At 41.2% G+C, this 115343-nt stretch carries 82 protein-coding genes, 9 tRNA genes and 2 pseudogenes (2 of these 93 running past the window's edge); 60 read left to right on the top strand and 33 right to left on the bottom strand.

Annotated features, from left to right (window positions below; genetic code table 11):
* Both BCU57_RS04245 and BCU57_RS04250 read right to left on the bottom strand, forming a co-directional pair.
* On the bottom strand, positions 1-1414 hold the 5' portion of the coding sequence (locus BCU57_RS04245) for a DUF3413 domain-containing protein (protein WP_102439762.1). The gene continues 377 nt to the left of window position 1, outside the view; only the first 1414 of its 1791 coding nucleotides appear in the window; it begins with the start codon at positions 1412-1414; the stop codon falls past the left edge of the window.
* Positions 1415-1490: 76 nt separating this feature from the next.
* Positions 1491-1709 carry a YejL family protein gene (locus BCU57_RS04250; protein WP_076536859.1) on the bottom strand — a complete coding sequence of 73 codons (219 nt, stop codon included), beginning with the start codon at positions 1707-1709 and terminating at the stop codon, positions 1491-1493.
* Positions 1710-1974: 265 nt separating this feature from the next.
* On the opposite strand from BCU57_RS04250, the gene yejK reads away from it, so the two are divergent.
* Entirely contained in the window at positions 1975-3003 is a 1029-nt protein-coding gene (gene yejK, locus BCU57_RS04255) for a nucleoid-associated protein YejK (protein WP_102439763.1), read from the top strand.
* A gap of 200 nt (positions 3004-3203) precedes the next feature.
* On the top strand, positions 3204-4151 hold the full coding sequence (gene corA, locus BCU57_RS04260) for a magnesium/cobalt transporter CorA (RefSeq protein WP_102439764.1): 948 nt from the start codon (positions 3204-3206) through the stop codon (positions 4149-4151).
* A gap of 101 nt (positions 4152-4252) precedes the next feature.
* On the opposite strand, the gene BCU57_RS04265 is transcribed toward corA, so the two are convergent.
* On the bottom strand, positions 4253-5515 hold the full coding sequence (locus tag BCU57_RS04265; protein WP_102439765.1) for an HD-GYP domain-containing protein: 1263 nt from the start codon (positions 5513-5515) through the stop codon (positions 4253-4255).
* 123 nt (positions 5516-5638) lie between these two features.
* Between BCU57_RS04265 and BCU57_RS04270 the strand changes: the two genes are divergently transcribed.
* Positions 5639-6337: a 2OG-Fe(II) oxygenase gene (locus BCU57_RS04270; protein ID WP_102439766.1), complete on the top strand. Its 699-nt coding sequence runs from the start codon at positions 5639-5641 to the stop codon at positions 6335-6337.
* A gap of 3 nt (positions 6338-6340) precedes the next feature.
* Here the strand turns inward: BCU57_RS04270 and BCU57_RS04275 are convergent, their stop codons facing one another.
* The 4 genes from BCU57_RS04275 to BCU57_RS04290 all read right to left on the bottom strand — a co-directional run bounded on the left by BCU57_RS04275 (position 6341) and on the right by BCU57_RS04290 (position 10534).
* Positions 6341-7693 carry an ATP-binding protein gene (locus BCU57_RS04275; RefSeq protein WP_102439767.1) on the bottom strand — a complete coding sequence of 451 codons (1353 nt, stop codon included), beginning with the start codon at positions 7691-7693 and terminating at the stop codon, positions 6341-6343.
* A complete protein-coding gene (locus tag BCU57_RS04280; RefSeq protein WP_102439768.1) occupies positions 7684-8358 on the bottom strand; it encodes a response regulator in 675 nt (224 codons plus the stop codon). The genes BCU57_RS04275 and BCU57_RS04280 overlap by 10 nt, the downstream gene beginning before the upstream one ends.
* A gap of 94 nt (positions 8359-8452) precedes the next feature.
* A complete protein-coding gene (locus BCU57_RS04285; protein WP_102439769.1) occupies positions 8453-9127 on the bottom strand; it encodes a LysE family transporter in 675 nt (224 codons plus the stop codon).
* 96 nt (positions 9128-9223) lie between these two features.
* On the bottom strand, positions 9224-10534 hold the full coding sequence (locus BCU57_RS04290) for a dicarboxylate/amino acid:cation symporter (RefSeq protein ID WP_102439770.1): 1311 nt from the start codon (positions 10532-10534) through the stop codon (positions 9224-9226).
* A gap of 624 nt (positions 10535-11158) precedes the next feature.
* On the opposite strand from BCU57_RS04290, the gene BCU57_RS04295 reads away from it, so the two are divergent.
* Positions 11159-13654: a hypothetical protein gene (locus tag BCU57_RS04295; protein ID WP_413211447.1), complete on the top strand. Its 2496-nt coding sequence runs from the start codon at positions 11159-11161 to the stop codon at positions 13652-13654.
* A gap of 66 nt (positions 13655-13720) precedes the next feature.
* Here the strand turns inward: BCU57_RS04295 and astB are convergent, their stop codons facing one another.
* Positions 13721-15055 carry an N-succinylarginine dihydrolase gene (gene astB, locus BCU57_RS04300; RefSeq protein ID WP_102440493.1) on the bottom strand — a complete coding sequence of 445 codons (1335 nt, stop codon included), beginning with the start codon at positions 15053-15055 and terminating at the stop codon, positions 13721-13723.
* Between the two features lie 346 nt (positions 15056-15401).
* On the opposite strand from astB, the gene topA reads away from it, so the two are divergent.
* Complete coding sequence (gene topA, locus BCU57_RS04305; RefSeq protein ID WP_102440494.1) at positions 15402-18095, top strand: type I DNA topoisomerase; 2694 nt, start codon at positions 15402-15404, stop codon at positions 18093-18095.
* A gap of 208 nt (positions 18096-18303) precedes the next feature.
* On the opposite strand, the gene BCU57_RS04310 is transcribed toward topA, so the two are convergent.
* Entirely contained in the window at positions 18304-19089 is a 786-nt protein-coding gene (locus BCU57_RS04310) for a hypothetical protein (protein WP_102440495.1), read from the bottom strand.
* Between the two features lie 286 nt (positions 19090-19375).
* On the opposite strand from BCU57_RS04310, the gene cysB reads away from it, so the two are divergent.
* On the top strand, positions 19376-20350 hold the full coding sequence (gene cysB, locus BCU57_RS04315; protein WP_102440502.1) for an HTH-type transcriptional regulator CysB: 975 nt from the start codon (positions 19376-19378) through the stop codon (positions 20348-20350).
* Positions 20351-20443: 93 nt separating this feature from the next.
* Here cysB and purN read toward each other — a convergent pair whose 3' ends face one another.
* Both purN and purM read right to left on the bottom strand, forming a co-directional pair.
* Positions 20444-21088, bottom strand: a complete 645-nt coding sequence (gene purN / locus BCU57_RS04320; RefSeq protein WP_102440496.1) for a phosphoribosylglycinamide formyltransferase — start codon at positions 21086-21088, stop codon at positions 20444-20446.
* Complete coding sequence (gene purM / locus BCU57_RS04325) at positions 21089-22126, bottom strand: phosphoribosylformylglycinamidine cyclo-ligase (protein ID WP_102440497.1); 1038 nt, start codon at positions 22124-22126, stop codon at positions 21089-21091.
* A gap of 241 nt (positions 22127-22367) precedes the next feature.
* Here purM and upp point away from each other — a divergent pair, with 241 nt between their 5' ends.
* Positions 22368-22994 carry a uracil phosphoribosyltransferase gene (upp, locus tag BCU57_RS04330; RefSeq protein ID WP_076536836.1) on the top strand — a complete coding sequence of 209 codons (627 nt, stop codon included), beginning with the start codon at positions 22368-22370 and terminating at the stop codon, positions 22992-22994.
* Between the two features lie 76 nt (positions 22995-23070).
* Here upp and BCU57_RS04335 read toward each other — a convergent pair whose 3' ends face one another.
* Positions 23071-24390: a Na+/H+ antiporter family protein gene (locus tag BCU57_RS04335; RefSeq protein WP_102440498.1), complete on the bottom strand. Its 1320-nt coding sequence runs from the start codon at positions 24388-24390 to the stop codon at positions 23071-23073.
* A gap of 410 nt (positions 24391-24800) precedes the next feature.
* Between BCU57_RS04335 and BCU57_RS04340 the strand changes: the two genes are divergently transcribed.
* Positions 24801-25406 (top strand): peroxiredoxin, encoded by a 606-nt coding sequence (locus BCU57_RS04340; RefSeq protein ID WP_102440499.1) that lies wholly within the window; start codon positions 24801-24803, stop codon positions 25404-25406.
* 123 nt (positions 25407-25529) lie between these two features.
* Here the strand turns inward: BCU57_RS04340 and rnt are convergent, their stop codons facing one another.
* Positions 25530-26237, bottom strand: coding sequence for a ribonuclease T (gene rnt, locus BCU57_RS04345; protein WP_102440500.1), 708 nt, complete (start codon positions 26235-26237; stop codon positions 25530-25532).
* Between the two features lie 139 nt (positions 26238-26376).
* Between rnt and BCU57_RS04350 the strand changes: the two genes are divergently transcribed.
* The 18 genes and pseudogenes from BCU57_RS04350 (at position 26377) to BCU57_RS04435 (ending at position 38537) form a co-directional block, all read left to right on the top strand.
* Positions 26377-27246 carry a flagellar protein MotY gene (locus BCU57_RS04350; protein WP_102440501.1) on the top strand — a complete coding sequence of 290 codons (870 nt, stop codon included), beginning with the start codon at positions 26377-26379 and terminating at the stop codon, positions 27244-27246.
* Positions 27247-27883: 637 nt separating this feature from the next.
* Positions 27884-30058: pseudogene (locus BCU57_RS04355) on the top strand (prolyl oligopeptidase family serine peptidase).
* 279 nt (positions 30059-30337) lie between these two features.
* Positions 30338-30739, top strand: a complete 402-nt coding sequence (ybgC, locus tag BCU57_RS04360) for a tol-pal system-associated acyl-CoA thioesterase (protein ID WP_102440503.1) — start codon at positions 30338-30340, stop codon at positions 30737-30739.
* The gene (gene tolQ, locus BCU57_RS04365) at positions 30729-31418 is read left to right on the top strand and encodes a protein TolQ (protein ID WP_413211398.1); all 690 of its coding nucleotides are present in this window, start codon (positions 30729-30731) and stop codon (positions 31416-31418) included. Before ybgC ends, tolQ begins: the two co-directional genes overlap by 11 nt.
* Complete coding sequence (tolR, locus tag BCU57_RS04370) at positions 31418-31843, top strand: protein TolR (protein WP_076536821.1); 426 nt, start codon at positions 31418-31420, stop codon at positions 31841-31843. The genes tolQ and tolR overlap by 1 nt, the downstream gene beginning before the upstream one ends.
* A gap of 4 nt (positions 31844-31847) precedes the next feature.
* Complete coding sequence (gene tolA / locus BCU57_RS04375; RefSeq protein WP_102436501.1) at positions 31848-32780, top strand: cell envelope integrity protein TolA; 933 nt, start codon at positions 31848-31850, stop codon at positions 32778-32780.
* 9 nt (positions 32781-32789) lie between these two features.
* Positions 32790-34118, top strand: coding sequence for a Tol-Pal system beta propeller repeat protein TolB (gene tolB, locus BCU57_RS04380; protein WP_102436495.1), 1329 nt, complete (start codon positions 32790-32792; stop codon positions 34116-34118).
* 18 nt (positions 34119-34136) lie between these two features.
* Entirely contained in the window at positions 34137-34685 is a 549-nt protein-coding gene (gene pal / locus BCU57_RS04385; RefSeq protein WP_102436493.1) for a peptidoglycan-associated lipoprotein Pal, read from the top strand.
* A gap of 64 nt (positions 34686-34749) precedes the next feature.
* Complete coding sequence (gene ybgF / locus BCU57_RS04390) at positions 34750-35475, top strand: tol-pal system protein YbgF (RefSeq protein ID WP_102436491.1); 726 nt, start codon at positions 34750-34752, stop codon at positions 35473-35475.
* A gap of 301 nt (positions 35476-35776) precedes the next feature.
* A tRNA-Lys gene (locus BCU57_RS04395) sits at positions 35777-35852 on the top strand.
* A 70-nt stretch (positions 35853-35922) separates the two neighbouring features.
* Positions 35923-35998 (top strand) — tRNA-Lys (locus tag BCU57_RS04400).
* 70 nt (positions 35999-36068) lie between these two features.
* A tRNA-Lys gene (locus tag BCU57_RS04405) sits at positions 36069-36144 on the top strand.
* Positions 36145-36214: 70 nt separating this feature from the next.
* Positions 36215-36290 (top strand) — tRNA-Lys (locus tag BCU57_RS04410).
* A gap of 152 nt (positions 36291-36442) precedes the next feature.
* Positions 36443-36518 (top strand) — tRNA-Lys (locus BCU57_RS04415).
* 70 nt (positions 36519-36588) lie between these two features.
* Positions 36589-36664: transfer RNA gene (locus BCU57_RS04420), tRNA-Lys, on the top strand.
* 70 nt (positions 36665-36734) lie between these two features.
* A tRNA-Lys gene (locus tag BCU57_RS04425) sits at positions 36735-36810 on the top strand.
* A gap of 152 nt (positions 36811-36962) precedes the next feature.
* Positions 36963-37038: transfer RNA gene (locus BCU57_RS04430), tRNA-Lys, on the top strand.
* 347 nt (positions 37039-37385) lie between these two features.
* Positions 37386-38537, top strand: coding sequence for a DcaP family trimeric outer membrane transporter (locus tag BCU57_RS04435; protein WP_102436557.1), 1152 nt, complete (start codon positions 37386-37388; stop codon positions 38535-38537).
* Positions 38538-38638: 101 nt separating this feature from the next.
* Here the strand turns inward: BCU57_RS04435 and BCU57_RS04440 are convergent, their stop codons facing one another.
* The 3 genes from BCU57_RS04440 to acs form a co-directional block, all read right to left on the bottom strand.
* On the bottom strand, positions 38639-38899 hold the full coding sequence (locus tag BCU57_RS04440; RefSeq protein WP_076536809.1) for a GrxA family glutaredoxin: 261 nt from the start codon (positions 38897-38899) through the stop codon (positions 38639-38641).
* Positions 38900-38971: 72 nt separating this feature from the next.
* On the bottom strand, positions 38972-40726 hold the full coding sequence (locus BCU57_RS04445; protein WP_102436555.1) for a DEAD/DEAH box helicase: 1755 nt from the start codon (positions 40724-40726) through the stop codon (positions 38972-38974).
* Positions 40727-40980: 254 nt separating this feature from the next.
* Positions 40981-42933, bottom strand: coding sequence for an acetate--CoA ligase (gene acs, locus BCU57_RS04450; RefSeq protein WP_102436553.1), 1953 nt, complete (start codon positions 42931-42933; stop codon positions 40981-40983).
* 186 nt (positions 42934-43119) lie between these two features.
* On the opposite strand from acs, the gene BCU57_RS04455 reads away from it, so the two are divergent.
* The gene (locus BCU57_RS04455) at positions 43120-46530 is read left to right on the top strand and encodes a PAS domain-containing hybrid sensor histidine kinase/response regulator (RefSeq protein ID WP_102436551.1); all 3411 of its coding nucleotides are present in this window, start codon (positions 43120-43122) and stop codon (positions 46528-46530) included.
* Positions 46531-46585: 55 nt separating this feature from the next.
* Positions 46586-47188 carry a glutathione S-transferase family protein gene (locus tag BCU57_RS04460; protein ID WP_102436549.1) on the top strand — a complete coding sequence of 201 codons (603 nt, stop codon included), beginning with the start codon at positions 46586-46588 and terminating at the stop codon, positions 47186-47188.
* A gap of 71 nt (positions 47189-47259) precedes the next feature.
* On the opposite strand, the gene BCU57_RS04465 is transcribed toward BCU57_RS04460, so the two are convergent.
* From BCU57_RS04465 to slyA, 3 genes are read right to left on the bottom strand one after another with little or no spacing between them, the layout of a single operon-like run.
* A complete protein-coding gene (locus BCU57_RS04465; protein ID WP_102436547.1) occupies positions 47260-48291 on the bottom strand; it encodes a DUF2955 domain-containing protein in 1032 nt (343 codons plus the stop codon).
* Between the two features lie 60 nt (positions 48292-48351).
* The gene (locus BCU57_RS04470) at positions 48352-49413 is read right to left on the bottom strand and encodes an HlyD family secretion protein (protein ID WP_102436545.1); all 1062 of its coding nucleotides are present in this window, start codon (positions 49411-49413) and stop codon (positions 48352-48354) included.
* Between the two features lie 12 nt (positions 49414-49425).
* Complete coding sequence (gene slyA, locus BCU57_RS04475) at positions 49426-49893, bottom strand: transcriptional regulator SlyA (RefSeq protein WP_017059069.1); 468 nt, start codon at positions 49891-49893, stop codon at positions 49426-49428.
* A gap of 371 nt (positions 49894-50264) precedes the next feature.
* Between slyA and BCU57_RS04480 the strand changes: the two genes are divergently transcribed.
* The 5 genes and pseudogenes from BCU57_RS04480 (at position 50265) to BCU57_RS04500 (ending at position 53386) form a co-directional block, all read left to right on the top strand.
* Positions 50265-51476, top strand: coding sequence for an IS256 family transposase (locus BCU57_RS04480; protein ID WP_102440683.1), 1212 nt, complete (start codon positions 50265-50267; stop codon positions 51474-51476).
* A 32-nt stretch (positions 51477-51508) separates the two neighbouring features.
* A pseudogene (locus BCU57_RS04485) lies at positions 51509-51604 on the top strand (2OG-Fe(II) oxygenase); the annotation flags it as partial.
* 108 nt (positions 51605-51712) lie between these two features.
* On the top strand, positions 51713-51994 hold the full coding sequence (locus tag BCU57_RS04490) for a hypothetical protein (protein WP_102437062.1): 282 nt from the start codon (positions 51713-51715) through the stop codon (positions 51992-51994).
* A 327-nt stretch (positions 51995-52321) separates the two neighbouring features.
* A tRNA-Ser gene (locus tag BCU57_RS04495) sits at positions 52322-52412 on the top strand.
* Between the two features lie 362 nt (positions 52413-52774).
* The gene (locus BCU57_RS04500; protein ID WP_102437112.1) at positions 52775-53386 is read left to right on the top strand and encodes a pseudouridine synthase; all 612 of its coding nucleotides are present in this window, start codon (positions 52775-52777) and stop codon (positions 53384-53386) included.
* Between the two features lie 243 nt (positions 53387-53629).
* On the opposite strand, the gene BCU57_RS04505 is transcribed toward BCU57_RS04500, so the two are convergent.
* Entirely contained in the window at positions 53630-54121 is a 492-nt protein-coding gene (locus tag BCU57_RS04505; protein ID WP_102437064.1) for a MarR family winged helix-turn-helix transcriptional regulator, read from the bottom strand.
* A 463-nt stretch (positions 54122-54584) separates the two neighbouring features.
* Between BCU57_RS04505 and putP the strand changes: the two genes are divergently transcribed.
* The 5 genes from putP (at position 54585) to BCU57_RS04530 (ending at position 62957) form a co-directional block, all read left to right on the top strand.
* On the top strand, positions 54585-56081 hold the full coding sequence (putP, locus tag BCU57_RS04510) for a sodium/proline symporter PutP (RefSeq protein WP_102437065.1): 1497 nt from the start codon (positions 54585-54587) through the stop codon (positions 56079-56081).
* 9 nt (positions 56082-56090) lie between these two features.
* Positions 56091-57191 carry a glutamate 5-kinase gene (proB, locus tag BCU57_RS04515; RefSeq protein ID WP_102437067.1) on the top strand — a complete coding sequence of 367 codons (1101 nt, stop codon included), beginning with the start codon at positions 56091-56093 and terminating at the stop codon, positions 57189-57191.
* Between the two features lie 339 nt (positions 57192-57530).
* A complete protein-coding gene (locus BCU57_RS04520; RefSeq protein WP_102437069.1) occupies positions 57531-58967 on the top strand; it encodes an MBL fold metallo-hydrolase RNA specificity domain-containing protein in 1437 nt (478 codons plus the stop codon).
* A gap of 210 nt (positions 58968-59177) precedes the next feature.
* The gene (locus BCU57_RS04525) at positions 59178-61733 is read left to right on the top strand and encodes an MMPL family transporter (RefSeq protein ID WP_133149359.1); all 2556 of its coding nucleotides are present in this window, start codon (positions 59178-59180) and stop codon (positions 61731-61733) included.
* A gap of 552 nt (positions 61734-62285) precedes the next feature.
* On the top strand, positions 62286-62957 hold the full coding sequence (locus BCU57_RS04530) for an oligogalacturonate-specific porin KdgM family protein (protein ID WP_102437072.1): 672 nt from the start codon (positions 62286-62288) through the stop codon (positions 62955-62957).
* Between the two features lie 182 nt (positions 62958-63139).
* Here BCU57_RS04530 and BCU57_RS04535 read toward each other — a convergent pair whose 3' ends face one another.
* From BCU57_RS04535 to BCU57_RS04555, 5 genes are all read right to left on the bottom strand, one after another.
* Entirely contained in the window at positions 63140-65554 is a 2415-nt protein-coding gene (locus BCU57_RS04535; protein ID WP_241903477.1) for a putative bifunctional diguanylate cyclase/phosphodiesterase, read from the bottom strand.
* Positions 65555-65785: 231 nt separating this feature from the next.
* Positions 65786-66733 carry a diguanylate cyclase gene (locus BCU57_RS04540; RefSeq protein ID WP_102437076.1) on the bottom strand — a complete coding sequence of 316 codons (948 nt, stop codon included), beginning with the start codon at positions 66731-66733 and terminating at the stop codon, positions 65786-65788.
* A gap of 678 nt (positions 66734-67411) precedes the next feature.
* Positions 67412-68551 carry a DUF917 domain-containing protein gene (locus BCU57_RS04545; protein ID WP_102437078.1) on the bottom strand — a complete coding sequence of 380 codons (1140 nt, stop codon included), beginning with the start codon at positions 68549-68551 and terminating at the stop codon, positions 67412-67414.
* Between the two features lie 112 nt (positions 68552-68663).
* Positions 68664-70052 carry a cytosine permease gene (locus BCU57_RS04550; RefSeq protein ID WP_102437080.1) on the bottom strand — a complete coding sequence of 463 codons (1389 nt, stop codon included), beginning with the start codon at positions 70050-70052 and terminating at the stop codon, positions 68664-68666.
* Between the two features lie 64 nt (positions 70053-70116).
* The gene (locus BCU57_RS04555) at positions 70117-72270 is read right to left on the bottom strand and encodes a TonB-dependent receptor (RefSeq protein WP_102437082.1); all 2154 of its coding nucleotides are present in this window, start codon (positions 72268-72270) and stop codon (positions 70117-70119) included.
* A gap of 229 nt (positions 72271-72499) precedes the next feature.
* On the opposite strand from BCU57_RS04555, the gene BCU57_RS04560 reads away from it, so the two are divergent.
* The gene (locus tag BCU57_RS04560; protein ID WP_102437084.1) at positions 72500-73027 is read left to right on the top strand and encodes an Lrp/AsnC family transcriptional regulator; all 528 of its coding nucleotides are present in this window, start codon (positions 72500-72502) and stop codon (positions 73025-73027) included.
* Between the two features lie 121 nt (positions 73028-73148).
* Here BCU57_RS04560 and BCU57_RS04565 read toward each other — a convergent pair whose 3' ends face one another.
* Both BCU57_RS04565 and BCU57_RS04570 read right to left on the bottom strand, forming a co-directional pair.
* Positions 73149-74510, bottom strand: a complete 1362-nt coding sequence (locus BCU57_RS04565) for a leucyl aminopeptidase family protein (RefSeq protein ID WP_102437085.1) — start codon at positions 74508-74510, stop codon at positions 73149-73151.
* Between the two features lie 272 nt (positions 74511-74782).
* Positions 74783-75178 carry a hypothetical protein gene (locus BCU57_RS04570; protein ID WP_102437087.1) on the bottom strand — a complete coding sequence of 132 codons (396 nt, stop codon included), beginning with the start codon at positions 75176-75178 and terminating at the stop codon, positions 74783-74785.
* Positions 75179-75848: 670 nt separating this feature from the next.
* Here BCU57_RS04570 and BCU57_RS04575 point away from each other — a divergent pair.
* From BCU57_RS04575 to BCU57_RS04590, 4 genes are all read left to right on the top strand, one after another.
* A complete protein-coding gene (locus BCU57_RS04575; RefSeq protein ID WP_102437089.1) occupies positions 75849-77015 on the top strand; it encodes a N(5)-(carboxyethyl)ornithine synthase in 1167 nt (388 codons plus the stop codon).
* A gap of 248 nt (positions 77016-77263) precedes the next feature.
* On the top strand, positions 77264-79447 hold the full coding sequence (locus tag BCU57_RS04580) for an OsmC domain/YcaO domain-containing protein (RefSeq protein ID WP_102437091.1): 2184 nt from the start codon (positions 77264-77266) through the stop codon (positions 79445-79447).
* 185 nt (positions 79448-79632) lie between these two features.
* Positions 79633-79779: a hypothetical protein gene (locus tag BCU57_RS04585; RefSeq protein ID WP_157936429.1), complete on the top strand. Its 147-nt coding sequence runs from the start codon at positions 79633-79635 to the stop codon at positions 79777-79779.
* A 188-nt stretch (positions 79780-79967) separates the two neighbouring features.
* The gene (locus tag BCU57_RS04590; RefSeq protein ID WP_102437093.1) at positions 79968-81908 is read left to right on the top strand and encodes a S9 family peptidase; all 1941 of its coding nucleotides are present in this window, start codon (positions 79968-79970) and stop codon (positions 81906-81908) included.
* A gap of 100 nt (positions 81909-82008) precedes the next feature.
* Here the strand turns inward: BCU57_RS04590 and BCU57_RS04595 are convergent, their stop codons facing one another.
* From BCU57_RS04595 to BCU57_RS04610, 4 genes are all read right to left on the bottom strand, one after another.
* The gene (locus BCU57_RS04595) at positions 82009-83619 is read right to left on the bottom strand and encodes an ABC-F family ATPase (RefSeq protein WP_102437095.1); all 1611 of its coding nucleotides are present in this window, start codon (positions 83617-83619) and stop codon (positions 82009-82011) included.
* Between the two features lie 255 nt (positions 83620-83874).
* A complete protein-coding gene (mepA, locus tag BCU57_RS04600) occupies positions 83875-84738 on the bottom strand; it encodes a penicillin-insensitive murein endopeptidase (RefSeq protein ID WP_102437097.1) in 864 nt (287 codons plus the stop codon).
* Positions 84739-85017: 279 nt separating this feature from the next.
* A complete protein-coding gene (locus BCU57_RS04605) occupies positions 85018-86172 on the bottom strand; it encodes an alpha-hydroxy acid oxidase (protein ID WP_102437099.1) in 1155 nt (384 codons plus the stop codon).
* Positions 86173-86182: 10 nt separating this feature from the next.
* Positions 86183-87115 carry a 2-hydroxyacid dehydrogenase gene (locus BCU57_RS04610; protein ID WP_102437101.1) on the bottom strand — a complete coding sequence of 311 codons (933 nt, stop codon included), beginning with the start codon at positions 87113-87115 and terminating at the stop codon, positions 86183-86185.
* Between the two features lie 391 nt (positions 87116-87506).
* On the opposite strand from BCU57_RS04610, the gene BCU57_RS04615 reads away from it, so the two are divergent.
* The 6 genes from BCU57_RS04615 (at position 87507) to BCU57_RS04640 (ending at position 96371) form a co-directional block, all read left to right on the top strand.
* Positions 87507-88235, top strand: a complete 729-nt coding sequence (locus tag BCU57_RS04615) for a Crp/Fnr family transcriptional regulator (protein ID WP_102437103.1) — start codon at positions 87507-87509, stop codon at positions 88233-88235.
* Positions 88236-88442: 207 nt separating this feature from the next.
* Positions 88443-90287 carry a dihydroxy-acid dehydratase gene (gene ilvD, locus BCU57_RS04620; RefSeq protein WP_102437105.1) on the top strand — a complete coding sequence of 615 codons (1845 nt, stop codon included), beginning with the start codon at positions 88443-88445 and terminating at the stop codon, positions 90285-90287.
* 14 nt (positions 90288-90301) lie between these two features.
* Positions 90302-91660, top strand: a complete 1359-nt coding sequence (locus BCU57_RS04625; protein WP_241903478.1) for a GntP family permease — start codon at positions 90302-90304, stop codon at positions 91658-91660.
* A 318-nt stretch (positions 91661-91978) separates the two neighbouring features.
* Complete coding sequence (locus tag BCU57_RS04630; RefSeq protein ID WP_102437109.1) at positions 91979-94570, top strand: TonB-dependent receptor; 2592 nt, start codon at positions 91979-91981, stop codon at positions 94568-94570.
* Positions 94571-95358: 788 nt separating this feature from the next.
* On the top strand, positions 95359-95772 hold the full coding sequence (locus tag BCU57_RS04635; protein ID WP_102437110.1) for a GNAT family N-acetyltransferase: 414 nt from the start codon (positions 95359-95361) through the stop codon (positions 95770-95772).
* Positions 95772-96371 carry an HD domain-containing protein gene (locus BCU57_RS04640; RefSeq protein WP_241903479.1) on the top strand — a complete coding sequence of 200 codons (600 nt, stop codon included), beginning with the start codon at positions 95772-95774 and terminating at the stop codon, positions 96369-96371. Before BCU57_RS04635 ends, BCU57_RS04640 begins: the two co-directional genes overlap by 1 nt.
* 21 nt (positions 96372-96392) lie before the next feature.
* Here BCU57_RS04640 and BCU57_RS04645 read toward each other — a convergent pair whose 3' ends face one another.
* Positions 96393-97604, bottom strand: a complete 1212-nt coding sequence (locus tag BCU57_RS04645; protein WP_102440683.1) for an IS256 family transposase — start codon at positions 97602-97604, stop codon at positions 96393-96395.
* Positions 97605-97958: 354 nt separating this feature from the next.
* Between BCU57_RS04645 and BCU57_RS04650 the strand changes: the two genes are divergently transcribed.
* The 3 genes from BCU57_RS04650 (at position 97959) to BCU57_RS04660 (ending at position 101993) form a co-directional block, all read left to right on the top strand.
* A complete protein-coding gene (locus tag BCU57_RS04650; protein WP_413211399.1) occupies positions 97959-99122 on the top strand; it encodes a porin in 1164 nt (387 codons plus the stop codon).
* A 448-nt stretch (positions 99123-99570) separates the two neighbouring features.
* Positions 99571-101196 (top strand): hypothetical protein, encoded by a 1626-nt coding sequence (locus BCU57_RS04655; RefSeq protein ID WP_198589924.1) that lies wholly within the window; start codon positions 99571-99573, stop codon positions 101194-101196.
* A 203-nt stretch (positions 101197-101399) separates the two neighbouring features.
* On the top strand, positions 101400-101993 hold the full coding sequence (locus BCU57_RS04660) for a pentapeptide repeat-containing protein (RefSeq protein WP_102438020.1): 594 nt from the start codon (positions 101400-101402) through the stop codon (positions 101991-101993).
* A gap of 99 nt (positions 101994-102092) precedes the next feature.
* Here the strand turns inward: BCU57_RS04660 and bioA are convergent, their stop codons facing one another.
* A complete protein-coding gene (gene bioA, locus BCU57_RS04665) occupies positions 102093-103466 on the bottom strand; it encodes an adenosylmethionine--8-amino-7-oxononanoate transaminase (RefSeq protein ID WP_102438019.1) in 1374 nt (457 codons plus the stop codon).
* A gap of 111 nt (positions 103467-103577) precedes the next feature.
* Between bioA and bioB the strand changes: the two genes are divergently transcribed.
* The 8 genes from bioB to BCU57_RS04705 all read left to right on the top strand — a co-directional run.
* Complete coding sequence (gene bioB / locus BCU57_RS04670) at positions 103578-104630, top strand: biotin synthase BioB (protein ID WP_102438017.1); 1053 nt, start codon at positions 103578-103580, stop codon at positions 104628-104630.
* Positions 104631-104664: 34 nt separating this feature from the next.
* The gene (locus BCU57_RS04675) at positions 104665-105849 is read left to right on the top strand and encodes an aminotransferase class I/II-fold pyridoxal phosphate-dependent enzyme (protein ID WP_102438015.1); all 1185 of its coding nucleotides are present in this window, start codon (positions 104665-104667) and stop codon (positions 105847-105849) included.
* Positions 105849-106640, top strand: coding sequence for a methyltransferase domain-containing protein (locus BCU57_RS04680; protein WP_102438013.1), 792 nt, complete (start codon positions 105849-105851; stop codon positions 106638-106640). Before BCU57_RS04675 ends, BCU57_RS04680 begins: the two co-directional genes overlap by 1 nt.
* A gap of 45 nt (positions 106641-106685) precedes the next feature.
* The gene (gene bioD / locus BCU57_RS04685; RefSeq protein ID WP_198589925.1) at positions 106686-107417 is read left to right on the top strand and encodes a dethiobiotin synthase; all 732 of its coding nucleotides are present in this window, start codon (positions 106686-106688) and stop codon (positions 107415-107417) included.
* Between the two features lie 699 nt (positions 107418-108116).
* Positions 108117-110375, top strand: a complete 2259-nt coding sequence (locus BCU57_RS04690) for a TonB-dependent hemoglobin/transferrin/lactoferrin family receptor (RefSeq protein WP_102438009.1) — start codon at positions 108117-108119, stop codon at positions 110373-110375.
* A gap of 656 nt (positions 110376-111031) precedes the next feature.
* Positions 111032-111895, top strand: a complete 864-nt coding sequence (gene htpX, locus BCU57_RS04695; protein WP_102438007.1) for a protease HtpX — start codon at positions 111032-111034, stop codon at positions 111893-111895.
* 286 nt (positions 111896-112181) lie between these two features.
* Positions 112182-112517, top strand: a complete 336-nt coding sequence (gene cctA / locus BCU57_RS04700; RefSeq protein ID WP_102438005.1) for a tetraheme c-type cytochrome CctA — start codon at positions 112182-112184, stop codon at positions 112515-112517.
* A gap of 377 nt (positions 112518-112894) precedes the next feature.
* Positions 112895-115343, top strand: the 5' portion of a protein-coding gene (locus BCU57_RS04705) for a nitrate reductase (RefSeq protein WP_102438003.1). Its footprint extends 356 nt past the window's final position; the window shows 2449 of its 2805 coding nt (coding positions 1-2449); it begins with the start codon at positions 112895-112897; its stop codon lies off the right edge, out of view.

Here is a 115343-nt window from a genome sequence, read left to right on the forward strand (position 1 = left end):
TAACTTCACGAGGATTACTACTGAAAATTTGCCCATGGGTACCGGTGACAATGACTAAGGTTTGATCATCAAGGTTAGTAAGCAATTGTTGTATTTGCTGATCGATAAAGAATAGCGACTGCCTGTATTGGTTATATAGCACTTTTTCAGCAGGTTTTAAGCTTAGATGGGGCTTAACAGTTTCAATGCCTAAAAAGCCAATTGGGGTGTCATAGTGCTTAGTGGCAGATAAGTTTACCAATGAAAACCACGGTGAGGCTTGCTGAGCTTGCCATTGAATAAATAGCTCAGTATTTTTGATGTCGGTTTGCGCGCTGCCAATATCGCTATGGCTTAGGTGCATATCCATACCGTCAAAAATGGCATGGTTGGCTAATTCGTCGGCATTGTCTTGGGGCATAAATACCGCTTGATGATAGCCTTGTTCTGACAATACTTGGGTTAATACTGGCGCAGTATGCTCGAACGCTTTTTTATCACTATAGCTCCCTTGTAAGCCATAAAGTAAGGCAAACATACCGGTATTAAATTGGTTGCCACCACTAAAGTGTTCAGTGAATTGTTTATTCTGTTGCTGGTACTGGCTGAAAAACGGCATAGTTGCCGGGTTCACCATGTCAGCTCTTAAACCATCAACTGAGACGATAAGGATATTTTGTTGTTTTTGCGCTTTGCATTGCAGCGCAGCTATTGGGTAGTTCAGTTGTTTTGATTTTGTTTGATAGGTCTTATCTGGCGCAGTCGTGCCATCAATACCATGACTTTCCATAAATGATCGTGCCGTTGCTGGGTAAGACAATGGCATGGTGTCATCAAAACGGGTAATTTGGGTGACATCGTTTGCATCGGCCCAAATATGGATGACATGACTGGTGATGAAACAAATGCCGATAAAGGCAATGACTTTATTACCTAGCTGCTTTTTCTCTATTTTTTCAATTCGTTTCCACAGAAAATTCGCGGCTGTGAGCTCAATTAAAATAATGCCGATAGGAGTAGCAATATAAGAGGTGTTACCTAATAGGGCATTGAGATCTGACCAGGCTAAGTCAAAAGCGAATGGACTTAAGTGAATACCATAATCATCAAATATTACGGTGTCATAAAGTAAAATACATAAGCCGAGGGTTGCGATTAAGGCAGCATAACCCCGTAGGATTTTTGAATAAGGTAGTAATAATGTGGCAGGAAAAAGAAAAACGACGTAAACAATAAAAGCCAAAAAGCTAAAATGACCAATACTGCTAATGGCTAAGTAACCCCAACCTATGAGGGTTTCAGGGTAACCCACACTACTGAGGTATCGCGTTCCCACAATAATGGCTAACAAGCCATTAAAGAAGGCAAACCAGTGGCCCCAGTTAACAAGACGCGACACTTTGTCACGGGTCATTTGTTTTTTGCGCTCAACCATGCGGTATCGTTTTCCTAATTCGTATTAATCAAAAATAACAGGATAATTGATTAATTTAAATGCCTTTTAATGATACTTAACTGGTTTTTACAGATTGAGCCAAGGCTTTAGCGAATTGCTCTGCTACTGCTTGACGAGATTCACTGGGTACCTTGTTTTCCAATAAGTGAGAAACGCAGTTACCTAGCACCATCAAGCTTAAATCTGTAGGCGCTTGATGCTTATTCAGCACTGCTAATAGCTCAGAAATTAATGCTTCAACTTGGGTGTTGGTGTATTTAGATTGGATAGCCATATTCGAAATCGTTCAAAAAGTAATGAATTAGCACGTGATTATATCGGATTTTAAGCTGATACGCTGCAAGTTTCTGTTGCTGGGTGTTAGTGATTATGGGGTTTATAGCTGGTGTTTTCTAAAGCGGACAGAACATCAGTTTAACCCTTGGATCTCAGGAGATGCATTTGACGTAATTTGACGGTTTTATTTTTAGATTTTTGAACACGGTCTGTTATGATATCTACCGCTATTTCGCTTCCATCACAAAGATCAGTTAGGGCTTATGAGCATTAATATCGAACAAGCAATTATCCATGAAATTTCTCAAGATAGTCAGGGGCAACTAAGTTGTCGTTTAAGACCTCAGCCACTATTAAATAGCAGCGCCGTAGAAGCGATGTTAGAAGAATTACACCAAACCTATACCGGTAAAGCGGGTAAAGGTTTTGGCTTTTTTGGAACCCACGGCGAAGATGGCGAAGCAAACCCCGCTTTTTCTGATGCATTAAGTGAATACCGCAGTGGTGAATTAGGCTTTGTTGAGTTTAGCAGTGCTGCCAGTAAGCTTTTACAAGAAGAACTCGCTAAATATGATTTTAGCCAAGGCGGTTTTTTATTAATGTCTTGCTATACCAACATGACTAGCGATTATTTGTTTGTCGCCTTGCTTAATGCCAAGCCTTCAATGACGGTACTTGATGATATGGAGTTGTCGCAAAATAATCATCTTGATTTAACTAATGTCCAACTTGCCGCCAGAATTGATTTAACCGAATGGCAAGCAGACAAAGCTTCACGTAAATATATTTCATTTGTCAGAGGCCGCGCGGGCCGAAAAGTGGCAGACTTCTTCCTTGATTTTATGGGCTGTGTTGAAGGGGTAAATACGAAAGCGCAAAATAAAACCCTTATGCATGCAGTTGAAGATTTCGTAGCTAGCAGCGAATTAACCAAAGATGAACGTCAACAGTGCCGCGACAAGGTATTCGAGTATTGTTCAGAAAGAGCTGATGAAGGCGCTGATATTGAAGTCAAAGATTTAGCGGATGAACTTGCCGACTCTGGTATGGATTCGTTTTATGACTTTGCCTGCGGTGGATCTTATGAACTTGATGAAGAGTTTCCAGCAGATAAGGCCAGTTTACGTACCTTGAAGAAGTTTTCAGGTACCGGTGGCGGGGTAACATTAAGTTTTGATGGCGGCCATTTAGGTGAGCGAGTTATCTATGATCCTATTTCGGACACGATTTTGATTAAAGGCGTGCCTGCAAATTTAAAAGATCAATTAGACCGTCGCCTAAAAGGTGAATAAAGCAACGATTTACAATTAAAGTGTCCAAATGGGCACTTTTTTTTGCACTTAATTTAAAGATTTAACGATTTCAGCACATTATTTAGGGGATTTGGCTATTTTTACATTTTTATCATGGCAATGTGTGTTCTTTTTAGTACACTAGCCAGCAAACTTAACCTATTGTCAGTGGACGAGAAATCGACCACATTGGGGGATACATGATTACTGCCTATGTTTATGAAAATCGCAAGTTAACTGTTCACGAATTAAATGTTCGAGACAGTATTCCCGATCGAACATTGTGGTTAGATATGTTTAAACCCAATGATGATGAAAGGGAATGGCTAAGTCGGTTTTCGGTAGAAGAAGTACCCGAAGAAGAAGACATCAATGAGATTGAAGCATCAGCTCGTTTTTTCCAAAGTAAAGATGGCTTACACATCAATTCATTATTCCCCCAACGTGTAGGATCAGACGTTAGAGGCATTAACGTTTCTTTCAATTTACGTAAGGATTTTTTGCTGACGATACGTGAAGAGGATATCGGTTTAATTCGCTTGCTGCGTAACTACTTACGCTTAGGTCGCTTAGATGTCAGCTCTCCTCAGGGGTTAATGCTGGAACTTTTCACCCTTAAAGTCGATTACCTGTCTGATTTAATTGAAGATGTATATTCAGTGCTTGAAAGTGTCGGCGAGCAAGTGTTCGAAGACCAAGAATTAGATGATGTGTTTAAACTCATTACCTTACAAGAAGATTCAAATGGTAAAATTCGCTTAAGTTTGCTCGATACTCAGCGGTCTTTACGTTATATCCAACGTTATTATCGCGAACATTTATCTGAAGAAAATATTAAAGATTTGCGTGAAATGCTATCTGATATTGAGTCATTGATGCCCCACAGCCAATTTATTTTTGATAAGTTAAACTTTTTGCTGGATGCGGCGATGGGCTTTAGTGGTATACAACAGACTAAAATTATTAAGATATTTTCGGTTGCAGCAGTAGTGTTTTTACCGCCAACGGTTATTGCCAGTAGTTATGGAATGAACTTTACCAATATGCCTGAACTAGATTGGCGTTTTGGTTATCCCATGGCCATAGGAATGATGCTCGCGAGCGCCGCAGGTACGTATTTCTTCTTTAAACGTAAAGGCTGGCTATAGCGCTTTTATAAAGCTGATGACTTTAAAGCCATTAACGCAACCGTTAATGGCTTTTTTTGTTGGGTCGATGCTGATGTTAAAACGCAAACTTAGCTATTCGATTATGCATTGCCAATGGCATAACTTATGTTTTCTCTTGGGCTTAGGTACTTGAAGATTTTTTCGGGTAATGCAGAAGCTGGCAAACAGCGCACAATGCTGATGTCTTCTTTTTCTAAATCAATAATTGGTGCTTGCTCTTTTGGTACGATAGGGTCGTAGAGCATAATTTGCGGAAATAATATCTTGTTTAAATTTACTGACATTACCATGCCAAATTGACCACTTGAAAGCTCGATGAGGCTGCCCGGTGGATAAACACCGATAGTTTTGATGAGCTTACCAACGTACTCAGGGTTAAGTTTACTTTTATAATTTTTGTAAAGTAGCCCCAAAGAAGCATAAGGGGTTTTAGGTTTTGATAACTTAGTACCGTTACACAAGTTATCGTACTCATTAATAACACTTATTAGTTGCGAGTATTTGTCTAACTGATCGCCTTTTAGGCCTTTGGGGTAGCCAGAGCCGTCAAGGTACTCATGATGATTAGTAATCATGGGTTTAGCCTGCTCAGGAAAGCTGTCAGCTAATTTTAAAAAGTTGAGGCTCATCAAAGAATGCTGTTTTAATAAGTTCTTTTCCGGCGTCGTTAGCGGCAATTGTTTGCTCAAAATATTACTGGGGATTTTTAGTTTCCCCAGATCATGAAATAACGCACCAAGGCCTATAAGTTCAATTTCATCACGAGGCCAGTTTAAGTTTTTAGCCAGCATCATACACATTGTCGACACATTGAGTGAATGATGGAAAATGACATCATTGGGCTTTGCATCAGTCATTAAATGCAGCACCAAATCATCAGAACTCAATAGCATATTGGTCATGTCTGTGATCATTTCTTTTGCATCACTGACCGAATTTAAAGGGCGACTGCCAAGCTTTGATACGCTTGAGCGCATCATGGCGATAGAACGCTCAAATTGCTGTTCGGTTTTTTTCAAATTGCGGCGTAACTTTTTTTGGGCATCGATTTGAATCTGTTTGTAAGATTCCATTTTAGCTTTAATCTGTTTTAGCTCCTCAGGATCAACCACTGTACTAGCGTTTTTATTCGCTGAGGGTTTTAAGTCAATTAACCCTAAATCACTGCGCTCGGCGTCATAATAAATATCGTTAATATTGAGGCTTTTAAGTAATTCAATTTGTGACTGGGATTTTAGTTTGAAATTACTAAATAAAAATGGGTGATCTTTCCATGAAATAGGTAGTCGAATGAAATGACCTACCTGAAGCTGATTAATTGAAATTTTTATGTTTTTGTTCATAGATTAAAAGAGTATCACCTGATTTATTGTTTTATTTATAGCGGTTATGTGGATGCACTTTGCAGTGCAAAACATTCCGTGGCAGCATAATATCATTACAATATTAAAAAGTGCCTATAGATTATGGATTTTATTGACGTTATACCCAATGCTATTAGTGATGATTTGTGCGACAGGTTACGAAATGCTTTTGATAATCACTCTGGAGTGACTGAAGGAAAGACAGGACAGGGTGTCGATAGGAATAAAAAACGCAGTTTAGATTTAACCTTAGACTTGCACAATAACTTAACCCAGCTTAAAAATGAGTTATTACAGTTAACATTAACCCATGCGGCAAACTATTTCAGCCAGTACCCTATGGCACTCATGGGTGCGGTATCTGTCACCATCGCCAATGATAAAGGTGAAGCTGTTACGCTAAATCCTGATAACTTTTCTGACCTAGGGGCGAATAAAGCCAAAGCGATAACGCAATATTTATACCGCAGTGGTACGGTTAATGTGCAAAAATATCAGCAAAGTTTAGGTGGTTACCCTCATTGGCATTCAGAACACTTTCCGCAGTCTGGTTCCCATGAAGCCTTGCATAGGGTATTACTTTATATGTATTACCTTAATGATGTTGAGCAAGGCGGTGAAACTGAGTTTTATTATCAAAATAAAGCCATTAAGCCTACAAAAGGTACTATGGTGATTGCCCCCGCAGGCTTTACCCACACCCATAGGGGCAATATCCCTATCAGTGATGATAAATATATTGCCACCTCATGGATAATGTTCAATCGCGCTGAGCAACTTTATACCGCGCAAGCGAAGTGATGCTCATTGATTGGGGATCTTAATAGTGAATTTTGCCCCTTGTAACTGACTTTCTGTAATTGATAAGGTGCCGTGATAACTGCTGACAATTTCATGACACACAGCAAGTCCAATGCCTTGACCGGGGGATTGGGTGTCAGCGCGCACACCACGCTGAATGATGCGCGTTTTGAGTGCATCTTCAACGCCAGGGCCATCATCTTCTACGATTAACACAGTGCTGCCATCGTCATCAATAAAGGCTGTAACCTTGACCTGACTGATACACAATCTAAAGGCATTTTCCATTAAATTACCGCACAGTTCCATCAAATCACCTTTATTGACTGGAAAGCTAATATCAGAATTAATATCACTACTAAACTGCACTGACTTTTCATGATAAATCTTGAATAACATTTGTGATAACTGCTCAACCATGGGTAACACGGGCGTTTGCTCCTGTATTAGTCCTTGTCGGCCCACTAAGGCTCTTTTGAGTTGATATTTTACGAGTTGATCCATTTGTCCTACTTGCTGCATGATTTTTTCGCTCGCATCAGCCTTACTTAACTGCTGGTCGTCAGTAATGGCGTGAACCGCAGCTAAGCGGGTTTTTAGACTGTGGGCTAAATCATTCATGGCATTTTGATAGCGAGTTTGCTGTTCGCTAGATTGGACTAATAATTGATTTAACGCTTGAGTAACGCCTTTTAATTCTTGTGGGTAATCACTTGATAGTGTTTGTTTTTTTCCCTTAGTGATTGCTTGTAGTTCTTGTTTAAGGGTTATCATTGGGTGCATGCCCCAATAGGCTGCACTGATCAGTAGTATGAAGGCTAAACCTAGTACAACGGCCAGTCGCAGATAAGTTAACCGTTTAAAGCGTTTGAAGTCTCTTTCAACGGTTTTTGCATCTTTGAGCACTATCATGTTGTATTGCTGTTGATTCAATTCAACCGGTAATTGATAGGCAAAATAAGACTTATTATTTGCCGTGGTCAGATAATAGGGCGGGGATGTATCGGCAATGGTTTTAAATCGGCTACAAATGTCATTGATGCCGTTTTCTTTTGCCAGTGTAGAGGTCCAAATTTGGCGATAATTATCCCCACAACTGGCCATAATATAGCGTTTCTGCCTATTATTTTCTTGTAGCCAATTGTTATTTTTCGGAATTAAGTCGTGCTCTCTTAATTCGGCTGCAATTTGAGGCATTTCAGCGATTAGTTGCGAAGTTTCGACATTGTAGCTATTTTGGGCGTGTAAAATGGTCAATGACCAAGCTAGGCCAAAACCAACAAGTGCAATAATCGCTAAGGATGTGATTAACATCCTCGTGAGCAGACGCTTTTTGGGTTTAAATCTTAGCTGCATGGTAAGTTAAATTTATATCCTTGACCGCGTATTGTTGCGATGGGGTTTTCAATAGCGCCTTTAGTCAATTTTTTTCTGATACGGCTTACCATTACCTCGATAGTATTAGGGTCACCTTCTTTATCACCATAAATCACATCAAGTAAGCGTTGCTTGGCAACGACTTCATGGCAATGACGCATTAAATATTCCAAAATTAAATATTCAAAGGCGGTGACTTCCATTGGCTCATCATTTAATGAGACTTGTTTAGCGGCTAAATCAAGCTGCAGAGCACCTGAGCTGATGGTCGATTTAACAAAGCCTGCACTACGGCGCACAAGAGCGTCGAGGCGAGCGACTAACTCTTCTTTTTGAAATGGTTTTACCAGGTAGTCATCTGCACCGGCATTAAGGCCTTCTACTTTATCTTGCCAGTTAACTCTCGCGGTTAAGATGAGAATAGGAGCTTTGACGCCTGCATTTCGAATTTCAGAAATCAATGTCATGCCATCTTTATCGGGCAGGCCAAGATCAACGATGGCAATATCAATAGGGTAGTTAGTTGCTTGATAAAAGCCTTCTTTAGCCGTCAAAGCCACTTGGACTTGATTGCCTAATTCAGATAACTGCACATTTAGATGGTGCGATAAAATCGGATCGTCTTCGATTACCAAAATTCTCATAGGAAATACTCTTACATTGTTAATCGTTAGATATTATCAGCCTAATACTTAACTGTAGCTGACACAGAGGCATTTTATTTTGAATTGTTAACCTCTAGTTCAACAGGTGCGTGGATATTAATGACATTGCAATGGTAATAGCGACGCCAAGGAAAATAATACCGGTAATGATATTAATTATATTATTGCCTTTAGCCATTTTGTGTTGAATGTTGGGGTTGGTTAATATGATGGCGAGAAAGCAAAACCAAATGATAGATAAGCCAAATAATAAGCTAGCTGACGCAAATTTCGTTTCTATAGTGACCTGTGGTGTCACCAGTACGGTAAAAATGGTGATAAAGAATATTAACGCTTTAGGGTTAAGCAAATTAGTATAAAGGCCAATTTGAAAGCCTTTTAAAGCAGACATAGTGCCTTGGTGAGGGAGACGGCCATTGATTTCAGTTTCATCAGATGATGCTTGAGTTTGTGTATATGCCCGATATGAGGCCGCTAAAGCGCCATAACCCATCCATGCCAAGTAACTCACCCCAATAATTTGCACCACTATGTAAGCCATTGCAGATTGCTGGATCATGATGCTTATCCCTAAAAGTGATAGCAAACTGTGCACCAATATCGCGGCACTTATTCCTACCGCGCACATGATTGCAGTGCTGCGAGTTTGTTGTGTGGCTGTTTTTACAATAATAGCGAAATCAGGCCCTGGGCTAATTAATGCTAAAGAGTGAATAACGGCAAGGGTTGAAAGCAGGGTAAAATCCATTTTAATCTCATGAGTTAAGCATCTGATTAGTTAGGTTATAACACAAATAAAAAAGGCGCCATAATATGGCGCCTAAATATTTAATGCTAATGTATTTTACGCTTTGACGTTTTTAACTTGATCTTCAAAGCTCGCACTTACTTTACCCGCTTGTGAATCATTGAATACAGCTTCATTGAACTCACCTTCAGATTTGGCAATGACGATAGTTGCGACTGAGTCACCCGTTACGTTAACCGCGGTACGGATCATATCAAGTAGACGATCAACACCGATAATCAATGCAATACCTTCTACAGGAAGGCCGACTTGGTTGAGCACCATGGCGAGCATGATTAAGCCAACGCCAGGAACGCCAGCAGTACCAATGGATGCCAATGTCGCAGTAACAACCACTGTTACATAATCCATTAGGCTCAGTTCAATACCAAATACTTGGGCAATAAATACCGTTGCCACACCTTGCATAATAGCGGTGCCATCCATATTGATGGTAGCGCCTAGGGGTAAGGTGAATGAAGCGACTTTATTATCAGCACCTAAACGGTGTTCACACGTCTCGATGGTAACAGGTAAGGTTGCATTTGAACTTGCAGTACTGAAAGCAAATAATTGCACATCACGGATTTTACGTAAGAACATTAATGGGCTTAAACCTGAGAATGCCTTGAGTAACGTAGGGTAAACAACCAGTGCTTGCAGAAGTAATACAAAAATTACTAAGAAGAAGTATTGAACTACGCTACCGAATGTTTCTAAACCTAGGGTTAAGCTTAGTTTTGCCATCAGCGCAAATACACCATAAGGCGCAAGTTGCATGATTAAAGTAACCACGCGCATGATGACTTCATTTAAATCATTAAATAATGCCGATACACGTGCGCCGCGCTCGCCAATGTGTGAAATTGCAAAACCAAAGATGACTGCAAAAATAATGATTTGCAGCATGTTGCCTTGGCTCATGGCTTCAATTGGGTTTGTTGGTACGATATTAATCACGACTTCAGCAAGGCTAGGGGCATCTTTAGCGCTGAACTCCATCGCAGAGGTTGCCAGTGATGCGTTACCAGGGTGAACGAGAATGGCCATTGAAATTGCGACCGTTAAAGCAATCGCGGTGGTGAACATGTAAAACGCAATGGTTTTACCACCAAGTCGGCCTAATTTGGACGGGTCACTCAATGAACAGGTACCACAAACCAGTGATACGAACACTAGCGGAACCACTAACATTTTTAAACTTGAAATGAAGATGGTTCCAACAACGTGCAAGATACCTTCAGTAATATAATCTTTTACGAATAAACTATCGGGGAACACATTTCTTAGAATTAATCCAAGAATAATACCCGCTGCCATACCTATTAGTATTTTGCTTGTTAAACCAAGCTTACTTTTATTAATCAAAACTACATCCTTCCCATCATTTTTATAAGTATATTTTTTACATTTTTAAGCCTATCAGGAAACGAAATCTTATGAAACGGGGTAAAAGTTAAAGTTTTTGAGGATAAATGTGGAAAAAAACAGTAGAGTAAAGAGAAAGTTGCAATATTTTTGTTTGATATCGCTTACTAAGTAACTATTATAATTCATAAGTACGAGTTTAATGTAACAGGGAGACTGACAATGAGGTCAGCACAAAGACTATTTTTAGCGCTTTTAAGTTCAATATTTCTATTTGCTTGTAGTGGTGGTGGAAGCATTTCCGATGATGGTAATGGAGGGACGGATCCTGATCCTGTCACAATAGATGTCGGATTAACTATTTCCACACAAGATGTAGATGCAACTGCCGGTGCTGAATTAACAGCAACTGTGATTAACTCGTCCACTGGTGCCGTTTCAGGTACTTTGGTTACTTTTGCATTAAATAATGCCGAGCTTGGAACTTTCAATAACGAAACTGCTACAGCAGTGACTAATTCTGAAGGTGTGGCAACAATCACGCTTTTCTCTGCTGATATTGCCGGTTCTGGAACTGTGACAGCATCTATTGATAGTGGTGAAAGTGATTCTGTTGCTTTTACTATGGTCGGTGATGGCAACGGCGGCGGCGGAGTTGATATTACCACTGTAGAGTTAGCTTTATCGAACCAAGTTATATCGGCAATTGATGGCTCAACTCTTACAGCGTTAGTTTCAAATTCCATTGATGGTGTACTTGCTGGTGAATTGGTTACTTTTGCACTAAATGATTCAAATCTAGGTACGTTTGATAACGCGACTGCATCAGCAGTGACAGATTCTGATGGTATCGCAACCATAACACTTTATTCAGCTGAGATAGCAGGCTCTGGTTCAGTATCTGCATCAATAGAGTCAGGTGAAACAGACAGTAAAGCTTTTACAATGCTTGGTGATGGTGGCGAAGCAGGTGGTGGTGCTCAGGTAACCTTACAATTATTTGATTCTGCCGGTGAAGCTGTTGATACTATAAGTACTTTATCTCCAGGCGTCTTAGTTGCAACAATTACTGGCATTAATAAACCTACTATCGTTTCTTTTTCATCTGAAATTGGTGATTTACCGATTACTTCGGCTGTTACTAATGATGAAGGGAAAGCATCAGTAGATATTTATGCAGGAAGCTCTCTGGGTGCAGGATTGGTGACGGCTTCATTATCAAGTGGTGAAAAAGGTGAAACCATCGTTGTGGTTGGTGCAACCAATGTTGAAATGGGTAGCGGTACACCTTTTGAAAAAGGTGTGGCACAAGTCAGTACTGCAGAATTAACTGCAGGTGGCACGGCAACAGTAACTGTTCTTATTCAAGATGAAGATGGTAATCCATTTACCCAACCTATTGATGTTAACTTCTCTTCAACCTGTGCGACAAAATCTCCAGCTCAAGCCGAACTTAGCTCACCAGTGTCCTCGTCAAATGGGGTTGCTACATCAACCTATCTTGCTCAAGGTTGTGTGGGTGAAGATCAAATTAATGTCACTGCAAACGCGGGTGGCATTAGCTTATCTGCGGTGGCAACTTTAAACATTTTACAAGCAGATATCGGTAGTATTGTATTTGTTGAAGCACAGCCTGAAAATATAGGTATATTGGGTACTGGTGGAATCGAATCATCAGTAGTTAAATTCCGCGTGTTAGATAAAAACAGTAATGTTGTTGCTAACCAAGCAGTAGATTTTTCATTGAATACCATAGCGGGTGGTATTTCAATCGACCCGATTACTGCAACGACTAACAATGAAGGTATTGTGCAAACTGTTGTTACTACAGGTACAGTAGCGACATCTGTGCGTGTGACCGGAACTGTGCAAGGCTCTAGCCCTGTCATTTCAAGTCAATCAAGTCAGCTTATCGTATCTACGGGTATTCCAGATCAAGATAGTTTCTCGCTTTCTGCTGAATTATATAATGCAGAAGGTTGGGATCAAGAAGGAACCGAAGTTGTTGTTACTGCACGCATGGCAGATGCATTTAATAACCCAGTTCCTGATGGGACGACAGTATCTTTTACCACTGAAGGCGGTGCGATTGAAGATGCATGTCAAACATTGAATGGCGTATGTTCAGTCATATGGACGTCGCAACTTCCTCGACCAGAAGGTAATACATTTACCGATGCTTTAGGGAATCAAACTATCAGTCCTCAAGCATCACTTAAATGTTATAAATTAGCTGATAAAACAGAAGATCCTACTTGTGCAGAAGCAAACATCGTTTATGGTAATTATTATGGTCAGCCATATGGTGGACGTGCAACGATTACAGCAACGGCAATTGGTGAAGAGTCTTTCCCAGACTTAAATGGTAATGGCCGTTTTGATGCAGATGAATACAATGAGTTTTTAAATGGTAAAGATGTTACAGGTCAAAAGTTTGATTTAGACGATGCCTTTAATGACTACAATGAGGATACTGTTTTTAACCCTCAAGCAGAGGATGCTTTAAAAGGACTTGATGGTGGCTCTCTTGAAGAGTTAATCGACTTCAATGTTAATACTGTTTTTGACAAAGCTGATGGCTTATACAATGGCGTACTTTGTTCTGAACCGGCTCATGATGGTTGTGCTGACGGTATCAATGAAGAAAAATCATTATTTGTTCGCCGCAGTATTGTAATGGTGATGTCGGGTAGCACTGCAGTGGCAACACTACCGACTGAGATTGTTGTTGAGGATGAAGTGATTGGTGTTGATGATGCGGGTGATCCTGCAGTATTAGGCAGAAGACACTTTGCTGCTTATTATGATTTAACTGGGGATTTAGTTAGTTTCCCAATTCAAATTATTGGCAAAGGCTCTGCAGCAGTCTATTTCACACTTTCTGATTTACATAATCAGCAGTTACCCGCTGGTAGTATTGTGACATTTGCGGCATCTGCAGGTTCAGTAACTAGTACCTCTCAATATATTTGGCCAAGTTCTAATCATAATGGTGGCCGTTCATTTGCAGTGTTATTGAAAGGTGAAGATGAGCCGAATAATGGAGTGTTCTCTGTTAAAGTAGAAACTCCAGGTGGAACAGTTACAGAAGTTATTACTATCCCAATTAGTATTCTATAAATAAATAGAGTTAATAATTGAAAAAGGGCGCTCAGGCGCCCTTTTGTTTTTAATATTATTTCAAAGCTACTTCTGAAATTGATAAACACTGCCAAGCTTTAATATCTGAGTTAACTCATCCAATGCAGTGCGCGATTCTATAATTAACTGCGGATCGGCTAAATCAGCCACAACTAAGCTGTCACGGTAATGCTTGTCTACCCATAGATTTAAGCGGCTAAATAAAGCGTCATTCATCAAGGTGTTTTGATTGACTGCGGAGATTTCTAATTCACTCATGGCAACACGTAAACGCAAACAAGCAGGGCCGCCGCCATTTTGCATACTTTGTTTTACATCAAAATATTTAACGTGTTTTATCGGCGTTCCTAAAGTCACAAGCTCATTTAAATAAGCATGGACTGCCGGGTTTTCTTGGCAATTTGTTGGGGCGATTATCGCCATTTCACCGTTTGGCAAGGTGATAATTTGCGTGTTAAACAAATAGCTTTTAACGGCGTCATTGATGGACACTTGCGAGGTGGCAACTTTGATAAAGTGCACTTCTGTATTCATCTTATGGCGAATTTCTTCGAATTTTGCATCAGTATTTAAAAATGCTTGTTCATGATAGAACAACACATTTTGGTTACCGACAGAAATAACATCATTATGGAAAACCCCCTGGTCAATCACATCAGGGTTTTGCTGTATGAAAACGCAGCTTTCGTCATCGATTTGATGTAACCGCGCTACCGCTTGCGATGCCTCTAATGTTTGCCTTGCTGGATATTTAGTCGGTTTAACTGCATTTGGGTTAGTCGCTTCTTGACCGTAGACAAATAACTCAACCCCAGCATGACCATAATCACCACACAAACGGGTGTGATTAGCTGCGCCTTCATCGCCAAAGCTTGCATGTTCTGGTAAATGTTGATGATGTTTAAAAAAACGTTCGTCTTTAAATGTGGCCTTTAAAATATTCGCCGTAGTTATCGGTTCTATACTACGGTGTAACTTATCTACCAAATTTGCTGGCGTAAAATGAACCTTGCCATCTCGACTGTCAGCACTGGGTGACACAGTTGCAGCATTAGCGGTCCACATAGATGAAGCACTACAGCAGGCATTGAGTAATGCAGGAGCTTGCTTGGCGGCTTGTGTTAACACTTCAGCGTCAGAGCCAGCAAAACCCATACGGCGTAGCGAATAAAGGTCTGGACGCTCTTGAGGGGCTAATACACCTTGAATCATGCCAAGATCTGCGAGTGACTTTGCTTTTTGAAGCCCTTGCTTAGCGGCAGCCTTAGGGTTTGATGCTTGGGCCGCGTTACTGTATGAAGCAACGTTACCAAAAGATAGCCCTGCATAGTTGTGCGTTGGCCCGACTAGACCATCGAAGTTCGCTTCAAAGTGCTTCATTTATTTTCCTTAATAGTCATTCTTATTGTTATTTAAATAGGTTTTTTACGATTTAATTTTGTGAAATTACCGTCAGTATACTGATGATATAAGGGTTAACAAGCGGTGACTCGGGTCGCAAATATTGAAAAAGTGACTAAACATGCACAAGTTTTACTTGCTAGACCCTAAATAATGAAATATTACTTTTTATTAACGCAATATTATTTTTTCTCCTTTTTTATAATTGATTAAAAAATGGCTCGCTGGACACATATTAGAGGTATTTACTTGAAACATTCGTCTCAACACTCTATATATGGAACCAATTTATATCTGTTAGAGACTTTTTGGCGCAAATTAAACTATGGGTAAATCACTAGTTATTGTCGAATCGCCGGCCAAAGCCAAGACTATTAATAAGTACCTTGGTAAAGAATTCATCGTTAAATCGAGTGTAGGTCACATCCGTGATTTGCCTACATCATCATCGCCAGACAGCACGGTAGCGACTAAAACGCCGGCTGAAGTTAGAAAAATGGCGCCTGAAGAAAAAGCTAAATACAAACTCGCGCGGGATAAACGTGCTTTAGTTGCCCGTATGGGGATTAACCCAGAAAAAGGCTGGGCGGCTAAGTATCAAATCCTACCAGGTAAAGAAAAAGTCGTTAAAGAGCTGCAAGCATTAGCTGAAACTGCTGACCACATCTATCTCGCAACCGATTTGGATAGAGAGGGTGAGGCAATTGCATGGCATTTGCAGGAAATTATTGGTGGTGACGAATCTCGTTATCAGCGCGTTGTGTTCAACGAAATTACCAAAACAGCCATTCAAGATGCATTTAGCAAACCATCTGTACTTGATACCAACATGGTTAACGCACAACAAGCGCGTCGCTTTTTAGACCGAGTTGTGGGTTTCATGGTGTCGCCATTACTTTGGAAAAAAGTAGCTCGCGGTTTATCTGCAGGCCGTGTTCAATCGGTAGCCGTTAGACTGGTAGTTGAGCGTGAAGGTGAGATTAAGGCATTTGTCCCTGAAGAATTTTGGGATGTGCATGCTGATTTAGCAACTTCGCAAGCTCAAAAGCTAAAAATGCAAGTGGCAAAATATCAGTCGGCGGCCTTTAGTCCAATTAATGAAGCTCAAGCTCAAGTAGCGTTAGATGCGTTAAAAGATTCAAAGTTTGTGGTTACCGGTCGTGATGATAAAGCGACATCAAGTAAACCATCAGCGCCTTATATCACCTCAACATTACAACAAGCAGCGAGTACTCGTCTTGGTTTTGGTGTTAAAAAGACCATGATGATGGCGCAGCGTCTTTATGAAGCAGGGCATATTACCTATATGCGTACCGACTCGACTAATTTAAGTCAAGAAGCGGTAGATGGTGTACGGGAAATGATCGCTTCTGAGTACGGCAACGACTATTTACCAGAAAGCCCAATTCGATATGGTAGTAAAGAGGGCGCTCAAGAGGCGCATGAGGCTATCAGACCGTCTAACGTTAAAATCCTATCAGCTACAATGACTGATATGGAAAGAGACGCTCAGCGCCTTTATGAGCTTATTTGGCGCCAATTCGTTGCATGTCAAATGAATCCAGCTAAATATGATGCGACTCGTTTGACTGTGACTGCAGGTGATTACGAACTTAAAGCCAGTGGTCGTACACTGCGCTTTGACGGTTGGACTAAAGTGCAACCGCCAATGGGTAAGAAGAACGAAGAAGACAAGACTTTGCCAGTGGTTAATAAAGGCGATGTGTTAGATCTAAATGAATTGTTACCTAAACAACATTTTACTAAGCCGCCTGCACGTTTTAGTGAAGCGTCATTAGTTAAAGAGCTTGAAAAGCGCGGTATCGGTCGTCCATCAACCTATGCAACGATTATTTCAACTATTCAAGACCGCGGTTATGTAAAAGTAGAAAACCGTCGATTCTTCGCTGAAAAGATGGGTGAAATTGTTAGTGACCGTTTAGTTGAAAGCTTCAGTGACATTATGAACTTTGACTTTACAGCTAGCATGGAGCAAACCCTTGATGATGTCGCTCAAGGTAAACTTGAGTGGAAAAAAGTCCTTGATGGTTTCTATGGCGATTTAACTAAGCAACTTAAACATGCAGAGTTAGATCCGGAAGAAGGCGGCATGCGTCTTAATGAGATGGTGCTGGCTGAAGACATTAAGTGTCCAACCTGTGGTCGCCCAATGGGTATTCGTACCGGCACCACCGGTGTGTTCTTAGGCTGTTCTGGTTATGCTTTACCGCCAAAAGAGCGCTGTAAAACCACCATGAACTTAACACCAGGTGAAGAAGCTGTCAGCGACAATGAAGATGCTGAAACTGATGCACTGCGTGCTAAACATCGTTGTGGTAAATGTGGCACCGCAATGGACAGTTATCTCATCGATGAAGAACGTAAATTACATGTTTGTGGTAATAACCCAACCTGTGAAGGTTACGAAATCGAAGCTGGTCAATTTAAGATTAAAGGTTATGAAGGACCAATCATTGAATGCGATAAGTGCGGCAATGATATGGAACTTAAAAATGGCCGCTTTGGTAAATACTTTGGTTGTACCAACACCGAATGTAAAAATACCCGCAAGTTACTAAAAAGCGGCGAAGCGGCGCCACCTAAAGAAGATCCTATCTTCTTACCTGATTTGAAATGTACTAAGTCTGATGCACATTTTGTATTGCGTGACGGCGCGGCAGGTATTTTCCTTGCAGCAAGTACGTTCCCTAAATCTCGTGAAACACGAGCGCCTTTGGTTGAAGAACTGGTTCATTATCGTGAGCAACTTTGGCCAAAATATCAGTACCTTGCCGATGCGCCAGTTACCGATGATGATGGTAATAAAGCCGCAGTTAAATTTAGTCGTAAAACCAAAGAGCAATATGTTGCTACTGAAGTTGACGGAAAAGCCACTGGTTGGTCATCAAAATTCATTGGTGGCAAATGGGTGAGCGAATCAACTAAGAAAAAGCCAGCTAAGAAAGCGGCGGCCAAAAAGCCAGCAGCGAAAAAAACAGTAAAGAAAAAGGAAGATTAATCTTCTTTCTCTAACAAATTAGCGATTGAAAAAAATGGGACCATAGGGTCCCATTTTTATTGCTCAATTTTCATGTTTTTAATCATCTAAATAAACAGCTATAGGATAATTAGCATTGCTGTTTTGATTATTAGGGGGCGATTATATTTCACTCAATAAAAAACCTCCGAAGAGGCTTTAAAATCTGTAAATTAAATAAGTTAACCCGTTACCACTTCTTTTTAGGTTGAAACAACATATCAATATCATCACCTTCATTTTTATTCGGTTTTACTGCATCTGGGATCACTTGTTTTTGCTGTGAGTTAATCTCACTGAGTAACTCCTTTGCTTCGTCAACTTTGCGGGAAATAAATGGGTCATCCGGGGTTTTCGCTTTAATCGCTTGCAGTGTGGCTAGCGCCTTCGACACCATTTGCTTAGAAGAGCCAAATTGTTTTAGCGAATTAGACGCTCTTGCTCTTGAAAGCATGGATTCAACATTGATGCGTAACTGGTAACTGTCGATACGACTTTCTGCTTCAGCAAACACCTGCGGCTCTATTTTACCTTTATTATTTTCTGCCCGAACAATGGCTTTTATTTTTTTAAGCATTTGTACTAATTCTAGAATTTGCTTGTCATTGTCAGGTAAACGAAAGTTTTCTATGGCTAAGGCTTGCATTGCATTGTTATTTAAATTGGTTATTTGCGCTTGAATATCAATTTGTCTGCGTTGGTAATCCGCCTGCTGAGGCTGATTTACTAAATAGGACACCGACACCTGTAGGGCTTCATTGATGCGTTTATATAACACCAAAATAATACTGCTAGGAAAAGAAGCTAAGCCGGTGCTGGAAAGTACTGACTCAGTTTCATCTATGATGGCTCGCTGACGTTTTAATTCCATTCGGCGTTCGGCTTCAGCACGCTCTTTTTGTTGTTGTATCAGACTGATACCAATGATGAGGAGAAAAAGTGCACCTATAAGGATCAGTACCAAAGTAAAGGTCATGTGGTTTCCATTCAATAATAAAATTGGACAGTGGCTTAACTGCCACTTTTATAAATATCTAAGCTGGTATTCTAGCTTATGAAAAAGTGTGTGTCGTAAAAAAGTCTTACATTGTGACGAAAAATTGTGGAAATAGTGACACAGTGGTCAAGATTAGCATTACAGAGCAATAACATGCAAAACTCTCAATGTTGTTATTACTGTTTGCATTAATATTTTAGATGTTCTATAACATTTAGCTATAAGGTTAAAATAATATGTGATTGGCAAGGGTGAAGGTCGTAACATGAAATTACAGCAACTAAGATATATTGCCGAAGTGGTAAAACATAATTTAAATGTCTCGGCTACCGCTGAAGACCTTTATACTTCTCAGCCGGGGATCAGCAAACAAGTACGGATGCTAGAAGATGAGTTAGGGATCCAAATCTTTGGTCGCAGTGGTAAACATCTTACACATGTGACCCCAGCAGGCCAAATGGTCATTGATATTTCTAATGACATTTTGGGTAAAGTTGAAAGCATTAAAAAAGTATCAGAAGAATATACCCAGCCTAACCAAGGCGAGCTGAATATCGCAACAACAGATACTCAGGCCCGTTACGCTTTACCGCAAGTGATTAAGCCTTTTATTAAGCGCTATCCGAAAGTTAACTTACATATGCACCAAGGTACGCCATCGCAAATTAGTGAACAAGCTGCTCGCGGTGATGCCGATTTTGCCATTGCAACTGAAGCTATGCATCTGTATTCAGACTTAATTATGTTGCCTTGTTACCATTGGAACCGTTCTGTGGTGGTGACCAAAGATCATCCGTTGGCCAATCGTAAAACATTAACCATTGAAGATTTAGCTGAATTTCCGTTAGTGACTTATGTGTTTGGCTTTGATAAAGCCTCAGAAATAGAAAAATCATTTAATAAAGCCGAACTTGAGCCCAGAGTGGTATTTAGTGCCACGAGCGCTGACGTGCTAAAAACCTATGTCAGATTAGGCCTAGGTGTGGGTGTTATTGCTTCTATGGCCATTGACCCAATTATTGATAAAGACTTGGTTGCCATTGACGCAAGTCATTTATTTGCCCACAGCACCACTAAAATAGGCTTTAGACGTGGCAGCTTTTTAAGAAGTTACATGTATGACTTTATGTATAACTTCGCCCCGCATCTCACCCGTGATGTGGTAGAAAAAGCGGTTGCGTTACGTGATCAGCAATTGATTGATGAAATGTTTGCAGGCATGACGTTACCTGTTCGCTAGTTTGAACTTGAAGGGGGCATAAGCTGTGTTCAAACAAAAAAATCTCGCGAATGCGAGATTTTTTATTTGAAGCTGATAGCAAGTTAACGTGATTTAGTCTGGTGCGTAACCATGCACGCCAATCGCTTTATCATCTAAATAGGCGATGTTATCCACCATTTTTAAACGCTGTAAGCTGAACCACTTAACGACCAGTGGGTAAATAGCATGCTCTTGTTCATGTACACGTGCTGCAAGCGTATCAACATCATCTTCTTCATAAACCGGTACTTTAGCCTGCAAAATCACAGGCCCAGCGTCAAGCTGCGGAATAACAAAGTGCACACTGGCGCCATGTTCAGCATCTTTGGCATCTATGGCTCTTTGATGGGTATTTAATCCAGTGTATTTAGGCAATAAAGAAGGATGGATGTTGATCATCTTTCCCAGATATTGGCTAACAAATTCATCAGATAAAATCCGCATAAAGCCAGCAAGTACAATTAAGTCAGGTTGATATTTCTCGATGGCTTGCTTCAGGCGTTGATCATATTGGACTCGAGTTTCATCTTTGCGTGCAATAACGCAGCTAGTATCAATTTCACTCTGATGCGCACGGATTAATCCATAGGCATCAGGCTTGTTACTAATTACGCCGACTACCTCAGCACTGACATTGTCATCGCAACCATCAATAATGGCTTGTAAATTACTACCATTACCAGAGATGAGTACTAGAACACGACAGCAATCAGTCATCTAGTTAATCTCCACTTGCTCTTCGTCACCTTGGCGAGTAGCAATTTCACCGATTAACCAAGCGTTTTCACCTTCAGCTTGTAGCAAGGTTAATGCGGCATCAACTTGCTCTGCTGGTAAGGCGATTATCATGCCTACACCGCAGTTAAAGGTGCGGTACATTTCAAATTGTTCAATGTTGCCGTTTTCCATTAACCAATCGAAAACCACAGGCCACTGCCAAGAATCACCTTTGACAACGGCTTTGCAATCGTTTGGCAGTACACGAGGAATATTTTCCCAGAAGCCACCGCCAGTGATATGAGCCATGGCATGCACTTCTGTTTGTTCAAGCAGCTTTAAAAGCGGCTTAACATAAATTCTTGTTGGTTCTAACAGATGATCGATTAGCGGCTTACCGGCTAAATCTTGCTTAGGATCCGCTTTGCTTACTTCAAGTACTTTACGAATTAAAGAATAACCATTTGAATGAGGACCAGTAGAACCTAGTGCAATTAACGCATCGCCAGATTTTACTTTAGTACCATCGATAAGGTTTTCTTTTTCAGCAACACCTACACAAAAGCCTGCTAAGTCGTAATCTTCACCTTCGTACATGCCTGGCATCTCAGCGGTTTCGCCGCCAATTAAGGCACAACCAGACTGAAAACAGCCTTCTGCAATGCCATTAACAACTGAAGTTGCTGTTTCGACATCAAGCTTGCCTGTTGCGTAGTAATCAAGGAAGAATAAAGGCTCTGCACCAGATACGATTAGGTCATTAACACACATAGCAACTAAATCAACACCGACAGTGTCATGCTTTTTGTAATCAATGGCTAAACGCAGTTTTGTACCAACACCGTCAGTACCAGAAACTAATACAGGGTGTTTATATTTAGTTGGTAGCTCGCATAGCGCGCCAAAACCACCTAAATTGCCCATAACTTCAGGACGATGAGTGCGTTTTACTGCAGTTTTAATGTTATCTACTAATGCATTACCAGCATCGATATCAACGCCAGCGTCTTTGTAACTAAGTGGTGTAGGAGTAGTCACGGAGGATCCTCTAGGGTACATCGTTTTATGGGATTTTATGCGGCGATATTCTAACAGCTTGTGATCGTCGTCGAAAGCCATCATTTGGATTTATGCGCCCATGAAAACAGTTTTCTGTAATAGTTTTATTGTTTTAGCGTGAGATTGTTTGCAAATATGAAACTTTATGTTTTCTAATGAGGATAAATAAACTAAGATTTGAAGAATTTGCGAAAAATATCTCATCAATAGGAGTGCAAAAATGAAAGTCGTTGAAGTTAAACACCCGCTAATCCGCCATAAAGTGGGTTTAATGCGTGAAGCTGATATTAGTACTAAAAGATTTCGTGAGCTTGCTACTGAAGTCGGTAGTTTATTAACTTATGAAGCCACTTCTGATTTTGAAACTGAAAAAGTAACCATCCCTGGCTGGAACGGCCCTGTTGAAATTGAGCAAATAAAAGGTAAAAAGGTGACAGTGGTACCTATTCTGCGTGCTGGTCTTGGCATGATGGATGGTGTCTTAGAGCATATGCCTAGCGCTAAAATTTCAGTTGTGGGTATTTACCGTGATGAAGAAACACTCGAGCCAGTGCCATATTTTGACAAGTTAGTCAGTAATGTTGATGAGCGTGTTGCCATTGTGGTTGATCCAATGCTTGCTACTGGTGGCTCAATGATTGCGACTATAGATTTACTAAAAAGCCGTGGCTGTGTGTCTATTAAAGCATTAGTGCTTGTGGCGGCCCCTGAAGGTATTAAAGCACTAGAAGCTGCCCATCCTGATATTGAATTATACACTGCCGCTATTGATGACTGCCTAAATGAGCAAGGTTATATTTTACCTGGTTTAGGTGATGCTGGTGATAAGATATTTGGTACTAAGTAACTAACCTCTGTTACTAACATTGTTAAGCAATAAAAAGGGAGCCAATTGGCTCCCTTTTTATTGCTTATTTTATTAACTACAAAACCATCGCAGCAATCCAACCAAATGCGATTAACGGAATGTTGTAATGAATAAAGGTTGGGATAACACTGTCACGAATATGATCGTGCTGGCCATCAGCATTCAAGCCTGCTGTTGGGCCTAAGGTTGAGTCCGATGCAGGAGAGCCCGCATCACCTAATGCAGCGGCTGTGCCCACCAAGGCGATTGTAGCCGCCACTGAAAAGCCAAATGTCATTGCTAATGGAACATAAATCGTAGCAATAATTGGGATGGTAGAGAAAGAAGAGCCAATCCCCATGGTAATTAATAAGCCGACAACAAGCATCAATAGTGCGGCAAGCGCTTTATTATCGCCAATGATGTCGCCTAATGAAGTCACTAGGGTGCTGACTTCACCTGTTGATTTTACCACAGCAGCAAAACCTGCAGCTGCAATCATGATGAAGCCGATATTGGCCATCATTAGCACGCCTTGGTTAAACATATCTTGCCTCACATCCGCTTTGATAATGCCTGAGAAGCGGAAAATGAGAAAGCCCGTCAAGGCGCCAAAAATCATTGAATCAGTTTGTAGCTGCACCACTAAGGTTGCAAAAATGGCGAATAAAGAAATCACGATAGTTTTCTTGTTGATACTCACTATTTTTTCTGTGGACTCGACATCTTTAATTTCATACTGGCGTGGTTTACGGTAAGTGATAAATACCGCTATTAATAAGCCAGTGATCATTCCAAGAGCGGGTAGCATCATTGCCATTGGAATTTGCTCTTTAACAGCGCCAAGGCCGTTATTGTTTAAATTAGCTAACAAGATGTCATTTAAGAAAATACCACCAAAACCAATGGGTAAAATCATGTAGGTGGTAACTAAGCCAAAAGTGATGATACAAGCCACTAAGCGGCGATCAATGTTGAGCTTACTTAATACATGTAATAGTGGCGGAATTAAAATGGGAATAAAGGCGATATGAATAGGCAAAATATTTTGCGAGCTAATGGCCATGATTAATATTGACGCTAAGATCAACCAACGAACCACTAAGGTATTGGTGCTGTTTGGTTCTTTTCCCACTTTTTTAATGATGTTGTGGGAAATGAGCGTGGTTAAACCTGAGTGTGATAGCGCAGCAGCAAAGGCACCTAAAAGTGCATAACTTAACGCAATTTGTGCTCCGCCACCGAGACCATTATTAAAAGCGGTGATGGTTTGATGTATATCTAATCCACCAAATAGGCCAGCCGCGAGGGCACTAATGGTGAGCGCGATGACAACATTCACACGCATAAGACTTAATGCGAGCATTAAGGTGACAGCAATTACGACGGCATTCATATTAATTAATTCTTATTGAGTTGTGTTTTAGATAATTATTCTGAGCTTATTCTTATCTGTATAGGTATACATGTCCAGTTTATCTCTAACGAGTTTAAATGTTTTGCCTGCTTGTGATTGGGGTTTATGATTCTTGTAACAAGGCTTGTGAGGATGTTATTTTTATTCTTCATGTCACAGAATCTTTTTAATATGGAGCATTTATCAGCAGCTGAAATACTTTTCAGCATAAAGGGCTTATCTCTTTTATCAATAACGGGTAAGGTATAGCTCAAATATGAGAACAATATATCTATTTAGGTATGCATTAATGCGAGCTATCTCGCATATTGCTGCAGTTCGGGTATAATGCCATCCAGATTAACAGGCATTGTTTTAAATTTTTTTCAATCCATAGATGGAGATATAAAATGAGCGTATTAGTAGGCCGTCCGGCCCCAGATTTTACTGCCGCTGCGGTTCTTGGTACTGGTGAAATCGTTGATAGCTTCAACCTAGCGACTGCTATTAAAGGTAAGCAAGCTGTTGTTTTCTTTTACCCACTTGATTTCACTTTCGTGTGTCCTTCTGAGTTGATCGCATTTGATCACCGTATTGAAGAATTCACTAAACGCGGTGTTGAAGTTATTGGTGTTTCAATTGACTCTCAGTTCTCACACAACGCTTGGAGAAATACTTCAGTAGATAAAGGCGGTATTGGTGAAGTTAACTACACGTTAGTTGCTGACGTTAAGCATGAAATCTGTAAAGCTTACGATGTTGAGCATCCAGAAGCTGGTGTTGCTTTCCGTGCGTCTTTCTTAATCGACAAAGAAGGTCAAGTCCGCCATCAAGTTGTTAACGATCTGCCACTAGGTCGTAACGTTGATGAAATGCTACGTATGATCGATGCATTACAATTCCACGAAGAGCACGGTGAAGTTTGTCCTGCTGGTTGGGAAAAAGGCGACAAGGGTATGACTGCAACCACTGAAGGTGTTGCTTCTTACTTAAAAGATAATTCTGACCAGCTTTAAGTTATTAGCTAGTTAGATCTAAAAAAGCTGCCAATGGCAGCTTTTTTGTTATTGGGACTTAATTAGTCCACAGTTTCTCTTTTTTAAAGCTGTTATATTTTTGCAAACAGCTAACATGCATGACTACTGAGCTGTAGGTGTTATCGCAGTCACAGCACTGGTATCAAGCTCTGCAGAAGAATCTTCAGTGTCTTCTGCAACTGGCATAGGCCAGCCACCTAACGCTTTCCATCGATTGACGATATAGCAAAAAAGTTCAGCAGTACGTTCAGTATCATATAAGGCGGAATGCGCTTCTTTATTATCAAAATCAATGCCGGCCATTTTACAGGCTTTGGCTAATACCGTATGACCAATAGCAAGACCTGCAAGAGTTGCGGTGTCAAAGGTCGCAAAAGGGTGGAATGGCGACCGTTTTAAATCATTTCGCTCAATGGCTTTATTTACAAAGCCAATATCAAATGCTGCATTATGGGCAACGATAATACAGCGATGACAGTCAGCAGCTTTTTGCGCTTTTTTAACCATCTTGAATATTTCTAGAAATGCTTGTTTTTCGTCAATAGCACCACGTAATGGATTGGTTGGATCAATCCCATTAAATGCTAAGGCTTCTGGTTCAAGATTGGCACCTTCAAAAGGCTCGATATGAAAGTGAATGGTTTTATCCAATTCGATTACGCCATCATCATTCATTTTAAGGGTGGTGACAGCTATTTCTAGCAACGCATCAGTTGCAGCATTAAATCCCGCAGTCTCGACATCGATAACTACAGGGAAGTAACCTCTAAAGCGGTGTTTGAATTTGTTTGCGTCGCAGATATCGCTCATTAAAAACCTCATTCTTCATTCTGGCGGCTATTATGCTAAAACTGCGCCTCGGTGTCATGTTTGATCGGCGAATAATTCTGCTAAAGGAAAATTAAATACTGCCGATAAAAAATATGTGATCAGCAATCGGGATGTTTTTATGTGGCGTAAATTACTTTTAGTAAGCAGTTTTTGTTTTGTATCTTCAGCACAAGCTGATTTACAACAATATGTTGCGTCTCTTGATGACTCTATGTGGCGCCTAAGCGAAAATAGCCCGATAGAGTGTCGGCTTGAACATGACATCCCTGCATACGGCAAAGCTATTTTCACTAGTCGTGCTGGTAAAGACTTAAATTTGAACTTTAGTCTTGATATGTGGAATAAACCCGATCAAATCACCGAGGCGCAACTGATAAGTAAAGCGCCCCAATGGCGCCCAGGCGTTAATGCAAAAGAGATCACCACCTTAACTTACCATAAGCAGTTTAACGGTGAAGTGCCACGTAAAGCAGCTTGGTCGATGCTGACTGAATTAAGTAAAGGCATGCAGCCGACTTTTTATTATGCTGATTGGTATAACCGCACTGATAAAGTCGCGGTAGGGTTATCAGCAGCTAATTTTGGTGGTGAATATCGTCAATTCCGTTCTTGTTTGGCTACGCTATTACCTTATAGTTTTGACGATATCGCATTTACTGTACTTAACTATGAAGCAGGCGGCACCGCATTAACCCGTTTCTCTAAGCTTCAATTAAACCGAGTGCAGGAATACTTATCTTATGACTCTGATGTTGAGCTAGTGTTTGTTGACGCTTATACCGATAGTTATGGTGGGCGTTCGGTTAACCAAAGGGTATCGGATAGACGGGCCGATTCTGTGGCTGATTTATTAGTTGCCAGTGGCATTGAGCAAAGCAGAATCCATAAAACCGGTCACGGTGAAAGACGCCATGTTGCATCGAATCAACTCTCTGAAGAAAGAGATCGTAACCGTCGAGTAGTGATTAAAATTTCTAAAACGATTTAACCTACAGATGATAAATTTTCTAATTGGCTTAGTCGGGTGATTAGGCCTTTTTTGTCTCTACTATTTCTGTATTATTCTCGAAAAATAGGCAAAAAAATACCCGCTTAAAGTAAGCGGGCAAACAATTTGTATTCACAAATTCAAGGAAGGAAGTCAAGCATAAGAACCAGGGATAAGTTGAGGTATTGGGATACATCAACTAGAAGTTCTTGGTTTTCTATAACTCAGTAAGCTATGTCAACTTAATAAGCTATGTCCTGAAAACAAGGCGTATATTAGAGACTTTGCTCTAAGCTGACAAACTAGAAAAATTTCGACTTCGCATTAAAAAAACTAATGTGACTTTAGGTTGAGCTTTAGCGTTTAAGCACCCATTTATGAAGTAATAGCGCTATAAGTAAATGAATAATCATCTGGCGTGCATATTTAGTCGAAAGTGTGCGGTATTGGATGATAATCAATTGTTAAGTTATTCAATTAAAGTACCTGGCTAATTATTTTTATTCGAAATTATCTTGTGATAAGCCTATGAAATAGTCTTGTAATCCCTAAATAAATACAGATTTTCGCAATAATTATATTTTGAGGTATATTACTTTCAGGCATGAAGCCACAATGCAAAAGAAGGTTGCTTAAAATGATAATAAAAATGCCCTTATTACAGGGTTCACTACTCTCCATTGTCCTTGGAACTGCACTTACTGCTTGTCAACACGCACCAGACTCTACGGTAGAACAAGTCACAAGTACCACTAAATATTCTTATCCAAATACAGTCGAACAAGATTTGGTTGAAACACTACACGGTGTGAGTGTTGCCGATCCTTTCAGACATTTAGAGCAAAATACACCAGAAACTGAACAGTGGGTTAAACAACAACAAGATTTTGGTAGCCAGTATTTAAATAACATTAACAACAAGCAAGCTGTGGTTGATCGCATTACAGCATTATGGAATTTTGAGAAAGTGTCAGCGCCATTTGAAAATGGCTCAAATACTTTTTTCTATCAAAATGACGGGTTGCAGTCACAGTCTGTGTTGTATGTAACTGATAAAGCTGGCAATACCAAAGAATTACTTAACCCCAATACACTTTCTGAAAACGGTACCGTTGCGCTATCTGGTGTTTCGGTCAGTAATGACGGTAAAACACTGGCCTACGGCGTTTCAAAATCTGGATCTGACTGGCAGCAGTGGCAGTTCATTGATATTGCCTCAGGCGCAGCGCTGGCCGATAAACTGCAGTGGATTAAGTTTTCAACCGCCACGTGGGACGCCAATAACCAAGGTGTTTATTATTCTCGCTATGATGCACCAGCCGGTGGCGATGCACTTGCTGATGTCAATTTTAATCAAAAAGTGTATTACCACAAAATTGGTACCCAGCAAGCTGAAGATATACTTATTTATGAGCGCCCACAAAACAAAGATTGGGGCTTTGGGGCTGAAATAACCGAAAAGGGCGACTACTTATTAATAACTGTCTCTCAAGGCACTGATAGCCGCAATCGGTTCTTCTATAAGTCACTGCAATCTGCTGATGCTGAAGTGGTTGAGTTAATCACCGATTTAGAAGCTCAATATGTTTTCCTTGGTAATGATGAAGAGCATTTCTATTTTAAGACAGATTTAGATGCGCCAAATGGAAAAGTTATTGAGATAAATATTAATCGTCCAGAAAAAGCCCATTGGCAAACCATTATCCCTGAGTCTAGCGATCCCATTAACGATATTGCGATTGTCCATGATCATTTTGTAGTGAGTTACCTACATGATGTATTAGGTAAAGTATCGATATACGGTTTAAATGGCACCAAAAGGCAAGATGTTGCGCTTCCAGGTAAAGGCCGTGTTTTAGGACCATACGGAAAACGCAGTAAAGATTATTTCTATTTTGCCTTCAATAGCTATGTGCAACCGCAAACGATTTATAAATTTGATTTTAGAAGCGGTGAAACCAGTTTATATAATCAGCCTAAAGTTTCGTTTAATCCCGATGACTACGTTTCTGAGCAAGTGTTTTATACCAGTAAAGATGGCACCCGTATTCCAATGATGGTGTCTTATAAAAAAGGGGTAACCCTTAATGGCAACAACCCAACACTGCTCTATGCCTATGGTGGCTTTTCGATTTCGATGACACCACGTTTTAGCCCTGCAAATATTGCTTGGCTCGATATGGGCGGAATATATGCCGTTCCCAATATCCGCGGCGGGGCAGAATATGGCGAAAGTTGGCATCAAGCAGGCATGTTCGATAAAAAGCAGAATGTGTTTGATGACTATTATGCTGCTGCGGAATACCTGATTGATAATGGTTACACCAACAAATCAAAGTTAGGCGCTTATGGTCGCAGTAATGGTGGTTTATTGATGGGCGCGGTATTAACACAGCGACCTGATTTATTTGCCGCAGTACTGCCAGCGGTCGGTGTGCTAGATATGCTACGGTTTCAGAAGTTCACCATAGGTTAGGCCTGGGTCAGTGAATATGGCAGCGCGGATGTGGCTGAGCAATTCCCTGCATTATTAGCTTACTCTCCGTATCATAATGTCAAACCTGGGAATTATCCTGCCACTATGGTGATGACAGCAGATCATGATGACCGCGTTGTGCCACTGCATAGCTTTAAATTTGCAGCTATGATGCAAAAACATCAACAAGCAAACAAGCCGGTGATTATGCGTATTGAGTCCAATGCTGGTCATGGCTCTGGTAAACCTACTGCCATGAAAATTGATGAAGCTGCAGATATATACAGTTTCTTGTGGCACAGTTTTGGTTTAGCCATTCCCGCTAAAATTCATTAGTGATAATTTATGTTGAGATTACTATCTTGAAAGGCCTAGATTTACAGCCTATTCGTGATGTTAATCTCAATTTTTATGTTACCTAAATGTAACTGCAAAAGGCGCTAACATTAAACTTTATTCATTTGCCGCTAATATCTCTGCAAAAGCCATATTTTAATGCCAAATTAAGTCTTAAACCCTAAAATAATCCCCGTTTTGCTAGGTCGCTTTGTTCACAAGCGTGGTGGTACTCGGTATAGTAAGCCATCTTTTATTACGCAAAATTCACAATCGCTAATTATGTTTACATGGCCTATTTCTATTTATTATGAAGACACCGATGCTGGTGGTGTTGTTTATCATTCGAATTATTTAAACTTTTTCGAACGTGCTCGCACAGAGTGGTTAAAAGCTATGGGAATAAAGCAAACTGAATTGTTAGCTAATGACATTGCTTTTGTGGTGAAACATGCTGAGCTAGACTTTAAAGTTGCAGCAAGATTCGAGCAGAACTTAATTGTTGAATCTGAGCTGACAGAATTAAAAAAAGCTTCGCTGATATTTAAACAGCGATTGCTAGATGATAATGGTGTTAGCTATTGTGAAGCCACTATTGTTGTCGCTTGTATTGCTTTATCTCGAATGAGACCTAGGGCTATTCCATCCAATATTGTGCAGGAGTTTAATCGTGCAAGCTGAAATTTCTTTTATCGGTCTTTTTTTAGAGGCAAGTCTTCTCGTTAAGTTAGTGATGCTAACCTTATTATGTTTATCTATTGTCTCGTGGGCGGTAATCATTCAGCGCCGTAAATTGCTCAATTCAGCCCGCGCTAAATCAATAAAATTTGAAGATACTTTTTGGTCTGGTGTGGATTTGAATAAACTTTACAAAGAGTTGTCAATTCGTGGTGAATCATTGACAGGCCTTGAAGCATTATTTGTCGCAGGCTTTAAAGAGTACTCTCGCTTGAGTTCAGCAAACAGTAAGTCTCCTGAAGCTGTTATGGACGGCACATCAAGGGCTATGCGAGTCAGTTTATCCCGTGAAGTTGAAAAGCTTGATACTCATTTACCTTTATTAGCCACAATCGGTTCAACCAGCCCTTATATCGGCCTGTTCGGTACAGTATGGGGCATTATGAATTCATTTATTGCATTGGGCACAGTAGAAAATGCCACTTTAACTATGGTAGCGCCGGGTATTGCTGAAGCTTTGATCGCGACAGCTATGGGGTTATTTGCTGCTATTCCAGCTGTTATTGCCTATAACCGTTTCTCGACACAAGTAGAAAAACTTGAAATGGCCCACGTTAACTTTATGGAAGAATTTTCTAACATATTACAACGCCAAGCCTACAGCGAGAAGGAATCGGTGTAATGTATCAACGCAAGCGCCGCCGTCCAGTTGCCGAAATTAATGTTGTACCCTATATCGACGTAATGTTGGTGCTGCTTATTATTTTTATGGTGACAGCGCCAATTGTTTCACAAGGCGTAAAGGTGGAACTACCTCAAGGTAAAGCTGAACCATTATCGGCAGAAAGCAAACCGCCTATCGTTGCCTCAATTGATGAGTTTGGTGAATACTTTCTGAATGTGGGCAGCGGATCAAATAACGATCCACTCTCATTGGATGAAATTTCAGTGCAAGTGGGTGCAATGATCCAGCTTGAGCCAGAAAGACCTGTAGTTGTAAAAGCCGATCGTCGCATAGCATATGAAAACGTGATTCAACTCATGGTCAGCTTACAAGGTGCGGGTGTGCCTGCGGTGGGCTTAATGACTGATTCGCCTGAGGAGTAGTTTGGTGGCTGTTAAATCTGAATTAACTTTACCCGTTGTTATTTCTGCCGGCATTCATATTGGGGTAATCGTGGTGCTTGCTTTAGGCATTAGTTTTGAAGATAAACCTAAACATTTACCACAAACTCAATCTGAACCCATCGTTCAGGCCGTTGTGGTTGATCAGCAGCGTATTAATGACCATGCTGAAAAACTTAAACAACAACGAAGCGATGCCGAGCGAAAAGAAAAACAACGTCAAGCTGAAATCGATAGGCAAGCGCGCAAAGCTAGAGAAGAAGTGCGAAAAGAACAAGAACGTATTAAGCAGCTTGAAATTCAACGTAAGCAAAAAGAGCAAGAAACCATAAAAGCCAATAATGCCGCTAAGGCTGCGCAGCAAAAAGAAGCTGCAGAAAAAGCCAAAGCAGAAAAGGCCGCTGAACTTCGTAAACAGCAAGAAGCGCAGCGTATAGCTGCAGAGAAAAAAGCTGAAGAAAAGCGCCAGCGTGAAGAAGCTGCAGCTGCTAAAAAGCGTGAAGAAGACAGAAAACGTAAAGAAGAAGCTGAACGTAAACGTAAAGCCGAAGAGGCTGAGCGTGCTCGCCAGGAAAAAGAAATGGCAGATGCAATGGCTGCTGAGCAAGTTGCCTTATCTGCAACCCGTAATAAACAGGTTGTATCTGAGGTAAACAAGTATACCGCGATGATTAAATCAACTATCCAACGTAATTTGGTTGTTGATGAGTCAATGCGTGGTAAAAGTTGCCGCGTGTTAATTCGATTAGCGCCAGATGGCTTTGTTACCGCGAGTCAAACATTAAGTGGCGATCAAGTTGTTTGTCGTGCAGCGAAAGCTGCGATAAATAAAGCAGGGCGGTTACCGGTTTCTTCTGAAGCTGATGTGTATAACAAAATGAAAGAAATTAATTTAACCGTATCACCGGAATTTAATTAAAGGGGTCACATGAAGATTTTGGCAAAATGGTTAACACTATTTGTAGTTCTTGTAAGTAGCAGTGCGAATGCCGCATTAGATATCGTTATTACTGAAGGTGTTGATGCTGCAAGACCTATCGCGGTTATGCCGTTTTTATGGCAAGGTACAGGGCCAGCACCTGAGCGTATCAGTGATGTGGTGACCAGTGACTTAGCTCGCAGTGGCACATTTAGTCCGCTTGATGCGCGCAGTTTACCGCAAGCAAATATCAGCACTGTGAAAGAATTTACCTCTCAAGTGTGGAATTCAACGGCATCTGAAGCGTTATTAGTGGGCTCAATTAAGCCTTATGGCAATAATCAATATTTGGTGAGTTTTGATCTGATTGATTTAGTCAAAGCCCAGCTACAAACTGATAAAGGCCCAATGAAAAACAGTGAACTACTGCTTGAGAGCCGTGAAACTGTTATCAGTGAAGCACAGTTTAGACAATATGGTCACCGCATTAGTGACATTGTTTATGAAAAACTAACCGGTATTCGTGGGGCGTTTTTAAGTCGAGTCGCTTATGTTGTCGTTAAACAAGGTGAAAAATCTCCTTACCATTTGATGATTGCCGACTATGATGGTTATAACGAGCAAATGTTACTTCGCTCGCCAGAGCCGTTAATGTCACCAAGTTGGTCACCAGATGGCAGACGTTTAGCTTATGTGAGCTTTGAAAACCGTAAAGCGGAAATCTTTGTGCAAGATATTTATACCCAAGAGCGTACTAAAGTCAGTTCTCATCAGGGTATTAATGGCGCACCGAGTTTCTCACCAGATGGTAAAAAGCTTGCTGTGACACTATCTAAGGATGGTCAGCCTGAAATTTACGTAATCGATATTGCCAGTAAAGCGATAAAGCGCATTACTAATCATTATGCTATCGATACTGAAGCATCGTGGATGCCAGATGGAGAATCACTTATTTTTACCTCTGAGCGCGGCGGAAAACCGCAAATTTACCAAGTGAAACTCAGCACAGGCAAAATTTCACGTATGACCTTTGAAGGCGAGTGGAACTTAGGTGGCACGATCACTCCAGATGGTCGCAGTATGATTTTTGTAAACCGTACTAACGGAAAATACAATATTGCACGAATGGACTTGCAAACCCGTTTTATGCAAGTGCTGACATCAACGACCCTTGACGAGTCGCCAAGTATTGCACCAAATGGCACCATGGTTATTTATGGTACTACACACCAAGGCAAGCAAGTGCTCGCTGCGGTGTCTATGGATGGACGATTTAAAGCAAGATTACCCGCAGGTCAAGGTGAAGTTAAATCACCAGCCTGGTCACCATTTTTATAATATTAATAAGGATTTCCAATGAATCTGAATAAGTTGTTTAAAGCTATGTTAGTTGTTGTACCTGTTATGGCATTAGGTGCATGTAGCACAACTTCAGAATCTGAAACCGATGCAAGTGGTTCTACAAGTGGCTCAACCACAACTACTGGCGGTGAATACGGTTCTGGTGGTGTTGAAACAGGAGGCGTTGCACCAATCTTAACGCCTGAAGAGCAACAACGCGTAGAGCAAGAAGAATTACGCGCTCAAAATATCATTTATTTTGATTTTGACCGCAGTGAAGTACAAAGCGAAAACGCTGCCATTATTCAAGCTCATGGCAATTACTTAGTTGAGCATCCAAATGTTCGTGTATTAATTGAAGGTCATGCTGATGAGCGTGGTACACCTGAATACAATATTGCTTTAGGTGAAAGACGCGCTAAAGCTATTGCGAAATACCTTCAAAGTATGGGTGTACAACCAAGTCAAATGAGTGTTGTTAGTTATGGTGAAGAAAAGCCATTAGATTTCTCTCGAAGCGAGAGTGGTTTTGCTAAAAACCGTCGTGGTGTTTTAGTTTACTAATCATCGCGGTTGAACTTTCGTAATAGGAAGGCCAGCACTTGTTGGCCAGTTTAGGAGTTTATTGATGAAACATGCTGTTTTATTTGCTGCAATGTTTTTTGCTGCTGGTGCCACTGCTGCGCCAGCGCCGGTGCAAGATCTTGCTGGTGGTTCAAATGACGATCGTATATCTCGTCTCGAGCGTATCATTAAAGCAAAACAACAAACGGAATTTGAAGCGCAGCAGCGTTTAGATACTTTGCAACGTGAAGTGTTAGATTTGCGAGGCATTACTGAGCAGCAAGACTATCAAATTAGTCAAATGTTACAGCGTCAACGTCAGTTGTATGAAGAAATTGCTAATTTATCAGCTAGTGCCGCGGCGACTACGGTTACCGTTGCTGAAAATAATGCCGCTTCAGCAGGCCCATCTAGCTTAGGTGAAACTGCAAGTTACGAGCAAGCGGTGAATTTAGTGCTTAAAGAGCGTAAGTACGATGAGGCTATTCCTGCTTTTAGTGATTTTATTAAGCAATACCCTGATTCCACTTATGCAGCAAATGCAAATTATTGGTTAGGGCAACTGTTGTTTAATAAAGGTACCTTTACTGAAGCGAAGCAAGCTTTTGATGCAGTGGTCACTAAATATCCTAATTCTAATAAGCGTGGTGATAGTTTAGTTAAGTTAGGCATGATTGCTGAAAAAGAAGGTGATAAAGCTACCGCAACTGCTTTTTACAATCGAGTGCTTAAAGAATACACAAATAGTGCATCGGCACGTTTAGCACAGCAACAATTGTCTGCGTTGTAACCCTAATTTAACCTAAAAACAGCCTCTTAGTTTGTTTTTAGTGCAAACGGCAAAAAAACGCTAAATTGCGCTTGCATGAGCAAATGAAAAAGGTATTATAGGCGCCCTCAGAACGGAGCGACGTTCTGGGGTCATTTGAATGAGTTAGATTAACTTATTTTGATGGCAGATTGATTGAATACTATTTATAGGCTTCAATTATTCTGAAAGCTTTAAGATGGGGCGTTAGCTCAGTTGCTTGTTCAAAACAGACAGTTGGCTTTTGTTCCAATCAAGACTTTAGTGTTGATAAAACCAAGATGGGTCGTTAGCTCAGTTGGTAGAGCAGTTGGCTTTTAACCAATTGGTCGAAGGTTCGAATCCTTCACGACCCACCACTTCTCTGAAAGTGAGATTGCCTGTTAGGCTTTAATTCAGACGTAACCCATCGTTACGTAAAACCCAGATGGGCCGTTAGCTCAGTTGGTAGAGCAGTTGGCTTTTAACCAATTGGTCGAAGGTTCGAATCCTTCACGGCCCACCACTTTTCTGAAAGTGAGATTGCCTGTTAGGCTTTAATTCAGACGTAATGCCTCGTTACGTAAAACCCAGATGGGCCGTTAGCTCAGTTGGTAGAGCAGTTGGCTTTTAACCAATTGGTCGAAGGTTCGAATCCTTCACGGCCCACCACTTTTCTGAAAGTGAGATTGCCTGTTAGGCTTTAATTCAGACGTAATGCATCGTTACGTAAAACCCAGATGGGCCGTTAGCTCAGTTGGTAGAGCAGTTGGCTTTTAACCAATTGGTCGAAGGTTCGAATCCTTCACGGCCCACCACTTTTCTGAAAGTGAGATTGCCTGTTAGGCTTTAATTCAGACGTAACCTATCGTTACGTAAAACCCAGATGGGCCGTTAGCTCAGTTGCTTGTTCACACAGACAGTTGGCTTTTGTTCCAGTTAGTACAATTAGTATTAATAAAACCAAGATGGGCCGTTAGCTCAGTTGGTAGAGCAGTTGGCTTTTAACCAATTGGTCGAAGGTTCGAATCCTTCACGGCCCACCACTTTTCTGAAAGTGAGATTGCCTGTTAGGCTTTAATTCAGACGTAATGCCTCGTTACGTAAAACCCAGATGGGCCGTTAGCTCAGTTGGTAGAGCAGTTGGCTTTTAACCAATTGGTCGAAGGTTCGAATCCTTCACGGCCCACCACTTTTCTGAAAGTGAGATTGCCTGTTAGGCTTTAATTCAGACGTAACCCATCGTTACGTAAAACCCAGATGGGCCGTTAGCTCAGTTGGTAGAGCAGTTGGCTTTTAACCAATTGGTCGAAGGTTCGAATCCTTCACGGCCCACCACTTTTCTGAAAGTGAGATTGCCTGTTAGGCTTTAATTCAGACGTAATGCCTCGTTACGTAAAATTAGATTGGTCGTTAGCTCAGTTGCTTGTTCACACAGACAGTTGGCTTTTGTTCCAAGTTAGTACAATAAGTATTAATAAAACCAAGATGGGCCGTTAGCTCAGTTGGTAGAGCAGTTGGCTTTTAACCAATTGGTCGAAGGTTCGAATCCTTCACGGCCCACCACTTTTTTGAAAGTGAGATTGCCTGTTAGGCTTTAATTCAGAATATCCCCTTAGCTACTCCTCTGTTATTATTCGTTATAATTACTATCTCAATTACTATCTAAATTACTATCTCAATTACTATCTCAATTACTATCTTAATAACTTTGATATTTTGCCTTAATATTCCCTTAGTTCTAATTCAGACTTAAACGCTACATTCCCTTTGTTCATATTTGGCTGCTTATCATTCTTTAGTCTTAACTTTTGTTGCTACCTGCCTACTTTTGTCTAATAGACCTATTGCTAATGTTGCTTGCTTGTTAAGTGGGTCATATTGCTATGGATGATAAGAATAGGGAGAGAATGATGAAACAAACACAAATTAGTTTAGCTATAGGTTGTTCATTACTGTTATTGAGTAGTACTAGCTACGCAGATACAGAAATGGAGTTTGGTGGCTATGTCAAAGCTGATGTGATGTTCAGCAGTTATAGCAATGGGGCACCTGACTCAGGAAACTTATCTCGTCAATTTTATGTACCAGGTACCATTTATGGTGAAGCTGGTAATGGTAAGGAAGTCGTCGACTTTCAAGCCCGCGAAACGCGTTTTAATTTTAAAACTGTATCAGATTTCGATGGCCATAAATTATCAGGTTTTATCGAACTTGATTTTATGACTCATACTGATGGTAATGAGCGAGTATCAAACAGTTATTCCCCGCGTATTCGACAAGCCTTTGTCAGTTATGACAATTGGACTGTTGGTCAAACATGGACTACCTTCCAAAATCCAGGTGCATTACCTGAAAATTTAGACTTTGTGGGCGCAGCTGATGGTACGCCGTTTGTGCGTCAAGCGATGATCCGCTACACCAATGGCGGCTTTCAAATTGCGGTAGAAAACCCAGAAACAACCGTAAACCAATATGGTACAGCGTCAAGAGTGACCAGTGGTAGCGGTATGGTTCCTGATGTCGTTGCTCGTTATAACTTTAAGTCTGAAGGTGGTTCAGCAATTTCACTTGCTGCAATGGTTCGACAGTTAAATGTAGAGCAAAATGTGGGTACTGAAGCTATTGACTCCACTGAAGTCGGCTACGGCGCAAGTATTGCTGGTGTTATCCCTGTAGGTAACGATGACTTCAAGTTTTCTGTCACTTATGGTGAAGGCCTAGGTCGTTATATGGCGCTTAACTATGCCAATGCTGGTAACTTAGATGCATCAGGTGATATCCAAACTATTAGCTCTTATGGTGGCTTTGCTGCTTACCGTCATTGGTGGAATGATAAATGGCGTAGTAGTTTAACCTTTGCTGCACTAGAAATTGATAACGATACTTCATTATCAAGTGATGGTGTCAATGCGAGTTCATACTCTGGTTATATCAACTTACTCTACTCACCAACAAAACCGTTAACGTTTGGTGTTGAGTATATGTATGCTATGAACGAAAAAGAAAGTGGTGTAGATGGCGATTTAAGCCGAGTGTTATTCTCTGCTAAATACGTTCTATAAAAATATTTTTCTTAAATACAAAAAAGGGTTAATTCAATGAATTAACCCTTTTCATTGTCTGCGAAATGCGCTCAACGCAGCTTAGTTGTAATCATTGGTGATTAAGCAACTAATTTATTGTCGCGAACGTATTTATCATATTCTGTGTAACCGCCAACATGAACTTCATCAACGAAGATTTGCGGTACTGTTTCAACTGGCTTACCAACAGTTTTTTCTAAGTCTGCTTTAGAAATGCCTTCAGCGTGAATATCGACATATTTGAATTTAAAATCGTCACGTTGCGCGGTTAATTTTTCTGATAATTCAACAGCACGAACACAATATGGGCAGCCTGGACGGCCAAAAATAACAACAAACATAGTGACTCCTTTTTTTGATTTGACGATTTATACCATAAGTTTTATCGAATTGATATTGTATAAGCCCAGCGACTAAAAACTACTATCCGTGATCGTTTTATAACGGCCTTTATAGTCAAAAAACTTTTCGACTAAATCCCATTTATGTTTCTGTTTTTTCAAAAGTAATAAGTCCGGCTTTTTAAAGTGCTCACTATGGGCGATTAAATCGGCGGGCTTTTTATATTGTGGGTGCTTCATGCCGGGAGTTCGACAATGAGGAGAGATAAATATAGCAAACAAAGCGCGGCGTTGCGCTGGTGTGTCCATATTAAAGTATTCTTTAAAGTCATTCGATTCAATATCAAAGTATTGCACCACAAGCTTGCCATTTTCTTCGATAAGCTGCATCTCTTGGCATTTAAACAAATGATGATGTTGAGACGACAATACCTGCTTTAAACGCTTGTCAGGATCAATGAGGGTAGATTGACAGATATGACAAATGCGCGCCGCGATATCATTTTCAGCGCCACAATCAGGGCAAGCTTTAGAACGAAATCTAAAGTCACACTGTTGAATGTTTGATGACGAGTCCTCTATTAGCCCCTGACAGCGTCTACCAAAGTGTTCAACAATATCACCGTCATTATCCACCAAGCCCCAAAAAGTATTGGCAAATTGGCATACAGGGCAATGCACTTGCACTGGCACAGATTTACTATTGGGTTTTACTTGACCCACTTCAGGAAAATATAAGTCATAACCGTTAGCGGCATAATCAATGACTAAGCAATCTTGTTTATCAGGCGCTAAGCGTAAACCTCGGCCAATCATTTGTTGAAATAAGCTTACTGATGCTGTGGGCCTTAAAATAACAATTAAATCGACATGAGGGGCGTCAAAGCCGGTGGTTAATACAGCAACATTGACGATGAATTTAATTTTCTGTTGTTTGAACTGACTAATAATTTCGTCGCGTTCTGCATGTGGTGTATCTGCTGTAATGAGTGCAGCATCGTCATTTAATAATTTAAGTACTTCTTTTGCATGACGAACTGTCGCCGCAAAAATTAATACGCCTTTACGAGAGTCTGCTAATTGTTGTACTTGTTTTATGATGGCAGTGGTTGCGCGGCCTTGATGGTTGAGTAAATCATCAACTTCCTTTTGCGGAAATTCACCTGTATTACTTGGCTCTAACTGACTAAAGTCATATTGGGCACTTAGTCCATCAAATATTTTGGGTGCGGTTAAGTAGCCTTTTTTTATGAGCGGCCGCATAGGTAATTCAAAAATGCACTTTTCAAATACTGGCTTGTCAGCATTGCCTATTTTTCCATGGTAATGATGTCGATATATCCAACCTAAACCCAATCGATAGGGCGTGGCAGTTAGCCCTAACAGTTTTATTTGTGGATTAATCTTTTTGAGGTGAGTTAATAACTGTTGGTATTGGCTATCTTTATCATTACTGACTCGGTGACATTCATCAATTATTACCAATGAGAATGATTGGCAGAATTGCTCGGGCTTTCGCGCTGCTGATTGCACACTGGCGACCACGGTTTTACCATGGGCTTTTTTTTGCTTTAAACCCGCAGAATAAATATTGGCATCTTCAGTGAGTAAACCCACTTTTTCTGCATTTTGTGCCACGAGTTCTTTCACATGGGTCAAAACTAAAACGTTACCACGGGCAATTCGAGCTAGTTCGGCTATCACAATACTTTTGCCTGCTCCTGTAGGAAGTATCAGCACAGCAGAGTCATTAGATTGCTTAAAATGGGTTATAGCAGCGTTAACAGAGTCTTGTTGGTAATCGCGAAGTGAAATGGTTGCAGACATAAGTGAGTATGAAATGGCTTATTATTTAATATTGATCATGCAGGGTACTGTAGCATGAATACAAGCTAGCGCGGCGCAGTCTATTCAATAAAAGTCGCTGAATACATATCGTTTCAGCATGAGTTGATAGAGTTTTAAGCCAGAATAAATATAAAAAAGCCCCCTCAGTGAGAGGGCAACGAGAATCTGGTTAGGAGTTCTCAGGTTGGTAAGAGGGTGGGGAGTACTTAATAACCTCTTATTTTAAGCTACTGTTATTGAGTTTTGTTTAAACGAGACTCTATCAAGGTATCAATCACCGCTGGATCTGCAAGGGTAGAAGAATCGCCTAAGTTGGTTACTTCATTTGCGGCAATTTTACGTAAGAAGCGGCGCATGATTTTACCTGAACGTGTTTTAGGTAAACCGCCAGCCCATTGAATTAAATCTGGGGTGGCTAGTGCGCCAATCTCTTTACGCACCCATTGACGTAGCCCTTGACGTAACTCTTCAGTTTCTTCAACGCCGTTAATTAAGGTTACATAGGCATAAATGCCTTGGCCTTTAATATCATGGGGGTAACCTACAACTGCGGCTTCAGCGACAAGATCGTGTGATACAAGCGCGCTTTCAACTTCAGCAGTACCGAGGCGGTGGCCCGATACGTTAATTACGTCATCAACACGGCCAGTGATCCAGTAATAACCATCCTCATCACGACGAGCGCCGTCACCAGTAAAGTACATACCTCTAAAGGTTTTAAAGTAAGTGAGAGCAAAACGATCATGGTCGCCAAATACGGTGCGCATTTGTCCCGGCCAAGAGTCGAGAATAACAAGGTTGCCGTCTACAGCGCCTTCAAGAATATTACCCATGTTATCAACTAATGCCGGCTGAACCCCAAAAAATGGACGCGTAGCAGAGCCCGGTTTTGCATCTGTGGCGCCAGGTAATGGGCTAATCAAAATACCACCGGTTTCAGTCTGCCACCATGTATCCACAATTGGGCAGGATTCATGGCCAATCACTTCATGGTACCAGCGCCAAGCTTCAGGGTTAATGGGTTCACCCACCGAGCCCATTACCCGTAATGAGCTACCATCAAAACCATCAAACTGTTCTTTACCTTCTGCCATTAAAGCGCGAATTAACGTTGGTGCAGTATATAAAATATTAACTTTATGACGGTCGACCATTTCACCAAGACGAGCTGGATTTGGAGAGTTTGGTACTCCCTCATGAATAAGGATAGTTGCGCCATTGGCTAATGGACCATATACCATGTAGGAGTGACCGGTGATCCAACCCACATCAGCAGTACACCAATATACTTCACCTTCTTTGTAATCAAAAACATACTCGTGAGTCATTGAGGCGTAAACCATATAACCACCAGTGGTATGCAACACACCTTTTGGGTTACCGGTTGAGCCTGAAGTGTATAAAAGAAATAGCGGGTCTTCAGCGCCCATTTCTTCAGCTTGGCAATGCTCTGATGCCGTTGCAACGACATCGCTCCACCATATATCTCGGCCTTCAACCCAGTCGATATCACCACCAGTTCGATTAAGTACAATGACTTTTTCGACACAATCTACATCTGGGTTATTAAGCGCTTCATCAATGCTACGTTTAAGCGGAATTTTACGGCCACCACGCACGCCTTCATCAGCGGTGATCAAGACTTTTGATTTGCCATCAATTACGCGTGATGCAATTGAATCAGGTGAGAAACCGCCAAATACCACCGAATGGATCGCGCCAATGCGGGCACAAGCAAGCATAGCAACGGCCGCTTCAGGCACCATAGGCATATAAATTGTGACTACATCACCTTTACAAACCCCCTGGCTACGTAGGGCATTGGCAAATTTACACACATCAGTATGCAGTTCACGATAAGTGATTTTACGCTGTTCATTGGCATCGTCACCTTCCCAGATGATCGCTACGCGGTCGCCATTATCTTCTAAATGGCGATCTAAACAGTTTGAAGATGCGTTCAATGTGCCATCATAAAACCACTCAATAGACAGGTTATGATCATCAAAAGAGGTTTGTTTAATTTTGGTATAAGGCTTGATCCAATCGATGCGCTTACCGTGTTCTCTCCAAAAACCTTCAGGATTAACCACAGATTCTTGGTACATTTTTTTATACTTATCATTATCGACCAGTGCATTTTTAGCGAAATCGGCTGGTACTTTGTAGAGAGACTGCGAGCTCATATGGCTTCCCTTTGTCAAAATTTGCGTTATGAAAGTATCCTCTGCATGATGATGTTAACTCCATTAGACCTTGGTCTAGTTTTAAAATATCCTTAATATTTAGCTTGTTGCGCGTGTTAACATCTCATGCAAATAACGCAAAATTATTGCATAATTAATAAGCGAATATAATAAAAAGAGAAAGCTATGAATTTAACCTTAGTCGTTGCTGTGATTGCAATTTGCTATGTGTCATTACTGTTTATACTGGCCTGGGGCGCTGAACGTTGGTTTAGTAAAATCACTAATAAAGTTCAAGTATGGATATACGGCTTAAGTCTAGCTGTTTACTGTTCTTCATGGAGCTTCCTTGGCACAGTAGGTCAATCAGCGAACGATTTATGGTCTTTCTTGCCGATTTATCTTGGCCCAATCTTAATTTTTACCCTGGGTTTTGGGGTATTACGCAAAATGGTTTTAGTCTCTAAAGCGCAAAATATAACCTCGGTAGCCGATTTTATTGCCGCGCGCTATGGAAAATCCCAAGCCCTTGCTGCCATAGTGACCCTAATAGCACTATGCGGCATCATGCCCTATATTGCGCTGCAACTTAAAGCCATGGTATTTAGCCTTAATTTATTTCAACCTGATAATTTACCTTTAAATGGCGTCAGTATCCCTTTGGTGATTACTTTCATTTTGGCTATATTTGCGATTTTATTTGGCACTCGTAAATTGGATGCCACCGAACATAATCCTGGGATGATGGTAGCGATCGCTTTTGAGTCACTGATTAAATTAGTCGCCTTTTTGATTGTCGGTGTGGTGATTACTTATGGTTTTTTTGATGGTTTTGATGATATCTGGCAACAAGCGAAAGACAAAGAACTCATCAACCATGGCACTTTAAATATCGCTTCAATTTTACCGGAAATGCTGGTGGGGATTGCCGCCTTTATGTGTATGCCAAGGCAATTTCATGTGATGGTAGTTGAGTGTGCAGAAGAAGGGGTGTTAAAAAAAGCCCGCTGGATCTTTCCCTTGTATTTGGCCATGTTTGGCTTATTTGTGGCGCCATTAGCCCTTGCTGGTAAATTATTACTTGGTGATACCGTGGCGGCAGACACTTATGTGATTAACCTGCCTTTAGCATTAGATCAGCCTGTTCTCGCCGTTATTGCCTTATTAGGCACGCTTTCAGCAGCGACGGGTATGGTGATTGTTGCTGTTGTGACCATTAGTGTCATGATCAGTAACGAATGGTTAGTTCCAGTTATGCTACGTACTGGTAAAATCACTGGCACTAATTTCAATCAATTTGCGCGTTTTTTATTAAATGCGCGCCGTTTAGCCATCATCATTATTTTGGCCTTGGGTTATTTTAGTTACTTAATATTTGGTAGTAATGAATCGTTATCTCACCTTGGGCAGCTATCATTCGGTGCTTTTGCGCAGCTAGCACCCGCACTCATAGGTGGCTTGTATTGGAAGTATGGTAACCGTGCTGGGGTGTTTTTAGGTTTAGCAGTAGGCTTTTCATTGTGGTGTTATATTTTATTTGAGCGCAGCGTAGGCTTAGTGGGCGATACTGGGATCTTAGCGTCTATTAGCCCGGAAGTGGATGACACTTTAGTGGCGCTATTAGCCAATATTGCCTTTTATATTTTAGGCTCGTTGTGGTTTCGAGCTGGGGTAGCTGAGCGCATTCAAGCCAGCCATTTTATTAATCCAGGCATTATTAAAAAGGACAGTAACCGAAAACATGGGGCGATATCTCAACAAGATTTATTAATTCTTGCCAGTCGTTTTGTTAGTCCAACCCGCGCTTATGAAAGCTTTAGTCAATACTCGCCAGCTGCGGTAAGAAGTGATTCTTGGCATAAAGTGGCTGATGAAGCGTTAATCTCACACACAGAGCATATGCTTGCAGGTGTGCTAGGAGCATCGAGCGCCTCACTGGTGATGGACTCGGTGTTACAAGGTCGCGATTTAGCCCTTGATGAAGTCTTTAGTTTAGTGGATGAAGCGTCAACCAAGGTGATGTTAAGCCAAGACATGTTACGCGGCGCCATTGAACATGCTTATGAAGGCATGAGTGTGGTGGACAAAGATTTAAACTTGGTCGCATGGAATTATAAATATGCCGAGCTATATGATTATCCTGACGGTTTTTTAAAGCAAGGCATGCCAATTAGTGAAGTGGTACGTTTTAACGCTGCCAGAGGCTATTGTGGAGAGGGTGAAATTGATGCTCAAGTAGAAATGCGAGTGCAGCATATGCGCGCGGGCACAGAGCATACCTCAGAGCGACAACGCCGAGACGGTAAAGTGATAAAAATTCAAGGTAATCCAATGCCAGATGGCGGCTTTGTGATGACCTTTACCGATATCACCCAATACCGTGAGCAAGAGAAAGCCTTACTAGAAGCCAATGAAACCCTTGAAAGTCGAGTAAAAGAACGTACCTATGAACTGGCAATGCTTAACAGCGAACTACTAGAAGCAAAAGCCCAAGAAGAAATGGCTAATGCGTCAAAAAGTCGTTTTCTTGCGGCCGTTGGGCATGATCTTATGCAGCCGCTTAATGCTGCAAGATTGTTTACTGCTTCACTAGCGCAATACCCGAATCTTGATTTAGAAGGGCAAACCACTTTATCCCATATCAACAACTCCTTGCGAACAGCGGGGGAGTTATTAACTGATTTATTGGATATATCAAAGCTTGATTCAGGCATGGTGGAGGTTAACCGCCGAGATTTTGCTATTGCTGACTTACTCACAGGTCTTGCTGTTGAGTTTGAGGCTATGTCAAAAGACACTCAAATTCGCTTCAATATGATCCCCTGTAATGCCACTGTCAACTCAGACTTATCCTTACTGAGGCGTATATTACAAAACTTTTTAACCAATGCTTACCGCTATGCTAGAGGCGGTAAAGTGCTGTTGGGTTGTCGCCGCCGAGGAAAGTATCTCGAAATTCAGGTGTTAGATACAGGTTGTGGCATTGATGAGCATGAAACAGAAGAGATATTTAAAGAGTTTAAACGCTTAAATCATCCCAGTAGCCAAAATGTCAGCGGCTTAGGCTTAGGGCTCGCTATTGCTGATCGAATAAGCAAGGTGTTAGATCATCAAATTCAGGTTTCATCAAAACTTGGTCAAGGTTCAGTGTTCTCAATTATCGTGCCTTTAGGCGAAACCATCAGTGAAAAATCGGCTAAACCAGTGCCAAGCTTAACTCAGCCATTAGCTGGGGTAAAAGTGCTTTGTATTGATAATGAAGAGGCGATATTGGCAGGGCTTGAAAGCTTATTAACTCGCTGGAAGTGCGAGGTGATTTGTGCAACCGATTTAGCTGATGCTCGTATTAAACTTGGCCTTAAAGGGGTTGCTCCTGATATCGTTTTAGCTGATTACCATTTAGATAACAATCAAAATGGCGTCGATGCTATGGATGGTATTCGTTCGCGCTACGGTGAACATTTACCCGGGATCTTGATAACGGCTAATACGAATAAGGATTTGGTTGAGGATGTACAAAAGCGTGGTTATCACTATATGGCTAAAATGATTAAACCAGCGGCATTACGGGCGTTAATATCAAGTTTAGTGAAGTAGGCCAATGAAGGGTTAATAAACGAAATCAAGCGCGTTAACGGCAAAAGGAAGAGCAATGATAACTGTCTATGGCGATGAAAAATCAGGTAACTGTTACAAAATAAAGCTCACTTTGGCGCTACTTAAAATTGATTATCAATGGTTTGACATAGATATCATGGCCGGTGGCACCCAAACCAAGGCTTTTTTAGCTAAAAACCCAAACGGTAAGTTACCGGTTATTGAGCTAGATGATGGTCGAGTGTTAGCCGAGTCTAATGCCATCATTGGTTATTTGGCTGCTGGGTCGGCGTTAATTCCTGGCGATGAATTTAATAAAGCCTTAATGTATCAATGGCTGTTCTTTGAGCAATACAGCCACGAACCTTGTATTGCTGTAGCAAGGTTTATTAAGCTTTACCAAGGTATGCCACTAGAGCGACAAGCTGAGTTTGAACGTCTGCAAATTCAGGGGGATAAGGTGTTAAAGTTACTTGATAACCAGTTAGTTGGGCAGGCATTTATGATCGGCGAACAGTTTAGCCTTGCTGATATTGCGCTTTATGCATACACCCATGTAGCCCATGAAGGTGGCTTTGATTTATCGCTTTATCCCAATATTCAACAATGGTTAGCTAATATTGAGTCACAAGCGGGTTTTGTTTCCATGCTCGATTAATCAATCGCGATCTTATATCTGACCAGCTAAATCATTGTCAACATTACCCATTACCCATTACCCATTACCCATTACCCATCACTTAAGCGCGTTGCAGCAAATCGGTTAAGTAAAGTGTGCATGATGTAACACAGTAATAAAGTCGCTACTATGGCAACCAAAATACTGCTAATACGGTAAAGTGCGCTATATATCAGATCGCTCCCTGGGCTTAGGTATTGGCCAAATAAAATACCCAGCGTGGTCATCGCTCCAAAACCAACGCCTGCGCCGACTTTTTCTTTAACATGAACTTGGCTAAATAGCATTAATCCGAACCATAAAACCGGCACTACTAAGATAAGCAGCCCCGACCAATCATAGAGAAACAACTGGGCTAACACACCGAATGTCACTCCAAGAAAGGTACCTATCGCACGTTTAAGGGCATAATTTAATACCCCAGTAAAATGCATCGGATAAAGTAATAAAATTGTGGCAGCTTGCGCCGACATAGAGTCTTGCAGATTAAATATCTGGAACACGATAAAAGATGCTGTGGCGATAGTTGCCCCCAGTAATACTTCATGTCGCATTCGATTTACTGATTTTGCTGGTGGTTTTTGCAATTTTCTGGGTTCAACATCAGGGATTAACGAGACCATGATATAGGCGATAATGATTGCTAGTATTGTGGCGCCGAGATTAGCGCCGATGAGACCGTTTAGATCAGTATCAGGGTAACTGGCAAAATTAAGCATGATGCTCAGATTAAGTAAACTATTGGCACCATAAAGAAAAAAACTACCGCGGGTCATGGCGGTAAAAAAGCCAACAAACACCCCAAAAATAATCAGGGTCATTAAGACTGGGTGGCCACCAAATAAACCACCGATAACGCCTACCACTAATCCAGCTGTGACAGAAGACGCCAACACCTGCCGCGCGACATGGGCGGTGAACACAGGTGCTAGACCTAGCAATACCATAGGGGTAACAGTATAAAACACCCCGTTACTAAAGCCGAACAGTTTACACAAAGTAAAGCCAATCGTGCCAGCAGTGGCAATACGTAGACATTGACGTAAATCATTGGCTGTCATGGGATTAAATCTTAGTAACATGATTGTTGCCTTTTGTCGCTGTAATATATTTAAAATAGCGCATCTATCAAATGTATGATGTTAATAGATATAGTGCAGCATACTGATGGCTTTAATCTGCCCATGAGCTAATAAGTTCAGCAAACTATTTTCTGGCATTATCTGCACCGTCGCCCGTGCCCCCGTTGGCAATGTTCTCATGACTTCGTCATTATCTAATTGTAAATGCAATCTCATTCTTTGGGCGTCACGGACCCAGCGATCTGATTGTTGCGGAGTCGCTAAACTGCCATTGGCATCGAACTGTCCGGCGCTAACCCCAGCATCAATACTGCTGACGTGGGCGCGATATAAACGGCCTGGTTCACCGTCAAACGCAACAAGGGCTTTAGATGAAATTGAGACATCTCGTAATGCCTTTTCTCTAAAATCAGCAATAATATCCACATCATCAGAAACAAGAGCCAGTAGTGGCTGGCCAATGGCCGCAAAGCCGCCGACCATGATTTGCAAGTTAGTAACTGTGCCGTCTTGATCCGCATGAACTTGGGTATAAGACAGGTTTAATTTGGCTTGGGTTAAGCGATTTTCGGCCTGACGTACTTTTAAGTTATTGTTACCGTAAACACCGCGGCTCACTTCTAATTGCTTTAAACGGGCTTGGGTTGCCAGCAAATTTGCTTCAGCCGCAGCGGCATCGCTGTCAGCTTGATCGCGTTGCTGTTGGGATACGCCATTAGTTTTGTACAGTGCATCAAGACGCTTTGCTTCGCTGCGCTTTTGTTGTGATGTGGTTTGGCTGGCATTGACATCAGCTTGCGCCGCTAACAAAGAGGCATCTAGCTCAGCGTTATCTTGCTGGACTTGCTCTAAAGCCAACTGCGCTTCATCTACCGCTAACTTATACGGTCTAGGATCTACTTCAAACAGTAATTCACCCTTGCTAACAACTTGGTTATTAGTGACAGCAATAGTTTTAATGCGGCCATTAACTTGTGGGGTAACCTTAGTCACAACCCGAGTTGCCATAGCCTGCGGCGTTAATGGCATAGCGGCATCAGCAAACATAAAGTAACCAAATACTAGCATAAAGCCTGCTAAGGCAATTTTTGTTAGCCGCGAAAATTGTTGATCTGGTGTCATATTTGTATTCACTTACTTGTCTGTCATTTTAGCTAATTTGGTTAACGCATTATTACCAATCAGATTAATTACTCTTTCAAACTCAGTAAGTTCTTCAGCATTTATGCCTAAGAGCAATTGGCTACGGATATTGATAATTGTTACTTCGACTTTCGTTATTAAATCTAGTCCAGCAGGAGTCAAATTGACAAGTCTGGCGCGTTTATCATGGGGGCAACAGTGGCGTTCAATGAGCCCTTGCTGTTCTAATTGGGCTAAGGTGCGCATTAAAGAGGCCAGTTCAATTTCTAAGGCATTGGCTAATACTTTTTGACTGAGGTTGTCGCCTAATCGCCACAGTTTCCATAAGGCTGTCCAGCGTGGGTAAGTTAACTCTAAAGGGGCAAGTTCAATGTCAACAGCGGTGCGCCATAAGCGATGCAGACGCCCCAATTGTTCTGCCAGTGATAGCTCTTTCATATGGTCGAATTCTTTTTGCATCATGGTTCCCATTTACTTAGCGTGCTAACTATTATACTTGGTTAGCACGCTAAGTAAATTGATTTTTTATCGCAGTGATATCCCTAGTGTTATATATAACGCTAAGGCAATGATAGAAAAGAGAATAAATTTCAAACAAATAGATGTATCATTTTATGTTAATACTTAAGTCGTAATAGTCAGCAACAAGAATGGATAATTCAATAGGTAAAAGTTGAAATCTAAACACCAATGAAAAAGAATTAAAAGTATTTAGCAAGGATATCCAAGACTAGGTTTATACTGAATTAACTGACTAGAGACTGTAACTAATTTTGTGTAACTGCTTATCAACACGTACTCTATAGAGAGTCAAGGATAGGCAGATACTCATGAACAAAAAAGATATTGAAGCTTTTGCTAAAGAAGCTGCTAAAAGCATTAAAACACCAGAAGACTTAAACCAATTCAGTCAGATGCTCAAAAAGATAACGGTCGAAGCCGCTCTTAATGCCGAAATGGATGACCACCTGGGCTATGAGAAACACCATAAATCGACTTCTGCTAATAGCCGTAACGGTAAAACCAGCAAGCGCATTCAAACTGAAGATGGTCAATTTGAGCTTGATACGCCGCGAGACCGTGAAGGCAGTTTCGAACCTCAGTTAGTTAAAAAACACCAGTCCAGATTTACCTCTATGGACGATAAAATATTGTGGCTCTACGCTCAAGGCATGAGTACTCGTGATATCGTTCAAGCCTTTGATGAATGGTACGGCGCAGAGATATCACCCACGTTAGTTTCTCGCGTTACCAACGCCGTTCTAGAGCAAGTTATTGAATGGCAAAGTCGACCTTTAGATGCCATTTACCCAATCGTTTACCTTGATTGTATCGTCGTAAAAATCCGTCAGGATAAGCGCGTTATTAACAAATCTATTTTCTTAGCGTTAGGCATTAACCTTGAAGGTCACAAAGAGCTAATGGGGCTTTGGATAGCTGAAAATGAAGGGGCTAAATTTTGGTTAGGTGTCCTCACTGAACTACAGCAACGAGGCGTTGAGGATATTCTCATCGCTTGTGTTGATGGCTTAAAAGGCTTCCCTGATGCTATCAATACCGTTTATCCAGATACTCATGTACAGCTCTGTATCGTACATATGGTCAGAAATTCATTAAAGTACGTATCGTGGAAAGACTACAAGGCAGTCACTGCGGACCTTAAAAGCATCTACCAATCAACAACGGAGGAGGAAGCTTTACTTGAATTAGACCGTTTCAGCGATACCTGGGATGAGCAATACCCCCAAATCAGCAAGTCATGGCATAATCATTGGCACAACTTAAATACGTTTTTCAATTATCCTCAGGATATTCGTAAGGCCATTTACACAACCAATGCTATAGAGTCGTTAAATAGCGTGATTAGACGAGCGTTGAAAAAACGTAAGGTATTTCCTAATGATGACTCGGCCAAGAAAATGATTTACCTTGCGATAAAAGAAGCCAGTAAAAAATGGACCATGCCCATCCGAAACTGGCGTACTGCGATGAGCCGATTTATTATTGAGTTCGAAGACAGAATTGTGAAGCATATTAACTAAATTGCAGTTACACAGAATCTGTTACACCCTCCCATGAAGTATTGGCAGCCAAGCGGGATCGATATTCTATCGCTGGTTGGTTTAGGGTTAATACTTCTATCGCTGCTAAAGTCGATCCGCCGAGGTAAGTTATCCGTCTAGATGCGCTTAACCAACAGCTGGGCGATAAGCTGTTTATTTTACTAGCTCTGATAATGAAGCATCATTTTTTATTGAATTTTGACAGGAGAGAGCCGTTGAAATTAGCAGCTGCAATAAAACATTTTTGGTCCTTTGGTATTATCAGCGGACTAATAGTCTCGGTATTGGTAACACTCTTTATTGTCATATGGGAATGGCTCGAAAATCCTGGCGGCATATTTCACGGCGCTGAAGGTACAAATTGGCAATTTGTTTATGACACTGGCATCAGTTGGTTTATGCCTACTTTTATCTATGTCGCTATCATTGCCGCAGTGAGCCACCTCATATATTCAGCGATAAAATGGCTCAGTGATTCAGCTGATAACTCAAAATGAGAGTATTTAATGGGTAAGAGAATAGAATCAGTAACGTAGGTTTTGTGTAGCCAAAGTGATAGCCGCTATGATCTTACTAGCTGACAACAATATAAATGGGCTTTTTATTAAGTGTATCTGCAACAAAAAACTGCCTCAGCAACTAAAGTTTAATGGGTTAAGGTAATGACTTGCATAAGTGTACTTTCATGTCGTGTTAGTGACGTTGATTTATTGCTCAAACAATTTAATTAATGAACACTTTGGTTTTTTTATCAACACTTAAACATTTTTATGTCATTTAGGGATTTACAGCGACCGCAGCTTGTCATATTATTCGCGGCGTTCGGAGAGATGGCAGAGTGGTCGAATGCACCGGTCTTGAAAACCGGCATGGGTTTGTAGCCCATCTAGGGTTCAAATCCCTATCTCTCCGCCATATTCAAGACGAAAGGCTCATCAGGAATGATGAGCCTTTTTTCGTTTAAATCACTAAAAATATTGAAGATTAATACTATTAATTCAAAATTGCTTTATTGCCTAGTATTTAAATTGCCTGTTTTATAGTCACTTATTTGCCTTGAGAAGATTGACTCAGTCAATGTCACTGCTTTTCATATGAGCAAGCCCCCAGTAATGTTTGCTCAATATGTTTATCCTCGTTTCTTCTAGCATTTTATGCGCTGATAAGAATATTTACTTTTAATTATGTGTATTGGGGGCGTTTTAGATTATGTGCATCATGCTAAGACTCACCGTATAATGCCAACCTATACAGTTTTTACGATTAAAAGCCATTTTATGCCAACTACTAACCAAACGGGTTTGCTAGCGCCTGCTGATAAGAGCGAAATTCATCAGCATTTTAAAATATTTAAACCGTATGGTTTTTTAAGCCAGTTTGTACCTGAAACCCGTAAGAAGAAACATCTACTGGGTGAGCTATTTAATTTCCCCGATAAAACCATGGCTATTGGTCGGTTAGATCATGACTCAGAAGGACTGTTATTACTCACCACTGATGGCATGATGAGTCATAAGATCAGAAGTAAAGGTATAGAGAAAGAATACTATGTACAGCTGGATGGTGATATTACTCCTGAGGCGATGTCATTACTGCAAAATGGGGTTGAAATTGGCATTAATGGTAGTAAATATTTAACCTTGCCTTGTAAGGCGTTCAAATTAGATGAAGAACCTTCGCTTCCCTCTCGGGGTCGTAAAATTCGCGACCCAAGACATGGGCCAACAAGTTGGGTTTCTATTACGCTTTGTGAAGGTAAGAATCGTCAGATCAGAAAAATGACCGCTGCTGTCGGCTTTGCCACATTAAGGTTGGTAAGAGTGAGAATTGGCGATATTCATATTGATAATATGGCTGCTGGTGATGTTGTTAGGCTAACTCATTTATAATGCCGTACTTAATTGCTACCACTTTGTCAGTAACCTAGCCGATATTCTTACTGTCCGATCAATTGACCTCGCATAATAATCCTTAAGCAAGAGTTCAACCTATTACGAAGGGGTGTAGCGGAAAGGCTAAAGCTGTTAATGATTAAAGAGTCACAGCTTAAATAACTTGATAGAGGGATATTATAAGTTCCATTTTACCCCTCTACTTTATCAATTGGCTATATTCTTAAACCATTGTGATGGTTATTCTGCAGGTAATTCAGTGCTTTTATAAATGGGATCGACCTCAAGTACTGGCGCTGCATCGAGTTCGTTGGCATCCATCATAGAGCCAATACGTTGCATTGATGATAAAAGCTGAGACTGTTCCCATTCTTCTAATGCGCAGAAATTTTGAATAAAATGCTCCTGCAATGGCTTTGGCGCTTCAAGTAAACAAGCCTTGCCCTCATTAGATAAATATAAACTAACCCGTCTTTTATCTTGCTCACTTCGGACTCTTTGAATTAAATTTCTGCTTTCTAAGCGGTCTAAAATGTTAGTCACAGTTGCAGCGCTCAAGTTGATATTTTTAGCCACTTGACTCGCTGTAACACCATTAATACCGGCGATTTCTTGCATGATCATTAATTGAGGCCCGGTTATACCAGACTTTTTATTCAACTGTTTTGAGTGCAAATCAATTGCTCGAATCACTTTACGTATCGATATTAATAGTTCTTCGTATTTTTCCATTGCTTCTTCTAGTTATTAGCCATGAGTGTAGGATAACACTAACCTTATTTTTTATCAGTCCATATTGTCTATTAGCAATAAGTCTTAGCTGCTTTCGAGTCGAATACTAACCATTTTCGCTTTTAAACAATAACCACTTTTCAAAAATGGGATTAACTCAAATGATTTATTTTCATGTCGTAAGAATTAGCGGTCATTAAGCTACTGTAAAATATCAGCTTGGAATTTGCTCGGTTGATCTTAGTGTAATAAGTCTATAACATAATAGTTAGAGTACTAATTATTAGAGGTAGAATTAAATGCAAGGCGAAACCAGTTCATGTGACAGTCCCAGTTATCTGCAACAATTAACAACACGTTCATTTGAAATAGCGAAACATACAGTGGGATTAATATGTTTATGGTTAATTCTTAGTACTTATATTTTTTATCCGCTAACTAAAATAAATAAGGCTGGTAAATAATGGAATATACCTATATTTCATTAGGGGTTTATTTTGTACTCATGTTAGCTATCGGTATCTACGCCGCAAAAACATCCACAGCTAATCTTTCTGAATATATGCTTGGCGGCCGCCAAGTTAGCCCTCAAGTGACCGCATTATCTGCTGGTGCATCTGATATGAGTGGTTGGATGCTAATGGGATTACCCGGTGCCATTTTTGTTTCAGGGTTTGATACTATTTGGGTTGCACTAGGCTTAGTGATTGGCGCATGGGCTAACTATAAACTTGTGGCGCCTAAGCTGCGTTTGTACACCGAAAAAACCAATGACTCGTTAACCTTGCCAGATTTTTTTGGTAAACGATTTGATAAAGAAAATGGCATAATCCGTCTTATTTCTGCAGTTGTGATCATTATCTTTTTTACCTTATACACTTCAGCAGGTCTTGTTGGCGGTGGTAAGTTATTTGAAACCGCGTTTGCAATGAACTATCAAACTGGCGTTGTTATTACCATGCTAGTGGTGGTGGCTTATACCTTGATGGGCGGCTTTTTAGCCGTAAGCATGACAGACTTTGTCCAAGGTGTGATTATGTTTATTGCCCTTATTTTAGTGCCTGTTGTGGCGTTCACGCATTTTGATAGTCCATCAAGTATGATGAATTATTCACTTGAGATGATTCCTTCTTTTAGTGAAAGCTTATCTGGTTTAACTCTGGTATCGCTGCTATCTAGCTTGGCATGGGGACTGGGCTATTTTGGTCAACCGCATATTATTGTTCGATTTATGGCGATAGACTCTGCTAAAAATATCAAAACAGCTCGCCGGATTGGTATGAGCTGGATGACAGTGACCATTATTGGCGCTTTAGCGACGGGTTTAACGGGGGTGGCTTATACGCGTAAATTTGAAGTCACGCTTGCCGATCCTGAAACTATCTTTATTTTCTTTTCTGAAGTGTTATTTCACCCTTTAATTGGCGGTTTTTTATTAGCGGCAATTCTAGCGGCGGTAATGAGTACCATTTCTTCACAATTGCTAGTGTCTTCAAGTTCACTGACAGAAGATATCTATCGTGCTTACAGCAAAAAAGCAGTATCTGATAAAACAGCGGTGAATATTGGCCGACTTTGCGTATTTGGTGTAGCTGTTGTGGCATCTTTTATCGCAATGAACCCATCGAGTAGTATTTTATCTATTGTCAGTAATGCTTGGGCAGGCTTTGGCGCGGCATTTGGTCCGCTGATTTTATTTAGTTTGTTATGGCAAAAGGTGACTTATGAAGGGGCCTTAGCCGGCATAATTACTGGTACTGTGACGGTATTATTTTGGATTTTTGCACCTGTATTAGCTAATGGTGAAACCTTAAGCAGTTTAGTGTATGAAATGCTGCCGGGCTTTTTCATCAGTGCAGTATCGATTTGGTTAGTGAGTTTAATAACCAAAGCGCCATCTGCTGAGATCCAAAAAACATTTAAAGATGTTAATCATCAATTAATTCAACAATTATCATAAGGTCTACTCATGTCTATTAAATCCAATCAACGATTGGTGATAAAGGTGGGTAGTGCGTTAATTGCCCCTGAAAACAACGGTTGTAGTTCGCATCACCTGCTGAGTATTGCGCAATTTATACTTCGTTGTCGTAAGCAGGGAAAGCAAGTTATTTTGGTTTCTTCGGGTTCAGTTGCTGCTGGTCGTCAATGGATTGATATTAAATCACCGTCAATTGCCCTAAAAAAGGCCATGGCAGCAGCCGGACAAACCAATATGATGGCAGTTTGGGATAAGTTATTTGACTTTCCCACTGCGCAAATTCTTCTGACCCATGCTGATTTATGTAATAAAGAACGCTATGCCAGTATTAAAGAAACCATAGAATCCTTATTGGAGCATGGGGTATTACCTATCGTAAATGAAAACGATACGGTGACCTCTGAAGAGTTAAAAGTTGGCGATAACGATAATCTCGCCGCTATGGTTGCGGCATCAACAGGGGCAGATGGCTTAATCCTTTGTACTGACGTTGATGGATTGTTTGATAAAAACCCCCAGCAACATGCTGATGCTAAATTGATTAAAACCATTGATGTTATTGACGAGTCTATTTATCAAATGGCAGGCGGTGCAACCAGCTCAATGGGCACTGGCGGCATGCAAACCAAAATAGAGGCGGCTGAAAAAGCTGTGGCTCATGGCATTGATACTTATGTAGTTAATGGCTTTAATCATCAAACTTTTAGCGCCTTGCTGCAAGATGAAAACCCAGGCTCGCATTTTGTGTCTTGTAAAACCCCGATGTCACCAGAGCAGCATTGGATGACTCATACTGTCCGCGAGCGAGGTGAGGTGGTGATTGAAGATCAACATGCAGCGATTAGTCAGCATGATGATGTGATCACCAGTGCTAGTATTCTTTCGGTAAAAGGCGAGTTTGCAGTGGGTGATACTATTTTAATCCGCACTGATGATGGCTCACAAGTGGCAAAGGCCACATCTAATTACAGCAGTTGTTTGCTTAACTATCTCACTCAACAAGCTAACACGAGTGAAAATGTAGCTAGCCAACCACAAAACAACTCAATCATTTCACCGATAAATCTCGCCGTTTTGCAGAGAACATGAGTTTAATCTTAATATTATCAGCCAATGTATATCACGCCGCTAGGGCACTATTGTAATTGATGCAGTTAATGCAACTAAGTAACTGACTTAAATTACAAAAATAGCCTTTCTCGTTTGATTGTTGTAATAGATCCTATCGGGTTAAAGGGCTATTAATCACTTACTTTAAGTGGGTTGTTGCCTGTGTGTTTTTAACTTATTGACTCTTTCTCCATACTCACTTTCTTAGCACTTCTCTATCTGTTAATTATATGCACTTACCAATGGCTTATTCGCATCTAATTTATTGTCATAGTCTATGATTAAGGAACGACTCAAGGGAAAACCGAGGAGGTTACCATGGAAATGACACTGCGTTTTTTAGGGGCAACTCAAGAGGTAACAGGTTCCTGTCATTTATTAACTATCGACGGTAAACAAGTGTTGTTAGATTGCGGTTTAATTCAAGGTGGTAGAGCCGTTGAACTTCGGAATCATGAGCCGTTTGCTTTTCAGGTAAGCACTATCGATGCGGTGGTCTTAAGTCATGCCCATATTGATCATTCCGGCCGTTTGCCTTTATTAGCAAAGTTAGGTTTTGATGGCCCTATTTATACCAATAAAGCCACTGCTGAACTGTGCACTGTAATGCTAAAAGATGCCGCCATGCTGCAGCAGCGCGATAATGAACGGCTGAATAAGAAGCGTAAGAAACAACAGCTCGAACCAATCTCCGCTTTATTTGATCAACAAGATGTTGATAAGGCGATATCGCAGTTCGTGCCGCTCGATTACCAAGTCGAAAACCCAATCGTGCCCCATGTTAGTGTAAGACTGTTTGATGCTGGGCATATTTTAGGCTCGGCTATTGTTTCGTTACAACTAGGTGAGGGCAGTCAGCAGAAAGCCATAGTCTTTAGTGGTGATCTTGGCCGTGCAGGCATGCCGATTCTACGAGACCCTACCTTAATTGATAATGCTGATTTAGTCTTAATGGAAAGTACTTATGGTAACCGTTTACACCGTAGTTGGGATGAAACCATTGCTGAGTTAAAACAAATTTTTGCCAAAGCGATAACCGAAAGTCGCGGCAATATATTGCTACCAGCATTTTCGGTGGGGCGAGCACAAGAATTGCTGTATTTATTTCATTTGTATGCCAAAGAGTGGGATTTGTCTCGTTGGAAAATTTGCTTAGATAGCCCGATGGCTATTGAGGCGACCCGAGTGTATATCAATAATTACCCGCTAATGGATGAAGACTTTAAACGCTTTACCCGCATGCATCCAGGTGAACATCCACTGTTATCTAATGTTGAGTTTACCCAAAGCACCGATGAGTCGATGTTATTAAACGAGGTTCATCAGGGGCTGATTATCATTGCTGGTAGTGGAATGTGTAACGGCGGGCGAATTCGTTGTCATTTCGAACATAATTTATGGCGCCCAGAATGTGATGTCATTATCTGTGGTTATCAAGCAGAAGGCACGCCGGGCAGAGCGCTGGTAGATGGTCAGCCTGAACTGACAATTCGCGGAAAATCGGTAAAAGTTGCTGCTAAGTTGCATACCATAGGCGGCTTGTCTGCCCATGCCGATCAAGCTGAATTACTGCGCTGGTATCGTCATTTTAATCATCAACCACCATTGATATTAGTCCACGGTGAAACCACGGCGCAGCAAGGGTTAGTGGATGCAATACAGCAAGATAAATCATCTGCCCCCCAAGCGCTTGCGATAGCAGCCCATGGCGATAAACTGGATTTAAATGGCCTACCACAACTGGTTTGGTGTTGAATGGCGTTATCCAGCGGTGCTGTAATTGAGCAATGCTGTCATTGAGCAATAGTGTTTTGTGCTGACGTTGACTGCGAATGCACATTAATACATATGTTCATTACAGCCTTTCCCAATGACAAATTATCATTGTTGTTGCTTATGTCATTGCCACATGGGTGATTATCAAGACTATAATGTCGCTATCCACTTTATCTGCGAAGCTCACTTGTGAAACATTGGTTTTTTTCAAAACAAACATTGCCGTTTATATTGTCATTGCTCTTTATTGGGCTAATGACCACCATTGCTATTATCTACAGTAAAAATAATTTCGTGGTTGACTCCAACCTAGATCGTCTCGTTCAACAAAATGCCCCATGGAAGGACAACTTAACTAAGACGGTAAATGAATTTGGCGACTCTGAAAATGGTCTGGTCATTGTGGTTTCTGGTGACAATCATCAGCAAGTACAAACTATGACTGAAGCGCTACAAGCAGACTTTTCTGCACAGCCCTTATTTAACGACGTATTTGCGCCAGCAACCTTGCCATGGCTTAAGCAGCAAGCCTTGTGGTTATTACCCGAGCAAGACTTTATTGATTTTAATGCCAATGTTGCCAGCATAATGCCAAAACTTCAGGCGGTCATGTCAGTTGAAGCTAATGGCACTACTGGGCAAAATGATGCTGGGATACAATTATTAGCACAATTAAATCATGCTATTGAAACTGATGACATTAAAGCCGCGAAGCTGTTAATTAACGTATTAAACCAACTGGCGGCAAAGCAGGGCAGTGTTGACTGGTTTGAGGTATTGATGCCACCAAGTCGTGGTACTATTTATCAAATTATCACCTTAAATGCACAGCCTCAAAACGATCAAAAACAGCCGAATAAATATATCATCGAAACCGCACAAAATATTATCCATCAATACAGTGATAATGACGCAGTGCAAATTCGCATTACTGGTCAGACGGCGTTGGACTATGATGAAATCAGTGACGCCAATAATAGCGTAACCTTAGCGGGGACCATGTCGCTGATAGGCTTGATTGTAGTATTGGGATTTGGTATTCGCTCTTTGCGCATAATCGTTGCCAGCTATGTGGCCGTGATTATTGGGTTGGTGTGGACGCTCGCACTTGGATTATTTTTGGTTGGTTCATACAACACCATTTCCATTGTATTTTTGGTGATGTTTATTGGTTTAGGTGTCGATTTTGCGATTCATTTTTGTCTGCGATTACGAGAAGAGCAAGCACTACAGCCTACCAATTATGCCAGCTTGATTGCGGCAATTCGTGGCACTTTTACGCCACTTAGTTTGTGCGCATTAACCTCTGCCATAGGGTTTCTTGGCTTTTATCCTACAGCTTATACCGGGCTTGCTGAATTAGGGGTTATTTCAGCGGCGGGGATGGCAATGGGGTTGCTGGCAACCTTTATCGTTATTCCGACTTTTTTCTTTATTTGTGGCTATCCTCGAGCGCATGGTTTTAAGGCTAACATAGCGACTGAAGAGGGTGATACTCAGTTCCAATATGCCAGCGACGATGATTTCTGGTTGCCTAAACATCACAAAATGGTAGTTTTTTTGGCCGTGATAGCCTTAGCTATTTCTGGCTATGGTGCCAGTAAAATGGAATTTGATTTCTCGACTTTGGTATTAAAATCGGTGAAGTCTGAATCGGTTAGAACCCTTGAAGAAATTCAACAACAAGGCTTAACCTCAAGCTATCAAATGATGATGCTAGCGACATCACGACAACAAGCGGCCAAGTGGCAATCACAATTGTCTGGTTTAGCTGAAGTGAGCAATGTGATTTCAATTAATTCTTTTTTAGCTACAGATAGAGCGCCAAAACAGGCGGCATTACAGCAAACATTATCAGCCGCGAATGCGCCGATAGCTTCATTAGATAGCCTTGCAAGCTTGCAGCAAAACTTGGCTGATGCTGGTTTTGTTCAAGACTTGATTGAGCCGCGCACCTTAACTTGGCTAAATAACAATGATGAATTCACCCTTGTGAGTCAAATTAATCAACATGCATTGGCGCCATTACAAGTTATGCAGCAAAGTTTAACTCAGTTATTGCAAGCCCCAATTCCAAGCTATGATGATATTCCTACGGTGTTAGCTCAGCGATATAAAAACGAGCAATATTTATTAGTGGTGGCTTACCCTGCTGGCGATATGCGTGATGTGAAACAGCTGGATAGATTTATTAAGCTTGTACAAGACGTAGCGCCCAATGCAACCGGAAGACCTGTAGCCGAGCAGCAAGTGGGTAATATTATTATTAACGCATTTTTGCAGGCAATCACTTATTCACTATTACTGATAGCCGTCATTTTGTTGCTAGCGCTAAAACATAAGCGCGATGTTATTTTGACTTTTATACCGCTGTTATTAACCACCTTATCAACTATGGCTGTTGCCCATTGGAGTGGACAGGCGCTAAATATGGCCAACATCATTGTCATTCCATTGATATTTGGCTTGGGGGTCGATAATGGTATTCACATCGTTGAGCGCTTTCGGGCGGTGGGATCTGCGAGGGCCTTTTATCAATCATCAACCCCAAGAGCGGCAGTACTAAGTTCACTAACCACAATGGCGACCTTTGGTTCTTTGTTACTGGCCGATCACCGAGGTATGTATAGCATTGGTTTTTTACTCACCATCGCCATCGGCTTTCTACTTTTCTACAGTTTAACGGTATTACCCGCTTTATTGTTTAGTGTGAAAAAGATGCAGCCCGGCTATTCGTTAAAATAAGCTTATTATGGTCTTTGCTTAAATTTTTATTATTTAAAAATGCTGATAGGGACATTGGCTTGTTTAATCCTGATGCAAATCTTAAGCGATACTCAATTATAACTAACACTTAAGCTAAAAACATAAGCAAGCCATTTTCATCGCCAATATTTTACTGTCGAATTTCTACATATCACCAGCGTGTTTTTTACATGTCACTTTTGCGCTTTATAAATAACCTCTGTGCCTAAAATTGTGAATTTGTAATACAAAAGGCTACTATTCCTAACAGTGCTGATAATAGGTTGGTAACAACTTGTGGCACCTTTGCTTACATCTCAAGGGGTTTACGCTCTAATGCCGAACGAATGCGTAACATTTGCAAGCAAATAGACGGTAAATTAGCGAGTTTTTGCTGTGGTTTATATCATTTTGATCTAGATCTCAATTTACAAACCTGTACTATTTTACAATATTGTATTACTTATTAAGGCTGTTAATTGAATTTATACTGGGTACATGAGTGGCTTTTTAATTCGATGTATCATAGCTATGATGTGAGGGTTTATTGTAATGACTGCTAAAAATCTGCTTTTGTGTGGCTGTGTCGCTCTGTTTACTTGCTCTACCGTTTCTGCTGCATCATTTAACGTTCGTCAAGAATTTCGAGCTGAGTCTGGTGAGTCGACTCGGGTCAAAATAGGTAGCAGTATTGGTAATTTTAATTATAGTGGCGAGTTAAAATTTAAGCCTGTAGATGGTTCTGATAGGAAGTCTAGCCAAAATAATGGTTGGGAGTTAGGTTTAGATTATCGCTTTAAAATTAACGATAACTGGACCATAGTGCCAGGGATGCCCATTGAGGCCCGTGAAAAAGGAATGACCTATAAACCGCAAATTCGAGTAAACTATGCCGTTGACAGCATTCAAGGTTTAACCATTACAGCTCGTTATCGTCATGACTTTTATAGAAATAATTCCGATGTTGATAAGCAGCGTCATCGATTGACCACAGGTTTTGGTTATACCACTCACGATTGGAAATTTGGTTTTGAAGCTGATTTATATAAGGCCGTTGATTACAATATTTATGACAATGGTGATACCAATTATGAGTTGAATCTAACCGTAGCTCGTAAGATAGGCCAGTGGACACCTTATGTTGAATTTGGTGATATTAATGTCAGTAATGATAGCCCTGATCGTGAGCTACGTACTCGAATAGGGTTAACTTATAGTTATTAAGATATAATAATTTCATCCAGCGTTAGTGGTCATTTAGTTTTATCAATATATTCACTAAGCTTAGGAATGAAGGTTTATCTGCAAAGGTAAGCTTTCTGCAAACTGATATCGCTTTAGATAGTTATTGAAAAGTTAATTCCTATCACGACAGATAATTATTCTGATTAACCTTTAAAACTGAATCAGTTAAAAAGGGCGGTTAATGCTACTGGTGTTGATGACGTATCAGGTTGTGAAAATCGAGCTTCAAATTTATCGATAGTTTCAGGTTTGCCACACAAATATCCTTGATAGTGACTGCAGCCTTCTTTTGATAAAATCTGTCGCTGTGATTCATCTTCTACCCCCTCAGCTATCACGGTTAAACCCAAATTATGTGCCATTGCTATGATGGTGCGGACAATTTCTTGATCGCACTTATCTTCAACCAAACCATCGACAAAAGATTTATCTATTTTAAGTTGGAAAAGAGGTAATTTTTTCAAATATTGTAAAGATGAGTAGCCGGTTCCAAAGTCATCCAGTGAAAACTGAATGCCTAATGCAGCAATTTGGTTCATTTTTACTATGGTTTTATCGATATCATTTAATAGAATTGATTCGGTTAATTCTAGCTTCAGTAATTCAGGGCGAACCTTATGGTATGTTAATGCGGATTTTATTGTTGCGACAAAATTGTCTTGGAGAAATTGTCTCGCACTGACATTGATCGCTAAGGTGAGTGATTCAGTTGAGCTATTTTGCTGCCATAATTGCAGTTGTGCACAGGCGGCGTCTAATACCCAATGACCAATTGAAATAATCGAACCATTTTGCTCTGCAACGGGAATAAACTCTACCGGAGGAACAAGACTCCTGTTGGGGTGATTCCAGCGCAATAGCGCTTCAGCACCTAATGGATTGTTATGCTTGTCTACTTGAACTTGGTAATAAAGTTCAAATTGTTTATTTTCAATAGCATGATTTAATTCTGCTTCTAGCGCGACGCGATTAGAGATATTGGCTTGCATTTGGGGGTCAAAAAATCGCATTGAATTGCGGCCATCGTCTTTAGCTTTATACAAGGCGATATCGGCTTGTTTCAGTAATTCATCAACGGAGGTATTTTTGTTTTTAACTAAAGTAATACCAATACTGGTGCTAATGGAATAATCATGGCCATTTAGTTGATAGGGTAAATTAATTGAGGCGAGTATTTTTTTGGCAATATCTTTGCTTTGCGTGGCAGCTATAGTGGATTTACCACTTAATGCTTCAATTAAAATTACGAATTCATCGCCGCCAAAACGAGATACTGTATCGCTTTCTCTAATGCACTGTACCAGCCGTTTTGCCACTTTTTTTAGGAGTATGTCTCCCATATCATGGCCTAAGGTATCATTGAGGGTTTTGAAATTATCAAGGTCTAAAAACAGTAATGCCCCTTTTTGGTTATGACGGCTGTTTGTTAATAAAGAATGATTGAGGCGGTCCATAAGTAAACGACGGTTTGGCAGTCGAGTTAATGGGTCAAAATAAGCTAAATCGGCAATTTTTTTCTCAGCTTGTTTATTAAGGGTGATATCACAGATGGTGCCGACATAATTGGTAATGACAGAATTATTATCAGTGACCGCAGTGATAGTGAGCTTTTGTGGGTAGATATCGCCATTTTTTTTCTTATCCCAAACTTCACCCTCCCAATAACCGTGCTCTTTGATTATTTTCCACATCTGTAGGTAAAACGGCTTTTTGTGTTTGCCGGAAGATAAAATACTCGGATTTTGACCAAGGACCTCATCGGCATCATATCCGGTAATCCTAGAAAAGGCGCGATTTACGCGTAATATTTTGTTATTGGTATCAGTGACCAGCATGCCTTCTTGGGTTTCAAAAGCGGTTGCAGCAATCCGCAAATCTTCATGCGTTTTTCTCAGGCTACTATCACGGTTAAATAAGTTTCTTAGGACCATTGTGGCTGTAATGCAGCCTGACAAAATCGTAAATAGTGAAAATGCAGTAAATAGGATCCACAATGTAGTTTGTGACTTTTCACTTCTTTGTTGAGCCTGTATTACTAAATTAGCCGCTTTGTTTGAAGAGTAGTCAACGATATAGTCCATTCTATTCATTAAAGCTTGATACAAGGGGGTAGCCTGATTTTTTATCAGTTTTTCAGCATTTGTGATGTCATGGTTTATAAGCAATTCAATAATATCTTGTTGAATGCGCTGAAGCTGTAAAGTAAATGAAATTGCCTCAGTGACTTTGGTCATATCACCTAAAAAATTTGTTTGGATGATGTTTAAATTATCAGCCAATGTAGTTTGTATTTTGTCGGTCTCAACAACAAAGGTGTCACGCCTAATATTACTTTGCTCAATGAGGCCATAGAGTAGCTGGTTTCTTAGGGTTGTAATTGATTGTCGTGAAATACGCGCAGCGGCGTTGACTTGAAAAGGGTGTTGGTAGATTTTATTGGTTTGAGAAGTAAAGTCATGTATCTCATTGTTTAATTGAAATGCGAATGACAGCAAACCGGCAAAAACAAAGGTATATCCTGACAATGTAATCAATAAAAGTTTGGCATAAGGCCTTAAAAATTGTCCTAATGACATAAAGCATCCCGAATCCATTCATAAGCTTATAATAAACTATAGTCGCAACTACCTCATTATGCGGGTAATTCACCAATAATATTTAAAAAACTCGAGCTAGCGCTCATTTGCATTTCAAAATCGCTTATATTTTCCTAAACCAGTGATGAAAAACTTAATCTAAATGAGCTTTATGCCATTAGTTATACTTTCTTATGTCCAACTATTCTGTTAAATCACAAATAATAACCACTAGGAAATATTGTTTATTTCTATGCTGGCGACTTGGTTTCTTCCATTCGATTTAGCAAGATACAGTTGCTTATCAGCAAGTTCCAATAACATACCTTGCTGCATATCCTTATGAGGTACAACGGTAGCTACGCCTGCACTGATGGTGATGTAGTCTGATACATTTGAAAAGCCGTGTTCGATTTTTAGGGCGTTGATGTTATCGACAATTGATTTGGCTTTATGTTCAGCGCCACAAAAATCAGTTTGTGGCAAAATACACACAAATTCTTCACCGCCGTAACGTGCCACTAAATCACAAGGACGTTTCAGTGTCTGTTGTATTGTTTTGGCAACCTGGGCTAGGCAGTTATCTCCTTGCTGGTGGCCATAGTTATCGTTGTATTGCTTAAAGACATCAATATCTAACAGGATGATGGAAATAGGCTCTTTTTCACGAACACAATGGCGCCAATTTGCGGCAAAACGCTGGTCAAACTGGCGTCTGTTAGCGACACCCGTTAACGCATCGTACATGGCAAAAGAGCGCAATAAATCCGATTGCTGTTTGAGCCTCAATTGATTTTTAACTCGGGTTTTGGTGATGATGGGGTTAATAGGTTTATGAATAAAATCTACTGCGCCAAGTTGAAGTCCTTTTACCTCAGTGGCTTCTTCAAAATGAGCTGTAATAAATATAACGGCGATATTGGCCGTGAGTGGATTCGCTTTGAGTTGTTTGCATACTTCAAAACCATTTACTGTCGGCATTTCTATATCAAGTAATACCATATCTGGTTGTAAACCCATGCATACGTCGATGACTTGATCGCCATCGGTCGCCATGAAAATATCATAGTCTTCTTGCAATAATTTTTTAATTATTTTGACATTAACAATTTGGTCATCGACCACCAAAATTTTGCCTTTAACGTCATGTTGGGACACAATGAGGTCTGAAATTTCCATTTATAACCCTTCTATAATCCCATTTACGCGAACTAATTAGGGCTGCTAACACAGCGCTACTGTTAGTCGAGTAAATGCTGATTTTCTATTAGTTTAATAAGCTCAATCCTTGCTCTACTAAATTAATATTAGCAAACATCCTTTAAAAAGCATCAGCGTTAGTTATGTTTCGGCGAAATAGCGGTTTTAACTAATCCCATAGGAAGCGTGATGGTTTAGTTTTACCGAGTGGTTAGACTGTTGTTAGCTCTTTATTGATTAGTTCAACTGTGGTGACTTCACATTAGGTATCTCGAGATAGCGGTAATATCAGTAGCGATACTTTTTAGAACTTAAAGTGAGATAAAAATCCTATTTTTGAAATTATATGGGGTATTAAAAGCTTAATCCAATGGAGGAAATGCTTATCAATCAGTGAACGTTTTTGTACAGCTCAATAGACAGAAAAACATCTAAATCACCTTTAACTAGCAGGCAAAGTAGCAGAAAGTGGAAGATCAATTTGTCAGTGGCATTATTGCTTGGTAACAGTGGCAGTAATTGTGGTTATTGCTCTATTAAATGAACCTAATGATGGTTAAATGAATAGGTTCATTTCGCATATTTTCTATTTAGTTTTTATTTATGAGCATTTAAGTACTTAATTTAGCTAGAAATTAATTTAACCTGTTTAAGCATTTAGTCATGGTTTTCAAAATGAGTCGCTTGCAAAAAATGACGCTCTACCGCAGCTTGGTAGGGCGCATCTATGCCTACGTAAGCGGGACCAAAAGCCTGTAAGCCTTTTTCGGTGACAAACTCTTTTGGTGCTGGCAGTACTATAACGGCAACATTGACGCCATAACTGACATTGGGGTTAGTGATAGGGCTATTGCTATCCATGTCTAGGCAGCAAATTAAATCAGGAATAGTGACATCAACAACGCCATTTAAGCGACTGACTAAATTCTCATTTTTTACTTCAATATGGTAACGGTCATTGAGATGTTGGCCTGTGCCGTCAATAAATATGTCTCCAAGAGTGAAACCGTCTTGGGTTTTAAATTGATATTTGGCAATCGAGCCTCTAAAGGCCACATAGCCACCACCATGGCTGGCAATGGCATCGGCGATATCTTGGTTGTTTTCTTTGGCTAACCGGTAGGCTTTACCTATTTCAAGTGACTTAGATATGGTGCCTTTAATCACCGCATCTTTAACCTGCTCTATGGGCATCGCATGATCGATAGCAGCAATGTCGTTACGGCTTATCATCGATAAGGCTCTTACCACGTTTTCGGCGCGTAAATCATCAATAACATTTTCACAAATAAAGCATTCGCCAAACTCGTTGGCGGTGACAATGGGCGCAGCAGGGATGTTATTGAAATAGTAGGTTGAATGGGTTATTTCAGGTACCGCACGACCTGCCACATCGGCGTCAATAATATAGCCATTAGCCATGGCGGCCACGTAAAACGAAATAGCGGTATTTGAGCCGCCTAATTCACAGCAAATGGTGCCATAAAACTCATCGCCAGTGTATTTTTCTAACCGTCTAAATGCGGTCATAATCGATGAGCTGCTGCTTTTAGGTAAGCGGGTATATTGCTGTTCTTCTTCAGGTGTCATTGGTGATAATGCCCCTAGCATATAGGGGGTGCAAATCTTTTTGCCCTGGGGCACATCATCAACACTAACAAGCTTAAATGTCTTACCTTCAGCCAGTGCTTTATCAATATAGTAAAAGCCTTCATCTAGCTCACCGCCACCGCCTGTGCCTAATATAGCGCAGCCGTGCAAGATATCTGATAGGTCAACTCTTGTTAGTGTTTTCATAAATAATAGCTCTTAAACTTAAACTTTTTATGGTGTTGATCTTATGCCAACGCTGCAAAATTTGTGTTCCATTTGTGCCGCGAAGCAAAAACATTCCTATGTATTTACTGGCTTAAGCAATGGATTTTTTTGCAAAAGCTTGCATCAATAAATAGTAGGTTGGCGCGGTGACTAAAATGGCGTCGCATACTTCAATACCTGTGATGGTGATTAGGCCATGATTGGTCAGCATTGAGGTTGCAATTCCCACAGCCCAGGCGATAACGGCAAGGTAATTAACCGCCGCAACTTGGCTTAATTCACTTAACAGGTAAGATTGTTTATTACGTACGATGAAAAAATCCACCACATAAATCGCCGCAACAGGGGTGAAGATAATCGATAGGCTAAATAAGAAGTCAGTAAAATTAGCCAGTAAATTAAATGAAGCGATAATCGTGCCTAATACGCCTGAAACCACGATGATTTTCCATTCTTTCCAGCTAATATTTATGGCGTTAAAACCCAGCGCGGCGCTGTATAAATTGACCACGTTGGTGACCCAGCTCGACATGATGAGCAAGATAAACGCTAAAGTGCCAATGCCTAATGTGAGCATGACAGCCAGAATATCACTTTGTTGCACCGCAATACCTGCCATGGCTGCAGCGATATAAACAAAGCTGTTGAGTACTAAAAATGGCAGAAATGAAGCGATAATGGTGTCATTGGTGGTTTTTGCAAACCGGCTAAAGTCAGGCATTAATACCACGCTGACAATAAAACTGCCGACAACGGCTGATACCGCTTCACCAAAGGTGAGTTCAATGCTGTTAAACTGAGTAACTGCATCTGGGGCGATGACATAACCGACACTTTTATAGAGCATATAAGCCACTAACATAAATAGAATCGGCACGAATAAACTGGACAGCTTTTCAATCAGCTTAAAGCCCCAAATAGTGGTGAGGGTAATTAACATTCCGGCTGATACTTCTAATAGCCACAATGGCACTGTCACAGTAAATAACTGTTGAAACAGGGCTTGAGAGACTTCGCTAAACAGATTGATGTTAACCCCATACCAACCCAGTAAAGATAATACAAACGCAAGGCTGAGCAGGTTTGCTCCTTTGCGGCCAAAGACAAATTTCATGGTCATGCATGAGGTTAGGCGGTTGTGCATGCCAACTAAGCCAGTGACAGTGCCAAGTACTGACAAAATAATGCCGCCAATAATAAAGGCGTAAATACTTTGGCTAAGGCCTAACGCGCCGCCAAGCTCAAGCCCGGTGATTAGACCCGGCACGGCAAATGCCAATCCACCGTTTATCATGCCAATGCGCACGCCGCCGACGGTTTTATCTTGCGGCACGGGGCGAGTGGCATAATCATCAAATAGATCATTGTTTGCACTATTTTTAGAGCTATATTCAGAGCTATATTCAGAGCTTGGCTTAGGGCTGTGTTCTTGGTTGTTTCTTGTGCAGTATTCAGCGCTAGGTGTCAGACGGTTAGGCATAAGTTCTACTTGTAAAAATAGGCCCCTAATCTAGAGGCCTGTATGGGAGTGACGATGTCTTGCCTTAGAAATTATAAATCGCTTCGATACCATATGTTCTCGGTTTATTAGGCATGCGGGCTAAATCGGTTACGCCATCACCATAAAAGAAGATATCTTCAATGGTGCGCTCGTCAGTTAAGTTATTGACATATAGCTGCACTGTCCAATCGTCAGACTTCAAACCGACCCCAGCATTAATTGAGGTGAAGGTTGACGAAGTAACATGTGGGATTTCAATATCAAAATATTGTGGCCCTTGCACCTGAATATCAGCTCGAGATACCAGTGACCAGTTTGAGCTAATAGGGAAATAATGATCTGCAGATAAACTATAAGTATATTCTGGCACCCATACTTGTGATTCACCTTCAAGCTCAGGTCTATCTGTAAACTCTTTTATTTCTGAGTCAATATAACCTGCATTAAAACGTACATTGAGGTTTTCTGTCGCAGCCCAGCCTAATTCGATTTCAGCGCCTTTAGTGAGCACGTCATCAATGGCGAGGTTTTCAAGGGTAAAGCTGTCGACATTAAATTGGGTAATTTGTGCATCAGATTGGGAGATGACAAATAACGCACCGTTTAAGGTCAGTTTATTTGAGAATAGGGTGGTTTTAAAACCCGCTTCGTAGCTGTCAGACACTTCCTGATTGTAAACACGGTTTATACCTTCTGCGGGCTCGTTAAAGCCTCCACTTCTAAAACCTTTTGAGTAGCCAGTATAAAGCAGCAACTCCTCATTCATTTGATAAGCTAAAGTCACCTTAGGTTGCCATTGGCTAAAGGTATCCTCTGCAAACGTATCAACAGGGAAGTTAGGGTCGTAAGACTCACGTTTGTCGCTATCAAAACGTAGCGCTGCCGTTAATTCTAACTTGTCAGTAATGTCGTAGTTAATTTGACCTGATAATGCCCAGGCTTTGCTGCTGTTTTTATCGGCGATGGTTAGATACATCATCTCATCGGTAAAATCGTCTCTGTCTAGCGGCACATCGCCTAAGAAGTCGTCAAAGAAGTTAATGGTGTTGTCACGTTTCTTGTCTTGATAGAAAGCTGACACTGCCCATCTTAAATCCTGATCACTTTGAGAAGTAAAGCGTGATTCAACCGTCAGTGATTTCACATCAAATAAGCCTTCAGTGCCAAAAGGGGCACGGAAAAAATCATCTTCATCAATAAAGGTCGGGTCGGCGGAGTAATCGCCATCGTAAAAGTGTTTGTTTTCAGAGCTACTGTAAGCAGTGATAAAGTCAAAGGTACCTAAGTCATAATGCTGGGTAAGTTTGGCGCTGACTTCATATACATCACGTTGGTCGTTATTACGGATGTTTTGCGAGGTGCCAATATCAAAGTCTTCCGCGCTGTCTTCAGTGACGCCTTGATAATAAGCAAAGCCGGCATCGCTGGTGGTGTAACGGCCGCGCAGGTTTAAACTGGTGTCGTCTGTGAGATCAAATTCAAGCTGGGCAAACACTGAGTCTTCTGAAAAGTAATCTGCTGGCTCATCTAAAAACACATTATCAATTAAGCCATCAGAGTTTTTGGTATAACCGCCAACACGGAAAAATGCGCTGCTGTCATCATTAAGCGCGCCCGATACCACGCCATTTAAATTATAGGTATTGCCGTTACCGTATGAGCCTTTAATGGTGCCTTCTAACTCTTCGGTTGGTTTTTTGGTGGTGACAATCACTGCGCCGCCAATGGCGCCTTTACCGTAAAGTGCACCCTGTGCACCGCGCATGACTTCAATACGCTCAATGTCGACTAAATCTTGGTTAATAAATTCTAAATCGGGTGCGGTGACCCCATCAACCACAAAAGCCAGCGGCGCATCGCCCACTTGCGGGGTAATTAAGCCGCGGATAGTGATACGGGCAAGGCCTGGTCTGAAGTTGTCCAACTGGCTTAAATTAGGCGTGAGATCGGCAACATCTCTGAAATTTTCAATACGCTGGTTTTGGATCATATCAGCACTAAACGCGGTTACCGAGTCTGGTACATTCTGTAAGGTTTCTACACGGCCACGAGCACTAATCTCGATGCGCTCTATTCCGCTAGTGGCTTCAACAGTTTGTGGCTCATTGTTCTCAGCGTGGGCTGAACTAACAAGCGATAAACCCACCGCAGTGGCTAATATTGATTTTGCGAAAAAACGACGATTAGTATGACTCATATTTTGGCCCTTATAGGCTTCCTTGCATAAATATGTAGTTATTATGCATTTGTGTGATCCGTTATAACCATTGTGGGACTTTGGTGAAAAATAATATTTTGTAATGCAGCAAAAATGCAGTAAAAATTTGTCGCTTTGAGAGGAAACACGGGACATTTTGCAAATTAATCATGGATAATCCACTATAGGTAGCGAAAACCATAGATAAAATAACACTAGGTTTCTGAAAATGAAAAAGAAAGTAAAGATTGATAGTTACAACAAAAAAATATTGGCGACCCTACATCTTGAGGGGGATTTGACCAATATTGAATTAGCTGAAAAAGTAAACCTTTCACCTAGTGCTTGTTTTCAGCGAGTTAAATCGTTAAAAGAAGCCGGCTATTTCAGAACCTTTCATGCGGATGTGAATTTAGAGCAGATTTGTGAGCACGTGATGGCCTATGTGGAGTTTACCTTAACCGATAACACAGCACCGTCGCGGCGACGCTTTGTTAGTGCTATTCAAGATATTCCAGAATTTATGGATTGCATGCAGCTTGCTGGTGATGTGGATTATATGTCGTTAAGTTGCTTTCCCAATATCAAAAAACTCAATGAGATCTGTACCGAGCTTTCAGACAGATCAGAGCTAAGTATCAAAAATATTAAGACCCGTATCGTACTTGAACGCAGTAAGTGGTTTTTAGGCTATCCGTTATCAAGTTTGAAGTGGTTAGATGATAATGGTCAAGATGTAGACCGTGGCGCTGAGTAAGCTTAATAGCTATGCAGTGTTTTTTGTTTGCTATATAAAACAGTGATAAAAGTATCATGGTTTTAATAAAGAAAAGGCCTGTATCGACAGGCCTTTTCGCTAATGAGGTTTTGGGCTTAGTTTACTTATCAAATCGATTTTGCAGGTAATCAAATACCGCACGAATACCAAAGGCTTCACCACCCACAGGACGACCCGGTAATTTACGGTTATTCCATGCCATCACATCGAAGTGACTCCAGCTAATATCTTTATCAACAAAGGCCTCAAGATAAAGTGCTGCGGTAATTGCGCCGCCAAATGGAGTTTTGCCGCAGTTGGCTAAGTCAGCAATATCACTACAGGTTAAGTCATAATAAGGTTTATGCAGTGGCATGCGCCAAACTGGGTCGTCTACAGATAAACCCGATGCGGTAATATCGGCGGCCACTTGGTCATCGTTACTAAAGAACCCCGGCAGCTCGGTGCCTAAAGCAACTCGCATAGCCCCTGTTAAGGTGGCAAAATCAATCATTAGCTCAGGTTTGTCGTTATTGGCTTCAGCAAGGGCATCACACAATACTAAGCGGCCTTCGGCGTCAGTATTATCAATTTCAACGGTCAGCCCTTTGCGGGTAGTAATCACATCACCGGGCCTAAAGGCATTGGCTGAAACGGCATTTTCAACCGCAGGAACCAATACCCGCAGACGAATAGGTAAGTTGCTCGCCATAATCAATTGCGCTAAACCAATAACATGCGCTGCGCCGCCCATGTCTTTTTTCATAAAGCGCATGCCGGCGCCGGGTTTTAAATCAAGGCCACCAGAGTCAAAACACACACCTTTACCTACTAGGGTCACTTTAGGAGCCGATTCATCACCCCAAGTTAAGTCGATTAAGCGCGGAACATTTGCGCTGGCGCGGCCAACCATATGAATGGTCGGGTAGTTTTGCTCAAGTAGTTCATCACCGACAATTTGGTTGAGCTTAGCGCCAAATTCTGTCGCCATGGCGCTCATGGTCTCAGCTAAGTGTTGCGGCATCATATCGGCGGCGGGTGTGTTAACCAAGTCACGGACTAATGACACTGAGCGGATGAACTTATTAGCTTCATCAGCTTGCGCACTAGTCGGCACAATAAGCTGTGGAATTTGCTTGTCGTTTTTTTTGTAGCGATCGAACTGATACGCCCCTAAACCCCAACTAAATGCGGCGGTTTTTATCTGCTTGTCATCCGCGTTTAATTGGTATTGACCTGCAGGCAGTTGATTAACCAGATCGCCACACAGCCAATAAGAGTCATCTTGGTTACTCACAAAAATAACTTCAGCTAACTCACCTTCGGTATTAGGAATTAAGCTCATGCCTTTACCTGAAAACTGGGTGGTGGTGAGCCAGTTAGTAACATTTTTAGACTGCTTATCGCGCCACTGTGCAAATGTTTCGCTATTGAAAATAGACAGGGGAATGCCTGAAACACCTGAAATAATGATATTGCTCATAGTAGGACTCGTTGATTGCGATGAGTTTAAGGATATCCCTAAGAGTATCAGGCTGATTTGATTCTAGAAAGCATAGAGATGGTTTTAGTGTGCTTGTTTGCTGCAATAGATGACTATAGTGGAATGGCGCGACTGAAATAGGCGGTTATGAGCTGAGGTTACGACTACTTTTTGGCAAAGTTATTAGGATTGCTAAAAAATAACCGTGGTAGTTGCTTATTAGTTTAGCTACTGGCTATTGTCACTTATCAGTTAGGCTGTGGCTATTTGGGTTAACTGGTTTTGTTAATGGCGTTTTTTCGAGCATTGGCTTTGCGTTCGGACATATTATTGAATGAGCTTGGCAGCACGTCAACGCCTACCATTTTGCCGAGTTTTAATACCAAAGGAATAGTAATAGGGGCAAAAGGTAACACCGCGAAAACCCCTAAGCCCAAACCTTTGAGTAAGTCGGCAAATTGTTTATTGGCTTCGGCTAATTCATCCTTGTTGGCTTGCTTGCAGGTATAGCGTTTATAAGTCACCAGCATGGCTTTGGTTTCTTGCTTTTCTTGGGCTAAGGCCTGTTTTACCACCAACATATCCAGTTTTACACGTAGCCAAATGCGCCGTCTTCCAATACGGATAACGCGGATAGGGGCCTTGTGTAATAGCTGGTAGATACTCATGGGCGCGATTGTCGCATAGTGGCTGTAGTTAACCTATTTATTAAAGTGAATAGTTACATTTAGCTGATCTCGATGAGATCAGTGTAGTTGTTTTTAAGCATAATCTAATAATATAGACTGACTTTTTTAAAGATTATGCAAAAGTAGGCCAATTTAGCTGGCTTGACTTATCTTGTTTAAATGCGAGCTTATATTTAGCAGCCGCGGTTTTAACAGGACTAAAGCTGCGCATTTTAACTTTAGCGGGCTAATTTATGCTAAAGTAAGGCGCTTATCTTTTTTATCTTCTTCGGTAAATAGACAACCTCATCTTGTGCTATATGAGTTTTCAAAAGCGTTAGCAATGATTAATTCATTAAGTGCTCACACTGCTAGTTATATGAACTTCCCATAATTCTGTAGCTAAAACCTTCGTAGTGGATAAATGAGTATGCAATAAATTTCCCCTTCAAATATTGACACTTTATCGTCTGCGACGCTTTTTTAAGCTCGGTCACCGTAAAGTTCTTCCATTTATAAAACTCTATGTTAATTAGGCCGCGTTGTTTACGACTGTCGCATTAACCAGAGCAGATCCTACCTCTAATCATTAGAGCAACTGGCCATTGGCGAAAATAAACATTCGTGTATGCAGTCACATAGATCCATTGATATAACAAGGAACGATGACATGAACACGTTAAAAGTAGGAGTCATAGGGACTTCAAGAAAAGTAGACGAAAAACGCTTTCCCATTCACCCAGGACATTTACTGCGCATTCCGCAAGCGCTTCGAAAGCAACTCATATTTGAGCAAGGTTATGGCGAACCCTTTGGGATCTCAGATGCTGAAATTGCTGCATTAACTGGCGGTATTGCCACGCGTCATGAGTTACTGGCAAATATTGGTACGGTAATTATTGCCAAGCCGGTGTTAGAAGATTTACAAGAGCTGCGTGAAGGCGGCACTTTATGGGGTTATGTACATTGTGTGCAGCAGCAAGATATTACTCAAGCAGCGCTAGATCGCAAACAAACCCTAATTGCTTTTGAAGATATGTTTATTTGGTCGGCAACGGGGCAAATGGGTCGTCATACTTTTTATAAAAATAATGAAATGGCTGGTTATTGTGCGGTGCTACACTCATTACAACTTAAAGGCATTGATGGCCACTATGGCGATCAACGTAAGACGATTATTTTTGGCTTTGGCGCCGTGAGTCGCGGCGCGATTTACGCCCTTAAAGCCCATGGTTTTAAAGACATTACCATTTGTATTCAGCGACCTGAAGAGCAAGTGCGTGAAGAAGTATTAGATTGTAACTATGTCCGTATTCGCGCAGGCGAGACGGGCGAAGCCCGAATGATGGTGGTTGAGCATGATGGCAGTAGCAGGCCATTAACAGAGCTCATCAGTGAAGCCGATATTATGGTTAACGGCACTTTTCAAAACACTGCCAAGCCAACTAATTTCGTGATCGAATCTGAAGCAGAGTGCCTAAAACCCCATAGTTTGATCATTGATGTCAGTTGCGATGAAAAAATGGGCTTCTTTTTTGCTAAGCCGACCACATTTAAACAGCCAATGTTTAACTATAAAACGGTGGATTATTATGCGGTGGATCATACCCCGACTTACCTTTGGGAAAGTGCTACTCGGTCGATTTCAGCAGCGCTGATTGTGTATTTACCTGCAGTGCTAGCAGGGCAGAGCGCTTGGCAGCAAAATGAAACCATTCGCCAAGCGATAAACATTGAAGAGGGCGTTGTTTTAAATGAGGCGATTTTATCGTTTCAGCACCGTGAGGCAGAGTACCCTTACAAGATTAAAGATATTGAATTAAGCCTCGCCGTTTAACTATAGTCATTTAACTATGGCAGATGTCATAAATAAATCTATATGTCGACTTAATCAGCAATAACTTAGCTGGTCATGTGCAAGCATGGCCAATGCTAAGCCTTTGATTATTGTTTAATGCAGGGGAAATTTTTCAGCTAATTAAGCAATAGTGACAATTAACCCAAGACTATTGCGCTAAAAACACCGATAATTCACCTCATTAGATATACCCGCCAATTTACAGCGCACGACTCTGGAACTATTCAATGGAAATCAAAGTTAATTTTCTCGACAACTTAAGACTTGAAGCCAAGTTTGACGACTTTACTGTTACTGCCGATCAGCCTATTCGCTACAAAGGTGATGGGTCAGCGCCAAGTCCGTTTGATTACTTCTTAGCGTCGTCAGCGCTGTGTGCGGCTTACTTTATCAAGGTGTATTGTAAAGCCCGTGATATTCCTACGGAAAATATCAAGCTATCACAAAACAACATTGTTGATCCTGAAGATCGTTATAACCAGATTTTTCAGATCCAAGTTGAATTACCAGATGATATTTCTGAAAAAGATCGTACCGGTATTTTACGTTCTATCGACCGCTGCACGGTTAAAAAAGTGGTGCAAACCGGCCCTGAATTTAAAATCGAAACCGTTGATGATTTAGCCGCTGACGCCAATGCCATGTTGATGGGTCAACCTGAAGGCGATACCAGCACCTACATCATAGGTAAAGACTTACCCCTTGAAGAAACCATCACCAACATGACTGCCATGCTAGCAGAGCTGGGGATGAAGATTGAAATTTCTTCATGGCGTAACATTGTGCCGAATGTGTGGTCACTGCATATTCGTGATGCAGCATCACCAGCCTGTTTTACTAATGGTAAAGGCGCGACGAAAGAGAGTGCGCTGTGCTCTGCATTAGGTGAATTCATTGAACGTTTAAACTGTAACTTCTTTTATAACGACCAGTTCTTTGGCGAAGAGATAGCTAATAGCGAGTTTGTGCATTATCCCAATGAAACATGGTTTGAGTTAGAAGAAGATGACTCGCTGCCAAGCGGCATTTTAGATGACTACTGTTTAGAGATTTATAATCCAGATGGTGAGTTAGCGGGTTCAAACCTGATTGATACCAACTCAGGTAACTTTGAGCGCGGTATTTGTACCATTCCTTATACTCGTCACTCTGATGGCGAAGTGGTTAATATCCCGTCTAACTTAATCGAGAACTTATTTTTAAGTAACGGCATGAGCGCGGGTAATAACCTAGCTGAAGCCAAGGTGCAGTGTTTATCTGAAATCTTTGAACGCGCGGTTAAACGCCAAATCATCGAGCAAGAAATTGTCCTGCCAGATGTGCCAATGGCTGTACTTGAAAAGTACCCAAGCATATTAGCGGGTATTAAAGGTTTAGAAGAACAAGGCTTCCCTGTTGTGGTTAAAGATGCCTCACTCGGTGGTCAATTTCCTGTAATGTGTGTCACCTTGATGAACCCTAAAACTGGCGGCGTATTTGCTTCATTTGGCGCCCATCCGAGTCTTGAAGTGGCGCTTGAGCGCAGCCTGACAGAATTATTGCAAGGTCGAAGCTTTGAAGGCTTGAACGATGTGCCAAAGCCGACGTTCAATAGCATGACAGTGACAGAGCCTGAAAACTTTGTTGAGCACTTTATTGACTCTACAGGTGTTATCTCGTGGCGTTTCTTTAGCAGCAATCATGATTATGATTTCTGCGAATGGGATTTCTCTGGTACTACGGAAGAAGAAACTGAAAGCTTATTTGGCATCTTAGCGGATATTGGCAAAGAAGCTTATATTGCTGAGTTTGACCAATTAGGCGCAGCGGTTTGCCGTATCTTGGTGCCTGATTACTCAGAAGTGTATCCAGTTGAAGATCTTATTTGGGACAACACCAATAAAGCGCTGGATTACCGTGAAGAGATTTTAAATCTGCATGTGTTAACCCATGAGCAGTTAACTGATTTAGTTGAGCGCTTAGAAGAAAGCCAATTGGATAATCAAACCGATATACCAACCTTAATTGGTATCGTGTTTGACGAAAACACCCCTTGGGGACAGTTAACCATCATCGAGCTTAAAATCTTAATCTACCTTGCGATAGGCAGGCTTGAAGATGCGATGGATTATGTTGGTGAGTTTTTACAATACAACGACAATACAGTCGAGCGCGGCTTGTTCTATCAAGCGGTTAATGCGGTATTAGAAGTCACCTTGGATGACGGTTTAGCGCTTGAGCACTTTATTAATAACTTCAACCGTATGTTTGGTGAAGACAATATGAAAAACGTTGTTGGCAGTGTCACTGGTGAGGTGAAGTTCTTTGGTTTGACTCAAACCAGCATGAAGCTTGAAGGTATCGAGCCGCACCTTAGATTGATTGAAAGCTATAAAAAACTGCATCAAGCACGGGCGAATGCCGCTAAATAACGAATACAGTTAAAACCAATTTAACAAAGCCCATTTCATGATGGGCTTTGTTGTTTTTGTCATTTGTATAAAGGTAATAGCATTTATCAATAACACTATATGAGCTCATTCTGTTAACTTATGGCTGAAATATGATTGAGATAAATCGTATCAGTCAGTTAAAAGTGAAGGCTAAAGGAACTTAGATGGCAACATTATTTAGGCTATTAATGATTATCACCGCAGCGTTAGCTATAACCACGTTGGTGATTTTTGTGATGTCTACTTTAGTGGGTTTGGGCGTTCCAGAGCATGCAAATAATACCTTTGGCTATCTCATTTCAACTTGCTAGTTAATGTATTCGCATAATCGTTATTTTATTTAAATGTTATAACGTTCCGCTTCAACTTCTGTTTTATTGATTCTCATACGGCTAGCCAATATTAGCATCTCCTGCTAGGTTGAATACTGTACTCAATAATTCATCGCTACTTTTTGAATTATCTCGTTTAAGTTCTCGGACATAATAAGGATATTTTCATGCTTAAAACCCTCATCACAACTGCTATCACAACAGCCATAATGGCGGTTGCACTAGGTGGTTGCTCGAATTCCAGTAACTCCAATGATGTTAAACCACAAGCTGATCCAATTGATTTAGTTGCCAGTAATTCAGTGGCATTTGAAACTTACAATGCTGAAGAGTTTTATAAAACCACCAGTGTATTTGGCTCTTCAATTAACCATTTAGGCAATGCTGTTTTAGTCAGTAATGATAAAAGCGGTATTTTCAATGCTTATCGTGTGCCTGTTGATGGCAGCCCGTCAAAACAACTGACGTTTTCAACTAAAGAATCAGTATTTGTTGAGTCGTGGTTTCCAAAAGACGAGCGTTTTTTATATAGCGCGGATAAAGGTGGTGATGAACTTAATCATCTTTATGTCCAAGAGTTAGATGGCACTGACGTGGATTTAACCCCAGGCGAAGGCTTAAAAGCGTCAGTAATGTCATGGCATGAAGATGAGCAATCTTTCTTTGTGGTAACCAATGAACGAGATGCTAAGTATTTTGATGTTTATCAATATAATACTGAAGATTACAGTCGCCAATTAGTGTTTAAAAATGACTCTGGTTTTAGTGTAGAAAGTGTGAGTCCAAATGGCCGTTTTATCGCGCTGAGTAAAAGCCATTCAAACAGTAACTCAGATCTTTATTTAATCGACCTTAGATTGAAAATGGCAAAACCACGCTTGCTCACTGAACATAGTGGTGATGTGTCTTATTCGGTTGATACTTTTTCTAAAGACAATAAACGCTTGTTGTATGCCACCGATGAATTTGGTGAGTTCAATCAATCATGGGCATATGATTTAGCAACAGGTGAGAGCACCTTAAGCTATAAGGCAGATTGGGATGTCAGTTTTAGCTACTTTTCAAAAGATGGTCGTTTTCAAATTACCGGTGTCAATGCCGATGCGCAAACACAGTTGATTATTACTGATTTAACCACTAATTCTGAACTGCAATTACCGACCTTACCCAGTGGTGATTTACGCGGGGTAAATTTCTCTGATGATTCAAGTTCAATGGTGTTTTACATTAACTCAGATACTTCACCATCAAACTTATATACCCACAAATTAGGTACAGACTCGATACTTCGATTAACCAATTCTGGTAATCCAAACATAAAAGAACAGAATCTTGTTACCGGTGAAGTGGTGCGTTTTAAAAGCTTTGATGGTTTAGATATTCCTGCGATTTTATATAAGCCTAAACAAGCTAATATGAAAAAAGTGCCCGCATTGATTTATATCCATGGTGGTCCTGGCGGGCAATCTCGCAAAGGGTACTCTGCAACAGTTCAACATCTGGTGAATAACGGCTATGCCATCATTAAGATTAACAATCGTGGTTCAAGTGGATATGGTAAAACGTTTTTTCACTTAGATGATAAACGTCATGGTGAAGATGATTTACAAGATGTGGTGTATAACAAAAAATACCTTCAAACCTTAGATTGGGTTGATGCCGATAAGATTGGTGTTATGGGTGGCAGTTATGGCGGTTACTTAACAATGGCTGCGATGGCATTTACTGATGAGTTCAAAGTCGGAATTAATATCTTTGGCGTTACTAACTGGGTGAGAACCCTTGAAAGCATACCGCCTTACTGGGAAGCATTTCGTAAAAGTCTTTATGACGAGTTAGGGGACCCAACGACAGATAAAGAGCGCTTACACAATATTTCACCAGTGTTTTTTGGTGAACAAGTGAAAAGCCCGGTGTTGGTGGTGCAAGGGGCAAATGATCCCCGAGTACTAAAAATTGAGAGTGATGAAATGGTCGAGTCAATCCGCTCGGGCGGCACTTATGTTGATTACCTTGTGTTTGATGATGAAGGCCATGGCTTTAGTAAAAAAGCTAACCGCATTAGTGCTTCTAATAAATACCTCGAATTTTTAAATACCTATTTATAAGTTCCAAAGGTTGGCATAGCGTAAAAACAAAAAAGCCATTTGAATATTCAAATGGCTTTTTTATGACTGCGATATTACGAATAATCTTCGTTAATAAGGCTTATTTTTTTATCAGCGCTGCTGCTTCAGCTTGGCTTGCCATGTACTCGTTAAAGGTACCGTGGAAGCTTAATAACTTTTGGTCTCTCACATCAATGATGTGAGTTGCAAGCGATGATACAAATTCTCTATCGTGGCTAACGAAAATCAAGGTGCCTTCAAATTCTTTAAGGGCATTGTTCAGCGCTTCAATGGCTTCCATGTCCATGTGGTTGGTTGGCTCGTCCATGATGAGTACATTTACATCCATCATCATTAACTTACCAAATAATAGACGGTTCTTTTCACCACCTGAACAGTTACGGGCTTTCTTGTTGGCATCATCTTCAGTAAATAGAAGACGGCCTAACATACCACGGACCATTAAATCGTTATGTCTTGGGCTGCGCCATTGCGACATCCAATCAAATAAACTTAGATCATTATCAAAGTCTTTGCTGCTGTCTTGCGGGCAGTAACCGATAGCGGCATTTTCAGACCACTTAACCACACCTTCGTTATTGGTCAGATCGTTAACTAAACAGCGTAGCAGGGTAGTTTTACCGACACCGTTTTCACCAATAACAGCAAGCTTTGCGCCTGCTTCAAGGATAATGTTACCGCCTTGGAATAAGGTATTATCTTCAAAACCATGGCCAACGTCTTCCATGATAAGCGCTTGACGATGCATTTTTTTGCTTTCGTCAAAACGTAATGAAGGCGTCATGCGACTAGATGATTTAACTTCATCTAGCGAAATTTTATCAAGCTTTTTAGCACGAGAACTGGCTTGCTTCGCTTTAGATGCGTTAGCACCAAAACGGTTAACAAAGTCTTGAAGTTCAGCCATTTCAGCCACTTTCTTAGCGTTACCTGCTAATAACTGCTCTTGGATTAAGCCTGCAGCTTCAAGGAAGTATTCGTAATTACCAGGGTAAATACGCAGTTCACCGTAATCGATATCAGCCATATGAGTACAGACAGTGTTCAAGAAATGTCTATCATGGGAGATGATGATCATGGTGCATTTACGTTTGTTTAACTCATCTGCTAACCAACTAATGGTATGTATGTCCAAGTTGTTGGTCGGTTCATCAAGCAGCAAGATATCAGGGTTTGAGAATAAAGCCTGTGCCAGTAATACACGTAGCTTTTTACCGGGAGCGACTTGGCTCATTAAACCAAAGTGATATTCTTCATCGATACCGGCTTCAAGTAAGATTTCACCAGCGCGGCTTTCTGCACTGTAACCGTCCATTTCAGCAAACTCACTTTCAAGTTCACCGACTCTCATTCCGTCTTCTTCAGTCATTTCAGGCAAAGAATAAATGCGTTCACGCTCTTGCTTAACTTCCCACAGTTTTGGGTCACCCTGAATGACAGCATCGACTACGCTGTACTGTTCAAAAGCAAACTGATCTTGACTTAAGGTACCGACTTTTTGGCCCGGAGTAATAGACACGTTGCCAGAAGTCGGTGCAAGTTCACCACTTAGAATTTTCATGAAGGTTGATTTACCACAACCGTTGGCACCAATTAAACCATAACGGTTTCCGTGGCCAAATTTAGCTGAGATGTTTTCAAACAATGGCTCTGGGCCAAACTGCATGGTGATATTTGCGGTAGAAATCAAAGGAATATCCTGAATGGTTAAGTATGCAAAACAAAGCTCGATGTACAATAAAAAGGTACTTTGAGTTCAGCCAAGCTAAGCAGATAAACGCTGACCTTAAAAAGGCAGAGCATTTACGTAGGTAAAACAGCCGCGGATTATACAGACATAACTGCTCATATGTCGAGCAGCCAATGCAGTTAAAGTATATTTTTGGCCTGTTTAGTGCAATTTAACGGGCAAATGCTCAATAGTGAATGTTTTAAGAGGGGGAAATTACTGTTTTGCCTGTAAGTTTTTAACTAGTGGTTCACAGGAAAGCGGTTTTTGTTTTAAAGGCTTTGGCGCCGCTGCCGTTTTAGGTTGTTTAGCTTGTTGCTGGCTTGCCGCTGCACGCTTAAGTTGCTGGGTCCACCAAGTTAATTCTTCACAGCCATGACCTGATTTAATGGGCTGCTGCGCTTTACATAAGCTATCAGTTTCAGGGCAATGCAAGCGCACATGCATGTGAGAGGTATGGCCCCACCAAGGACGAATTTTTTGTAGCCAAGTATCCTTGTCGCTTCGTTCATTACACAGGTGCTGCTTGATGATTGGATTAACAAAAATCCGAGCGACCTGATTATTCTCTGCAGCGACTTTGAGCATGGTTTTATGTTGTTTTGACCATGCTTGATTAACGGTTAATTTATCAATATCAACCACAGACAAATGACGTGGATTTTGTAATTCTTGGGGCTTGAGTGGCGCCTCGGTTAGTTTTAGCCAAATATCCACATCTAAGCCTATTTGATGGCTGCTGTGGCCAAAATCAAATTGACCGCCGCGGGGCATCGACATATCACCGATGAAAATATTATTGATCCCTTGCTGAGTTAGCTGCTTTGAATAGTGACTGACAAAATTCACGAGATTAGGGTGGCCATAAAAACGCTGCCGCTGACTACGAATAACTTGGTAGCCGTCACCCGTTAACGGCAGTGGCTGTGCGCCTGATAAACAACCATTAGCATAGCCGCCAATAGCTGCAACTTGCCCTTGATAGATGCTAGTGGCGAGCTCCCAAGGATTGGTTCTGGCCTGCAGTGGATAAATGCTTAACAAACTTAATAGCAGTAATATGGTGCTTAATCGTGTCATTGATAAAATTACTCCTACAAGACTGTGAATTAAAGGTATAGGACATGAGCGAGTTAATTAGCGAATGCTTGATAATCAAATCACTTATGAGCTCAACAAAAGTATAGAAGGCGATAGGAATTAGGCGAGTGAATAGCGCGGATTAGTTTGAATGCTTAAATTCTTTTAAGTCGTAGCATTATGACACTAGAGCATCAGGCCTGCGAAGGGGGGGGAGCTCGCAGGCCTGATGTTGTTCTAACTTAATATTATCTCACTTAAAGGGAATGAGGATGACCGTTAACGCTTACGGATCATGCTGGTGTTAATATCCTTAAGGCTTTGACAGCCTGCCAAGGCCATAGTACGGACCAATTCTGTTTTGAGTATATTGATGGCTTTTTCTGCGCCCGCTTGCCCGCCCGCAGCTAGGCCATAGGCGTATGCTCTGCCAAGTGATACCGCATTAGCGCCTAAGGCTATCGCTTTAAAAATATCGCTGCCGCGTCTGATGCCGCCATCGACGATGAGCTCGATGTCTGGACCGACTGCCGCTCGAATGTCAGCCACCATTTCAATTGGCGCAGGGGTGCAGTCCAGCTGTCTGCCGCCATGATTTGAAATCATAATGGCCGATGCGCCAATGTGTTTAGCTTTAACTGCATCATCTACCGACATAATGCCTTTGATGGCAAAAGGGCCGCCCCATTGTTTAATCATCTTGGCGGCGTGATCCCAAGTGAGATTTCGCTCCAATAGATTACCCATATACTTAAGGAAGCTTTCGGTATCGCCTGTTGAGGGGGCTGCATTTAGATTAACTAAATCTTTGCCACCTGACATAAAGTAGTTTTTTACCCACAAAGGATGTTTAGCAAATTCCAATAGGCTTTTTAAGCTGAGGTTCATGGGTATGGTTAAGCCATTTTTTATGTCTCGCTCACGATTGCCGCCCACCACGGTATCAACGGTTAAACACATGGCTTGATATTTTGCCGCTTTTGCCCGCTGCATAATTTCTTCATTTAATTGCGGATCCGTCACGACATATACCTGAAACATTTTATTGCCATAACTACTGCTGGCGACCTCTTCAATGGTTTTGGAAGAGAAAGTGGATAAGGTAAACAAAATATCCTGTTTTTCAGCGGCTTTAGCGCCAGCGATATCTGCATCAGCATGAAACATGCGCTGCTGACCCACAGGTGAAATAAAAAATGGTGCCGACATGTCACAGCCCAGTATATGGCTGTGGGTATTGATGTCGGTGACATTAGTGAGACACTTAGGAATAATCTGATATTGATCAAAGGCATTAACATTGTGACTCAAAGACACTTCATCGTCAGCACCGCCTGCCATGTAGTCATACACAGGTAGGGGGAGGTTTTTATGTGCTTGCTGATGTAACTGCTCAATGTTAAAGCATTTTTCTAAAGACTTAGTTAATAACATAGTGGCTGCTCTATACAGGAGTTGATAACGGTTTGCCTTCAAGCATCGCAATAACATTTTGTAAGGCTTTGCCTGCCATAGCTTGACGGCATTCAGCCGTTGCGCTGCCAATATGCGGAGTTAAGGTGACATTTTCAAAATCAAGATAGCCAGAATGGAAATCAGGCTCGCCATCAAATACATCTAATCCAGCTGCAGCAATTTTACCGTTTTTTAGTGCATCGATGAGGGCGTTGTCATCAATTAATCCGCCGCGGCCGGTATTGATCAAAATGGCGCCATCGTTGCAATTGGCTAAGCTATCAGCATTGATTATCTGTTGTGATTCAGGGGTGAGTGGGCAATGTAAACTAATGATATCTACAGACGATAACAAGCTCGCCAGACTGTCACAATAATGAGCTTGATAGTTTGCTTCGGCTTCGAGAGATCGTGAGCGATTATAATAATAAATATCCATATTAAAGGCTTTGGCGCGGCGCGCAACGGCTTGGCCTATGCTACCCATTCCCACAATGCCTAACTTTTTACCGTGGACTTGATTTCCCATCATGGCCATTGGGGATTGTTTAGACCATTTACCGCTGCGTAAAAAGCGCTCATTTGCGCCAAGTCGGCGGCAAGTGGCTAGCAATAACCCAAAGGCTAAGTCGGCAGTATCTTCAGTGACCACCGGGGTGTTAGTTACCGAAATGGAGCGCGCTTTAGCGGCGTTAAGGTCAATATTATCAACGCCAATACCAATATTGGCGATTAATGTAATGGATGTCGGCAAGGTATTAATAAAATCAGAACTAACGGCATCTAATGCCGTTGTTAAGTACACCTTTGCACCTGTAAAAACAGCGTAATCACCTTCAAATACCCGCACTTCGATTGCGGAGCCATTAGCGCTAATTTGCGGTAGAGGTAATGGGCGAGAAAGTACAATAATATCAGTCATTATCTTGTCCTTATTATTATTTTTATGGGCAATCAATTGGTTTTAGGTCTCGCTATTTCTGTCATGATTTTTGAAGCTAGTGATTGTTTAGAGTGCCAGTAGCGATGGTTTGTTTCCGCAACAAATGTTGCATTTGAGATGCTTTATGGTCGATATCGATATAAAATTTATAAGCTTAATTGGCTTGCTTTTGTGAACGATAATAACGTGTCTACTATAAATATCACTATTAATCGGTAGAAGAATAGTGTTGTAAAGTGGATAAAACCCTAGGCAGTATTTGTTGCTAGCGTGTGGTTTTTTTAGCCTTTGCCTTTGTAGGGACTATCACTTAATCTAGCCATGATTGACCAATAATAATAAGTTCGAATGAACAAGGACTCTCTGCACTATGTTAACAATTCAACATCTACATAATTGGCGCGCTGAATTACCCAGCGAAATACAGCAGCAAATATCCCACAGGCTTAGCTTTAAAAAATTTCGTAAAGATGAATTTATTTACAACTCTGGTGAAACCTCAAATTGTGGCTTTCAAGTGGTGTCAGGTAAAGTCAAGATTTGTAATTACAATAAAGAAGGTCGAGAGTTAATTGTGGCCATTTTGCATGCAGGTGATTGCTTTGGGGATATCGGATTAATCACCCGCTATAATCGACCTAACTATGCTGTGGCATGCACTGATGTTGAAGTTAATGTATTGTCACATAAAGACTATTTACATTTAAGTCAGCACTTTCCTGAAATGTCGATAGCACTAAACCGCTTTCTATGTACCCGCATTCAATACACTTTTGCCAGTTTAAATGAAGCATTATTACTGCCACTTTATGAAAGATTAGGTGCAGCAATTGTCAGGCTTGCCCTAAGCCGCGGCGCTAAAGAACTTGAAGCCGTCTCTTTACCTGATATATCACAAGAAATGCTCGGGCAAATGGTGGGGGCAACACGGCAAAGCGTCGGGCGTGAATTGAAAAAAATGCAGCAAGAAAACCTGATTCAAATTGAGTACGGTAAAATTTTTATTAATGATATTGATAACATGATCAAATTGTTTGATTTGAATTTGTCACATCAAGCCATAGTGCCGCTTTATTCGACAATGGTAGATACCGCCTAGATATTTGATTTTATTATATTTTATTTTATCATCTATTGTGTTAACAGTGCCTCGCAAGGTCTTATGGCTGATATTTGCTACACCTGTCATTGCAATTGAGTTTCGAACCAAACTCAGTGCTTCGCCTTAATTGTCACAAATGTGACAGAAATTAACAAATCATCTATGACAAAGTAGTTAACACTAATAATAAAAACGAGAGTTAACATGCCTAAATTAAGATCATCAAAAGTTGTCGACGGTAAAGGTGCAGCTGCAGCACGTGCACTTTGGTTAGCAGGGGGATTACAGCAAACAGATTTTGGCAAGCCCATGATTGCCGTGGTTAATTCATTTACCGAGTTTGTCCCAGGCCATGTACATTTACAAGACGTCGGCCGCCTAGTGTGTGAGGCTATTTTTGAAGCGGGCGGCATTGCCCGTGAGTTCAATACCATTGCTATCGATGACGGCATTGCCATGGGTCATGACGGTATGCTTTATAGCTTACCGAGCCGTGAAATTATTGCTGACAGCATCGAATATATGATTAATGCTCATTGCGTTGATGCAATGATCTGTATTTCAAACTGCGACAAAATCACCCCTGGCATGTTAATGGCGGGATTAAGGTTAAATATTCCAGTGATATTTGTCTCAGGCGGGCCTATGGAAGCAGGCCGCGTAGTTGAAAAAGATAAAGTTCAGCGTTTTGACCCCATTGATACCTATATTGCCGCTTTCAGTAGTCAGGAACTTGATGGTAAAAGTGCTGAGTTTTTAGAAAATCATGCCTGTCCTACCTGCGGCTCTTGTTCTGGCATGTTTACCGCCAACTCAATGAATTGCTTGGCTGAAGTGTTAGGGCTCGCACTACCGGGCAATGGCTCATTATTGGCGACTCATTCCGATCGTAAAGACTTGTTCACCCGTGCAGCTAAGCAAATCGTAACCAACACCAAAAAGTTCTATTTTGAAGATGACGACTCGGTGTTACCGCGCTCGATTGCCACTCGCGAAGCGTTTTTCAATGCGATGAAAGTGGATATTACGATGGGAGGTTCTACCAACACCATTCTACACTTGCTGGCTATGGCCCAAGAAGGCGAGGTGGATTTCAATCTCAGTGATATTGATGGCTTATCCAGAAAAGTGCCGCACCTTTGCAAGGTGTCACCAGCCACCAAAGATTACTATATGGAAGATGTTCACCGTGCTGGCGGCATGATGGCAATCATTGGCGAACTAGAACGCGCCGGATTAATTGACACCAGTGTTAAATCGGTTGGCGGCGGGACATTAGCGGAAATGCTAGCCTATTGGGATGTATTACGTACAGATAACCCAGAAGTGCATGAGTACTTTAAAGCTGCGCCTGGTGGCAAACGCACCATTAAGGCCTATGGCCAGTCACAGCGCTGGAAAGAGTTAGATTTAGATCGTGAAAAAGGCTGTATCCGTAATATTGATAACCCTTATAGCACCGAAGGTGGCTTGGCAGTTTTGTACGGTAATATTTCTGAAAATGGTTGCATAGTGAAAACCGCTGCAGTGTATGAACATATGCTGGATTTTACCGGAACGGCAAGAGTATTCAATCAGCAAGAAACGGCATTAACCGCCATTGATAATGGTGAAATTCAACCTAACACCATCATCATTATTCGCTACGAAGGCCCCAAGGGCGGACCTGGCATGCAAGAGATGCTTAAACCAACCATGAGCTTAAAAGCTCAAGGGTTAGATGCTAGCTGTGCACTGGTGACAGATGGTCGATACTCTGGTGCATCTGCGGGTCTGTCAGTGGGCCATGTTTCACCTGAGGCGGCTAATCAAGGTGCTATCGGGTTAATTGAAGATGGCGATCAAATACGCATCGATATTCCTAATCGTTCGATTAATTTACTGATCTCTGATACGGCATTGCAGCAACGTCGTGATGCCATGAATGCGTTGCCAAAGGATCAAGCTTGGCAGCCCAATGAACCAAGAACCCGTGTGATCACCCGCGCGTTAAAATCCTATGCAGCGTTTGCTACCAGTGCCGATCGCGGTGGATATCGTGAGCTATAAATGGAGTTATTGATATGGCTTTAGGAATTATTGCGGCATTAGCTGTATTTATATGGATGGCAATGCGCGGCTATAGCATTGTGCTGGCCTCGCTAGTGTGTTCCACCATAGTGATTATCACTAGCGGCATGGCATTTGATAAAGCCATGCTGGAATATTTTCCAACCGGGGCACTGGGGGCATTTACATTTGCGGGACGGTTCTTTTTACTCTTTGCCGCAGGTGCGATGTTTGGTCGTTTATTGGCGGCAACAGGAGCGGCCAATAGTATTGCGAATAAGTTAGTCGACACCTTAGGCGCTGAACGTGTGCTAATTATTACGGTATTATTTTCAGCTTTGCTCACCTATGGTGGCGTGGTGTTGTTTGTGGTTATTTTCACTATGTATCCGCTTGGGGTGCAGCTATTGCAACAAGCGAATGTGCCTAAGCGGTTATTTACTGGTGCCATTGCCTTAGGTATTGGTACGTTCACCATGACCGCTATGCCAGGCTCACCGTCAATACATAATGTGATATCTTCGGTATCGCTAAAAACCGACTTATTTGCCGCAGCGGGTTATGGCCTATTCAGTAGCGCCATTATGTTGTCTTTGGGGCTGTGGTATCTTGAAAAGCAGCGTCACATAGCCAAGGCCAATGGTGAGGGTTTTATCCCTTCCGAAAAAGATAAACTGATTTTAGCCAACAATAAGCAAATGGCGATGCCATCTTGGTTTCGTTCAGTCATTCCCATTGCCGCTGTGGTAATTTGTATTGTCTCTCCAAGGATTATCAGTGCTTTAGGCGTTAACGGCATTGAGGTTGTTGACTATGCCAACAGTCAGCCGATAATTTGGCCTTGTATGGCACTCTTGATTGGTATTATTACCACCATAGTGTTGTTTCCACGTATTCTACCCCGCAGTATTACCGAGCTTGGTCAAGGCGCTGAAGAGTCTATATCGCCGTTAATCGCGACTTCAGTTGTCATCGGTTTTGGTGGCGTAGTGAGCCATACCGAAACGTTTTCGCAGTTTTCCCAGTGGATCACCACCTTAGATGTCCCTGTGCTGCTGTCAATTTTTATTGCCGCAAGTTCAGTGTCTGCAATTGTGGGTTCGTCATCAGGTGGCTTGCAAATCTTTTTAGGGACTATGGCGCCTGTTTATTTAGATAAAGGCGTCGATCCAGAGATCTTACATCGGGTTGCTGCTATGGCCAGCGGCGGGTTTGATAGTCTGCCTCATTGCGGCGCGGTAGTAGCGATATTGGCAATAACAGGGCAAACCCATAAAACGGCTTATAAAGATGTCGGAGTCGTGACTGTGGTGTTCCCCGTCATTGCCTGTTTAACCACAATTGGGAGTTATTGGCTGCTTAACACGATATAAGCAGTGGCCTCATAAGGTATGTTTATATGTTATGAGGCTAGGTTTTATGGCTTAATCTGTCTTTTGGACATATTGAGCCGAACAATGCCATTATCTTGAATTCATGACAGCCAAAGCTTGCAAAATCTTTTTAGCAACCCATTTTAATAAACAAATCCTCGCTATAAATTAGTTGATATTTTATCCCACAGATATCCCAACCGAACAAATGTGGCAGTTTATTGTACAGCGCTAGCGTTACCCTCAAATTAACCCGTATTTCTTTACAAATAATTAACATGGGTTGAAAAATAATAATAGTCAATTTGGGGATTAACTATGTCAAATGTTCAAGCAAACGGAAATTTTAAAAAGTCGTTAATTGCGACAGTGCTGCTATCAATAATTCATGCGCCAGTAATGGCAAATGAGCCACAACAAGAACAAACTCAGTCAGAAAAAAAACAATTTGAAGTGATTGAAGTGACCGCGCAAAAACGCAGCCAGTCTATTAATGAAGTGCCTATGTCGATTTCGGCCTTTAATGCCGAGACATTAGATGAAATAGGTATCGATGACACCACTGATTTAGCCAATATTGTACCTGGGTTTAATTTCAGTGATAGCGCATTTGGGGCACCGGTTTATACCTTACGTGGGGTGGGTTTCAATGAGTCAAGCGCTCAAGCGACATCAACGGTTGGAGTGTATGTTGATGAAATTGCAGTACCATTTCCTATTATGACCAAAGGCACTAACCTTGACGTCGAACGGGTGGAGATTTTAAAAGGGCCACAAGGCACGCTTTATGGCCGTAACTCAACGGCTGGCGCGGTCAATTATATTGCGGCGAAACCCTCTAAGGATTTTGAAGCCGCCATCAAAGCGGGTGTTGCTTCTTATGAAACCATTTCTGCTGAAGGTTACGTGACAGGCGGAATTAGCGACATGGTAAGTGGTCGTCTGGCACTTAAAACGATTCAGTCAGACGAGGGCTGGCAGGAAAGCATTAGCCGTGATGAAACCTTAGGTCGACAAGATAGACTGGCTGTGCGTGGTAGCTTAAACTTTGACTTCAGTGAGGCAACTCAAGCATTGCTGACTATCGGTTATGCTAGCGATAATTCAGAAACAATTGCGCCGCAAAATATTGATTATATTCCCGGTAAAGCAGGAGGCGCGCCGTTTACTGTTTCGATATATCAAACCCAGTTAGATATGGCACAAAATCCACAGAATTTTACCGGCTTAATGGATGATAATGCCAAAGCAGATTGGACTGCTGGGCGCACACCGAGCCTTGAACACACCAGCACGAATGTGTCATTGAAAGTTGAGCACGACATTAATGATCAAACCTTATTTACCTCGCTGACTGGCTACTCAAAATTTGAAGATGATGGTTCAGAATACGAGCGAGCTGGTTTTGCAGGGGAAACCATTGCTAATATTAAAAATAACCCACTGAGTGCCGCTACTGAACAAGCCTTTGGAGCAGGATTTGACGGCTACTTATTAGGTCGTTATCAAAATGCCGCCGATTCCGAATACGTTACCATGGACTATGTTTATCAAAATGGTGAAATTGATTCCATATCCCAAGAGTTTCGAGTTAGCCAACAACTTGATAGCCTGGTGTGGATTGCAGGGCTTTATTACAGTAAAAGCGAAGTCGATTACCAAACCCAGCAGGATTGGGGCATAAGTAGTAACGTAAATATTCTGCCAATCCCTGGCTTTGGCTTTAATATTGCTGAAAATGATATTAATCAACAAACCACAACCGCCTCAGTGTTTGCCAGTGCTGACTGGTTTATTACAGATCAATTCACGCTTACCACCGGCTTGCGTTATTCAAAAGATGAAGCGGATTTTACTGGCTGCTCAAGAGATGTTGATGGCGGTTTAGCTGATACTTTTTTTAATTTCTTTTTCGGAACAACGCCCACTAGTGACGTCATCAAAGGTGATGGTTACAACGCAGGCAGTTGCGTTACGGTATTAGATTTTGGAACGCCAGAGGCGAGTGTTGGGGAGGTTAGTGACACATTAAGCGAAGACTCACTTTCATGGCGCCTAGCTGCTAATTATGAGTTTAATGATGATTTGTCAGTCTATGCATCTTATAGCCGTGGTTTTAAAGCGGGTAGCTTTCCTTCTTTAGCGGCAGTGACTGATCAACAGTTAGTTCCCGTTGTTCAAGAGCAACTTGACGCTTATGAAATAGGTTTTAAATCAAGCCTAGCCGAGCGTACTCTGCAGTTAAATGGCGCGGCTTTTTATTATGATTACCAAGATAAGCAACTGCTTACCAAAAAAATCGCCCCAGTATTTAACACCGTATTTACCCTGGGTAATATGCCTAAATCTTCGATCACAGGGGTTGAACTTGATGGGCGCTGGTTAGCGACAGATAACTTGACCTTAGGCGCTGCCTACGGCTGGTTAGATTCACAGATTAAACAAGGTGTCGGCTATAACCAACCAGGGCAATATTTAGACTTTAAAGGTTCGCCACTGCCTTTTACGCCAGAGCATCAGTTTAATTTATTTGCCCGTTTTGACTTTGAAATTTCAGCCGGGCTGCAAGGCTTTGTTGGCGCAGATGTAGCATATTCAAGTGAGTCACATGCCGATTTTGAAGGCTCAGTTGATCAAACTCTTGCCGTGTCAGATTTTGTTGGTGAGCCTTATGCCGTTGAAATACCAGCAACCGATTATGAGTTTGATGAGCGTTTTATTAACCCGTCTTATACCCTAGTGAATTTACGTTTTGGGGTTGAAGCTGATAGTTGGAAAGCCTTTGCATGGGGTAAAAATATCACTGACGAGTACTACACCAATACCACAGTTAAAAATAATGAAATGTATGCCAAATACCCAGCAATGGGCGCCCAATACGGGGTGACATTTGAATACACATGGTTTTAGTTAAGTATGAGTTAATTGTTAATCAGGCTTAATGCCGAACTAAAGTCATCTCAACAATTACTGCGTTTTGGGATTTTGTTGGGGTGATTTTTAACTTTTAGCAGCGCTAATTTTTACATCACAGTTTTAGGGCGGGGTATAACAAGTAAGTATCGCGAGGGAAATGTTGGTAGCTATTCAGGCCACCGAAGGAACTCGATGGCCACATCTTGCTTAATGCTCTAGAAAACCTTTGTTAGCTTTCTTGGCAGTCTTTGCTGCTTTCTTTTCTTTTGCAGTTAAAAGTGGTTGCTTTTTAGTGTTTTTCTTACTGTCTTGTCCTTTGCTCATGATACTTTCCATTTGTTGTCATGTAACACACCTGAGGCTAGTTTTAATCAACCGGAGGACCCTGTTACTAGTACATTAGACTCAATTGTCGAATATATAAGTAACCATCTTAGTATGGCCCTATAGCAGGGCAATTGATAGTAATAGTTGATATACACTCAGTATATTAACCCCTTTATGTGTTGCTAGGGGGTAGATAAAGCTGTTTGCGTTAAAGTTGGGCCGTAGATATTTTAGTAAACGATGGATCTAACAATTTGATAACCAAGCTTAATGTGTAAAAATATTGAAGACTGCTATAAACAAGGACATGGAGTGAGTCAGTTGCAAAAATGAGTTAAGTAATTACAGGTGTATGGCTTTAAGGCGAGTTTCAGTGGCAATAAAATTCACATTAAATTCGAAGGCTAAGCTAATTTAGTTTGAATAACCCAAGATATTGGCTTGGAGGCCAGCAAATGATGTTAGAAGTAAACCATCAAGAAGATAGCGTTATTTTTGACACCCTGGTCGCAGGTGTTAGAGAGCACAAATATGAACATATGGGGCCAGAAGATACCAAGCCCTTATCTGTGGTTTGCCGTGATGAACAAGGCACTATTATAGGTGGGATAGCAGGGCGAACCATATATAGAAATTTTCTTATTGAAGTACTGTGGGTCGACAAAGCAAGCCGAGGCTCAGGTCTTGGCCGTCAATTAATGGCATCGGCAGAACTGGAAGCCAAGAAAAGGGGTTGTGTTGTTGCCCAACTGGATACCTTAGATTACCAAGCGCCAGAGTTTTATAAAAAGCTGGGTTTTAAAGTTGTCGGCAGTGTGGCAGCTTTTCCTGGTAGCCCTGAAAGGATTTTCCTCACCAAAGAATACTAATGCTCACTGAATATTATGGGATTCATTTACAAGGATGTTTGAATGAGATCAAAGGCATTGTTGAATTTATTGTAGAAATAGAAAAGTTAAAGTCGGTAACACCTAATACTAAACCTGTAGGTTTAGAACGCTATGAGAATTCAGCTGAACACAGCTGGCATGTGTGCATTAGTGCGCTGATGTTAAAAGAGTTTGCTAATGAACCCGTTGATATCAATCGGGTGATTAAAATGCTACTACTGCATGATTTTGGTGAAATCGATGCAGGCGATACCATAGTTTATGCCAGCAGCAATACGCATTCGATTGCGGAGCAGCAAGGAGTAGAGCGGTTATTCAAAACCTTGCCAGAATATTTAGCTGACGAATATTTACAGCTTTGGCTTGAGTTCGAAGCAGGTAAAACTGCCGATGCTATATTCGCTAAAGCCATTGATAGAGTGCCGCCGTTACTGCATAACATTCATGGCGGTGGTCATAGTTGGAAAAAGCATAATATTTCAAAGCAGCAAGTCATGTCATTGAATGGTGATCGAATCGCTAAAGGTAGTCATAGTCTATGGACTGAGCTTGAAAAACAGTTAATCAGGAGGGTGTAACAGATTCTGTGTAACTGCAATTTAGTTAATATGCTTCACAATTCTGTCTTCGAACTCAATAATAAATCGGCTCATCGCAGTACGCCAGTTTCGGATGGGCATGGTCCATTTTTTACTGGCTTCTTTTATCGCAAGGTAAATCATTTTCTTGGCCGAGTCATCATTAGGAAATACCTTACGTTTTTTCAACGCTCGTCTAATCACGCTATTTAACGACTCTATAGCATTGGTTGTGTAAATGGCCTTACGAATATCCTGAGGATAATTGAAAAACGTATTTAAGTTGTGCCAATGATTATGCCATGACTTGCTGATTTGGGGGTATTGCTCATCCCAGGTATCGCTGAAACGGTCTAATTCAAGTAAAGCTTCCTCCTCCGTTGTTGATTGGTAGATGCTTTTAAGGTCCGCAGTGACTGCCTTGTAGTCTTTCCACGATACGTACTTTAATGAATTTCTGACCATATGTACGATACAGAGCTGTACATGAGTATCTGGATAAACGGTATTGATAGCATCAGGGAAGCCTTTTAAGCCATCAACACAAGCGATGAGAATATCCTCAACGCCTCGTTGCTGTAGTTCAGTGAGGACACCTAACCAAAATTTAGCCCCTTCATTTTCAGCTATCCAAAGCCCCATTAGCTCTTTGTGACCTTCAAGGTTAATGCCTAACGCTAAGAAAATAGATTTGTTAATAACGCGCTTATCCTGACGGATTTTTACGACGATACAATCAAGGTAAACGATTGGGTAAATGGCATCTAAAGGTCGACTTTGCCATTCAATAACTTGCTCTAGAACGGCGTTGGTAACGCGAGAAACTAACGTGGGTGATATCTCTGCGCCGTACCATTCATCAAAGGCTTGAACGATATCACGAGTACTCATGCCTTGAGCGTAGAGCCACAATATTTTATCGTCCATAGAGGTAAATCTGGACTGGTGTTTTTTAACTAACTGAGGTTCGAAACTGCCTTCACGGTCTCGCGGCGTATCAAGCTCAAATTGACCATCTTCAGTTTGAATGCGCTTGCTGGTTTTACCGTTACGGCTATTAGCAGAAGTCGATTTATGGTGTTTCTCATAGCCCAGGTGGTCATCCATTTCGGCATTAAGAGCGGCTTCGACCGTTATCTTTTTGAGCATCTGACTGAATTGGTTTAAGTCTTCTGGTGTTTTAATGCTTTTAGCAGCTTCTTTAGCAAAAGCTTCAATATCTTTTTTGTTCATGAGTATCTGCCTATCCTTGACTCTCTATAGAGTACGTGTTGATAAGCAGTTACACAAAATTAGTTACAGTCTCTTAATCAGCGCCGCTGAGCAAGGTTTACTTAAATAGCGCTGGCTCGCTTTAGGTAACAACCGATAATTCTTTCTCATTACTCTTATTACTCTTATTACTCTTATTACTCTTATTACTCTTATTCTCATCGCTCTTCTCACGACTTTTATTGAATAAAAAATAAAAACAATTTCTTGTGTATCTTTATAGTTGCGAAAAATTAGCTACATTTATAAAGAGGCGAAAAATTAGTCACAGAGAAGGATTTCGCCAAAATGACTACAAATGGGAGTGTCATTGAGATGATGAAAAAATTATTAGGGGCTTGCTTACTGGTAACCGTGTTACCGCTAGAGGCAGTTGAAGTTTATAAGTCTGATCTATTAAATTTAGACGTCGGTGGCAATATTCAATTAGGTGTTATCAATAGTGACACTAACGATGGTGACAATACCACCACTGTGTTTGATAACGGCTCTCGATTACATTTTGATTTTAGCAGTTCGGTAAATTCAGACCTAAAATTTAGAGGTTTTTTTGAGTGGTATATTAATGCGGTAGCCCGCAATAGCATTGATAGTTACAACGTTGGTCATAATGCAATCTCGCTAAGTGATGGCAGGAATGAGTTTATGTCACTCAGGCAAGGTTTCTTTGCTGCTCAGCACACTAAATGGGGAGAGCTGTCTATTGGTAAAAGAATGGGAGCTTATTCGGCAGTCACCTCGGTAACCGATAGGTTTAATGTTTATTCGGCGCTGGCATCATCAACTTATGTATACGGTGATGGTGGCTTAAGTGGCACGGGTCGAGTCGATAACGGTATTTTTTGGAATAAGCCGTTCGATTTCGATAATCATAGTTTAACGGTTAACCTTCAAGGGCAGTTTATCGACGACACCACAGTGCTTAAAGACGATGAAGATATGCCAGTATTAGATGATGACGGTAATGAAGTCACTCTAACAGCTAAAGGCGGTGAAGCGGCCAGTGTTATTTATGCTTATGATGTAGACAAATTCACCTTTGGCTTAGCGTATGTTAATGACGAGGCTGAAGGGAAAGGTATTAGGATCAGTAACCCTAGGGCCATAGCAGCTTCTTTTAGTTCAACCATGGGTGACTGGTATTTATCTGCGGTAGCCGCACATTCAGAAGGCATGTATCAAGACAACAGTAATCAAATTTTTGAAGGTAAAGGCTACGAAATAGCACTGAGCCGAGACATAGGAAATTGGACTCCAATGATCGGTTGGAACCATATCGAGCCAGATAATTATGATATTGCAGAGCAGAGTCAAGCTAGCCAATATGAGCTTGATTTATTGATCCTTACCCTTAATTACAATGTGCCATCGTTGGGTTTTTTTGCCTTTATTGAGGGAGTGGTCGATAACGGTAAAAATGCCGACGGCAGCAATAGTAACGACGACTATATTTCAGTGGGTATGTATTACCCTTTTTAAGACAAAGAGGATACTCGCTTTACTCTACCATTGATGCTTTGAGCGTGGTAATGCACAGGCTCAAAGCATTGTTAGTTTGCCTTCAAATACCTTTAATAACGCCTAAATTCTACCGATTATTACCTGTAATCATTTCCCCTTGTCATCGTTTAGCGTGTGGGTTTTAGTCACAGTTTTACCTTTATCGTTCAGCTTAATTGTTCTATTAGAACAACAGCTAATACTGCCAACCAGGTAAATGTAAAAAAATGTAGGTGAAACTTTGCAGTTTTGTTGTTAGCGCGTACAATTTACCTAGTAGCTCAATAAAAATGACTTTATGCATCAATTAGGTAGCGCTTATATGGATACTAATAAAAGATCGTTAAACGGAATAACGTTTAATTATGTTCTAGCAAAGGTGGGATTTTTCAGACTTAACAAGGTAATAAAAGTTTCAAGTTTAGTTGTGAGTTCATTGTTACTAAGTAATGTGGCTTTTAGTGAAGAAATTGCTAGTGAAGATATCAATAATTTAGAGTTTATTAGCGTCCCTAAGGGGGTGAGTGTATTTGAAAAGTATGGTCTTTCTGATGACCTCCCAAAATTTGGAATGAGTTCATTATCCCAAGGTGAAAACCTGGTTGAACATGCATCTCGAGTCACCGAATATGAAGGGAAACAAACAACGTCGGACATATTTTTAGTCCAAAGTACTGACACTAAAGGCAATATTGATTTAAGAATTAAATATGACCCAATTAAGTTAGATAAAGACGAAGATGTCATTGCACGTATCGAAAGTATGACTAAAACCGAGTACCTTTTGCGCCAATACGCTAAAAGCTATGATCAATCATCACTCAAGGTGGCAGAAAAGGCTAATGGAGAAGTGGTGATTCGTTTTAACTACTCCAAATACCAACTTCCGCAAAACATTGCTTATTTTCGTTTTATGCAGGTATCCATAACGGCTAAAGACGGCAAGCCAATTAAAATGGAGATTACCAATTCAAAAGACTTCGATTACGAAGGCGTAAAAGTTAAAGACTATTCGCAAACGATTTATTTTACTGAATTGGAAAACGGTAAGCCTTATATCAAAAAGAAAATTGAAATTGCCAAGGGCACTAAAAAAGACAAACCGATCACCTTAACTACAACGGTTACCACAATTGCTTTATATGATAATCAAGATGCCGTGGTGGTGATTGATGCTGACTTACTCGCAACGGTTTCAGATCCGCGCATGCGAGAAGAAAAAGTAGAGCTACAAGCGATGTTCCCAATACTTGCTGACTTGGTGCGTCAACAAGGGATTGATGTGCCATTACCTTACGGTATTTCAGTCGCCTATCGAGATCAAAGTATGGATGTAGGTTTCACTTCATTTGATATTATGGGGTTGGAGTTAGACGAGTTTTTTGACCCAGAAACCACCTTCGGAACCGTAGACGCTAAAAGTGTGTCCCTAAGGGCCGATTTAAATATTTTTCCATTTTGGAATGTGTATGCATTAGTCGGTAAAATTAAAGTCGATGCGGTTATCGATGCCCAGTATACCGGTAATATTCGTGATGTGTTTGTCGATAAATTAGGCTCAGAGTTTAAAGCTGATATTGCTTGTGCCTTTGCTGCTGAAGTCGGAGTACCACTTTGTGAGCCAACCCGTTTTGATGTTCCTTTGGAACTTAATTATGATTTAGTGGGCGCAGGTACCACACTTTCGGTGGGTTATAGGGAGTTTTTTGCTTCAGTTACAGGTACCTATTCGTTCACTAAATTAAGTGGCCAGGATTGGGGCGACGGTATTCTCACCGTGCAACCTATGTTGGGTTACCAGTTACTGGATTACCGTGCTCAGTTTTTTGTTGGTGCAGAATATCAAGCATTAAAAGCTAACATGGAAGGTAATTTAGGCTTTGTTGAAGAGTTGAACCGTGAGTTTACTTTCGATGTAGGTGTTAAGTTGAACCAATGGGCTTATCTAGTCGGCTTTAATAAGCAAATTGGTAAACATTACAATTTAAGTGTGCTGTATAACAAAGGTGAAACCCGTGATGCATATACAGTAAGCTTTAATTATCGCTTCTAAATTAGATAAGTAAGTATTCGGTATCAAGGTAACCGATAGTGAGTAAGTTTTTTACTTAACCACTATCGGTTTTTTTTGCTTATTTTTAGTGAGGCCGTAGCAATCAGTGGGGTCTTAATAATATTTTTGCGCTATTTTCTCTGTTATCAGGGCAAGTGTTATAAAATACGCCTCAAGTTTGAATAATCGAGCATGGGGTTTTAATGAGTCAGATCGTCACACATGAGCAGTACTTTGATAAAAGCTTCAATAAACAACCCATAGACTCAACTGAGGGCTGTGAATTTGAAGAGTGTGAATTTAATGATTGCGACTTTACTGAAGCAGTATTAAAAAATACTAAGTTTTTAAGTTGTACGTTTAATCGCTGTAATTTGAGCTTAATTAAGGTGCCCCATAGCCGTTTTTATGAGGTAGATTTTAATGACTGCAAAATGGTGGGTATTGATTGGACTAAAGCGGATTGGCCGTCATTTCATCGTGATGCACAATTAAGCTTTAGCCGTTGTATTCTTAATGACAATTCATTTTTTGGCTTAGTACTAAATGAGTTAAAGCTGATTGAATGCAAGCTGCATGATGTGGATTTTCGTAATGGTGACTTTGCCAATTCCACCATGACTTTTTGTGATTTTACGAATAGTATTTTTATGAAAACCAATCTACAAGCTGTCGACTTTAGTGATTCAACTGACTTTACTATCGATGTGCTACAAAACCGCATTGCCCAAGCTAAGTTCTCACGTTTTGAAGCGCTAAACTTACTTGAGAGTTTAGCTATCGAGCTGGTGGATTAATACAGAATATAAAAAGCGCTATGAGTACACTCTCACTGTCATAGCGCTATCAGTTTTACACTGCTTTTACGTCAATCAACCAGCTTATTTACACCCCAACTAACCATTACTAAAGCTATCTGCAGCGGCTTGCTCTTGAGTAATATTTGCGGCAATAGTTTTCATGGCTTGGGTTAGTGTCGTCAGTTGCTCTTTGGTAATAGTATAAGGCGGAGTAATGTATATCACGTTGGCAAAAGGTCTTATCCACACACCTAACTCAATAAAGTCTTGCTGCAATTTAGCCGTGTTAACCACGCTATCCATTTCAATTACGCCTACTGCGCCTAATACTCTGACATCCACCACATGCTGATAATCAATAGCTTCAGCAAGTTCAGTCTTCATTTGCAACTCAACATCGCTGACCTGTTGTTGCCATGCGCCAGTTTGTAAAATACTCATACTGGCACTGGCTGCAGCGCATGCTAGCGGATTGCCCATAAAGGTTGGTCCGTGCATAAACACACCAGCAGGGGAGTCACTGACGCCTTTGGCGACTTCATCACTACATAGTGTGGCGGCTAAGCTGATGTAACCGCCGGTTAAGGCTTTACCTAAACACAAAATATCGGCTTCGATATTGGCATATTCATAAGCAAATAACTTGCCGATACGGCCAAATCCCGTAGCGATTTCATCAAGAATGAGCAGGACATGATACTGGTCACATAAGGTTCTAATGGCAGATAAATACTCGGCTGAATAAAAATGCATCCCGCCAGCCGCTTGCATGACGGGTTCAATAATAATGGCGGCAATATCTTGATGATGCTCTGCTAAAATCGCCTCAAGCGCATCAGTATCACCTTGCTTTAAAGCTTCACCGAAAACAGATAGTGGCGCTGGGGCAAAAAGGTGTTCAGTAACCGCTGCGCTAAACATGGTATGCATGCCATTATCAGGATCGCAGACGCTCATCGCGGCAAAGGTATCACCATGATAACCACGCTTAACGGTTAATAAACGCTGCTTTTGTGGTAGCTGTTTACCTTGCCAGTATTGCATGGCCATTTTAATGGCCACTTCAACGGCAATAGAGCCAGAGTCGGCTAAAAAGACTTTGGTTAAATTGGGGCTGGTCATCGCCACTAATTGCTTGCAGAGGTTAACTGCAGGGGCGTGGGTAATACCGCCAAACATTACATGGCTTAGGGTCGTGAGCTGCTGCTGCATCGCTTCAATAATTTCTGGGCGGTTATAGCCATGAATACAGGCCCACCAAGAGCTGGTGCCATCAATGACCTTTTGACCGCTGCTTAAGGTCAGTTCACACCCATCGGCACTATGGACTCCAGTTACGCTGGCAGCTTGACTCATCGAAGTATAGGGATGCCAAATATGCTGTTTATCAAACTCAAAGTCTATAGCTTGAGAGTCTATAGCTTGAGAATCGATTGTCTGGGATGCTTGCTGATAAAATGAGTTGTTCATATTTTAACCGTTAGTCAAGGTGTAATGCGCGATAGCATTGACAGTTTACGTGCTGAAGGTATCCTAACCCAATATAAAGTGAATATAAAACGAATAACAAAGGATTAATCAATGTCATCATTAGCCATCCGTCATGACTGGACCAAAGCTGAAATAGAAGCGTTATTTGCTTTACCAATGAACGATTTACTGTTTAAAGCCCACAGTATTCATCGTGAGACGTTTGATCCTAATGAAGTACAAATTAGTCGTTTATTATCAATTAAAACCGGTGCTTGTCCTGAAGATTGTAAGTATTGCCCTCAAAGTGCCCGTTACGATACCGGTCTTGAAAAAGAGCGTTTATTGGAAATCGAAAAAGTCATCACCGAAGCCAAAAGCGCGAAAGCAGCGGGAGCATCACGTTTTTGTATGGGCGCTGCATGGCGTAACCCTCGCGAGCGCGATATGCCATATTTAACCCAAATGGTTAAAGATGTAAGAGCATTAGGCATGGAAACCTGTATGACACTGGGTATGCTGTCAAAAGAACAGTCTGACGAACTTGCCAAAGCAGGTCTTGATTACTATAACCACAACCTTGATACCTCACCTGAATATTATGGCGATGTGATCACCACCCGTACTTATCAAAACCGTATTGATACTTTAACCAACGTGCGTCAGTCAGGCATGAAAGTGTGTTCTGGCGGTATTGTCGGTATGGGCGAAAAAGCGACAGACAGAGCAGGTTTATTACAACAGCTAGCTAATTTAGAGCAGCATCCTGATTCAGTACCGATTAATATGTTGGTTAAAGTTGCAGGTACGCCATTTGAAAAGATAGATGACTTAGATCCCTTTGAATTTGTGCGCACCATTGCCGTTGCACGTATTATTATGCCTAAATCTCGAGTGCGTTTATCAGCTGGGCGTGAAAGCATGACTGATGAATTACAATCTATGTGTTTCTTTGCTGGTGCTAACTCTATTTTCTACGGTTGTAAGTTACTGACGACACCCAACCCTGAAGAAAACGATGATATGAGCCTATTTAGACGTTTAGGGCTACATCCTGAGCAAGGACCATCAGCTGACATTGAATCTGACACTGCGTTATTGGCTAAAGCCAATGCAAAAAAAGATAAAGCAACGCAACAATTCTTTGATGCCGCGGCGTTATAAAGCGATACACATTTGTCAGTAGAAGGCAGTATTCATGGCAAATCACCCAATATCATCACGAATAAGTCATCGTTTGCAGCAACTGCAAACCGATGGCTTGCTGAGGCAAAGAAAGTTAGCTGAGTTAGACAAGGCATCGGCTAACAACTTAGCTCGAACAATTCCCAATATTATTGATTTCAGTCACAACGATTACCTTGGGCTGGCCAATGATCCTGAGATGATTGCCGCTATTCATGCTGGCGCGATAAAATATGGTGTTGGCAGTAAAGCATCGCCATTAGTATCTGGATACAGTGAAGCCCACCTAAAGCTTGAACAAGGTTTATGTGAGCTGACCGGTCATGAAGGAGGGCTATTATTTTGCTCTGGATTTAGTGCCAATCAAGCGTTAATCAAAACCTTATTTGAAGCAGGCGATGTGATTATTGCTGATAAGCTTATTCATGCATCAGTGATAGACGGTGTAAAAGACAGCGGCGCTGCACTTAAGCGCTATAAACACAATGATATAACCCATGCAGAGCAGTTACTTAATCGATTTCCTAATAGCGCCTTATTTACCGAAAGCGTTTTTAGTATGGATGGCGATCGTGCGCCATTAGATGCGTTATCGAACTTGTGTAAGCAGCATAATAGTTGGTTAGTGGTTGATGATGCCCATGGTTTTGGAATCAATTATGAAGAGCTTGCTAGCAATCGCTTTAACGTCAGCAGAGCGGCAGTTACACCACAATGCGATATTCAAGTCATTACCTTTGGTAAAGCCCTCGGCTGCCAAGGCGCCTGCGTTTTAGCGTCACAGCAAATTATTGATTATATGGTGGCGCAATCACGGCATTACATTTATTCAACCGCACTGTCACCTGCCAGTGCTCATTTAGCGTTAACAGCGGTTAATTTAACTCAGTCGCAACCTGATAAAGCATCAACATTGTTTGCCAATATTGCCTTCTTTAGGTCGCTTTGTAATGCTAAAAACATTGCGCTAACAGAGTCAATAACCGCCATTCAGCCTGTAATTATCGGTGACAGTGAACGAACTTTAGCAATAGCAAAGGCATTAAAGCAACAAGGTTTACAGGTCGGGGCAATCAGGCCGCCAACAGTGCCTAAAGGGCAGGCAAGGCTGAGAGTGACCATTAATGCCAGCCATAATGCCGAGCAAATAACCCAATTAGTTGATGCACTAGCAGTGCAGTTACCAAGAGAATATTAATGAATCTAGATAACCCCGTAGCGGTTAAATTCTCCCAAGCTGCAGCTACCTATAAACAACACGATGTATTACAGCGCATCACGGCTAGCAGGTTAATAAAACTTGCTAATACTGAGTATAATGCCGATAAAAAAGCAGGTTTAACCGGGCATTTATTGGATTTAGGCTGTGGCCCAGGTACTGACTTTGAATCAAATCACTGCCAGCTAACTAAGGTCACGGCAGTTGATTTATCGCCTCAAATGCTAAATGTGGTGCAGCAGTCTTTTCCGCAATATCACACTGTTTGCGCCGATGCGGCAAACTTACCTATAACTGCAAATAGCATGGACAGTATTTATTCAAACTTAGTTCTGCAGTGGTGTGATGAATTAACCCAAGTATTTAATGAACTTAATAGAGTCATAAAACCTCAAGGCCAAGCCTTTATTAGCGTGGTGAGTGATGGCAGTCTTTCACAGCTTGAAACCCTAGGGCTAGGCCATAATAGTTTTCGTCATTTAGATGACATTATCGCCGCGATAGATACCGAAAAATGGCAAATACTCTCTGCTGAGACCACTACCGAGCAAGTACATTTTGCCGATTTAAAGGCATTACTGTATTCAATTAAAGGGGTCGGGGCGTCAGTGAATGAATACCAAGATAAAAGCTTAACGGATAAAAAAACTAATCGTTTGCGCGGTCGTAAAGATTGGCTCGCGTTAATGGATAAAGCGGAAAGCTTACGTGAAGCAAACGGCTTACCATTGAGCTATAACATCAGCTATTTACAACTTGGTAAGCGTTAAATTTTTAGACAATTGGATATAAACAGTGAAGGGGTTATTTCGATGATTTATTTTGTTACTGGCACTGATACTGACAGCGGAAAAACCCTGATTTCATCGGCGCTACTTAATCTTGCAACAAGAAAAACGGCTCTAGCTAAAATAACTGTCGCTAAAACCACAGAAGCTAAAACCACAGAAGCTAAAACCCTCGGCGTCAAACCTATTGCCTCAGGTTGTATTGAAACAGACGCAGGGCTTAGAAATAGCGATGCGCTAAGCCTAATTGAACAATCAACTATCACGCTCGATTACAATCAAATTAACCCTATCGCATTTAAACCCGCCATTGCACCGCATATTGCCGCAAAGCAACAAGGGGTGAGTTTAACTGCCAGTGGCATTGTTGATTTATTGCCACTTGAAGCACTAAACAGTGCCGAGTTTGCATTAATTGAAGGTGCTGGTGGCTGGAGATTACCTTTAAGTAAAGGCCAATATTTATCGCAATCAGTACAGCAGCTGGCTCAGCAAAATGATGTTGGGGTTATTTTAGTGGTGGGCATGAAGCTTGGTTGTCTTAACCATGCATTATTAACCCAAGAGGCCATTGAAGCTGACGGGCTTAATATTGCAGCTTGGGTCGCTAACCAAGTTGACCCTGAAATGAGTGAAATAGAAGAGAACTTATCAAGTTTAAAAGAGTTAATGACGGCGCCATTCTTAGGTTATGTGCCGTACTTAAGTGAGCCAACAGCTATAAATGCCGCTGTGCATATTGATAACTCGACCTTATAGAGACTTAAGTTTTGATTTTTAGCCTTTGTCTTTTTGCTTACAAGTAGTTGTTTTAGCATTTGATATTTTCAAGGAGAGAAATCATCGAATTTGCACCAGAGTTTACCAAGGCAGAAAAAATACGCAGGGTGGTATTGTATGCCTTGCTGGGCCTTTTCATTTATATCACCCATCAAAAGTGGCTATTTCCTTTTATTTCTTGGTATACGACTACCGCTCACTGTCACACGCCTTTTGGCTTTTCTGGCATCAGGTCAACTCATACCCACCAATGTATAGCGTTCAGTTCGCATGGGAGTATTTATATTATACGATTTTAGATTAGTCGTTTCATCAAGGTAAACTTACCCTTTAAACATGTATTTTGGCTTTTACTGTTCACTCCCCCGCATATTTTTAACATCGCTATGATCTTCTCTTTAAAACCTTATGGAAACCCTACGGCATTGGCCAACCGCTTTGGGTGTTGGGATCTTGAGTTGTTAATGATGCTCAACTGTTAATTATTGTTAGCTTTATTTTGCAGCTAATTAAATATCCGTGACCGCTAACAATGTAAAAATAAGAAAACCCTTAAGTTTGAATATCAACAATGAATATTGAGATCATGATCGCTATGTGAAAATTTGTTCATGCTAGAATCCTGCGCCATTAAAGATGAGATTAATTCCTATTAAGGTTTTTTTAAGGATAGTGTTGATGAAGCAACTTTCGATCAAGTTAATTAGTGCCGCGATTGCCGCGGCATTGTCCCCTCACGTTATTGCGGATACTGGTGAAATTGTATCGCAAGAAGAAATCAAACAATCTATTTCAAATTTTCATGATGTAATTGTGATTTCTGGTTCTCGTATGGAGCAAACACTTGATCAAGTTGCCGGTTCGGTTGTGGTTATTGATGAAGAATCGATAGCGCGTAATATGAGCACCGACTTTGCTTCATTATTTAGAACAGAAGCTGCCGTTGATGTTAAAGGCGGCGCAGGTAAGCCAAGCTCGGTGACTATTCGTGGTATTGGCGGCAACCGCGTGATGATGGTTAAAGATGGCGTTCGGGTTAATAACCAGTATGCATCACCATTAGGCCCAGGCGCTGAAGGCACAGGCCGCGGATTAACTGAAGTTGAAGGCTTAAAGCAAGTTGAAGTGTTAAAAACTGCAGCATCGACTATGTATGGCTCCGATGCGTTAGGTGGCGTGATGGTCATGACCACTAAAGATGCGGATGATTACTTACGTGGCAGTGATTATTATTTCTCTGCAAATGGCGGCTACACAGGTATGAACGATGAGTTCAGCGGTGGCTTTACTAGCGCATTTGCAGCAGGTGATTTTGATAACCTAGTCAGTTATCAACGTCGTAGTGGTGAAGAACAGCAAAACTACTACAACACATTACCAGATAGTGACTTAGTCACTGACAGCTTATTACTAAAAAGTAAGTATCACTTTAATGATGATACTAATCTGCAGTTAACCGTTGATTACATGAACCAGCAGCTTGACCGCTGGGAAAAATATGCTGATAAAGATGAGTCAATTGATTATGACCGCCAAACTCAAGCGTTAAATACCTCATTACGTTTACGCTCAACGAAAGACCGTATCATTCATGACAATGTTGATTTCGTACTCTATTACGGTAAAACCGACCAAAGTGAAAAACGTGACTACTTTAATGGTATCAGTGGCGCAGACCGAGCAATAACGCAGCACCGTGATTACCAGTTTGATGAATACCGTTTTGGTTTTGCCAGTACTTTTAGTAAGGCATTGTCACTACCCGGTCATGACCACAATATTATTTATGGCGTGGATGTAGAGCAGTCTGAAATGAGCCGCCCACGCAGCTATCAAGATATCGATGAAAATGGCAATTCAACGCCATCTGAAACCGATACCTTCTCATTTGCTGATACGAAAAGTTTACGCGCTGGCATATTTGTTCAAGATGATATGACCTTTTTAGACGGCAAACTAAACGGTATTGTGGGGCTGCGTTACGATTACTTCAAAAACACCCCTGATCAACAGCAAGCTGAAGATGCTGGCCGTGATCCTGAAGATTTTGCCGCGATGAGTGATGGTTTTTGGTCACCTAAGCTTGGCCTTGTATACCACATGACTGAAAACGTGAATGTGTATGCCCAATATGCTTACGGCTACAAAATGCCAACCCCAGATCAAAAGTGGGGTGAGTTAGAAGTCAAAGATGGCGCGATGCCATTCCCTGTTATCATTGAGGCAAACTACGACTTAGAGTCAGAATCAAGTAACACCATTGAAGTGGGTGTTCGTGGTGATCATGGCGACACACGATATGAATTTACCACTTTCTATACCCAAGCTGATAATTACATCGATTGGGAATTTGTAGGGATGGACTTCAGTTTAGTCCCCTGCTTTCCATTGATGTGCCCGAAGCCAGAGTCACTAAATTATCGTTATATCAATTATGATAAAGTAACTCTTTATGGCGCTGAAATGTCTATGAGTCATTGGTTCACTAATGAATTTGAACTGTGGGGGAATATTGCTTACACCCATGGTGAAGATCAAAATGGTGATTACCTTAATTCTGTTAGTCCGTTAAAAGGTAATTTAGGGGCAAATTATTATACTTACCTTGGTAATACCGAAGCTGACTTTGGCTTAACCATGCGTTTTGCTGATCAGATGGACCGTACGACCAATTTAGATATTTTTCCAGGTATGGATACATTTAATCAGGTCTATAACACAGCAGGTTACGCAGTGTTTGATTTGACGGCTAATTTCCATGTGAATGATAACTGGACGGTACGCGCTGGCGTATTTAACCTGTTTGACAAAGAATATATCGAATATTCTGATGTAGCGGGTCAGTCAAAATTCTTAATGGACATCATGGATGTTACCGAAGAGACTTATTCTCAACCAGGTCGCTACTTTAACGTTAAACTGAGCTACACTTTTTAATGAATTAGAGTCAGTTTACTGAATGAGTTCACTGGATTGAGTGATAAAGAAAGCGTTAAATCCTTATAGGATTTAACGCTTTTTTATTGGCTGATACTCTTATGTAGACATGAGTGCTCCACTCACTTAAATGGGTATTTATAAGTTGACGGCATGCTGATTAATGTCAATGACCGGGAAGCCCCATTATGAATGAATAGCCATTAGCTAAACTTAACAGTTAACTCACTCGCAGCGTTCAAGGTAAGGTTATGAATAAAAGGGATACTGGGCTGAATGAGGGTTATAAATTGCTAACTAATTAAATTAGTTATTGTTCTGCTCCTTAGTGACGATATTAACAAAGATTAATCGCCATCTATCCGCTAAACACTAGGCTTTCTAGCAAATGCTGGTTAGATTTAAGTTTCGATTAATACAAGCTGCCTAGACTCTGCCCGCTACTAAGTTAAGCATTCAGCTGAGGTTAGGCTTAGTGTGGTATTTTTAACTAATCTGTCATTTTATGTCAGTTTTTTCCATTAGACGCTTGAAATATCTTTTTTAGGACATATTATGTCATTAAGTGTTTAATAATATTTTTGCGTTCAAGTCAGCTTGAGCATTGAGCTCAGGCGTTGAGTTTATGTCGGCATGAATGCCAGTTAGGAGTTGTAATGTTACGTATCGGTTTACTAATCGCCACCAACTTAGCCATTTTGCTAGTTGCTTCGATTGTGATGTCTCTGCTTGGTGTAAGCACATCAAGCATGAGTGGTTTATTAATTTTTGCTGCTATGTTTGGTTTTGGCGGCGCATTTATCAGTTTAGCTATCTCTAAGTGGATGGCGAAGAAAACCATGGGTTGTGAAGTTATTACAAACCCTCGTGATAATACTGAACGTTGGTTAGTTGACACTGTTGCTCGTCAAGCGCAGCAAGCTGGGATTAAAATGCCAGAAGTGGCAATTTACCAATCTGAAGAGATGAACGCATTTGCAACGGGCCCAAGTAAAGATAACGCGCTAGTTGCTGTGAGTTCAGGCTTACTTTACGGTATGACCCAAGATGAAATCGAAGGCGTACTGGCTCACGAAGTTAGCCACGTGGCTAACGGTGACATGGTCACCTTGACCCTTATTCAAGGTGTCGTGAATACCTTCGTTATTTTTGCCGCTCGTGTTGTTGCAGGTATTGTGAATAACTTCGTTGCGAGTAATGATGAAGAGGGTGAAGGTCTTGGTATGTTTGCATACATGGCTGTGGTTTTCGTACTTGACATGTTATTTGGTATTTTAGCGTCTATGGTTGTGGCTTACTTCTCTCGTATTCGTGAGTTTAAAGCCGATGAAGGTGCGGCCAAGCTTGCTGGCAAAGATAAGATGATTGCGGCATTAGAGCGTTTAAAAACTGGCCCAGAAACGGGTGCAATGCCAGCGCAAATGTCAGCATTAGGTATTAACGGTAAACGTTCAATGACTGACTTTTTAATGAGCCATCCACCACTAGAAAAACGTATTAGCGCCCTTAGAAATAGTTAATAATGTGATCTTGGTTATAAAAGGAGCTTAATAGCTCCTTTTTTATTGCTTCCCTTTTTATTTTAACTCGTTAATATAACCTTCTTTTCAAGGTGATACATTATGTAACGCTTTTTAGGTGTCAGAGATGATGATTGAATTTTGCCGCTGACTATTTAGTGTTGCTAAATTAACCAGTGTTAGCTAAGTTTATAACTGAGCCTAAAAAAGTCGTTCTGAAAATTGATATCGATTAAAGGTCTCTCTATTAGAGCCTTTTTGACTATCGTAACTGGAGGGTATAATAGTGAGCAATAAAATACTTGTAGCAATGTTTGCAGCAGCTTTAGCTGTAGTAACTTTGTCATCAAATGCATTCGCTGCAGATGAAGTTTTAGCTGATTTCCACGCTGAAATGGGTGGCTGTGAAAGTTGTCATGCTGATGGCGAGCCATCTGCTGACGGTGAGCATGAGTTCGCGCAGTGTCAAGACTGTCACGGAACACTTGCGGAAATGGATGAAAACCATGCGCCACATGATGGCATGTTAATGTGTCAAGACTGTCACGCACCACATGACATGAATGTTGGTGAAAAACCGACTTGTGATAGCTGCCATGATGATGGCCGCGTTGCTAAATAACTGATGATTATTTAGCTTTAAGCAAAGTTTAAAAGCGCTGAAATTCAGCGCTTTTTTATTGCCCCAGTTTTGCTGTTTATAAATAACTTTTATATTTCCGCCGACATTAGCTCAAAGAATAATTCCACATGAATATTCAATTCATGGCTTAGCATTTATCACACTACCTATACGGTATACCTCTAAAGTGGTATTAATTTTCTTTTGTTTTCAACGACATGTGCGTTATTGGTGCGGCTTGGTGCACTTTTGTTGAACAAAAGTAGCGATTTTAAATTTGCCTTATTTGTAAACGGTTTGTAAATCATTAAGTTAGCAATTGGCACGAGATTTGCGACGTTATTGTCATTGAATTTGAGTCAGTGAAGGGAAGTTGCATGTCTAATATCCAATCTAGTTGTGCTTATTGCGGCGTCGGCTGCGGAATAAGTGTAACCCCTAGCAGTCTTAACGACATTGGATTTGAGCTTGAAGGTGATCGTACTCACCCAGCCAATAAAGGTCAGTTATGTGCCAAAGGTGAGCGTTTATTAGAAAGCTTAGTCCAGCCAAATAGTTTACGTTATCCCAAATATAAGTCTGGTAAGTCAGTTGCTTGGCCTGAAGCTATCACGACAATTGCTGACACCTTTAAACAAACTATTGCGCAATATGGACCAGACTCAGTTGCATTTTATTTATCAGGGCAACTTTTAACTGAAGATTACTATGTGGCTAATAAATTGGCCAAAGGCTTTATTGGCACGGCGAATGTTGATACCAATTCACGCCTTTGTATGTCTTCTGCTGTAAGTGCGCACATGCGCGCATATGGAGAGGATGTTGTAGCGGGTTGTTATGACGATTTTGAACAGGCACAAGTAATAGTATTAGTGGGTTCAAACGCAGCGTGGACCCATCCGGTTTTATTTCAGCGGATGATTAAAGCCCGCCAGCGTTATGGCACTAAAATTGTCGTAATTGACCCAGCTAAAACTGCTACGGCAAGCCAAGCAGACTTACATCTTCAAATCGCGCCGGGGACAGATACGTTATTATTTAATGGCTTACTGAATTTCATTGCCAAAAATGAAGCGTTAAATCAGCCATATATTGATGCGCACACTGAAAACTTCACTCAAACCTTAGCACACGTTGCCAGTCAAGCCACTGATGTTGAAACACTTGCCCAAGCGTTATTAGTGCCTATTGCTCAGTTGCAGGATTTCTATCAGTTATTTATCTCTCACGCAAAAGTCATGACAGCTAGCTGCCAAGGGGTAAACCAATCTATTGCAGGCACTGACACTAGCAATGCGATAATCAATTGTCACTTAGCTCTTGGTCAGGTTGGTAAGGAAGGTTGTGGTTTCTTTTCACTTACAGGCCAACCGAATGCCATGGGTGGGCGTGAAGTGGGCGGTTTAGCGACACAACTTGCTTGTCATATGGGGTTTTCTGAGCCGGAGCGTCAAGTGTTAGGAGATTTTTGGCAGTCTGAGGTGATCGCGACTGATAAGGGTCTCACAGCCGTTGAATTATTTGATGCTATGGCAGATGGAACAATTAAAGCGGTGTGGATTATGGGCACTAATCCAGTGGTGTCATTGCCTAATACTGCAAAAATAACTGCGGCATTAGAAACCTGTCCTTTTGTGGTGGTGTCTGAGATAACACAAGACTCTGCGACTGCGCAATTAGCCGATGTGTTATTACCTGCACAGGGTTGGTCTGAAAAATGTGGCACTGTCACTAACAGTGAGCGAGTGATTAGCCGCCAACGTGGCTTTATACAAGCTAAAGGCACTGCAAAAGCTGATTGGTGGGCCTTGGCAGAAGTCGCAAAAGCGATGGGTTTTGAACAAAGTTTTAGCTTTAAAAACAGTGCTGCCGTTTTTAAAGAATTTGCCCAGTTATCTAAGCTTGTAAAGCAATCTTTTCCAGGCAAGCAGTTTGATTTAAGCGGTTTGGCTGATTTAACGGATGAGCAATATGATGAGTTACTACCGACGCAGTGGCCTGCTGCTAACCATGGTGCCATAGGGGGCAATAAGCAAAGATTGTTTGCCGATGGCATATTCGCCACCGCATCATCAAAAGCGCAATTTATTGAAACCACTGCAGATTGCCAAATAGCCCCTTTGCCAGCTGGGCAAGTACGCTTAAACAGTGGTCGCAGCCGAGATCAATGGCACACCATGACCCGCACAGGTCATATTGCGGCGCTTAGAGCCAGTATCCCAGAGCCTGTTATTGCTGTTCATCCTTCGACTTTAGCGCAATTAAAATTAATTGAAGACGACTTGGTAACTTTTGCTGCCCCCAATTTATCAATAACCAATTTTGCCGTGGCAAGAGTGGTTGCAGATGACTCCCAAGCGCCAGACTTGGGGTTTATGTCAATGCATTGGTCTGAGCAGTTCTCGTTAGGTAAGGGCGTTAATACCCCACTTGATAGTCAGTTTGACCCTTACTCAAAACAGCCAGCGTTTAAATGCCAACCCGTGTCGTTAACTAAAGTTGCTGTGACATTGCAAGGGATCGTTTTTGGTCTGCATGATCCACACATGCAAGGCCTGAACTGGAATGTTCAGCAAACATTAACCACTGGCAGTTGTTATCACATCGGTTTTGAAAATACAGATGCAGCATTTGCTTATCAGTCAACGGTACACGCTTTAAAATGGACAATTTCCCTTGCTAGTCAGCAAATTATCCATGTGCATTGCAATATCAGTAACGGCTTGTTGGTATCACTGAAACTGTTAAGTCGCACAAAGGTCGCTGTTTCCCTTGAAGCGATGAATTTGCTTATTAGTCAAACAGTAGATGTTGCATTAATGCGTC

The organism is Shewanella sp. 10N.286.48.B5, from assembly GCF_002874355.2.
Classification (GTDB): Bacteria; Pseudomonadota; Gammaproteobacteria; order Enterobacterales; family Shewanellaceae; genus Shewanella.

What these genes read in the sequence shown, in the direction of transcription:
- BCU57_RS04250 (WP_076536859.1), bottom strand. Translation starts at nt 1,709, where the DNA reads ATGGCTATCCAATCTAAATACACCAACACCCAAGTTGAAGCATTAATT.
- yejK (WP_102439763.1), top strand. Translation starts at nt 1,975, where the DNA reads ATGAGCATTAATATCGAACAAGCAATTATCCATGAAATTTCTCAAGAT.
- corA (WP_102439764.1), top strand. Translation starts at nt 3,204, where the DNA reads ATGATTACTGCCTATGTTTATGAAAATCGCAAGTTAACTGTTCACGAA.
- BCU57_RS04265 (WP_102439765.1), bottom strand. Translation starts at nt 5,515, where the DNA reads ATGAACAAAAACATAAAAATTTCAATTAATCAGCTTCAGGTAGGTCAT.
- BCU57_RS04270 (WP_102439766.1), top strand. Translation starts at nt 5,639, where the DNA reads ATGGATTTTATTGACGTTATACCCAATGCTATTAGTGATGATTTGTGC.
- BCU57_RS04275 (WP_102439767.1), bottom strand. Translation starts at nt 7,693, where the DNA reads ATGCAGCTAAGATTTAAACCCAAAAAGCGTCTGCTCACGAGGATGTTA.
- BCU57_RS04280 (WP_102439768.1), bottom strand. Translation starts at nt 8,358, where the DNA reads ATGAGAATTTTGGTAATCGAAGACGATCCGATTTTATCGCACCATCTA.
- BCU57_RS04285 (WP_102439769.1), bottom strand. Translation starts at nt 9,127, where the DNA reads ATGGATTTTACCCTGCTTTCAACCCTTGCCGTTATTCACTCTTTAGCA.
- BCU57_RS04295 (WP_413211447.1), top strand. Translation starts at nt 11,159, where the DNA reads ATGGTCGGTGATGGCAACGGCGGCGGCGGAGTTGATATTACCACTGTA.
- astB (WP_102440493.1), bottom strand. Translation starts at nt 15,055, where the DNA reads ATGAAGCACTTTGAAGCGAACTTCGATGGTCTAGTCGGGCCAACGCAC.
- topA (WP_102440494.1), top strand. Translation starts at nt 15,402, where the DNA reads ATGGGTAAATCACTAGTTATTGTCGAATCGCCGGCCAAAGCCAAGACT.
- BCU57_RS04310 (WP_102440495.1), bottom strand. Translation starts at nt 19,089, where the DNA reads ATGACCTTTACTTTGGTACTGATCCTTATAGGTGCACTTTTTCTCCTC.
- cysB (WP_102440502.1), top strand. Translation starts at nt 19,376, where the DNA reads ATGAAATTACAGCAACTAAGATATATTGCCGAAGTGGTAAAACATAAT.
- purN (WP_102440496.1), bottom strand. Translation starts at nt 21,088, where the DNA reads ATGACTGATTGCTGTCGTGTTCTAGTACTCATCTCTGGTAATGGTAGT.
- upp (WP_076536836.1), top strand. Translation starts at nt 22,368, where the DNA reads ATGAAAGTCGTTGAAGTTAAACACCCGCTAATCCGCCATAAAGTGGGT.
- BCU57_RS04335 (WP_102440498.1), bottom strand. Translation starts at nt 24,390, where the DNA reads ATGAATGCCGTCGTAATTGCTGTCACCTTAATGCTCGCATTAAGTCTT.
- BCU57_RS04340 (WP_102440499.1), top strand. Translation starts at nt 24,801, where the DNA reads ATGAGCGTATTAGTAGGCCGTCCGGCCCCAGATTTTACTGCCGCTGCG.
- rnt (WP_102440500.1), bottom strand. Translation starts at nt 26,237, where the DNA reads ATGAGCGATATCTGCGACGCAAACAAATTCAAACACCGCTTTAGAGGT.
- BCU57_RS04350 (WP_102440501.1), top strand. Translation starts at nt 26,377, where the DNA reads ATGTGGCGTAAATTACTTTTAGTAAGCAGTTTTTGTTTTGTATCTTCA.
- tolR (WP_076536821.1), top strand. Translation starts at nt 31,418, where the DNA reads ATGTATCAACGCAAGCGCCGCCGTCCAGTTGCCGAAATTAATGTTGTA.
- tolB (WP_102436495.1), top strand. Translation starts at nt 32,790, where the DNA reads ATGAAGATTTTGGCAAAATGGTTAACACTATTTGTAGTTCTTGTAAGT.
- pal (WP_102436493.1), top strand. Translation starts at nt 34,137, where the DNA reads ATGAATCTGAATAAGTTGTTTAAAGCTATGTTAGTTGTTGTACCTGTT.
- ybgF (WP_102436491.1), top strand. Translation starts at nt 34,750, where the DNA reads ATGAAACATGCTGTTTTATTTGCTGCAATGTTTTTTGCTGCTGGTGCC.
- BCU57_RS04435 (WP_102436557.1), top strand. Translation starts at nt 37,386, where the DNA reads ATGAAACAAACACAAATTAGTTTAGCTATAGGTTGTTCATTACTGTTA.
- BCU57_RS04440 (WP_076536809.1), bottom strand. Translation starts at nt 38,899, where the DNA reads ATGTTTGTTGTTATTTTTGGCCGTCCAGGCTGCCCATATTGTGTTCGT.
- BCU57_RS04445 (WP_102436555.1), bottom strand. Translation starts at nt 40,726, where the DNA reads ATGTCTGCAACCATTTCACTTCGCGATTACCAACAAGACTCTGTTAAC.
- acs (WP_102436553.1), bottom strand. Translation starts at nt 42,933, where the DNA reads ATGAGCTCGCAGTCTCTCTACAAAGTACCAGCCGATTTCGCTAAAAAT.
- BCU57_RS04455 (WP_102436551.1), top strand. Translation starts at nt 43,120, where the DNA reads ATGAATTTAACCTTAGTCGTTGCTGTGATTGCAATTTGCTATGTGTCA.
- BCU57_RS04460 (WP_102436549.1), top strand. Translation starts at nt 46,586, where the DNA reads ATGATAACTGTCTATGGCGATGAAAAATCAGGTAACTGTTACAAAATA.
- BCU57_RS04465 (WP_102436547.1), bottom strand. Translation starts at nt 48,291, where the DNA reads ATGTTACTAAGATTTAATCCCATGACAGCCAATGATTTACGTCAATGT.
- BCU57_RS04470 (WP_102436545.1), bottom strand. Translation starts at nt 49,413, where the DNA reads ATGACACCAGATCAACAATTTTCGCGGCTAACAAAAATTGCCTTAGCA.
- slyA (WP_017059069.1), bottom strand. Translation starts at nt 49,893, where the DNA reads ATGCAAAAAGAATTCGACCATATGAAAGAGCTATCACTGGCAGAACAA.
- BCU57_RS04480 (WP_102440683.1), top strand. Translation starts at nt 50,265, where the DNA reads ATGAACAAAAAAGATATTGAAGCTTTTGCTAAAGAAGCTGCTAAAAGC.
- BCU57_RS04500 (WP_102437112.1), top strand. Translation starts at nt 52,775, where the DNA reads ATGCCAACTACTAACCAAACGGGTTTGCTAGCGCCTGCTGATAAGAGC.
- BCU57_RS04505 (WP_102437064.1), bottom strand. Translation starts at nt 54,121, where the DNA reads ATGGAAAAATACGAAGAACTATTAATATCGATACGTAAAGTGATTCGA.
- putP (WP_102437065.1), top strand. Translation starts at nt 54,585, where the DNA reads ATGGAATATACCTATATTTCATTAGGGGTTTATTTTGTACTCATGTTA.
- proB (WP_102437067.1), top strand. Translation starts at nt 56,091, where the DNA reads ATGTCTATTAAATCCAATCAACGATTGGTGATAAAGGTGGGTAGTGCG.
- BCU57_RS04520 (WP_102437069.1), top strand. Translation starts at nt 57,531, where the DNA reads ATGGAAATGACACTGCGTTTTTTAGGGGCAACTCAAGAGGTAACAGGT.
- BCU57_RS04530 (WP_102437072.1), top strand. Translation starts at nt 62,286, where the DNA reads ATGACTGCTAAAAATCTGCTTTTGTGTGGCTGTGTCGCTCTGTTTACT.
- BCU57_RS04535 (WP_241903477.1), bottom strand. Translation starts at nt 65,554, where the DNA reads ATGTCATTAGGACAATTTTTAAGGCCTTATGCCAAACTTTTATTGATT.
- BCU57_RS04540 (WP_102437076.1), bottom strand. Translation starts at nt 66,733, where the DNA reads ATGGAAATTTCAGACCTCATTGTGTCCCAACATGACGTTAAAGGCAAA.
- BCU57_RS04545 (WP_102437078.1), bottom strand. Translation starts at nt 68,551, where the DNA reads ATGAAAACACTAACAAGAGTTGACCTATCAGATATCTTGCACGGCTGC.
- BCU57_RS04550 (WP_102437080.1), bottom strand. Translation starts at nt 70,052, where the DNA reads ATGCCTAACCGTCTGACACCTAGCGCTGAATACTGCACAAGAAACAAC.
- BCU57_RS04555 (WP_102437082.1), bottom strand. Translation starts at nt 72,270, where the DNA reads ATGAGTCATACTAATCGTCGTTTTTTCGCAAAATCAATATTAGCCACT.
- BCU57_RS04560 (WP_102437084.1), top strand. Translation starts at nt 72,500, where the DNA reads ATGAAAAAGAAAGTAAAGATTGATAGTTACAACAAAAAAATATTGGCG.
- BCU57_RS04565 (WP_102437085.1), bottom strand. Translation starts at nt 74,510, where the DNA reads ATGAGCAATATCATTATTTCAGGTGTTTCAGGCATTCCCCTGTCTATT.
- BCU57_RS04570 (WP_102437087.1), bottom strand. Translation starts at nt 75,178, where the DNA reads ATGAGTATCTACCAGCTATTACACAAGGCCCCTATCCGCGTTATCCGT.
- BCU57_RS04575 (WP_102437089.1), top strand. Translation starts at nt 75,849, where the DNA reads ATGAACACGTTAAAAGTAGGAGTCATAGGGACTTCAAGAAAAGTAGAC.
- BCU57_RS04580 (WP_102437091.1), top strand. Translation starts at nt 77,264, where the DNA reads ATGGAAATCAAAGTTAATTTTCTCGACAACTTAAGACTTGAAGCCAAG.
- BCU57_RS04585 (WP_157936429.1), top strand. Translation starts at nt 79,633, where the DNA reads ATGGCAACATTATTTAGGCTATTAATGATTATCACCGCAGCGTTAGCT.
- BCU57_RS04590 (WP_102437093.1), top strand. Translation starts at nt 79,968, where the DNA reads ATGCTTAAAACCCTCATCACAACTGCTATCACAACAGCCATAATGGCG.
- mepA (WP_102437097.1), bottom strand. Translation starts at nt 84,738, where the DNA reads ATGACACGATTAAGCACCATATTACTGCTATTAAGTTTGTTAAGCATT.
- BCU57_RS04605 (WP_102437099.1), bottom strand. Translation starts at nt 86,172, where the DNA reads ATGTTATTAACTAAGTCTTTAGAAAAATGCTTTAACATTGAGCAGTTA.
- BCU57_RS04610 (WP_102437101.1), bottom strand. Translation starts at nt 87,115, where the DNA reads ATGACTGATATTATTGTACTTTCTCGCCCATTACCTCTACCGCAAATT.
- BCU57_RS04615 (WP_102437103.1), top strand. Translation starts at nt 87,507, where the DNA reads ATGTTAACAATTCAACATCTACATAATTGGCGCGCTGAATTACCCAGC.
- ilvD (WP_102437105.1), top strand. Translation starts at nt 88,443, where the DNA reads ATGCCTAAATTAAGATCATCAAAAGTTGTCGACGGTAAAGGTGCAGCT.
- BCU57_RS04625 (WP_241903478.1), top strand. Translation starts at nt 90,302, where the DNA reads ATGGCTTTAGGAATTATTGCGGCATTAGCTGTATTTATATGGATGGCA.
- BCU57_RS04630 (WP_102437109.1), top strand. Translation starts at nt 91,979, where the DNA reads ATGTCAAATGTTCAAGCAAACGGAAATTTTAAAAAGTCGTTAATTGCG.
- BCU57_RS04635 (WP_102437110.1), top strand. Translation starts at nt 95,359, where the DNA reads ATGATGTTAGAAGTAAACCATCAAGAAGATAGCGTTATTTTTGACACC.
- BCU57_RS04640 (WP_241903479.1), top strand. Translation starts at nt 95,772, where the DNA reads ATGCTCACTGAATATTATGGGATTCATTTACAAGGATGTTTGAATGAG.
- BCU57_RS04645 (WP_102440683.1), bottom strand. Translation starts at nt 97,604, where the DNA reads ATGAACAAAAAAGATATTGAAGCTTTTGCTAAAGAAGCTGCTAAAAGC.
- BCU57_RS04650 (WP_413211399.1), top strand. Translation starts at nt 97,959, where the DNA reads ATGATGAAAAAATTATTAGGGGCTTGCTTACTGGTAACCGTGTTACCG.
- BCU57_RS04660 (WP_102438020.1), top strand. Translation starts at nt 101,400, where the DNA reads ATGAGTCAGATCGTCACACATGAGCAGTACTTTGATAAAAGCTTCAAT.
- bioA (WP_102438019.1), bottom strand. Translation starts at nt 103,466, where the DNA reads ATGAACAACTCATTTTATCAGCAAGCATCCCAGACAATCGATTCTCAA.
- bioB (WP_102438017.1), top strand. Translation starts at nt 103,578, where the DNA reads ATGTCATCATTAGCCATCCGTCATGACTGGACCAAAGCTGAAATAGAA.
- BCU57_RS04675 (WP_102438015.1), top strand. Translation starts at nt 104,665, where the DNA reads ATGGCAAATCACCCAATATCATCACGAATAAGTCATCGTTTGCAGCAA.
- BCU57_RS04680 (WP_102438013.1), top strand. Translation starts at nt 105,849, where the DNA reads ATGAATCTAGATAACCCCGTAGCGGTTAAATTCTCCCAAGCTGCAGCT.
- BCU57_RS04690 (WP_102438009.1), top strand. Translation starts at nt 108,117, where the DNA reads ATGAAGCAACTTTCGATCAAGTTAATTAGTGCCGCGATTGCCGCGGCA.
- htpX (WP_102438007.1), top strand. Translation starts at nt 111,032, where the DNA reads ATGTTACGTATCGGTTTACTAATCGCCACCAACTTAGCCATTTTGCTA.